The 115,343-nt window shown below is 73.0% G+C and carries 97 protein-coding genes and 1 tRNA gene (2 of these 98 running past the window's edge); 41 read left to right on the top strand and 57 right to left on the bottom strand.

The window, feature by feature from the left end:
- Window positions 1–41, bottom strand: partial view of a carbohydrate-binding protein gene (locus ACQEVU_RS56245; RefSeq protein ID WP_433339436.1) — the 5' end (the start) only. Its footprint begins 910 nt before the window's first position; only the first 41 of its 951 coding nucleotides appear in the window; the start codon lies at window positions 39–41; its stop codon lies off the left edge, out of view.
- A gap of 199 nt (window positions 42–240) precedes the next feature.
- Between ACQEVU_RS56245 and ACQEVU_RS56240 the strand changes: the two genes are divergently transcribed.
- Together ACQEVU_RS56240 and ACQEVU_RS56235 are read left to right on the top strand one after the other, a co-directional pair.
- Window positions 241–756 carry a hypothetical protein gene (locus ACQEVU_RS56240; RefSeq protein WP_433339435.1) on the top strand — a complete coding sequence of 172 codons (516 nt, stop codon included), beginning with the start codon at window positions 241–243 and terminating at the stop codon, window positions 754–756.
- Between the two features lie 90 nt (window positions 757–846).
- Window positions 847–1,146 carry a hypothetical protein gene (locus ACQEVU_RS56235; protein WP_433339434.1) on the top strand — a complete coding sequence of 100 codons (300 nt, stop codon included), beginning with the start codon at window positions 847–849 and terminating at the stop codon, window positions 1,144–1,146.
- A gap of 134 nt (window positions 1,147–1,280) precedes the next feature.
- On the opposite strand, the gene ACQEVU_RS56230 is transcribed toward ACQEVU_RS56235, so the two are convergent.
- Window positions 1,281–2,339, bottom strand: a complete 1,059-nt coding sequence (locus ACQEVU_RS56230) for a Gfo/Idh/MocA family oxidoreductase (RefSeq protein WP_433339433.1) — start codon at window positions 2,337–2,339, stop codon at window positions 1,281–1,283.
- 11 nt (window positions 2,340–2,350) lie between these two features.
- On the bottom strand, window positions 2,351–2,746 hold the full coding sequence (locus ACQEVU_RS56225; RefSeq protein WP_433339432.1) for a helix-turn-helix transcriptional regulator: 396 nt from the start codon (window positions 2,744–2,746) through the stop codon (window positions 2,351–2,353).
- 328 nt (window positions 2,747–3,074) lie between these two features.
- Here ACQEVU_RS56225 and ACQEVU_RS56220 point away from each other — a divergent pair, with 328 nt between their 5' ends.
- The 4 genes from ACQEVU_RS56220 (at window position 3,075) to ACQEVU_RS56205 (ending at window position 7,526) form a co-directional block, all read left to right on the top strand.
- On the top strand, window positions 3,075–3,563 hold the full coding sequence (locus ACQEVU_RS56220) for a hypothetical protein (protein ID WP_433339431.1): 489 nt from the start codon (window positions 3,075–3,077) through the stop codon (window positions 3,561–3,563).
- Between the two features lie 255 nt (window positions 3,564–3,818).
- The gene (locus tag ACQEVU_RS56215; protein ID WP_433339430.1) at window positions 3,819–5,279 is read left to right on the top strand and encodes an APC family permease; all 1,461 of its coding nucleotides are present in this window, start codon (window positions 3,819–3,821) and stop codon (window positions 5,277–5,279) included.
- Window positions 5,272–6,330, top strand: coding sequence for a hypothetical protein (locus ACQEVU_RS56210; RefSeq protein WP_433339429.1), 1,059 nt, complete (start codon window positions 5,272–5,274; stop codon window positions 6,328–6,330). Before ACQEVU_RS56215 ends, ACQEVU_RS56210 begins: the two co-directional genes overlap by 8 nt.
- Entirely contained in the window at window positions 6,327–7,526 is a 1,200-nt protein-coding gene (locus ACQEVU_RS56205) for a histidine decarboxylase (protein WP_433339428.1), read from the top strand. Before ACQEVU_RS56210 ends, ACQEVU_RS56205 begins: the two co-directional genes overlap by 4 nt.
- A gap of 163 nt (window positions 7,527–7,689) precedes the next feature.
- On the opposite strand, the gene ACQEVU_RS56200 is transcribed toward ACQEVU_RS56205, so the two are convergent.
- The 7 genes from ACQEVU_RS56200 to ACQEVU_RS56170 form a co-directional block, all read right to left on the bottom strand.
- Window positions 7,690–8,871, bottom strand: coding sequence for a cytochrome P450 family protein (locus ACQEVU_RS56200; protein ID WP_433339427.1), 1,182 nt, complete (start codon window positions 8,869–8,871; stop codon window positions 7,690–7,692).
- On the bottom strand, window positions 8,868–10,082 hold the full coding sequence (locus ACQEVU_RS56195; protein ID WP_433339426.1) for an MAB_1171c family putative transporter: 1,215 nt from the start codon (window positions 10,080–10,082) through the stop codon (window positions 8,868–8,870). Before ACQEVU_RS56195 ends, ACQEVU_RS56200 begins: the two co-directional genes overlap by 4 nt.
- Window positions 10,079–10,594 (bottom strand): hypothetical protein, encoded by a 516-nt coding sequence (locus ACQEVU_RS56190; protein WP_433339425.1) that lies wholly within the window; start codon window positions 10,592–10,594, stop codon window positions 10,079–10,081. The genes ACQEVU_RS56195 and ACQEVU_RS56190 overlap by 4 nt, the downstream gene beginning before the upstream one ends.
- Window positions 10,595–10,665: 71 nt before the next feature.
- Window positions 10,666–11,178 (bottom strand): hypothetical protein, encoded by a 513-nt coding sequence (locus ACQEVU_RS56185; protein WP_433339424.1) that lies wholly within the window; start codon window positions 11,176–11,178, stop codon window positions 10,666–10,668.
- A gap of 265 nt (window positions 11,179–11,443) precedes the next feature.
- Window positions 11,444–12,178 (bottom strand): dienelactone hydrolase family protein, encoded by a 735-nt coding sequence (locus ACQEVU_RS56180; RefSeq protein WP_433339423.1) that lies wholly within the window; start codon window positions 12,176–12,178, stop codon window positions 11,444–11,446.
- A gap of 19 nt (window positions 12,179–12,197) precedes the next feature.
- Complete coding sequence (locus ACQEVU_RS56175) at window positions 12,198–12,842, bottom strand: response regulator transcription factor (RefSeq protein ID WP_433339422.1); 645 nt, start codon at window positions 12,840–12,842, stop codon at window positions 12,198–12,200.
- Entirely contained in the window at window positions 12,794–14,080 is a 1,287-nt protein-coding gene (locus ACQEVU_RS56170) for a sensor histidine kinase (RefSeq protein ID WP_433339421.1), read from the bottom strand. The genes ACQEVU_RS56175 and ACQEVU_RS56170 overlap by 49 nt, the downstream gene beginning before the upstream one ends.
- Before the next feature lie 145 nt (window positions 14,081–14,225).
- On the opposite strand from ACQEVU_RS56170, the gene ACQEVU_RS56165 reads away from it, so the two are divergent.
- The gene (locus ACQEVU_RS56165) at window positions 14,226–16,241 is read left to right on the top strand and encodes an MMPL family transporter (protein WP_433339420.1); all 2,016 of its coding nucleotides are present in this window, start codon (window positions 14,226–14,228) and stop codon (window positions 16,239–16,241) included.
- Here ACQEVU_RS56165 and ACQEVU_RS56160 read toward each other — a convergent pair.
- Window positions 16,238–17,008, bottom strand: coding sequence for a CAP domain-containing protein (locus ACQEVU_RS56160; protein ID WP_433339419.1), 771 nt, complete (start codon window positions 17,006–17,008; stop codon window positions 16,238–16,240). The two genes, ACQEVU_RS56165 and ACQEVU_RS56160, sit on opposite strands and share 4 nt — an antisense overlap.
- 205 nt (window positions 17,009–17,213) lie before the next feature.
- Here ACQEVU_RS56160 and ACQEVU_RS56155 point away from each other — a divergent pair, with 205 nt between their 5' ends.
- The 3 genes from ACQEVU_RS56155 (at window position 17,214) to ACQEVU_RS56145 (ending at window position 23,470) form a co-directional block, all read left to right on the top strand.
- The gene (locus tag ACQEVU_RS56155; RefSeq protein ID WP_433339418.1) at window positions 17,214–17,558 is read left to right on the top strand and encodes a hypothetical protein; all 345 of its coding nucleotides are present in this window, start codon (window positions 17,214–17,216) and stop codon (window positions 17,556–17,558) included.
- Between the two features lie 4 nt (window positions 17,559–17,562).
- A complete protein-coding gene (locus tag ACQEVU_RS56150) occupies window positions 17,563–22,032 on the top strand; it encodes an HAD-IC family P-type ATPase (protein ID WP_433339417.1) in 4,470 nt (1,489 codons plus the stop codon).
- A gap of 280 nt (window positions 22,033–22,312) precedes the next feature.
- Window positions 22,313–23,470, top strand: a complete 1,158-nt coding sequence (locus ACQEVU_RS56145) for a cellulose binding domain-containing protein (RefSeq protein WP_433339416.1) — start codon at window positions 22,313–22,315, stop codon at window positions 23,468–23,470.
- Between the two features lie 19 nt (window positions 23,471–23,489).
- On the opposite strand, the gene ACQEVU_RS56140 is transcribed toward ACQEVU_RS56145, so the two are convergent.
- Window positions 23,490–24,635, bottom strand: coding sequence for an FAD-dependent oxidoreductase (locus tag ACQEVU_RS56140; RefSeq protein WP_433339415.1), 1,146 nt, complete (start codon window positions 24,633–24,635; stop codon window positions 23,490–23,492).
- Window positions 24,636–24,867: 232 nt separating this feature from the next.
- Here ACQEVU_RS56140 and ACQEVU_RS56135 point away from each other — a divergent pair, with 232 nt between their 5' ends.
- Both ACQEVU_RS56135 and ACQEVU_RS56130 read left to right on the top strand, forming a co-directional pair.
- Window positions 24,868–30,237, top strand: coding sequence for an AAA family ATPase (locus ACQEVU_RS56135; protein WP_433339414.1), 5,370 nt, complete (start codon window positions 24,868–24,870; stop codon window positions 30,235–30,237).
- A gap of 52 nt (window positions 30,238–30,289) precedes the next feature.
- On the top strand, window positions 30,290–30,823 hold the full coding sequence (locus tag ACQEVU_RS56130) for a TetR/AcrR family transcriptional regulator (RefSeq protein WP_433339413.1): 534 nt from the start codon (window positions 30,290–30,292) through the stop codon (window positions 30,821–30,823).
- A gap of 221 nt (window positions 30,824–31,044) precedes the next feature.
- Here ACQEVU_RS56130 and ACQEVU_RS56125 read toward each other — a convergent pair whose 3' ends face one another.
- The 9 genes from ACQEVU_RS56125 to ACQEVU_RS56085 all read right to left on the bottom strand — a co-directional run bounded on the left by ACQEVU_RS56125 (window position 31,045) and on the right by ACQEVU_RS56085 (window position 40,613).
- Window positions 31,045–31,302: a CopG family ribbon-helix-helix protein gene (locus ACQEVU_RS56125; protein WP_433339412.1), complete on the bottom strand. Its 258-nt coding sequence runs from the start codon at window positions 31,300–31,302 to the stop codon at window positions 31,045–31,047.
- Window positions 31,303–31,325: 23 nt separating this feature from the next.
- Window positions 31,326–31,541 (bottom strand): hypothetical protein, encoded by a 216-nt coding sequence (locus tag ACQEVU_RS56120; RefSeq protein WP_433339411.1) that lies wholly within the window; start codon window positions 31,539–31,541, stop codon window positions 31,326–31,328.
- 423 nt (window positions 31,542–31,964) lie between these two features.
- Complete coding sequence (locus tag ACQEVU_RS56115; protein WP_433339410.1) at window positions 31,965–34,406, bottom strand: alpha/beta hydrolase family protein; 2,442 nt, start codon at window positions 34,404–34,406, stop codon at window positions 31,965–31,967.
- Between the two features lie 28 nt (window positions 34,407–34,434).
- The gene (locus ACQEVU_RS56110) at window positions 34,435–34,758 is read right to left on the bottom strand and encodes a hypothetical protein (RefSeq protein ID WP_433339409.1); all 324 of its coding nucleotides are present in this window, start codon (window positions 34,756–34,758) and stop codon (window positions 34,435–34,437) included.
- A 43-nt stretch (window positions 34,759–34,801) separates the two neighbouring features.
- Window positions 34,802–35,362, bottom strand: a complete 561-nt coding sequence (locus ACQEVU_RS56105; RefSeq protein WP_433339408.1) for a Uma2 family endonuclease — start codon at window positions 35,360–35,362, stop codon at window positions 34,802–34,804.
- A 165-nt stretch (window positions 35,363–35,527) separates the two neighbouring features.
- Window positions 35,528–36,112 carry a hypothetical protein gene (locus tag ACQEVU_RS56100; RefSeq protein ID WP_433339407.1) on the bottom strand — a complete coding sequence of 195 codons (585 nt, stop codon included), beginning with the start codon at window positions 36,110–36,112 and terminating at the stop codon, window positions 35,528–35,530.
- A gap of 217 nt (window positions 36,113–36,329) precedes the next feature.
- Window positions 36,330–36,403: transfer RNA gene (locus tag ACQEVU_RS56095), tRNA-Met, on the bottom strand.
- Window positions 36,404–36,526: 123 nt separating this feature from the next.
- Entirely contained in the window at window positions 36,527–39,529 is a 3,003-nt protein-coding gene (locus ACQEVU_RS56090) for a UPF0182 family membrane protein (protein ID WP_433339406.1), read from the bottom strand.
- Between the two features lie 49 nt (window positions 39,530–39,578).
- The gene (locus ACQEVU_RS56085; RefSeq protein ID WP_433339405.1) at window positions 39,579–40,613 is read right to left on the bottom strand and encodes a YlbL family protein; all 1,035 of its coding nucleotides are present in this window, start codon (window positions 40,611–40,613) and stop codon (window positions 39,579–39,581) included.
- Between the two features lie 56 nt (window positions 40,614–40,669).
- Here ACQEVU_RS56085 and ACQEVU_RS56080 point away from each other — a divergent pair, with 56 nt between their 5' ends.
- The gene (locus ACQEVU_RS56080) at window positions 40,670–42,022 is read left to right on the top strand and encodes a zinc-dependent metalloprotease (RefSeq protein WP_433339404.1); all 1,353 of its coding nucleotides are present in this window, start codon (window positions 40,670–40,672) and stop codon (window positions 42,020–42,022) included.
- 457 nt (window positions 42,023–42,479) lie between these two features.
- Here the strand turns inward: ACQEVU_RS56080 and ACQEVU_RS56075 are convergent, their stop codons facing one another.
- Together ACQEVU_RS56075 and ACQEVU_RS56070 are read right to left on the bottom strand one after the other, a co-directional pair.
- Complete coding sequence (locus tag ACQEVU_RS56075; RefSeq protein WP_433339403.1) at window positions 42,480–43,070, bottom strand: hypothetical protein; 591 nt, start codon at window positions 43,068–43,070, stop codon at window positions 42,480–42,482.
- A complete protein-coding gene (locus tag ACQEVU_RS56070; protein WP_433339402.1) occupies window positions 43,067–43,591 on the bottom strand; it encodes a M48 metallopeptidase family protein in 525 nt (174 codons plus the stop codon). Before ACQEVU_RS56070 ends, ACQEVU_RS56075 begins: the two co-directional genes overlap by 4 nt.
- A gap of 387 nt (window positions 43,592–43,978) precedes the next feature.
- Between ACQEVU_RS56070 and ACQEVU_RS56065 the strand changes: the two genes are divergently transcribed.
- The 4 genes from ACQEVU_RS56065 (at window position 43,979) to ACQEVU_RS56050 (ending at window position 47,744) form a co-directional block, all read left to right on the top strand.
- On the top strand, window positions 43,979–44,134 hold the full coding sequence (locus ACQEVU_RS56065) for a DUF5679 domain-containing protein (RefSeq protein ID WP_425516560.1): 156 nt from the start codon (window positions 43,979–43,981) through the stop codon (window positions 44,132–44,134).
- A gap of 573 nt (window positions 44,135–44,707) precedes the next feature.
- The gene (locus ACQEVU_RS56060) at window positions 44,708–45,784 is read left to right on the top strand and encodes a TOMM precursor leader peptide-binding protein (RefSeq protein WP_433339401.1); all 1,077 of its coding nucleotides are present in this window, start codon (window positions 44,708–44,710) and stop codon (window positions 45,782–45,784) included.
- A gap of 108 nt (window positions 45,785–45,892) precedes the next feature.
- Entirely contained in the window at window positions 45,893–46,096 is a 204-nt protein-coding gene (locus tag ACQEVU_RS56055; protein WP_433339400.1) for a hypothetical protein, read from the top strand.
- 286 nt (window positions 46,097–46,382) lie between these two features.
- Window positions 46,383–47,744: an ABC1 kinase family protein gene (locus tag ACQEVU_RS56050; protein WP_433339399.1), complete on the top strand. Its 1,362-nt coding sequence runs from the start codon at window positions 46,383–46,385 to the stop codon at window positions 47,742–47,744.
- 567 nt (window positions 47,745–48,311) lie between these two features.
- Here the strand turns inward: ACQEVU_RS56050 and ACQEVU_RS56045 are convergent.
- The 3 genes from ACQEVU_RS56045 to ACQEVU_RS56035 form a co-directional block, all read right to left on the bottom strand.
- On the bottom strand, window positions 48,312–48,701 hold the full coding sequence (locus ACQEVU_RS56045) for a WhiB family transcriptional regulator (RefSeq protein ID WP_433339398.1): 390 nt from the start codon (window positions 48,699–48,701) through the stop codon (window positions 48,312–48,314).
- Between the two features lie 138 nt (window positions 48,702–48,839).
- Window positions 48,840–49,325, bottom strand: coding sequence for a hypothetical protein (locus ACQEVU_RS56040; protein WP_433339397.1), 486 nt, complete (start codon window positions 49,323–49,325; stop codon window positions 48,840–48,842).
- A gap of 298 nt (window positions 49,326–49,623) precedes the next feature.
- Window positions 49,624–51,717 carry an ATP-dependent DNA helicase UvrD2 gene (locus tag ACQEVU_RS56035; protein ID WP_433339781.1) on the bottom strand — a complete coding sequence of 698 codons (2,094 nt, stop codon included), beginning with the start codon at window positions 51,715–51,717 and terminating at the stop codon, window positions 49,624–49,626.
- Window positions 51,718–51,818: 101 nt separating this feature from the next.
- Here ACQEVU_RS56035 and ACQEVU_RS56030 point away from each other — a divergent pair, with 101 nt between their 5' ends.
- Both ACQEVU_RS56030 and ACQEVU_RS56025 read left to right on the top strand, forming a co-directional pair.
- Entirely contained in the window at window positions 51,819–52,061 is a 243-nt protein-coding gene (locus ACQEVU_RS56030; protein WP_433339396.1) for a mycoredoxin, read from the top strand.
- A gap of 78 nt (window positions 52,062–52,139) precedes the next feature.
- Entirely contained in the window at window positions 52,140–52,739 is a 600-nt protein-coding gene (locus ACQEVU_RS56025) for a hypothetical protein (protein ID WP_433339395.1), read from the top strand.
- Here ACQEVU_RS56025 and nudC read toward each other — a convergent pair.
- From nudC to ACQEVU_RS55975, 10 genes are all read right to left on the bottom strand, one after another.
- Window positions 52,717–53,631, bottom strand: coding sequence for an NAD(+) diphosphatase (gene nudC / locus ACQEVU_RS56020; protein WP_433339394.1), 915 nt, complete (start codon window positions 53,629–53,631; stop codon window positions 52,717–52,719). The two genes, ACQEVU_RS56025 and nudC, sit on opposite strands and share 23 nt — an antisense overlap.
- Window positions 53,628–54,953 carry a M16 family metallopeptidase gene (locus ACQEVU_RS56015; RefSeq protein ID WP_433339393.1) on the bottom strand — a complete coding sequence of 442 codons (1,326 nt, stop codon included), beginning with the start codon at window positions 54,951–54,953 and terminating at the stop codon, window positions 53,628–53,630. The genes nudC and ACQEVU_RS56015 overlap by 4 nt, the downstream gene beginning before the upstream one ends.
- Window positions 54,950–56,266, bottom strand: a complete 1,317-nt coding sequence (locus ACQEVU_RS56010) for a M16 family metallopeptidase (protein WP_433339392.1) — start codon at window positions 56,264–56,266, stop codon at window positions 54,950–54,952. Before ACQEVU_RS56010 ends, ACQEVU_RS56015 begins: the two co-directional genes overlap by 4 nt.
- Window positions 56,253–57,428, bottom strand: a complete 1,176-nt coding sequence (locus ACQEVU_RS56005) for a S8 family serine peptidase (protein WP_433339391.1) — start codon at window positions 57,426–57,428, stop codon at window positions 56,253–56,255. The genes ACQEVU_RS56010 and ACQEVU_RS56005 overlap by 14 nt, the downstream gene beginning before the upstream one ends.
- Window positions 57,429–57,474: 46 nt before the next feature.
- A complete protein-coding gene (locus tag ACQEVU_RS56000; protein WP_433339390.1) occupies window positions 57,475–58,461 on the bottom strand; it encodes a hypothetical protein in 987 nt (328 codons plus the stop codon).
- A 71-nt stretch (window positions 58,462–58,532) separates the two neighbouring features.
- Complete coding sequence (locus ACQEVU_RS55995; protein WP_433339389.1) at window positions 58,533–58,694, bottom strand: hypothetical protein; 162 nt, start codon at window positions 58,692–58,694, stop codon at window positions 58,533–58,535.
- A gap of 112 nt (window positions 58,695–58,806) precedes the next feature.
- A complete protein-coding gene (locus ACQEVU_RS55990; protein ID WP_433339780.1) occupies window positions 58,807–62,040 on the bottom strand; it encodes an ATP-dependent helicase in 3,234 nt (1,077 codons plus the stop codon).
- Window positions 61,986–65,135: an ATP-dependent helicase gene (locus ACQEVU_RS55985; RefSeq protein WP_433339388.1), complete on the bottom strand. Its 3,150-nt coding sequence runs from the start codon at window positions 65,133–65,135 to the stop codon at window positions 61,986–61,988. The genes ACQEVU_RS55990 and ACQEVU_RS55985 overlap by 55 nt, the downstream gene beginning before the upstream one ends.
- A gap of 740 nt (window positions 65,136–65,875) precedes the next feature.
- Entirely contained in the window at window positions 65,876–66,427 is a 552-nt protein-coding gene (locus ACQEVU_RS55980) for a TIGR00730 family Rossman fold protein (protein WP_433339387.1), read from the bottom strand.
- A 1-nt stretch (window position 66,428) separates the two neighbouring features.
- Window positions 66,429–67,205 carry a TIGR00730 family Rossman fold protein gene (locus ACQEVU_RS55975; protein ID WP_433339386.1) on the bottom strand — a complete coding sequence of 259 codons (777 nt, stop codon included), beginning with the start codon at window positions 67,203–67,205 and terminating at the stop codon, window positions 66,429–66,431.
- A gap of 187 nt (window positions 67,206–67,392) precedes the next feature.
- On the opposite strand from ACQEVU_RS55975, the gene ACQEVU_RS55970 reads away from it, so the two are divergent.
- Window positions 67,393–67,521, top strand: a complete 129-nt coding sequence (locus tag ACQEVU_RS55970; RefSeq protein ID WP_433339385.1) for a hypothetical protein — start codon at window positions 67,393–67,395, stop codon at window positions 67,519–67,521.
- Window positions 67,522–67,528: 7 nt separating this feature from the next.
- Here ACQEVU_RS55970 and dapE read toward each other — a convergent pair whose 3' ends face one another.
- The gene (gene dapE / locus ACQEVU_RS55965) at window positions 67,529–68,596 is read right to left on the bottom strand and encodes a succinyl-diaminopimelate desuccinylase (protein WP_433339384.1); all 1,068 of its coding nucleotides are present in this window, start codon (window positions 68,594–68,596) and stop codon (window positions 67,529–67,531) included.
- Window positions 68,597–68,630: 34 nt separating this feature from the next.
- On the opposite strand from dapE, the gene dapD reads away from it, so the two are divergent.
- A complete protein-coding gene (gene dapD / locus ACQEVU_RS55960; RefSeq protein WP_433339383.1) occupies window positions 68,631–69,551 on the top strand; it encodes a 2,3,4,5-tetrahydropyridine-2,6-dicarboxylate N-succinyltransferase in 921 nt (306 codons plus the stop codon).
- Window positions 69,552–69,575: 24 nt separating this feature from the next.
- Here the strand turns inward: dapD and dapC are convergent, their stop codons facing one another.
- Window positions 69,576–70,685: a succinyldiaminopimelate transaminase gene (gene dapC, locus ACQEVU_RS55955; RefSeq protein WP_433339779.1), complete on the bottom strand. Its 1,110-nt coding sequence runs from the start codon at window positions 70,683–70,685 to the stop codon at window positions 69,576–69,578.
- Window positions 70,682–71,008 carry a ferredoxin gene (gene fdxA / locus ACQEVU_RS55950; RefSeq protein ID WP_433339382.1) on the bottom strand — a complete coding sequence of 109 codons (327 nt, stop codon included), beginning with the start codon at window positions 71,006–71,008 and terminating at the stop codon, window positions 70,682–70,684. Before fdxA ends, dapC begins: the two co-directional genes overlap by 4 nt.
- Window positions 71,009–71,115: 107 nt before the next feature.
- Here fdxA and ACQEVU_RS55945 point away from each other — a divergent pair, with 107 nt between their 5' ends.
- Window positions 71,116–72,078, top strand: coding sequence for a GNAT family N-acetyltransferase (locus tag ACQEVU_RS55945; protein WP_433339381.1), 963 nt, complete (start codon window positions 71,116–71,118; stop codon window positions 72,076–72,078).
- Here the strand turns inward: ACQEVU_RS55945 and ACQEVU_RS55940 are convergent.
- The 3 genes from ACQEVU_RS55940 to mshB all read right to left on the bottom strand — a co-directional run bounded on the left by ACQEVU_RS55940 (window position 72,075) and on the right by mshB (window position 75,018).
- Window positions 72,075–72,539, bottom strand: a complete 465-nt coding sequence (locus tag ACQEVU_RS55940) for a hypothetical protein (protein WP_433339380.1) — start codon at window positions 72,537–72,539, stop codon at window positions 72,075–72,077. The two genes, ACQEVU_RS55945 and ACQEVU_RS55940, sit on opposite strands and share 4 nt — an antisense overlap.
- Window positions 72,540–73,198: 659 nt before the next feature.
- Complete coding sequence (locus ACQEVU_RS55935) at window positions 73,199–74,068, bottom strand: hypothetical protein (protein WP_433339379.1); 870 nt, start codon at window positions 74,066–74,068, stop codon at window positions 73,199–73,201.
- Window positions 74,065–75,018 (bottom strand): N-acetyl-1-D-myo-inositol-2-amino-2-deoxy-alpha-D-glucopyranoside deacetylase, encoded by a 954-nt coding sequence (gene mshB / locus ACQEVU_RS55930; RefSeq protein WP_433339378.1) that lies wholly within the window; start codon window positions 75,016–75,018, stop codon window positions 74,065–74,067. The genes ACQEVU_RS55935 and mshB overlap by 4 nt, the downstream gene beginning before the upstream one ends.
- 130 nt (window positions 75,019–75,148) lie before the next feature.
- Here mshB and ACQEVU_RS55925 point away from each other — a divergent pair, with 130 nt between their 5' ends.
- The gene (locus tag ACQEVU_RS55925; RefSeq protein WP_433339377.1) at window positions 75,149–77,245 is read left to right on the top strand and encodes a prolyl oligopeptidase family serine peptidase; all 2,097 of its coding nucleotides are present in this window, start codon (window positions 75,149–75,151) and stop codon (window positions 77,243–77,245) included.
- On the opposite strand, the gene ACQEVU_RS55920 is transcribed toward ACQEVU_RS55925, so the two are convergent.
- Window positions 77,223–78,086: a hypothetical protein gene (locus ACQEVU_RS55920; RefSeq protein ID WP_433339376.1), complete on the bottom strand. Its 864-nt coding sequence runs from the start codon at window positions 78,084–78,086 to the stop codon at window positions 77,223–77,225. The genes ACQEVU_RS55925 and ACQEVU_RS55920 overlap by 23 nt on opposite strands.
- 71 nt (window positions 78,087–78,157) lie before the next feature.
- On the opposite strand from ACQEVU_RS55920, the gene ACQEVU_RS55915 reads away from it, so the two are divergent.
- The 9 genes from ACQEVU_RS55915 (at window position 78,158) to ACQEVU_RS55875 (ending at window position 88,766) form a co-directional block, all read left to right on the top strand.
- Entirely contained in the window at window positions 78,158–78,628 is a 471-nt protein-coding gene (locus ACQEVU_RS55915) for a hypothetical protein (RefSeq protein ID WP_433339375.1), read from the top strand.
- Window positions 78,625–79,920 carry a hypothetical protein gene (locus ACQEVU_RS55910; RefSeq protein WP_433339374.1) on the top strand — a complete coding sequence of 432 codons (1,296 nt, stop codon included), beginning with the start codon at window positions 78,625–78,627 and terminating at the stop codon, window positions 79,918–79,920. Before ACQEVU_RS55915 ends, ACQEVU_RS55910 begins: the two co-directional genes overlap by 4 nt.
- A 20-nt stretch (window positions 79,921–79,940) precedes the next feature.
- A complete protein-coding gene (locus tag ACQEVU_RS55905; protein WP_433339373.1) occupies window positions 79,941–81,020 on the top strand; it encodes a S8 family serine peptidase in 1,080 nt (359 codons plus the stop codon).
- A gap of 109 nt (window positions 81,021–81,129) precedes the next feature.
- Window positions 81,130–81,414: a 4a-hydroxytetrahydrobiopterin dehydratase gene (locus ACQEVU_RS55900; protein ID WP_433339372.1), complete on the top strand. Its 285-nt coding sequence runs from the start codon at window positions 81,130–81,132 to the stop codon at window positions 81,412–81,414.
- 63 nt (window positions 81,415–81,477) lie between these two features.
- Window positions 81,478–82,914, top strand: coding sequence for a TldD/PmbA family protein (locus ACQEVU_RS55895; RefSeq protein WP_433339371.1), 1,437 nt, complete (start codon window positions 81,478–81,480; stop codon window positions 82,912–82,914).
- Entirely contained in the window at window positions 82,911–84,290 is a 1,380-nt protein-coding gene (locus ACQEVU_RS55890; RefSeq protein ID WP_433339370.1) for a TldD/PmbA family protein, read from the top strand. The genes ACQEVU_RS55895 and ACQEVU_RS55890 overlap by 4 nt, the downstream gene beginning before the upstream one ends.
- A 796-nt stretch (window positions 84,291–85,086) precedes the next feature.
- Complete coding sequence (locus tag ACQEVU_RS55885) at window positions 85,087–85,908, top strand: hypothetical protein (protein ID WP_433339369.1); 822 nt, start codon at window positions 85,087–85,089, stop codon at window positions 85,906–85,908.
- Window positions 85,909–85,917: 9 nt separating this feature from the next.
- Complete coding sequence (locus ACQEVU_RS55880) at window positions 85,918–87,783, top strand: fumarate reductase/succinate dehydrogenase flavoprotein subunit (protein ID WP_433339368.1); 1,866 nt, start codon at window positions 85,918–85,920, stop codon at window positions 87,781–87,783.
- Window positions 87,783–88,766, top strand: coding sequence for a succinate dehydrogenase/fumarate reductase iron-sulfur subunit (locus ACQEVU_RS55875; protein WP_433339367.1), 984 nt, complete (start codon window positions 87,783–87,785; stop codon window positions 88,764–88,766). Before ACQEVU_RS55880 ends, ACQEVU_RS55875 begins: the two co-directional genes overlap by 1 nt.
- A 28-nt stretch (window positions 88,767–88,794) precedes the next feature.
- Here the strand turns inward: ACQEVU_RS55875 and ACQEVU_RS55870 are convergent, their stop codons facing one another.
- A complete protein-coding gene (locus ACQEVU_RS55870) occupies window positions 88,795–89,286 on the bottom strand; it encodes a DUF1990 family protein (RefSeq protein WP_433339366.1) in 492 nt (163 codons plus the stop codon).
- Window positions 89,283–89,681 (bottom strand): (deoxy)nucleoside triphosphate pyrophosphohydrolase, encoded by a 399-nt coding sequence (locus ACQEVU_RS55865; protein ID WP_433339778.1) that lies wholly within the window; start codon window positions 89,679–89,681, stop codon window positions 89,283–89,285. The genes ACQEVU_RS55870 and ACQEVU_RS55865 overlap by 4 nt, the downstream gene beginning before the upstream one ends.
- 206 nt (window positions 89,682–89,887) lie before the next feature.
- Here ACQEVU_RS55865 and ACQEVU_RS55860 point away from each other — a divergent pair, with 206 nt between their 5' ends.
- Window positions 89,888–90,205 (top strand): pterin dehydratase, encoded by a 318-nt coding sequence (locus ACQEVU_RS55860; protein WP_345124477.1) that lies wholly within the window; start codon window positions 89,888–89,890, stop codon window positions 90,203–90,205.
- A 103-nt stretch (window positions 90,206–90,308) separates the two neighbouring features.
- Here ACQEVU_RS55860 and ACQEVU_RS55855 read toward each other — a convergent pair whose 3' ends face one another.
- From ACQEVU_RS55855 to ACQEVU_RS55845, 3 genes are read right to left on the bottom strand one after another with little or no spacing between them, the layout of a single operon-like run.
- Complete coding sequence (locus ACQEVU_RS55855; protein WP_433339365.1) at window positions 90,309–90,782, bottom strand: phage tail protein; 474 nt, start codon at window positions 90,780–90,782, stop codon at window positions 90,309–90,311.
- A 24-nt stretch (window positions 90,783–90,806) separates the two neighbouring features.
- Window positions 90,807–91,880, bottom strand: coding sequence for a redox-regulated ATPase YchF (gene ychF / locus ACQEVU_RS55850; protein WP_433339364.1), 1,074 nt, complete (start codon window positions 91,878–91,880; stop codon window positions 90,807–90,809).
- Window positions 91,881–91,923: 43 nt separating this feature from the next.
- The gene (locus ACQEVU_RS55845) at window positions 91,924–92,757 is read right to left on the bottom strand and encodes a sugar phosphate isomerase/epimerase family protein (RefSeq protein WP_433339363.1); all 834 of its coding nucleotides are present in this window, start codon (window positions 92,755–92,757) and stop codon (window positions 91,924–91,926) included.
- Between the two features lie 19 nt (window positions 92,758–92,776).
- Here ACQEVU_RS55845 and ACQEVU_RS55840 point away from each other — a divergent pair, with 19 nt between their 5' ends.
- Window positions 92,777–93,589, top strand: a complete 813-nt coding sequence (locus tag ACQEVU_RS55840) for an aminoglycoside N(3)-acetyltransferase (protein WP_433339362.1) — start codon at window positions 92,777–92,779, stop codon at window positions 93,587–93,589.
- 3,408 nt (window positions 93,590–96,997) lie between these two features.
- Here the strand turns inward: ACQEVU_RS55840 and ACQEVU_RS55835 are convergent.
- Window positions 96,998–98,173, bottom strand: a complete 1,176-nt coding sequence (locus ACQEVU_RS55835; RefSeq protein WP_433339361.1) for a DNA recombination protein RmuC — start codon at window positions 98,171–98,173, stop codon at window positions 96,998–97,000.
- Between the two features lie 76 nt (window positions 98,174–98,249).
- On the opposite strand from ACQEVU_RS55835, the gene ACQEVU_RS55830 reads away from it, so the two are divergent.
- Together ACQEVU_RS55830 and ACQEVU_RS55825 are read left to right on the top strand one after the other, a co-directional pair.
- Complete coding sequence (locus tag ACQEVU_RS55830; protein ID WP_433339360.1) at window positions 98,250–98,990, top strand: hypothetical protein; 741 nt, start codon at window positions 98,250–98,252, stop codon at window positions 98,988–98,990.
- A 102-nt stretch (window positions 98,991–99,092) separates the two neighbouring features.
- Window positions 99,093–99,494, top strand: a complete 402-nt coding sequence (locus tag ACQEVU_RS55825; protein WP_433339359.1) for a hypothetical protein — start codon at window positions 99,093–99,095, stop codon at window positions 99,492–99,494.
- Between the two features lie 92 nt (window positions 99,495–99,586).
- On the opposite strand, the gene ACQEVU_RS55820 is transcribed toward ACQEVU_RS55825, so the two are convergent.
- From ACQEVU_RS55820 to ACQEVU_RS55800, 5 genes are all read right to left on the bottom strand, one after another.
- Window positions 99,587–101,377 (bottom strand): tetratricopeptide repeat protein, encoded by a 1,791-nt coding sequence (locus ACQEVU_RS55820; RefSeq protein WP_433339358.1) that lies wholly within the window; start codon window positions 101,375–101,377, stop codon window positions 99,587–99,589.
- Between the two features lie 184 nt (window positions 101,378–101,561).
- Window positions 101,562–103,346 carry an ABC transporter ATP-binding protein gene (locus ACQEVU_RS55815; protein WP_433339357.1) on the bottom strand — a complete coding sequence of 595 codons (1,785 nt, stop codon included), beginning with the start codon at window positions 103,344–103,346 and terminating at the stop codon, window positions 101,562–101,564.
- Window positions 103,336–105,087, bottom strand: a complete 1,752-nt coding sequence (locus ACQEVU_RS55810) for an ABC transporter ATP-binding protein (RefSeq protein WP_433339356.1) — start codon at window positions 105,085–105,087, stop codon at window positions 103,336–103,338. Before ACQEVU_RS55810 ends, ACQEVU_RS55815 begins: the two co-directional genes overlap by 11 nt.
- A gap of 132 nt (window positions 105,088–105,219) precedes the next feature.
- A complete protein-coding gene (locus ACQEVU_RS55805) occupies window positions 105,220–105,723 on the bottom strand; it encodes a methylated-DNA--[protein]-cysteine S-methyltransferase (RefSeq protein ID WP_433339355.1) in 504 nt (167 codons plus the stop codon).
- The gene (locus tag ACQEVU_RS55800; RefSeq protein WP_433339354.1) at window positions 105,720–107,135 is read right to left on the bottom strand and encodes an AlkA N-terminal domain-containing protein; all 1,416 of its coding nucleotides are present in this window, start codon (window positions 107,133–107,135) and stop codon (window positions 105,720–105,722) included. The genes ACQEVU_RS55805 and ACQEVU_RS55800 overlap by 4 nt, the downstream gene beginning before the upstream one ends.
- Before the next feature lie 111 nt (window positions 107,136–107,246).
- On the opposite strand from ACQEVU_RS55800, the gene ACQEVU_RS55795 reads away from it, so the two are divergent.
- The 3 genes from ACQEVU_RS55795 to ACQEVU_RS55785 all read left to right on the top strand — a co-directional run bounded on the left by ACQEVU_RS55795 (window position 107,247) and on the right by ACQEVU_RS55785 (window position 109,400).
- Window positions 107,247–107,813: a hypothetical protein gene (locus tag ACQEVU_RS55795; RefSeq protein ID WP_433339353.1), complete on the top strand. Its 567-nt coding sequence runs from the start codon at window positions 107,247–107,249 to the stop codon at window positions 107,811–107,813.
- An 84-nt stretch (window positions 107,814–107,897) separates the two neighbouring features.
- Window positions 107,898–108,923, top strand: coding sequence for a helix-turn-helix domain-containing protein (locus ACQEVU_RS55790; RefSeq protein ID WP_433339352.1), 1,026 nt, complete (start codon window positions 107,898–107,900; stop codon window positions 108,921–108,923).
- An 87-nt stretch (window positions 108,924–109,010) separates the two neighbouring features.
- Window positions 109,011–109,400 (top strand): hypothetical protein, encoded by a 390-nt coding sequence (locus tag ACQEVU_RS55785; protein ID WP_433339351.1) that lies wholly within the window; start codon window positions 109,011–109,013, stop codon window positions 109,398–109,400.
- A gap of 4 nt (window positions 109,401–109,404) precedes the next feature.
- Here ACQEVU_RS55785 and ACQEVU_RS55780 read toward each other — a convergent pair whose 3' ends face one another.
- From ACQEVU_RS55780 to ACQEVU_RS55770, 3 genes are read right to left on the bottom strand one after another with little or no spacing between them, the layout of a single operon-like run.
- Window positions 109,405–110,397, bottom strand: coding sequence for a 4-hydroxy-3-methylbut-2-enyl diphosphate reductase (locus ACQEVU_RS55780; RefSeq protein ID WP_433339350.1), 993 nt, complete (start codon window positions 110,395–110,397; stop codon window positions 109,405–109,407).
- Complete coding sequence (locus ACQEVU_RS55775) at window positions 110,394–112,676, bottom strand: FtsX-like permease family protein (protein ID WP_433339349.1); 2,283 nt, start codon at window positions 112,674–112,676, stop codon at window positions 110,394–110,396. Before ACQEVU_RS55775 ends, ACQEVU_RS55780 begins: the two co-directional genes overlap by 4 nt.
- Window positions 112,673–113,422, bottom strand: coding sequence for an ABC transporter ATP-binding protein (locus ACQEVU_RS55770; protein WP_433339348.1), 750 nt, complete (start codon window positions 113,420–113,422; stop codon window positions 112,673–112,675). Before ACQEVU_RS55770 ends, ACQEVU_RS55775 begins: the two co-directional genes overlap by 4 nt.
- A 109-nt stretch (window positions 113,423–113,531) precedes the next feature.
- Between ACQEVU_RS55770 and ACQEVU_RS55765 the strand changes: the two genes are divergently transcribed.
- A complete protein-coding gene (locus tag ACQEVU_RS55765) occupies window positions 113,532–114,767 on the top strand; it encodes a sensor histidine kinase (RefSeq protein ID WP_433339347.1) in 1,236 nt (411 codons plus the stop codon).
- Window positions 114,755–115,343 carry the 5' portion of a response regulator gene (locus ACQEVU_RS55760; protein WP_433339346.1) on the top strand. 56 nt of this gene lie beyond the right edge of the window, so only the first 589 of its 645 coding nucleotides appear in the window; its start codon is at window positions 114,755–114,757; its stop codon lies off the right edge, out of view. Before ACQEVU_RS55765 ends, ACQEVU_RS55760 begins: the two co-directional genes overlap by 13 nt.

Here is a 115,343-nt window from a genome sequence, read left to right as displayed (position 1 = left end):
AGGCCCTTCGCGTCGTTGACGTAGCTCGCGTCGGTCGGCACGGGCGCGTCTTGCCCTGCAGGTCGGTGAGCGCTTTGCCGTAGGTGCCGTAGGCGTTGTTGATGCCGGGCTGCACCACGAGCATCGTCTGCTGGGTGAACCCGGCCGGGAAGCTCGTGATGCCGGGGATGATGCCGCTGATGATTTTGTTGTCGGAGGTCTTCTGGAGGGTTCAGCAAAGCCGGCATCGTCGCCGGCACCGTGACCGGGCCCGACTTCCTGCCGCACGCGGCCAGGTGGAGCGCCGGCAACGCCCGCACCGACCTCGGCGGCCTGCCGGGCGGCTCGAGCAGCGTCGCCAACGGCGTCAACGACGCCGGCCACGTCGCCGGGTCGGCCGACCGCTCCGGCGGCGGCTACGCCTACCCGGTGCGCTGGAGCGCCGCGGGTGCCGTCCAGGACCTCGGCGCCCCGCTCACCAACCGGCTCGGCCAGGGCCTGGCCATCGACCCGGCCGGCCGGGTCGCCGGCGGCCAGCGCCCGGCCGACTCGGAGGGCGACCCGCTCGGCATCCTCTACGGCACCGACGGCACCCCGACCGCGCTCGGCCCCGACGCCGGCCTCGCCCGCGGGATCAACGGCCGCGGCCAGGTCGTCGGCGGACCCGGCCCCTACGTCTGGTCGGCCGGCACCCGAACGACGCTGCCCGGCCTGCCCGGCGGCGGGGGCGGCAGCGCCTACGGCATCAACGACAACGGCCTGATCGTCCGTTGCTGACGCCATGATCGATACCGCGGCACCGCCGGCACGGCGTCGGGCTCGCACGCGGCGGCCTGGCGCAACGGGGCGATCACCGACCTCGGCACCGTGGACGGCATCCAGTTCAGCACCGCCCGCGCGGTCAACGCGGCCGGCCAGGTGGTCGGCACGTCCGACCCGCTGTGCCAGCCGTGCGCCGCCCCGCGGGCCTGGATCCGGCAGGCGGGCACCGCGATCACGGCGCTGGACACCCTGATCCCGGCCGGTTCCGGCTGGACGCTGCGCGAGGCCAACGGCATCAACGACCGCGGCGAGATCGTCGGCGTCGGGCTGCACAACGGCGTCCTGCGCGGCTACCGCCTCACGCCCGCGCCGGCCGTCACCGTCAACTTCGCCCCGGCCGGCTGACCATCGGCAACGCCGCCGGCGCGGCCAATAACAAGATCGACTACGTGGACGTCATCGCGGGCTGAGCCGGGCGCGCGTATGCCGCGCTTCGACGGACCGGCACGCGTTGCCGGCCGTCGAAGCGCGGCGCCGGCTCAGAGGCGGACGACCTCGCCGTGCTCGGCTGAGCGGCGGGCGGCCTCGAGGACCCGCAGCGCGGCGATCGAGCCGGCCGGGTCGACCGGCGCGGGGCCGCCGTCGCGCAGGGCGGCCGCGAAGCCGGCGTAGAACTCCTGGTAGGCGCCCGGCTCGGTGGGCACGACGCGCTCGTTGCCCTCGGCATCGGTGAGCACGCCGTGCGCCGCCGGCGGCTCCTCGCCCCAGCCGGGCTCCGTCGGACGGCGGCCGGCGCGCAGGGCGTCCTCCTGGACGTCCAGGCCGTACTTGACGTAGGCGCCGCGGTCGCCCAGGACCCGCAGGCGGGGGCCGGGCGCGGCGGCGAGCGCGGTCATCCACAGGTGCGAGCGGACGTCGCCCGCGTGGCGCAGGGCCACGAAGACGTCGTCGTCGGTGGTGAGGGCGGCGCGGCGGGTGTGCACCTCGGCGTACACCTCGGTGGCCGCGCCGAACAGCTGCAACGCCTGGTCGACGAGGTGGCTGCCGAGGTCGTACAGCAGGCCGCCGGCATCGGCCGGGTCGCCGCTCTCGCGCCAGCCGCCCTTTGGCACCGGGCGCCAGCGGTCGAAGCGCGACTCCAGCCGCAGCACCCGGCCGAGCTCGCCGGACTCGATGAGCCGCCGCGCGGTCCGGAAGTCGCCGTCCCAGCGCCGGTTCTGGTACACGGTCAGCAGCAGCCCCCGCTCGGCGGCCAGCGCCGCCAGCTCCTCGCCCTCGGCCGCGGTGCGCGTCAGCGGCTTGTCGACGACGACGGCGAGGCCGGCCTCCAGCGCCGCGCGGGCCAGCGGGGCGTGGGTGCGGTTGGGCGAGGCGACGACGACGGCGTCGAGCTCGCCCGGGTCGGCCCACAGCTCCTCGGCGCGCTCGACGATCCGGGCGTCCGGATAGGCGGCCGCGGCCGCGGCACGCCGGCCCGGATCGGCGGTGACGATCGCCGCGAGGCTCAGGCCGGGCGTGGTGCTGATCAGCGGCGCGTGGAACGCCGAGCCGGCCAGGCCGTAGCCCACCAGGCCGACGCGCAGGGTGGTGTCGCTCATGCCCCTAGTCTTCAGCACAGCGCGGTTGTCGATGGAAACCCGGCCACCCCGCCGCGGCGCAGCTGCCGCGGGGTGAGGCCGTAGGCGGCCTTGAACACGCGGCTGAAGTAGCTGTTGTGCAGGATCCCGTGGCGGCGCGCGATGTGGTAGATCGGCACGCCGGTGAGGGCCGGGTCGAGCAGGTCGCGGCGGCAGCGCTCCAGCCGCAGCATCTTGATCATCTCGCTGACCGTCCGGCCTCCCTCGAACAGGCGGTGCAGCTCGCGCACCGAGACGTTGTTCGCCGCGGCGACGGCGCGCGGGTCCAGATCCGGATCGTCGAGATTGCCTTCGATGTACGCATTGATGCGGCCGCGCAGTGCGCGACGGCGGACGTCCCCCATGATGTACGTCGTCACAGAAGACATTGATGCACTGTCAGCTGTCGATCGGCTATCAATCGCCTACTCCGCGATCTGGGCACCCCCCGTCAACATCCTGGCGCGGTGAGTCAACAAATATCGCACCCGGTCGATGCAGACTGGCCCCGGTTGGAAAACGAGCAGCGCCGAGTGCGACGACTCGACGGGGGACGCGGCAATGCAATGCTGTCGGTCACGATCGTCGCCGGGCGCCAGGGTCGCGATGCCTCGCGCCCGGCGTTCGCCTGCCCGACCGGCCCCCGCTCCGACGTCCATCCGTCGCAGCCCGGGGATCGCGGGCCCCCGATGCCATGACGCCACGAGGGGGCTCGCCATGCACAACGCGCCGAACTTACGCCGACCCGGACCGTCGCGGGACCGCTGGCTGCGCCGGCGCTACCTCGACGAGCTGGCCTCCGTCGGGGAGCTGGCCGACGAGGCCGGCGTCCGGTCCGTCACCATCTACCGCTGGCTCGAGCGGGCCGGGATCCCGCTGCGGCCCCGCGCCAGCGCGGCCGTCACGCCGGCGCGGCTGGCCGAGCTGTACGCCGCCGCCCCCAGCCTGCACCGCCTGGCCCGCGAGACCGCGCTGAGCCGCTCGACCGTGCTCGACCGGCTCGCCGAGCACGGCGCACTGGCCGCCCCGACCGACCCCCGCGCGCAGCGGGCCGCCGCCGGCTACCGCGACGGCCGCTCGCTGGAGGACATCGCGCAGGAGGTGAACGCGAGCCGGCGCAAGGTCACCCTGTGGCTGCGGGCCCTGCAGGTGCCGATCCGCCGCCCCGGCCGCCCGGCCATCCCCGCCGGAGCGCCGCAGGCCTGATCCACCGGTGGGAGCGCTACCGACGGTGATCAAGTGATGTTGTTAACAGCGCATTCACATTCAGGGGATGCGCTCAGTGATCCACACCTATACACTGCGCTGCGACATTCGCCATATTGATTGCCTCGGCCGGTCTCCGCCGGCCCCGCCCGGAACTGGAGAACGCGCCGCGATGCGTCCTTCTGTGTGGCCCAATGCCGTCCTGCGCCGGCTCGCCCGACCCCTCGCGGGGCTCAACGACCGGGGTGAGGCACGGTGACGACCCCAGGGCTGACCCGCCGGAGAATGTCCGGCGGCGGAGTGTGGCTGTTCCAGGTCGGCGCGAGCTCGCCGATGGCGGTCCTCGCCGGCGGTATCGTGGCCACCTACGCCACCACCGCGGTCGTCGCGACGCCGCTGACGTTCCCGCTGCTGGGCGCCCTGATGGGGCTGCTCGCGGTGGGCTACGTCGCCATGTCGCGCACCGCGCCGCACGCCGCGCCGGCCTACGCACTGCTCGCCCAGTCCTTCGGGCCGGTCGCGGGCCTCGCCGGCGGTGCGCTGGCCCTGGTCTTCTACTCGGCGATCCAGATGAGCCTGTACGGGCTGATCGGCTTCACCGTCGCCTCGCTCGTCGGCGGCAGCTGGGTGCTGTGGGCGGCGGTCATCTGGGCCATCGTGGCCGTCTGCGGGCTGCTGCACGTGTCGCTGTCGGCGTTCGTCGTCGGCTCGGTGCTGTGCGTCGAGCTCGCGGTCATCACCCTGTTCGACATCGCCGGCTTCGCGCACCCGGCCGGCGGCTCGATCAGCGCGGACCCGGTGGCCTTCACCGGGCTATGGGCGCCCGGCATCGGCGGCGCGCTGGCGCTCGGCATCGCGGCCTTCATCGGCTTCGACACCGCCCCGGCGTACTCCGAAGAGGTGCGCACCAGCAAGAGCATCAGCCGCTCGACGCTCGCCGCGGTGCTGTTCATGGCGCTGTTCTACGGCGTCTCGGCCTGGGCGCTGGCGGTCGCCGTCGGCCCCGCCAAGATCGCCGACACCGCCCGCGATCCCAACGCCGGGCTGCCGTTCGCCCTGTTCGACCAGTGGTACGGCGGCGGCCTCAGCCTGCTGGCCACGCTCCTGCTGATCACCAGCGTGACCGTCGCGATGCTGTCGTTCCACAACACGATCGCCCGGTACCTCTTCGCGATGGCCCGCGAGGGCGTCCTGCCCACCTGGCTGGCCCGCACCGGGACCAGCGGCCGGGCCCAGGGCGCGCCGACCGGCGGTTCGATCGTGCAGAGCGCCTCGGCGCTGGTCGTGGTCGGGGTGCTGGCGATCGCCGGCGCCGATCCGATCAAGGTCGTCTTCACCTGGCTCTCGGCCGCCGGCGCGGCCGGCATCCTGGTCATGCTGGTGCTCATCTCGGCCGGTTCGCTCCGCTTCTTCCGCCGCGGCGGCGGCACGAACGAGAGCCTGTTCATCACCACGATCCTGCCCTCGCTCGGCGTCATCGCCGGCTCCGGCGTACTGGTGATCATGCTGCTGCACCTGGACTCGCTGCTGGGCATCCCGGCCGGCTCGCCGCAGCAGCTGATCATCCCGGCCGTCGTGCTCGGCACGCTGCTCGTCGGCATCCTGTGGGGCAGCCTGCTGCGGACGAAGGGCTCCCAGGTGCTCGACGACGTCGGCCGGGGCAGACCGGACCCGCTTCGGGTGCTGGACCAGCGACTTCAGGACCTCGATGTTTGAGCCGCGCACGGCCACGTCCGGCTGGCCGCCGGCCGACGGCCCCGCATCCGTGTCGGGACAGGGCGGTTGGACCCCCGAGGGCCGCGCCCCATCGGCCGGCCAGGGCGGCTGGACCCCGGAGGGCCCGGCCGCGCCCATGGGGCACGGCGGCTGGACGCCGGAGGGCCCGGCCAAACCCGCCGGGCACGGCGGCTGGACGCCGGAGGGCCCCGAGGGCCCGCCCGCGGGCTACGCCGCCCCCGAGCCCGACGGGCCGCCGCCCTGGTGGCGGGAGGCGACCGGCGAGAACACCGGCGCCGGGGCGCACCGCTCCGACGGCCGGCACCTGCACGCCGTCCCGCCGGCCGGCGCCACCCCGGCCGCCCCGGCGGCCCGGCCCAGCCACGACATCACGCCGACGTTCCGGGGCGCGGTCGTCGCCCGGCTGCGGCGGTTCTCGTTCCTGCACGCCCGGCACGCCTGGGAGCGGCGGCGCAGCGACCCGCTGGCCGCGCACGGGATCGCGCTGTTCTACCACGAGCCGCGGGCGAAGCTGTTCGACCAGCTCCGCACCGCGACCCGCATCTTCCTCGCCGACGACGAGGCGGCCTCGCTGCCGCACCTGCTCTTCGGGCTGGCCCAGCACGCCCGGGAGGGGTACACGGCCGACCCGGGATTCGACCCGCGGCACCAGATGGCCAACCGAGTCGACGAGATGTCGCCGTATGCGGTGTTCGCCGGCGTCGGCGTGGTCACCCTCGACACCCCGTACGGGGCCTGGTCGGATGTCCAGCGCCGGGCCCGCGGCGAGCAGGACGTGCCGGGCAGGTGCTACGCGCGGCTGATCGACGGCACGATGCTGCTCGTCGACCGCGGCGGGGAGCCGCAGTTCAACATCCTGACCGTGGAGTGCTCGATCCGGGACGGCAACACGCAGTACGGCACCCCGAGCATGCACTGGAAATGGAACCCGGCGCTGGCCGAGACGCCCGAGACCGATCCGACGTTCCACGTGTGGCGCTGGATGGGCGAGCTCGGCCGGGTGATCGACCACGGAACGCAGCCGCGATGAGTCTCGTCTCGGCCGTACCCGATGATCCCACGATGCCGGGCCGGCTCGACCAGCTCCATCGTGCCTTGATCGAGCACGGCCGGTTCGACCTCGGCTTCCCCGGGGCGACCGACCTTCCGGACATGACGGCGGTGTCGCGGTTCGACCCGATCCTGCTCAACAACGTGGGACACCCGTTCGCCACCAGCGGGGCCTACCGGCTGCACACCAAGCACCTGGAGTACGAGGTCATCGGGTTCTTCGCGGACCTGTTCGAGGCGCCGCTGAACAACCGGCACGGGTACGTCACCAGCGGCGGCAGCGAGAGCACGCTGTGGGCGCTGTGGCAGGCCCGCCGCCAGCTGCCCGCGGCGTGGGTGTTCACCTCGTCGGCCGCGCACTACAGCGTGGCCAAGGCGGCGGAGCTGCTGCGCATGCGCGTGCAGACGATCCCGACCGACGCCCGGGGCGAGATGCGCTACGACCTGCTCCACGCCGCCGTCGAGCGACAGCATCGGCGGCGGCGCGGGACCGGCATCATCGTGGTCGCCTCCGTCGGTACGACAATGACCGAGGCGGTCGACGACGTGGCCCGCATCGGCGACGCGCTCGACGCCGCCGGGGTCGAGCCCGAGCAGCGCTGGATCCACGCCGACGCCGCGCTCGCCGGCATCCCGCTGGCCCTGGTCGACCGGGACCTCCGGCCGGCCTTCACCTTCCCCGCCGGCGCCCACTCGATCGCCATCAGCGGCCACAAGTTCCTGGCCACCCCGTTTCCCTGCGGGGTGGTCGTGGCGCTCGCCGACCGGCACACCGGCCGCGGCGACATCACCTACACCGCCACCGCCGACAGCACCATCAGCGGCTCGCGCTCGGGTCATGCCCCGCTCTGGCTGTGGTACCTGCTGCGCCACTGGGGCCGGCCCGGCCTGCGCGACCGTGCCGAAGCCGCCCGCGACCTGGCCGCCTACGCCGAACAGCAGCTGCGCCGCATCGGCTGGCCGGCCTGGCGGGCCCAGAAGCACGCCTTCACCGTCGTCTTCCCCCGCCCGCCGCAGTCCCTGCTGGACCGCTGGCCCCTCGCCACCGACGGCCGCAACGACGCGCACGTCGTGTGCATGCCCGGGAAGACCCGCGCGCTGATCGACCGCTTCGTCGACGACCTGAGCCTGTCGGTCTCCGAGCCGGACGAGATGCCGGAAGCCCTCGCCTGCTGACAATTACTGATCGATAGACCTTGGTACATGAGGGTCATATGCCGTAAACTCTTCGACGGGACCGGCATCTTCCCCCGTGGATGCCGGTCCCTTCAGCTTTTCCAGGCCACCCAGCTTTTCCAGGCCACCCAGCTTTCCAGGCCACCCAGCTTGTCCAAGCCACTCAGCTTTTCCAGGCCACCCGCAGCGTCGCCAGGCAGCGGCTGCGAAACGACCGGCGCCACTCGGGACCGCCGGCCGGCTCGGCCAGGGTCAGGCGCGGATGGCGCCGCAGCAGCTCGCCCACGGCCACGTCGGCCTCCAGGATCGCCAGCGCCGCGCCCAGGCAGTGGTGCGGGCCGTAACCCAGGCCCAGGTGCGGCGCGCTCGGCCGGCGCAGGCGAAACTCGTCCGGGTCCGCCACGACCGACGGGTCGCGGTTGGCCGCCAGCAGGCTCAGCAGGACCGTCGCGCCCCTGGGCACCGTCACGTCGCCGTACGTCAGGTCCTCCAGCGCGAAGCGGCGGATCGCCTGCTGCGCGGCCGGCTCGTACCGCAGCGTCTCGTCGATCGCGGCCCGGCGCAGGTCGGCGTCCTCGCGCACCCTTTCGATCAGGTGCGGGCGGTGCAGCAGGGCCAGGACGCAGTTGGCGATCAGGTTGATCGAGTTCTCGTAGCCGGCGAAGATCGTCAGGAAGGCCAGCGACGTGAGCTCCTCCTCGCTGAGCCGGTCGCCCGCGTCGCGCGCCGTGATCATCGCGTTGAGCAGGTCGTCGGTCGGCTCGGCGCGCTTGCGGCGGATCAGCTCCACCAGGAACTGCTCGATCGCCACGACCGCGCGGGCCGGGGCCTTCGGGTCGTCGGCCGGCGGGAGCATGAGGGTGTTGGTCCAGGCCCGCATCCGGTCCGCCTCGTCCTCGGGCAGGCCCAGCAGCTCGCAGATCGTCGCGACCGACAGCGGGGTGGCGTACCCGGTCACCAGGTCGGCCTCGGCGTCCGCGGCCAGGCGGTCGAGCAGCTCGTTCGCGGTGCGCTCGATGCTCGGGCGCAGCGCCTCGACCCGGCGCGGGGTGAACGCCGGCGCGACCAGCCGCCGGATCCGGGTGTGGTCCGGCGCGTCCATGTTGAGCAGGTTGGCGTCCAGCCGCGGCGGGAGCGAGAAGCCGGCCCAGCCGCCGGCCGAGTTGCGCTTGTCGAGGGAGAGCCGCGGGTCGGCCAGCGCGGCGCGGACGTCCTCGTAGCGGGTCAGCAGCCACACCGGCGAGCCGTCGGGCAGCACCACCCGGTGCGCGGGCCCGGCGGCGCGCAGCCGCCCCAGGACGCCGTGCGGGTCCGCGAGCAACGCGTCCATCGTGGCCTCGGTCATGTCCTGCTCCCCATCTCGCTGATGATCCCAGCCTCGCGCATCGCCCTGGAGACGGAGACGAGCCACCGCACCTCGGCCGCGAAGTCCTCATGGTCGACGTCGGCCGCCGGCACATCGGCGGGCGGCGGCCGGCGAGCGGTGGCCGGCCGCGCGGCGAGCCAGGCGTCCCAGCGCGCCCGGCGCTGCGGCTCGTCGTCCTCCCCCGCACGGCGCGCCGCCTCGTGCGCGAGGCAGGCCGCCAGGATCCGCTCGGCGGACACAGCGCCGTCGCCGTCGCCGCTCATGTAGGGGCGCAGCTGGCGGATCCCGTCGCCGATCTCGACCACCCGCCGGCGCAGCCGCCGCTCCACGTGGCGCACGACGCCGCGGTTCCCCGCCGCCGACGGGTCGAGCACGACCTCGGGGACGGTGACCGTGACGGCCTCCCACAGCGGGTACATCCGCCGGTAGGCGCGGCGCTGCGCGTGCCAGGCGCCGATGCGCGACAGCCGGGGCCCGAACGACGGCAGCGTCAGCCCGACGATGACGAGCATCGCACCGAGCGCCGCGAAGACCGGCACGAGCGCCTCGAGCCGCCGCGGGTCGCCGCCCAGCTGGCCCTCGATGAGGGTCGCCGCGCGGACCAGGCAGTACAGCAGCCCGAGCCCGGCCCCGGCGGCGCACAGCCGCAGACCCCGGCTGAGCCACACGCGGCCGGCGGCGCGGGCGTACGGCAGGCACAGCCGGACGATGTCGGTGAAGCCCACCGCCACCATCGCGATGTAGCAGCCGAGGTAGGCGGCGTAGACCGGGTCCTGCGCATAGGTCGCGGCGGCGTCGGTCGGGTGCTCGTCCTGCCGGCCGGCCGCGGTGAACAGCGCCGCCATCGCGACGAGGACGCCCACGACCCACACGATCCGCAGGCGCGCCCGCCGCCAGCTGCCGGGCCGCGGATGCGTCCAGAAGATGATGATGCACTGGATCGTGCCGGAGAAGGCGATGACGCAGCTCTGGCTGATGAGCAGCGACAGGTTGGGGACCGCCAGCGCGTGGTCGATGCGCGCCCACACGGCCGGGGTCGACACGGTGAAGATGATGCCGAGCAGCGCGAAGGCGGCGCCGACGGAGTACAGCGCCGGATCCCGCGGATCCTGGCGCAGGCCCCGCCCGAGCCGGTACGCCAGGGCGGCCCACGCCAGCACCGCCGCCAGCGGATACAGGACGCCGTTCACTCCTGGTCGCCCAGCGCGCGCTCGATGCGGTCGATGACGCCGGCGGCCCCCTCGGGCACGTCCCAGCGCTGCTCGCCCCGCCACGGGTTGAGCAGCTCGAACAGCTCGGTGCCGAGCTCCTCGGCCTCGCGCTCGGCGGCCCCCTCGAAGCACGTGCGGGCCAGCACGCCCCGGACCGCCGCCGGGTCGAGGCTGGGCAGCAGCCGCCGCATCGCCTCGGGGTCGTCGAGCTCGAGCAGGTGGTGGCCGTGCACCAGGTGGGCCAGCTCGTGGCACAGCACCATGTCGCGCAGCCAGCGCGGCGCGGCCGCGTCGATGATGATGCTGAGGCTCGTGGCCCGCACCGCGACCCAGCCGCTGGGCAGCTCGGGCGGCATCGCCACGTAGAGCCGGTGGATCGGCTTGCCCACCCGCGCGCTGACGGCGTCGCAGAGGGCGTCCGGGGTGACGCGCTTCGGCAGCGACAGCCCCGCGGCGAGACTGCCGCGCCGTCGCGGCCGTGCCCATCTCATCCGTGCACCGCTTCGCTCATCCTCCAGACCGGCACGTGGCGGCCGCACCCACTCCGCGACCAGGCGCGCCGTCACGCCGGCTTGTCCGGGTTGCCGATGCCTTTCGGCTCGATGCCTTCCAGTTCAAGCAGTTGCGCCAGCACGGAGTTGAGCGCGTGCTGACTGGCCGAGGACAGCCCGGTGCGGCCGATGACGTCGCGCAGGACGACCTTCTGCACGTTGAGCTCGCGCATCGTGCGCAGCCGCGTGAGGTCGCCCTCGACGTCGTCCAGGGCCGGGTCGTCGTCGGCGGACACGAGGTACGTCGTCGGCACGCCGAACGCCATCGCGAGCGCCTTGAGGTGGCTCAGCCGCGGGTCGGTGGCCTTGCCGCTGCGCAGTTCGCCGATGTACGCCCCGCTGATGGTGACCGGCGAGTCCATCTCCTGCTGCAGCCGGTCGGCGAGCGCTCCCTTGTTGATCCGCTCGGCGATCTCGCTGTTGAAATACTCCCCGTCGGAACGCGCGCGGTTGACGCCGTCATTGGGCTTGAAGGTCGCGAAGAGCAGATTCAGGCGATCTGCCAGGGAGCGGCGTCCCTCCATGGCTGGCTCCTACGTCCGCACAGACGGTCATCGATCGACAACGGTTCGGCCAGAGTATAGGGCAACGCCACCCCATAACGTTGACATGCACCTATTGACTCGGCGTATCCTCTGTGCGTCGCGCGAAACGTCCGTTGAACGAGATCTGTCATCCGCAACGTGCGTGAAGCGGGACTGTGCAGTGGAAGGTGCGGCACCGAGGTGCCATCGAACAGGGGGCACCTTCCACTCACCGGCCCTTTTCACTCTCCGGCCCTTTTTTCGCTCACCGGCCCTTGAAGAACGACACCGCCGCGTCCAGCGCGAGGTCGGTGAGCACCGGGTCGTGGCGCGCGCCGATGTCGCGCATGAAGGCGTGCTCTCCCCCGGCGTACACGTGCAGCTCGAGGTCGTCGTGCCCGGCGGCGTAGAGCGCGTCGAGGATCTGCACCCGCGCGCCGGCCGGCACGTGCGGGTCCTGCGCCCCGAACACGATCATCAGCCGCCCGCGGATGTCCCCCGCCGCGGCGAGCGACCCGGCGTCGGCGTCCGCGCCGAGCGCGCCGTTGTGCAGCCCGGTCGGGTAGAAGCAGACGGTCGCCTCCACCCGCGGGTCGAGCGCGGCCCGGAAGGCGAGGTGCCCGCCGATGCAGAAGCCGGCCGCGAACAGCGCCGTCACGTCGGGCCGCTGCCGCAGGTGGTCGAGCACCGCGACGCGGTCGGCGTCGAACTCCTCGGTCGTCGTGGCGGCCGCCGCGGCCAGGCCGCGCTGCTTGCCGGCGTCGTCGAACTCGAGCGCCACCCCGGCCAGCTCCCCGCGCGGGTAGATCTCCGGCACGCCAACCACGAACCCCTCGGCCGCCAGCCGGCGCGCGCTGCGCAGCGTGGACTCGGTGAGCTGGAAGATGTCGGTGTACAGCAGGACGCCCGGCCAGGCGCCGTCGCCCACCGGGCGGATCACGGCGGTCCGGATCCCGCAGTCGCGCCCCGCCACCGTGACCTCGTCCTCGCGCAGCTTCATGGCGCAAACCCTAGAGGCATCAGCGGTCCAGGTACGTCAGGACCGCCATCACCCGCCGGTTGTCGTCGTCGGACGGCGGCAGGCCGAGCTTGGTGAAGATGCCGTTGATGTGCTTGCTGACCGCCTTCTCGGTGACGAACAGGCGCCCGGCGATCGCCGCGTTGGAGCGGCCCTCGGCCATCAGCCCCAGCACCTCGCGCTCGCGGGCGGTCAGCCCGTCCAGCGGTCCGGCGGCCGGGCGGCGGGCCAGCAGCGCCGCCACCACCTGAGGGTCCATCACGGTGCCGCCGTCGGCCACCCGGCGTACGGCATCGATGAACTGCCCCACGTTGGACACCCGGTCCTTGAGCAGGTAGCCGACGGCGCCGGTGCCGCCGGCCAGCAGCTCCCGCGCGTACAGCTGCTCCACGTGCTGCGACAGCACCAGGATCGGCAGGCCGGGGATCCGCTCCCGCGCGGCGATCGCGGCCTGCAGGCCCTCGTCGGTGAACGTCGGCGGCAGCCGCACGTCGACGACGGCGACGTCGGGGCGGTGCTCGAGCAGGGCCGGCAGCAGGGACGGGCCGTTGTCGACGGACCCGACGACCTCGAAGTCGAACGCCTGCAGGATGTGGATCAGCCCGTCCCGGAGGAGGGCGAGGTCCTCGGCGATGACAACGCGCACGGCAGCTCCATCGTCACGGTGGTGGGTCCGCCCGGCGGACTGTCCACGGACATGGTGCCATCGAAGGCGGCGAGCCGGCGCTCGATCCCCCGCAGCCCGCTGCCGGCGGCGGGATCGGCCCCGCCCCGGCCGTCGTCGCGCACGACGATGCGGAGCCTTTCCAGGTGGTACTTCATGTGGATGGTCACCCGCGAGGCGCGCGCGTGCTTCGCGGCGTTGGCCAGCGTCTCGGCGACCGCGAAGTACGCGGCCGACTCGAGCGGCGCGAGCGCCCGCCCCGGCAGGTCGATCTCCACGTCGACGGGCACCGGCAGGGTCAGGGCCAGCGCGCGCACCGCGCCGTCCAGCCCCCGCTCGGCGAGCACCGGCGGGTGGATCCCGCGGACCAGGTCGCGCAGCTCCTCGAGGGCCTGGCCGCTGTACTCCCGCGCCTGCGCCATCAGCCGCTGCGCCGCCTCCGGGTCGCGCCCCATGAGCTCCTCGGCCAGGCCGATCTTCATGCTCAGCGCGACGAGGCGGGCCTGCGCGCCGTCGTGCAGGTTGCGCTCGATCCGGCGCAGCTCGCTCGCCTGCGCGTCGACGGTGTCGGTGCGGGTCCGGGTCAGGTGGTCGACCCGCCGGGCCAGGGCGGCCGCGCGGGTCGGGCCGAGCATCGAGCGGCTGAACCGCGCGAACCAGCGCAGGGCCGGGGGCGCGAGCGTCAGGCCGGCGGCGAGGATCGCGATCCCCTGCGGCCAGCTCAGCACCGCCTCGACGGCGCTGGTCATGGGCCAGAACAGGCCGTAGCCGTACCAGTCGACGATGAAGTAGAGCAGTACGGGTACACCCGTGATGCCCTCGGTCCCGGAGAGGATCAGCGCCGCCGGCACGATCAGCAGGGGCACGGCGCCGTAGACCGACATGGCCAGCCAGAGCAGGTCGCGCCAGGTGGCCGGGTCGGTCATCACCCACCGGTAGGTCTCCCAGGCGCCGAGTTGCTCGGGCCGCGGCCGGTAGGGGCTCGGGATCGCCACCCCGGTCCACTGGGTCAGCGTCCGCCGGTCGTAGTCGGCGACCGCGCGGACCACGACCGCGAGCAGCGGCACCAGGAAGATCCCGACGCCGATGACGGTGAGCAGGACCGCGACCACGAACAGCCCGAACAGCGCGCCGTTGACCGCGACCACACCGATCGCGAAGGTCAGTCCGCGCAGCCCGGCGAGCAGGCCGCGCCGCAGCCAGGGGCGCACGGGCCTCATTCTCGCGCACCGCCGCCCGCCGGTGCGGTGGTGCTAGCTCCACCATCGCTCGGGACATGGCACTCCTGACCCGCGCGCCGCCCGCGCGTTCGATCGAAGGCATCGCCAATCGACTTCTGGATCCTGGTTTTGGAGAGGAACCGCGATGCCCACCGGCCGGCGCACCAAGCTGCTGACCCTGGCCCTCTGGGTCCTGATCGTGGGCGGGCTGAGCCCGCTCGCGCTCAAGCTCACCGACGTGCAGAACAACGACACCCTGGGCTCGCTGCCCGCCTCGGCCGAGGCGAGCCGGGCCGCGGCCCGCGAGGCGGCCGCTTTCCCGCAGCCGGACGCGCTCGTGGCCGTGGCCGTGTACGCGCGCGAGTCCGGGCTCACCGCCGCCGACCGGGCGAAGGTGGACGCCGACCGGGCCGCGTTCGCCGCCTACGCCCGCGGCGGCACGGTCCCCGAGGCGGCGCCGGCCGCCGACGGCCGGGCGCTGCTGCTGACCTTCCCGCTGGCCGGGGACGACGAGCGGCAGTCGGCCGCCGTGGCCCCCATCAAGCAGCGGCTGGCCGCGCAGGTGCCCGACGGGCTGAGCACCGCGCTGACCGGTTCCGCCGGCGCGGAGGACGACTTCGGCGAGGCCTTCTCCGGGCTCGACGTCACGCTGCTGCTCGCCACCGTGGGCGCGGTCGCGTTGTTGCTGCTGCTGACGTACCGCAGCCCGGTCCTGTGGTTGATCCCCCTGCTGACCGCGGGCATTGCCAGCCAGTGTGCGGGCGGCGTGGTCTACCTCCTCGTCAGGCACACCGGGCTGACCGTGGACCTGCAGAGCCAGAACATCATGACGATCCTCTCGATCGGCGTCGGCGTGGACTACGCGCTGCTGCTCATTTCGCGGTACCGCGAGGAGCTGCGCCGCCACGAGGACCGCCACGAGGCGATGGCGGTCGCGCTGCGCCGCTCGTTCCCGGCGATCTGCGCCTCGGCGATCACCGTCGCGATCGGCCTGCTGTGCCTGCTCGCCGCCGATCTCCCGGCCACGCACGGCCTGGGCCCGGTCGGCGCGATCGCGGTCGTGGCGACGCTGGCCGCGATGACGACGCTGCTGCCCGCGCTGCTGGTCCTGCTCGGCCGCTGGGTCTTCTGGCCGTTCATCCCCCGCCACGGCGCCGTCCCGGCCGAGCACGGCTCCTGGTCGCGCATTGCCGGGTTCGTCGGCACCCGCCCGCGGATCATCTGGCTGGCGACGGCCACCGCGCTCGCCGCCCTGACCATCGGCATCGGCCAGCTGAGCATCGGCCTGCCCAGCGACGAGACGTTCACGAAGGAGGTCGGCTCGATCACGGGACAACGCCTGATCGAGCGGCACTACCCGGGCGGCACGCTGGCTCCGGCCGTCATCACCGCGAGCGCCGGCACCGCCTCGCCGGTCGCCGACGCCGCGCGAAGCGTGACGGGCGTGGCCCGGGTCGGCGAGCCGGAGCGCTCCGCGGACGGCCGCTGGGTCCGTATCGAGGCGACGCTGACGTCGGAGCCGACGGGCCCGGAGGCCGTCCGGACCCTGGAGCGCCTCCGCGCGGCCGTCCGCTCGGTGCCCGGCTCACAGGCCCTCGTCGGCGGCGACACCGCGCTGGAGGCCGACGGCGACGCGGTCACCAGCCGGGACAACCGCGTGGTCGTCCCCCTGGTCCTGGCGGTCGTCCTGCTGGTCCTCGTCGTGCTGCTGCGCGCGCTGGTGGCCCCGCTGGTCCTGCTGGCCAGCGTGATCCTGTCCTACGCGGCCGCGCTGGGCGGGGCCGGCTTGATCCTGGACGCCATCGGCCACCCGCGGCTGTGGAGCGCCGTACCGCTGCAGACGTTCCTGTTCATCGTGGCGCTGGGCGTCGACTACACGATCTTCCTGATGACGCGGGCCCGCGAGGAGACGACCCGCCTGGGCCATCGCCCCGGCGTCCTGCGCGCCCTGACGGTCACCGGCGGCGTCATCACCAGCGCCGGCGTGGTCCTGGCGGCCACGTTCGCCGCCCTGACGGTGCTGCCGATGGTCCCGTCGGTCCAGATCGGCGTCATCGTCTGCGCCGGCGTCCTCATCGACACCCTGCTGGTCCGCAGCCTGCTGGTCCCGGCCCTGACCCTCCACATCGGCCGCCGCGCCTGGTGGCCGGCGACGACCTAGTTCGAGAAGTCCTGGGTCAGCCAGACCGTGCCCGACGAGTCGCGGATGACATCGATCCCGACGTGCGTGTAGGTCGAGCTGAGCAGGTTCTTGCGGTGCCCGTCGTTCGGCGGCGTCTCGTTGTACATGCTCGTCGTCAGCCCGTTGGCGGACGCGGTGATGGCGGCGGTGGTGTTGGCCACGCCGCCGCCCTCGCCGATGTTCTCGCCGAGCGCGGTCCACTGCACGCCCTGGGCGCTGATGCGGGGGCCCAGCCCGCCCTCGCCCGGGCACTGGTGCGACAGCCCGCACCCGTTGACCATCAGCAGGTTGTGGGCGTGGGCGCTGGCCATCAGGCCGGAGGTGAGCGAGTACGGCGGGAGCCCGTTGCTCGCACGCAGCTCGTTGATGTGCGCCAGCACCGCGTTCGCCACCCCCGCGGGGGCCGTCGCCGTGGACGCCGGCTTGGTCGTGCGGGTCGGCGCGGCGCCCGCGGTGGTCGGCGCCGGGTTGGTGCGGGTCCGGCTCGGCGAGGCCGCGGCGCTCGGGCTCGGGCTCGCGCCGCCGGCCGGGCTGCTCACGGCGGAGGGCTGCGGGCTGGGGGCGCCCGGGCCGCCGCCCCATCCGGCGCCCGCCAGGTAGGCCTGCCCGACGGCGGCGTCGTTGCCCTCGCGCGGCCCGGACCCGTGGGCGGAGGCGACCGCCACGGTCACGGCGGCCCCGACCACCCCGATCCCCGCCAGCACCAACGCGAGCCGGACAGCCTTCAGGCGGAGCAGGGATCGCACGGGCCGGAACCTTCCGATCGGGGCAGTTCGATCGAACGTATCGACCGACCAGACCCGCAGGAAGCGAACAAAGCCCAACTTAAAGTCACGCAAAGCCAACAAGGCCCTGCACCCGATCGGCCACGGGCTGTTGGTCCACCGTTTACCTCAAACCCGCGCGGGTAGCAGGGCGACTTGCCCAGAACCTCGGCCGAAGGAGGTTGCGATGGCGACGCAGACCAAGGCCGTCCCCCACGCGCGACGGGCCGCGCGCAAGGAAGCTGCGACGGTCCTGCCGCACGGCACCGATGGCGCGGACGCGCACCCCATGCGCACGGCCGCCCACCTGGCGACCGACCACAACAGCACCCAGGTGAGCCTGCCGATGCTGGGCACGTTCCGGCTGCCCGCCGGCGAGGAGCTCGCGTTCCTGGGCGGCATCGGAGTCCTGGCCGTGCTGGGCGCCATCGAATGGCCGGTGGCCGTGGTGCTCGCGGCCGGCCACGCGCTCGCAACAAATCGGCGCAACAAGGTAGTGCACGAATTCGGCGAGGCGCTGGAAAAGGCCTAGCCGGGTGGCGCTGCTGAGCCTGGTGCGGACCCCCACCCGCCTCGTGGCCGGGGCCGCCCGTACCGTTGCCGGCCTTGCCGGGGACCGCCGCAGCGAGTCCCCGGGCGAGCCGGTCACCACCGATCGCGTTGCCGTCGACGCCCCGGGCGTGGGCCGCCCGGAGGCCGCGGACTACCGGGCGGCGTTGTGCGCCGCGCTGCGCCAGGTGCCCGGCGTCTCGTGGGCGGTGGTCAACGCCCCGTTGCAGCGCGTCGTGCTGGGCGTCACCCGGCCCGCGCCCACCCGCGCGCAGCTCGCCGCGGTGGTGCGCGCCGTGCGGGAGCAGCACCCCGAGATCCACGGGCCGGCCGACCGTCCACCGCCACCGGACCACCCCGGCGCCATCGAGCGGGCGGCCACTGCGCTGGTCGCCGACGCGGCCGGCCTGGTGGTCGCCACGTTCGGCCGCATCGCCCGGCACGTGCCCGGCGCGGTGGAGGCCGCCTCCCTGATCACCTTCGTCGACACCCAGCCAAAGGTGCGCTCCGTCCTGGAGCGAGCGCTCGGCCGCGACCGGACCGACTCGGTGCTGGCGCTCAGCAACGCCGCCGCGCAGGGCCTGGTCGGCGGCGTTGCCGGGCTGGGCCTGGACGCGGCGCTGCGCATCAGCCAGCTGGCCGAGGCCCGGGTCCGGCGCGACGCCTGGCGCGCCGAGCCGGCGCTGCTGCGCACCCCGCAGCAGGCCGCCGCCGACCCGGTCGTCACCGAACGGCCCTGCCCCGTGCCCGACGGAATCGTCGAGCGGTACGCCCCGCGCAGCGTCGCCGTCGGGGCCGGCGCGGCCGGCGTCGCGCTGGCCGCGGGCGGCGCCGGGCGCGCGGCCGCGATCGCCGTGGCCGGCCTGCCCAAGGCCCCGGGTATCGGGCGAGAGGCCTTCGCCGCGCAGCTGGGCCGCACGCTCGCCGGCCGCCGCGCCCACGTGATGGACCCCCGCGTCCTGCGCCTGCTCGACCGCGTCGACACGGTGATCCTCGACCTGGCCGCCCTGACCACCGGCCGGCTCATGGTTCAGGAGGTGCACCCGCTGCCCGGCGCCGACGAGGAGCGGGTCCGGCTCCAGGCCCACCGGCTGTTCAGCGCCGAGGCGACCGACCAGCCGGTGGAACAGGGCGGCTGGCACCTGGGACCCATCGGCCGGCTGCGGCTGCACGGGCGGACCGGCGCCCGGGAGCGGCAACGCCTGCAGCGCGAGGGCGCCGTGCACGTGATCGGGCTCGCGCGCAACACCCGGCTCGAGGCACTCGTCAGCCTCGTCCCCCAGCCGGCCGGCAGCGCCGATGCGCTCATCGCGGCGGCCCGGCGCAGCGGCGCCCGGCTGGTCTTCGCCGGCGGCCGGCCCCGCGGGGCCGAGGGCGTCGACGCCGGCGACGTTCCCGGCCGGCAACACCTGCTCGGCAACATTCGCGAGCTGCAGGCCGACGGCCACGTGGTGCTGCTGGTCTCCGATCAGCCCGCCGCGCTGGCCGGCGCCGACGTCGGCATCGGGGTGAACGGGCCGGACAGCCGGCCGCCCTGGGGCGCGCACGTGCTGGCCGGCGACGTCCTGGAGGCCGCCGCCCTGCTCATCGACGCGATCAACGTGGCCCGCCGGGTCGGCCGGCACGGGGTGCGCCTGGCCGAGTCGGGCTCCGCGATCGGGGCGATCACCACGATCACCGGCTCGCCCGGCGGCGCGGCCGGGCGGGCCCTGCTCGCCGTCAACGGCGCCGCCGCCCTGTCCTTGGTCCAGGGCGTGTGGGCCGCCGCGGAGCTCGCCCGCCGGCCCATCTCACCGCCGGTGTCGAGCACCGCGTGGCATGCCCTGCCGACCGGCAAGGTCCTGAAGCTGCTGCACTCCACCGGCAACGGGCTGACCGCCCGGGAGGCGCCGCGCCGGCACCGTCCCGACGTGCAGATCACCCCGCCCGCGCCCAGCCTGATGCGCTCCTTCGCCGAGGAGCTGGCCAACCCGCTGACGCCGATCCTCGCCGGCGGCGCGGCGCTGTCGGCGGCGATCGGTTCCCTGGCGGACGCGGGCATCGTGCTGGGTGCCAGCGCCCTCGGTGCGGTCGTCGGCGCGGTCCAGAAGACCGTGACCGACCGCGCCGTCGCGGACCTGCTGGCGCGCTCGGCGGTGATGGCCACCGTCCGCCGCGACGGCCGGCCGGTGCGGCTGCCCGCCGACCAGCTGGTGCCCGGGGACGTCGTCGTGCTGGCGCCCGGTGACGTCATGCCCGCCGACTGCCGGCTCATCGAGGCGCAGGCCCTGGAGATGGACGAGTCGTCGCTGACCGGCGAGTCGATGCCGGTGGCCAAGAGCACCGCGCCGGTCCTCGCCGCCGACGTGGCCGATCGGGCCTGCATGGTGTACGAGGGCACGACGGTGACCGCCGGGCGCGCGGTCGGCGTCGTGGTCGCCACCGGGGCGGCCACCGAGGCCGGTCGCAGCATGGCCACCGCCGCCCAGGCGGCGCCGGCCTCCGGGGTGGAGGCGCGGCTGGGGCAGATCACCCACACCACGCTGCCCATCGCGCTGGGCTCGGGCGCCGCCGTCATGGCCGCCGGCCTGCTGCGCGGCCGCCCGGTGAAGGACACCATCGGCGCGGGCGTGGGCCTGGCCGTGGCCAGCGTTCCCGAGGGGCTGCCGTTCCTGGTCAGCGCCGCGCAGCTGGCCGCGGCCCGCCGGCTGTCCCGCCAGGGCGCGCTCGTGCGCAACGCCCGCACGATCGAGGCGCTGGGCCGGGTGGACGTGCTGTGCTTCGACAAGACCGGAACCCTGACCCAGGGCCACATCCGGCTGGCCGCCGTCGCCGACGCCGACACGATCCAGCCGGTGCACGGCCTGGACCCGGCCCACCGGGCGGTGCTCGCCGCCGGCCTGCGGGCCACGCCGGCCCCGGCCGCCGGGCAGCCGCTGCCCCACCTCACCGACCGCGCCGTGCGCGGCGGCGCCGAGAGCGTGGGCATCGACGAGTCCGTCGGCGCCCCCGGCTGGCGACTGCACGCGGCGCTGCCGTTCGAGCCCAGCCGCGGTTACCACGCCACGGCCGCGACGACGACCGGCGGCCACCTGCTCTCGGTCAAGGGCGCGCCGGAGCTCGTGCTGGCCCGCTGTACCACCTTGCGCGCCGACGCCGGCGAGGAGCGGCCGCTCACCGGCCCGGCCCGCCGCCGCGTCCGCCAGCAGCTCGACCGGCTCACCCGGCAGGGCTTCCGCGTCCTCGCCGTGGCCGAGACCCGCCGCCCCGTGCAGGGCGACCTGACCGACGACGACGTGGCGCCGCTGTGCTTCCTCGGTTTCCTCGCCCTCGCCGACCCGGTGCGCACGACCGCCGGCGCATCGCTGGACGAGCTGCGCACGGCCGGCGCCCAGATCGTGATGATCACCGGGGACCACCCCGCCACCGCCGAGACCATCGCCGGCGAGCTCGGCCTGCTCAACAGCCACCGGGTCGTCACCGGCGCCGACATCGACGCCCTGGACGACCGCGCGCTGCGCGACCTCGTGCCGGACATCGCGGTGGTCGCCCGCGGCACGCCGGCCCACAAGGTCCGCGTGGTGCAGGCCTTCCAGGCCAACCAGCGGGTCGTCGCGATGACGGGCGACGGCGCCAACGACGCCCCCGCCATCCGCCTCGCCGACGTCGGCATCGCGCTCGGCCAGCGCGGCACCCCCGCCGCCCGGGCCGCCGCCGACCTCGTCGTCACCGACGACCGCCTGGAGACCATCATCGCCGCCCTGGTCGAAGGCCGCGCCATGTGGCGAGCCGTGCGGGAGGCGCTCGGCATCCTCGTCGGCGGCAACCTCGGGGAGATCGGCTTCACCGTCCTCGGCGCCGCCGTCACCGGTGCCTCGCCGCTCAACGCCCGGCAGCTGCTGCTGGTCAACCTGCTCACCGACCTGGCACCGGCCCTGGCGGTCGCGCTGCGCCGGCCGGACCCCGGCGGCACCGCCGCGCTGCTGTCCGAGGGCCCGGAGGCCTCCCTCGGCGCGGCGCTGACCCGCGACGTCACCCTGCGCGCGGCCGCCACCACCATCGGCGCCACCGGCGCGTGGATCGCCGCCGCCACCCTCACCGGCCGCGGCGTCCGGGCCCGCACGGTCGCGCTGGCCGCGCTGGTCGGCACGCAGCTCGGCCAGACCCTGCTCGTCGGCCAGGCCAGCCCCGGCGTCCTGGTCGCGAGCCTGGGCTCCGCCGCCGTGCTGGCCGGCGTCATCCAGACCCCGGGGCTGAGCCAGTTCTTCGGCTGCACCCCGCTGGGCCCGGTGAGCTGGGGCATCGCCGTCACCGCGGCGACCACGACGATGCTCGGCTCCGCGGTCGCCCCCGCGGTGGAGCGCCGCCTGCCGCCGGCCGTGACGGAGCGGCTCGAGGCGGCGCTGCACCCGGACCGCCTGGCCGACCTCGCCGGGCGCCTGCTGCCCGCCCACGTGCTGGGCACCCACCATCACTGACGCCCCAGCGCACCGACCATCACTGACGCCGCTGGGCACGGACCGTCACTGACGCCGCTGGGCACGGACCGTCACTGACGCCGCTGGGCACGGACCGTCACTGACGCCTGTCCCGGGTCGCACTGCACCCGGACCACCCGGCTGACCTCGCCGGACGCCTGCCCACCCACATGCTGGGCATGGACCGTCACCGACGCCTGTCCCGGGTAGGGGTACCATCGACGAAGCGCAATGCCGTGGGAGCCGGCCGACGCACTCTCCATCCGATGAGGAGCCTCCCATGCTGCGCAAATCCCTGTTCCCTGCCCTGATCGCGGCCCTGCTGACCGCGGCCGCCGTCGTGATCGCCCCGCCCGCCCAGTCGGCGACGGCGCCCGTGCGGATCATGCCGCTCGGCGACTCCATCACCGCCGGCCCCGGCTGCTGGCGCGCGAAACTCTGGCACCGCCTGCAGACCACCGGCTACACCAACATCGACTTCGTCGGCGGCGTCTCCGACGGCGGCGGCTGCAACCCCGGGTACTCGTACGACTTCGACCACGAGGGCCACGGCGGCTACTCCGCCACCGGCATCGCCGACAACAACCAGCTGCCGCCGTGGCTGGCCGCGGCCCGCCCCGACATCGTCCTGATGCACCTGGGCACCAACGACATGTGGGGCGGCTACATCCCGCTGTCGACCAAGCTGGCGGCGTTCACGAAGCTGGTCGGCCAGATGCGCGCCAACAACCCCGCGGTGAAGATCGTCGTCGCCCAGATCATCCCGATGGCGCAGTCGGCCTGCGCCACCTGCCCGGCCGACGTGGTCGCGCTGAACAACGCCCTGCCGGCCTGGGCCGCCGGCCTCACCACCGCCCAGTCGCCGATCACCCTGGCGGACCTGTGGACCGGCTTCGACGCGGTCGCCGACACCGTCGACGGCGTACACCCGAACGACGGCGGCTTCCAGAAGATGTCCGACCGCTGGTACCCCGCCCTGACCCAGGCCCTCGGCGCGGCCTCTGCGTCCCCATCCGCTTCGCCGTCCCGCTCGGCATCGCCGTCCGCTTCGCCGTCCCGCTCGGCATCGCCGTCGGCGTCCGCGTCTCCGTCCCGCTCGTCATCTCCGTCGGCGTCGGCGTCCCCCGGCGGCTCCCGCTGCGGCGCGTCCTACCGGATCGTCTCCTCGTGGGGCGGCAACTTCCAGGGCGAGGTCTCGGTGACGAACACGTCCACCGCCGCATCATCGGCCTGGACGGCAACGTTCGCCTTCGCCAACGGCCAGCAGGTCACCCAGTCGTGGAACACCACGCTGACCCAGTCGGCGGCCGCGGTCACGGCCCGCAACGTGACCTACAACGGCACGCTGGCGCCGGGCGCCTCGACCACCTTCGGGTTCCTGGCCACGTGGAACAACACCACCAACGCGGTTCCGACCGTGACCTGCACCCTTTCCTGACCCCGGGGGGCCGGCTTCCTCACCCGGAAGCCGGCCCCGCCTGCCCGGCGCCCAGGAAGAACTCGACGAGCCCGTACGGCGCGCGGTCGCCGAGGCACAGGTCCAGAATTTCGTGCGCGTCCGCGTACTCCGCCTCGCTGCGCGGGAACAGCGCCGCCTCGTAGGCGGCCAGCGCCCCCTCGACGTCGCCGGGGTGCGCGGCAATCGCCTGCCCGAGCTCGGCCCCGTCGAGCATCGCCAGGTTCGCCCCTTCGCCGGCCGGCGGCATCAGGTGCGCGGCGTCGCCGAGCAGCGTCACTCCCGGCACGCGCTCCCACCGGTGCCCGTCCGGCAGCGTGTGGATCATGCGCGGAACCGGCGCCGTCTCGCCGTCGGTGATCAGCGCGGTGAGCTGGGGCGCCCACCCGTCGAACTCGGCCGCGACCCGCGCGGCCGCGCCCGCCGCGTCGGCGAAGTCGATGCCGGCCACCCACTCGGCGGCCCGATTCAGCTGGACGTACGTGTGCAGTACACCGCCGGCTTCGCGGTGCGCGGCGATCCCCTGGCCCGGCGCGCACGCGTACATCGCGCCGCGGCCGACCGCCTTGGCGCTCGCCGCGTGCCGCACGTCGGCGTCGTACAGGTACGTCTCGACGAACACGGTGCCGACGTACTCGGGCCGCGCCCCGGAAAGCAGCGGCCGCACCTTCGACCAGGCGCCGTCGGCCCCGACCAGGAGCCCGCTGGTCACGCTCGCCCCGTCGTCGAAGGTGACCTCGTGCCGCCCGTCGCCGAGCCCGCGGACGTCGGCGACCTTGCGTCCCCACTGCACCGTCCCGTCCGGCAGGGAGTCGAGCAGGATCCGGCGCAGGTCTCCGCGAAGCACCTCGGGCCGCCGGGACGTGCCCGTGTCGGGCTCGTCGAGCAGCACGTTGCCGTACCGATCGAGGATGCGCGAGGCTTCGGCGCCCTCGTGAATGATCGCGCGGAACTCCTCGGTGAGGCGGGCCGCTTCGAGGGCAACCTGCCCGTTGTGCTCGTGGATGTCGAGCTGCCCGCCCTGCGTGCGCGCCGCCGCCGAGGCTTCCGCCTCGTAGACCACCGCCGCAATGCCGTGGACGTGCAGGACGCGGGCAAGGGTGAGCCCGCCCAGCCCCGCCCCCACGATCGTGACCGGTGTCGTCATGACTGCCCCCTCGTTGACCGGCTGGAACGTCGTTCCATCACATACTGGAACACCGTTCCAGTCCGAGTCAAGTCCGCGGCGTCGCCGCCGCGTTCAAATGGGTGTAGGCAGGGCACTAGGCATGATCTACCGGTACCGGGGGTGTCGAATGGGACCGGGCGGGGACCTGGCGCAACGAGATCCGGCAGGCCGAGATCTGGCGGGAACTGTCCACGAAAGCGAACACACGCGAGTGACCCGGGTGCTCGTTCCCGGGCGTGGCACGGTCATCCGCAAGCAACCGTTGGGGCCGGATGCGCAGCGGCGGGTTCAGCACGAGGTGGCGATCCTCGAGCGGCTGCGCGGCGTCGAAGGGGTCGCGCAACTGGTGGAGGCGCCCCGGTTCCCGGGGTCGGTCGTGCTGGCGGACGCCGGTGACGCCTGTCTGGCCGGGTTGGCGAAGCCGCTCGATGTCGATGACCTGACCGAGCTGGGACTGGCGCTGGCCCGGGCGGTGGCGGGGATGCACCGGCGGGGTGTGCTCCACCGGGACATCGCGCCGGCGAACATCGTGATCTCCCGCGACGGCGCGCCGTGCCTGGTGGATTTCGCCCTGGCCTCGTCGCTGGCCGAGCTCCGGCCGGAGTTCACGCATCACACCGAGATCGTGGGGACGCTGGCGTATCTGGCGCCGGAGCAGACCGGGCGCACCGGCCGGTCGGTGGACCAGCGTGCCGACCTGTACGCGCTGGGCGCGACGCTGTACGAGCTGGCCACGGGTGCGCCGCCGTTCGGCTCCGGCGACCCGTTGCGCCTCACGCATGACCACCTGGCCCGGGTGCCGGTGCCGCCGTCGCAGGTGAACCGGGCGGTTGCCCCGCCACTGTCCGAGATCATCATGCATCTGCTGGAGAAGGAGCCGGACAGCCGGTACCAGACCGCGGAGGGCGTGGTTCACGACCTGGAGCGGCTGCGCGACGCCGGCCCTCGTGCCTTGGCCGCGCTGCGGGTCGGCGAGCACGACGTTCCGCTGCGGCTGCTGCCGCCCTCGCGGCTGGTGGGTCGCGATGCCGAGCTCGCGGTGCTGGAGACGGCGTTCGCGGATGCGATGGCCGGTCGGTGTCGCGGGGTGCTGGTCAGCGGTCCGCCCGGCGTGGGAAAGACGGCGCTGGTCGATCAGCTGCGGCCGGTGGTCACGGGCAGTGACGGCTGGTTCGTGACGGCCAAGCTCGACCAGCATCGCCGCGATCTGGAGTTCGACGCGGTCTACCAGGCGTGCCGCGCGTTGGGCCGCCTGCTGCTCGCCGAACCCGAAGGCGAACTGGCCGAGGTCCGCGCGCGGATCCTGGAGGCTCTCGGGCCGAACGCGGGGCTCGCGACCGCCGTGGTGCCGGAGCTCGCGGCGCTGCTGAGGGTGCCGCCCGATCCGGGGGATCCGCTGACCGCGCACGTGCGGGCCCAGCACGCGGCGGCGGAGGTGCTCCGCGCGGTCGCCTCGCCGAAGCGGCCGGTGGTGGTGTTCGTCGATGACCTGCAGTGGGCGGGGCGTGTACCGCTGGGCTTCATCGACATCGTGCTGAACGAGCAGCAGATCGACGGCTTGTTGCTGGTCGGTGCGTATCGCGAGGCCGACGTGGACGCGGCGCACCCGCTGGCGGCGCCATTGGCCCGCTGGCGGGAACAGCCGGGGGTGCAGCACCTGCGACTGGCCAACCTGCCGGTGTCCGGCACGATCGCCATGATCGCCGAGATGCTCCATGCGGACCCCGCCGAGGCAGCGGACCTGGGCGAGGTGATCAACCCGTACACGTCCGGCAACCCGTACGAGACGGTGGAGCTGCTCAACGCGCTGCGCCACGACGGCGAGCTGGCCGTCACGGCCGCCGGGTGGCGGTGGGACGCGGCGGCTGTGCGCGCCCACCTGGGCCGGTCCGAGGTTGCCGGGCTGCTGGCCGCGCGTGTGCACACGATGCCGCGGAAGTCCCGGCGGATGGTGGAGGCGATGGCGTGCCTGGGTGGGCGAGCGGAGCTGAGCGTTCTGCAGACGGCGACGGACGTGCCGGCGGACGTGTTGGAGCAGCGGCTGGCGCCCGCCTTCGACGATGGCCTGCTGGTGGTGGAGCCCGGGGTACGCCAGGCGGTGCGGTTTCGCCACGACCGGATCCTCGAGGTGGTCCTGGGCGAGGTGGGTCCGCGGCGGCGATGCGCGCTGCAGCTGGCGATGGCGCGGCGGCTGGCGACCGTGCCCGAGCTGTTCGCGGTCGCGGCGGAGCAGTACCTGCCGGTGGTCGACGCGGTCCGGGACGCGGCGGAGCGGCGCCAGGTGGTGGAGCTGCTGCGCCGCGCCGCCGGCCAGCCCGCGCTGATCGGGGACTATGCGCGGGTGAACGCGCTGCTGGCGGCGGCGCTGCGGCTGGTCGACCCGGCCGAGACCGCCACGCTGCTCCACGTGCACACCGGCCGCCACGCCGCGCTGTACGGCCTGGGGCGCCTGAAGGAAGCGGACGAGGAGTACCGCACGATCGAGGGGCTGTGCGCCGGCGTCATGGACCGCGCCGACGCGACGTGCGTGCAGGTGCGCTGCCTGACCCACCGCAACCGTCTTACGGAGGCGATCGAGCTCGGCCTCGAGTCGCTGCGCGAGCTCGGCGTCACCGTCCCGGCGCAGGACCGGCTCCCCGCCGGGCTCGACGATCTGTACCGGTGGCTGGACCATACCGATGGTGCCGACGAGCCGGATCGCCCGCAGATCACCGACCCGAAGCTGCTCACCGCGACCCGTCTGCTGCCCGGGGTACTGACGGCGGCTTATCTCGCCGGGCACTACACCACGTACAGCTGGCTGAGCCTGGAGGCGCTGCGGATCTGGATGCGGCACGGCCCGGGCCCCACGCTGATCGGGCCGGCCAGCGCCGCCGCCACCGTCGCGGTGCTGCGCGGTGACTACCTTGCCGGGTACCAGGTGTTGCGGCGGGTCCTGGCGCTGAGCGAAATCCACGGCCGCGAGGCCGACATCGCGCAGGCGCGCTTCCTGGCCGCGCTCAGATGCTGCTGGTTCGAGCCGCTCGAGGACGGTGTCCGAGCCGGGCGGCAGGCCCGGGAGGGGCTGATCGCGTCGGGTGACCTGACCCACGCCGGATTCGCCTACTACCCGACCGTGGTGGGCCTGCTGGACAGCGCACCGTCGCTGGACAGCTGCGTCGCCGAGGTGGAGGCCGGGATGGCCTTCGTGCGGCGTACCGGCAGCGAACAAACCGGTCAGTGGCTCGACGGCTACGGGTGGCTGGCCGGCGTGTTGCGCGGCGAACACTCCCCCGCGGCCGGCGGGCCGGCGCCCGACAGGTATGCCGACAACCCGCTGGCCCTGTTCCATGCGCATGTCAACCGTGCGCTCGCCGCCGCCGTCCTCGGCGATCCGGTCGGCCTGGCGCGGCACACCGAGGCGACGATGCCGCTGCTGCCAAGTGCCCCGGGCCTCTATCCGATCGCGCTGGCCCACCTGCTGCGCGGGCTGGCCCTCGCCGGGCAGGCCCGCGACAACCGCGACGGCGATCGCGGCCCGCTGCTGTCCGAACTGGACGAGGTGACGCAGTGGCTGGCCGCCCGCGCCGAGGACGCGCCGGCGAACTTCCTGCACCTCCTGCGACTGCTCGAGGCGGAGCGGGCGTGGACCGTCGGCGACTTTCACGCCGCCGTCCTCGCCTTCGACGCCGCACGGCACGAGGCGGCCCGGCGCACGCGCCCGTGGCATCGGGCCCTGATCGCCGAACATGCGGCCCGCTTCTATCTCGCCCACGGCATCGAGCACGCCGGCCACAACCTGCTCGTCGAGGCACGCCGGGAGTACCTCGCCTGGGGCGCGACCGCGAAGGTCCGCCAGCTCGACTGGGCCCACCCGACCCTGCGGCCGCAACGCGATACGAAGGCCGTGCGCGCCGACCAGCCCGGCGATCTTCACCGTCGGCACTCCACCGTCACGACCGGGACGATCGACCTGCTCGGCATCCTGTGCGCGTCGCAGGCGCTGAGCTCGCAGACCAGCGTCGAGGGGCTGCACTCCCGCCTGGTCGAGGTGCTCAGCGCGATCACCGGCGCCACCGACGTACAACTGGTGTTGTGGAGCGACGACCGGCAGGTCTGGCTGCCGGCGACACCGGGGGGCCGCGCCACCAAGCCGGTCGGCACCGCCGGCCATGAACACGCGGTCCCGATGTCCGTGCTGCGATACGTCCAGCGGGCCGGCGAACCGCTGGTCGTGGGCGACGCCACCTGCGACGACCGGTTCTCCCGCGACCCGTACCTCGCCGACCGCATCTGCTGTTCGCTGCTGGCCGTGCCGATCCTCAACCGCGGCACGCTGCAGGCGGTACTGCTGCTGGAGAACCGCCTCATCCGCAGCGCCTTCAGCAGCGCACGACTCGACGCCGTCAAGCTCATCGCCGGCCAGCTCGCCGTCTCCCTCGACAACGCCCACCTCTACGCCGAGTTCCGCCGGATCGCCAACGAGCAAGCGGCACTGCGACGAGTGGCGACGCTGGTCGCGCACGGCGTCGGCCCGGACCATGTGTTCGCCGCGGTGGCCGACGAGATCGGCGCGCTCTTCGGCGCCTACAGCACCGCGATCGTGCGGTTCGAGCCGGACGGGGACGCGGCGATCATGGGAGGCCATGGCCTCAGTCGCGGCCGCCCCGGTACGCGTGGCAAACTCGACCCCCGCTCGGCCTTGACGGCGGTCCAGGCCACCGGCCGCGCAGCACGCCGCCACGACGCGCACGGCCCGCTGTTGGGCGCCCTGGCCGAGACCGCCCCTGCCCAGCCCCGCTCCGCCTTCGCCAGCCCGATCGTGGTCGAGGGCCGCCTCTGGGGCGCCATCGGCGCCGCCGCCGAGCGGGACCGGCTGAGCGAGGACACCGAGCGGCGACTGGCCGACTTCACCGAGCTCGTCGCCACCGCCATCGCCAACGCCGAAAGCCGGGCCGAACTCACGACCTCCCGGGCGCGGATCGTCGCCACCGCCGACCAGACCCGCCGTCGCATCGAACGGGACCTGCACGACGGCGCCCAGCAGCGGCTGGTCGCCCTGGCGCTACAACTGCGCGCGGCGCAGGCGGACGTGCCGCCCCAGCTCCACGCACTCGGCCAGCAGCTCGACGAGGCCGTCGCCGGGGCCAAGTCCGCGGCGGACGAACTGCGCGAGATCGCCCACGGCATCCACCCGTCGATCCTGACCGAGGGCGGACTCGGCCCGGCCCTGCGCTCGCTGGCCCGCCGCTCACCGATCCCGGTCGAGCTCCGGACCACGGCGGGACGGCTGCCCGAGCAGGTCGAGGTCAGCGCGTACTACATCGTCGCCGAGGCGCTGACCAACGCGGCAAAGCACGCGGGCGCCTCGACCATCACGGTGACCGTCGGCGTCAACACCGCCGGCGACCTCCTGTGCATCGCGGTGCACGACGACGGCTCCGGCGGCGCCGACTTCACGCGCGGCACCGGCCTGCTCGGCCTCAAGGACCGCGCGGAGGCAATCGGCGGCCGGATCGCCCTCCACAGCCCGCGCGGCGCGGGCACCATGCTGGTCGTCGAAATACCGCTCACCGCCGCTAATGGCAGCCCCGATCCGTGAGGTCAAGCCACGCTTCCTTTCGTTTTGGAGAGGTCTCCACTAAGCTCGAGCCGTGGTCCGGTCAGACGCTCGGGAGAATCGCGCCCGGATCCTGGCGGCCGCCCGGCAAGCATTCGCCGAGAACGGCGACACGTCGATGAACCAGATCGCGCAGCGGGCCGGGGTCGGTCCCGGCACCCTGTACCGCAACTACCCGTCGCGCGAGGCGCTCATCCTGGACATCTACCGGGACGAGGTCGATCTCCTCATCGGCTCGGTGTCCGACCTGCTCGCCACGCTGACGCCGCCGGAGGCGCTACGGCGCTGGACGACCGAACTGGTGGATGCCATGCGCAAGAAGCACGCCCTCGGGGCCGCGCTCAGCCCGGACGCCCACAAGTCGATCACCGAGCAGACGTACGGCCCGGTGATCGCCGCGATAACCGAGCTGCTCGACGCCGGCAAGCGCGACGGCAGCATCCGCGCCGATGCCGAGCCCGGCGACTTCCTGCAGCTCACGGGCGCGCTCTGGCGGGCCGCACCGGACCGGGCGCAACCCATGCTGGCGCTCATCCTCGACGGGCTCGCAGTGCACCCGCTTCGCTGACGCCCGCCCGCCGGCCGACATCGCCGCCATCCTGCGCGAGCGGCTTGGAAGATGCCCGTTGTTGCGCTCGCTGCTGGGCCGCAACCTCGACGCGACGTCCGCGAAGGCCGAGCGCCTGCTCGGGTGGAAGCTCCGCCCGATCGAGGACACCATCACCGAGACGGCGGAGAGCCTGCTTCCCCTTCCGAAGTATCGGTCAGCGCCCGGTGGCGCTGGACGGCTCAGGCCGCCGCGCCGCCCGGGTGCCGCTCAAGGAACTCATCGATCGCCCGGCGGATGACGCCAGAGCGCCCGCCTTTGTCGTTGCCGGCGAGCGCATCAAGCCGCTCAACGGTCGCTGACGGCAGCCGGATGCCGGTCACGATCATCGGGATTTCGGCCGGTGCAGGTCCTAGCGCCGGTCCGGGCGCTGCGTCGCGGAGCAGCTCGGAGAGGTCGCCGCCGCCGTCGAAGTACGCCACCAGCTCGTCCCGGCTCATCGTCCGGGGGTCTCGGGATGCACTCATCGAGTCCCCTCCATCCACAGCTTGATCTCTTCCGGAGTGGCAGGCCGCGCCGCCAGGATCGCGTAGGCGTTCACCTTGCCGACCCGTTCACACAGCACAACGATCACCCGAGAGCTATCGGCCAGCCCAGCAACAGCAAGCAGCAGCGTCCCGATGCGATGCTCGATCCGCTGCGACGAGTAGAGGGCATCCACGACCTCGCGCTCGGTCACCCCGTTACGAGCTGCACTCCCCTTGCCAGCATCGGTCCACCCGTACTCCCGATCCACCGCAGCGTATAACGCGTCAAACGCCGCCACCAGACCAGCAAGAGGAACAGAGCGCAATCGAGCGCGCCGTTGTGCAACGCGACCGGGCCTCGGCCGCGGGATGCCACGCCCAAACGACGGTCGGCACAGCCATCCCGTACAGCCGGCTGCAGCCGAAGACCGCCCTCTGCGTACGAACCACGGAAAACCACGTGGCCCTGCTGGAGGTCGTATCGATCGACGGCACCCCGGCGCAGTCCGGGAAGATCACTTTCAAGGTAACCGTCCGGGGCCCATGACCCCGCGCTCGGCCCGGCGACGGCTCCTCCTGCGGACGCGGCGGGGCGCGTGGCCCGCGGTGTCGCCGGCCACGCGCCCCGCCATCGTTCAGGCGGTGTCGTCGTCGAGCACCGTCAGCCACGCGAAGCCGTCACCGATCACCGCGCCGGTGGGCGCCGAGATGGTGATCTTGTACCGCAACGAGGCGGTGTTGACGACCGTGTTGCCGACGATCGGCACCTCGACCGTCGCGGAGGTCGCGCCCTTGGGCAGGGTGACTGGGAACGACCCCAATGTCACCTGCCCCGCCGTGGCGGACCCGCTCGCCGCCGTCTGCACCTGGATCGTCGCGTCCTGCTTGAGCTTGCTGCTCAGGGTCAGGCGCATCGTCGCGGTACCCGGACCGTTGCCCTCCTGCACCGTCGCGTCGGCGATGCTGACCTGCACGGCCGCGGTAGCGACGCCGCCGCCGACGCCGGGCGTGTCGAACGCGATGTCGGACAGGTACGCGCCACCCGTCGCGGTGGCGGGGCGCACGCTGATGGCGCGGACGTTGCGCAGGTCCACGCCGGACAGCGAGGCGAGCGGCACCCGGACGGTACGCAGCCAGGTCTTGCCCAGCAGGTTGACGCCGTTCGTGGTGTTCGTCGACGACGGGAAGCGGGTGAGGGCCGGGCTGACGTCCCCGACCCGCACGGTCGCCGAGCCGCCGGCGCGGTCCACGAGGGTGACGTCGAGGTCGACGTCACCGTCGGCCGCGTCGTCGCGGGCGACTCGGAAGGTGAGCGCCTCGTACTTCGTGACGTTCGCGTCACCGGGCCCGAGGGCCACCCGCACCTCGGGGTTCACCGAGGACGCGCCCCACTGCAAGCGCAGCACCGGGCTGATCGGCACCGACGGGGCGAACGTCGCCGGCGTCCAGTGCGGGACCTTGGACGTCGCGGTGGTCGACGAGCACGGGGTGTCGCCGGGCCGCACGCGCGCCGCCACGCTGTAGCAGTACGCGCCCAGGTCGAAGCCGGAGACCGACACGTTGTCGGCCGGGCGCTCCAACGGGGCGAGGTCCAGCCGGCGCGATCCGGGCTGCTGCGCCTGCGCGTACACCACGGCGCGGCCGGTCGAGGGGACCGTGCCGTTCGTGCCGTCGAACAGCGGCAGGAACGCCGTCTCTCCGCCCTGCACGAGCCGGAAGAAGCCGGCCATGTACGCGGTGCCGACGGCGCGCTGCTCGGCGCTCGTCAGCCGGGTCGGGGCGCTGCCGCCGCAGACTCCGTCGGTCGAGGCCGACCAGTCGTCGCTCGACGGCGCGACCGAGGCGCCCGGCGTCCACTCGCTGTTGAAGAAGTTGTGGTCGGCCCCCATGACCATGAGGGAGGACCGCAGCACGTTGTCCTGCACCGAGTAGCGGGTGTCGTCGTAGAAGTGCTGCCCCTGCTGGTTGGAGACGTCACCGTCGCAGTACGGCAGCATCACCAGCATGGGCACGTCGGGCAGCGTCGGGCGGCCGAAGTCGACCGGGGCGAGCGGCAGGACGGCGCGGATGCCGTACGGGTGCGCCCGGTCGGCGTTGAGCAGCGCGGCCTCGACCACGCCCTCACCGCCCCGCGAGTGCCCCATCAGGCCCACGTTGGTGAGGTCCAGCCGGCCGGCCAGCGGATGCTTGCCCGGGCCGGTTTCGGCGTTCCACTTCGCCAGCCGGTCGAGGTGGTCCATGACCAGCTGACCGCGGGCCAGGGCGCCGTTGTCGTCGGTGAAGCTCGCGTCCTTGGCGTTGATGCCGTCGGCACTGACGGACACGACGACGTACCCATGCGTCGCCAGGGCCTGCGCGGTCTCGGTGTAGCCGAGGTAGCTGTCGATGGGCCGGAACCCGGTCGCGCATGGCCAGTTGGTGTTGTTGGTCTGCCGGGTGGCCGGGTTGTAGCACGCCGAGTGCCGGCCGTGCAGGAAGATCACGACCGGGCGGGCGCCCTTCGCTCCGGCCGGCGCGTAGACCGCGGCCCGGATCTCCACGGGCAGGTCGCTGAGGCCCGACAGGGTCGTGGCGGTGTCGCCGAGGTCGTAGTCGAGCCGCTCGACCTGGAACGGCCCCGGCTGCGCGGGATCGGTGTAGAGCTGCTTGCGGGCCAGCCCCTTCGGGGTGGTGGGCGCGGCGGCGGACTTCGGCGGCGCCGCCTGGGAGCCGGGCACCACGCCGTTCCAGGCGACGTCGACGCGCTTCGCGGCGGCCACGCCGGTCTCGGCGGTGTCCACGGTGAGGGTGAGACCGTCGGCCGACTCCTTGGCGGCGCCGATGACACGCCCGTCGACCGCGAGTTCCGGCACGGCGTCGCGGGCCGGCAGCGGCTCGTCGAGGCGCAGCGACACCCGTGCGCCGCCGTCGGCGAGCTTCTCGACAGTGAAGCCGTCGGTCGCGACGGTCTCTTCGCCGGGTTCGGCGCCGGCGGGCGTGGTCATGAGGCCGGTTGCGGCGATGCAGCCGGCGAGCATCGCGACCGAAACCCCGGCCGCCAATCGACGTCGACCCTGTGACGGGACGAAACGAAACATATGCGCTCTCCTTCGCGCACTGAATGCCTCAGTGCGCGAGGAAACCTATGAGCGCCGCGTTCCAAGAATCCGCCGTCGATGCGACGGAACGGTTACCGAGGTGGACGAAATTGTTTCCCGTCACCCACAAACCCCGGTATTTCCGACCCGAACCGGAGAAATGATCCACTCCCGCCGGATGTCGGAATGCCAGCTGGCACAGCCTGCGGCGATTCGCGGACCGGCATTTTGTCTCGCCCGCCAAATCGGTGAAGCCGTGCCCGAAAAGCACCCCAGGAGGGTAACGCAAATCGAGCCCGCCCCGCTTTTTACGCCGATCGGTGGCACATTCTTCGGCCACGACGCCGATCACGTCGCCACGCCCGCCGACCCCGGGGCATTTCAGTTCGGCGCGCTCAGCCGCCTATGTGGTCGGCCGGGGCCGTCTGCAGCAGCCAGGCCAGAGGCATCTTGGCCGTCACTTCGTACGTGGTGCCGTCGGGGCCGAGCTGATGCAGGGTCACCGTCTGCGCCGGGTCGCGCGCCACTGTCCAATACTGCGGGATGCCGGCCGTCGCATACTCCGCCACTTTGGCGCCCTGATCTATCGCCTCGGAGCCCCGCGACACGATCTCAATGACCAGCACGAGATCCGCGACGGCCAGCCACACGGCCCGGGCCTGGGGCCGCGACCATACGGTGAGGTCCGGCATGCGTCCGCCGTCCCCGTCGGGACCAGGGATGCGGACACCGGCAACCTGCATGATCTGATCGAGCGGCCAACCCGCCGCAATCAACCACGCCATCAGCCGGGTAGCAATGACGGCGTGCTCGCTGTCCGGAGGCGGCACGACGGAGAGAACTCCCTCGGGACTGGTCTCATACCGTCGCCCATGCGTGTCGGCGGAGATCATGGCGGCCAGGTCATCGAGCGTGATGATGGCCGGCATGTGCCTGCCAACAGCCTCCGCGCTCATGCCGCGATGCTACCTCCGCCGAGGACATCCGGGGTTCCTACGCGCAGAGAGCGACCCGCCGCCTCAGCCACCGCCCGCGCGGACCCGGGCCGCTCAAATCCGCGGGCCGGGGGCCGGCTTGCTAGGGGCGGGCCGGCCCGAAAGAGCCGGCCCGCGATGTTGTTGTTATCGAGTCGGCTTGCCCGGGGGGATCTGCAGAAGCAGGAGCTGACCGCCCTCGACGAGCTCAGGGTCGGCACTCGCCTTGTGGACCTGCACGTCGATGAGGTACTTCCCTGCGCCCAGGAACGGCACCGGGATCACGCCCGACGACTCCTCGTCCTGCGTGATGAATCCGGGAGTGCCGGGCGTGAACTGCGCCGGGTCGTGCTGCGCGATGCGGGCCAGCCCCTTCGTGGCCGGGTCGTACTGGTACACGCCGCCGAGGTAGGCGTTGTTGCCGACGTCCTCGGTGATGATCACCTGGCCGCGCTCGTTCACGGTGAGGTTGTCCATCATGCGCGGGCCGGCCTGGTCCGCGTCCGGCTTCGTCGGGTCGAACTTCGGACTGGCCACCTCGATCGTGGCGACGCCGCCGGTGAGCACGTCCGCCGGGTTGTCGAAGTTCAGCTTCCACAGCCGCGAGATGCCGTTGAACGAACCGGTCGTGTTGAAGTAGAAGTTCCGCGCGTCCGACGGGTGCGACCGTGGTTCACGTCCACCACCACACCGCGCACGCCAGCGGACAGACAGCCCAACGCCACCCCGCACACACCCCACACCCACACCCACACCCACGACGGCGACGGCGACGGCGACGGCGACGGCGACGGCGGGCGACCACAACCGCGACCGCGACCACCGACGCTTTTTGAGGGGGCGTGGGTGGAGCGAAGCTCCCCCACAAAATGAGCGAGCGAAGCGAGCGGGCAAGGCTACTCATCAAACGCCGAACGCCCCCTGCGTGAGCAGGGGGCGTTCAGATGAGTAGCGGGGACAGGATTTGAACCTGCGACCTCTGGGTTATGAGCCCAGCGAGCTACCGAGCTGCTCCACCCCGCGTCGGCTTGTTCACATTAGCGCACGCTCGTCCCGAGTTCCAAATCAAAGCCGGGAGATCGTGTCGGGTGTCACCCGGGGCGGGGGTCGTTACCGCCCGACCCGGGTGACGTCGTGTCCGGAAGATCAGCCGGCCGAGGACGGCTGGACCGTCGGCGACGGGTTGGTGCTGGCCGTCGTCGTTGGGCCCGGGGACGCGCCGGTCGACGGGCTGGCGCCTGCGGCCTTCACGGCGTTCTCGTACTGCCCGATCGCGTCCTGCAGGGCCTTGAGCGCCTTGCCGTACGCCTCGAAGTCGCCCGACTGCTGGGCGGCCTTCAGGTCGGCGATCGCCTTGTTCATCGCGGCGATCGCCTCCTGGACCTGAGGCGTGCTGGGCTGGTTACCGGTGGTCGGCTGATTGCCCTGCGTGCCGCCGTTGTCGGTCTGTGGCGGCGGGGCCTGGCCCGTCACCTGTTTGACGAGCTGGGCGAGCCCGTCGGCGAGGTTGTCGGCGTACGCCATGTACTCCGAGCCGTACGCGACCAGCACCTTCTGCATGCGCGGGAAGGCCTTGTCGTTCTTGTTCTTCAGGTAGATCGGCTCGACGTACAGCATGCCGTTGGCGACCGGCAGGGACAGCAGGTTGCCGTATATGACGTCGGAGTTGCTCGACGCGAACTGGGTCAGGTCCTTTCTCGCGTCGACCAGTGACGTCATGCTGGCGTGGGTCTGGTTCGGGCCCTGGATCGGCGTGTTGGCCGGCAGCTCGAGCACCTCGAAGCGGGGCTGGCCGTTGACGTACGAGGCCGACATGAGCGCGGCCAGGTTGCCGCGCTTGCGCGGGGCCATCGCGGCCGTGAGCTGGAAGCGGGCCGAGTCCTGCTTGGGCAGCTGGGCGACGATGTAGTACGGCGGCTGGTCGGCCGTCGGGTTCGCCGGGTCCTTCGGGACCTCCCAGAAGTCCTGCCCGGAGAAGAAGCCGTCCGGCGTGGTGACGTGGAACCGGCTGAGCAGGTCGCGCTGGACCTTGAACTGGTCCTCGGGGTACCGCAGGTGGTCCATCAGGCCGGGCGAGATCGCCGAGCGCGGCTGGACCAGCTTGCCGCCGAAGGCCTTGTTCCAGGTCTTGAGCACCGGGTCCTGGTCGTCGAAGGCGTAGAGCTTGACTTCGCCGGTGTAGGCGTCGACCGTGGCCTTGACCGAGTTGCGCAGGTAGTTGACGTCCTGCCGCGGCTCCGGGAAGACCCGGCCGCTGGTCGAGGAGTCCTGGATCGCGGTGTTCCAGTCGAGCTTCTGCGCGTACGGGTAGGTCGCCGACGTCGTGTACCCGTCGATGATCCACAGGATCTTGCCGTCGACGACGGCCGGGTACGGGTCGCTGTCCAGGGTCAGGAACGGCGCGATGTCGCGCACGCGCGTCTCCGGGTCGCGGTTGTACAGCACCTTGGAGTGGTCGTTGAGGACCCCGGAGAGCAGGAAGTTCGTCTCGCGGAAGTACGAGGCGAAGAGCAGCTTGCGCCAGAAGTTGTTCACGGCGACGCCGCCGCTGCCGTCGTACGTCGAGTAGGTGCTCGACTGGTCCTCGCCCCCGGTCGGGACGTTGAACTCGGCGTCGCGGTCGCCCGGCTTGGACTTGCCGACGATCGCGTAGACGTCGCCCATCTGCTCGCCGTAGTAGATCTGCGGGTGGGTGACCGGGATCTTGTCCTTGTCGGCCACGCAGCTTCCGCTCTGCTTGTTCGGGTCGGTCGGCTGCGCCGTATCGCCGAAGAAGCCGGAGACGTAGAGGGGCTGGCCGCTGCACACGACCTGGTTGGCGGGAGCGGCGACGAAGCCGTAGCCATGGGTGTACACGCTGTGGCGGTTCTGCCAGTTGTTCTGCTGCAGCTGGTCGTAGCGGATCTCGCGGACGCCGACGATGTAGTCCTGCGTCTTGCCGTCGATCGTGTAGCGGTCGATGTCGAGCTTCGGGTTGAACTCGTAGAAGCCGCGGACCTGCTGCTGCTGCGTGTACGTGTCGCCGACGACGGCCGGGTCGAGCAGGCGGATGTTGTTGACCGTCGCGTCCTTGCCGTCGAGCAGGCTGGAGGCCGGCGGCTTGGTGTTGTCCGCCGAGTAGGGCTCGACCGTGACGTTGTTGAGCCCGTACGCGTCACGGGTGGCGTCGATGGCGTACTGGAAGTACTTCGCCTCCTTCTGCAGCTGGCTCGGCTTGACGGTGAACGACTGCACCGCGGCCGGGTAGATGCCGCCGACCGCCACCGCCGACAGGGCGAGCAGGCCGAGCGCGAGGCCGGGCCACACCAGGTTGCGCATGAACGCGTTGGAGAAGACGATGATCGCGATCGCCACGATGATCGAGATCCAGGCCAGGATCTCCTTGGCCGGCAGCAGGGCGTTGATGTTGGTGTACCCCGCGCCGTACAAGTCCTGGGTGGGGAACTTGTCGAGCAGCAGCCCGCGCCGGTCCAGGAAGTAGGCGGCCGCCTTGAGCAGCACGAACAGCGCGACGAGGGCGGTCAGGTGGGCCCGCGCGGCGGCCGTCATGCGTTCCCCGGCGCCCTGCAGGCGGACCCCGCCGAAGAGGTAGTGCAGGGCGAGCGCGCCGATCAGCGAGAAGACGACGGCCGTGAACGCGACGCCGAGCAGGTAGCGCCAGAACGGGTACTCGAACACGTAGAACGACAGGTCGACGTGGAACTGCGGGTCCGTCTTGCCGAACGGGGTGCTGTTGCTGAACAGCATCCAGTCCTGCCAGTGCCCCTGGGCCGAGAGCCCGGAGAACAGGCCGATCAGGCCGGCGACCAGGATGATCCAGCCGGTCATGTGCGGCAGGAGGAACAGGCGGTAGCGGTCCAGCGCGTGCTGCTCCGCGGAGTGCGGGCGCAGCAGCGGGCGGGTGCGGTAGGCGAGGTAGAGGTTGCCGGCGATGACCAGCCCGACCGCCACCCCGAAGATCAGGAACATCCAGATCCGGGTCTGGAGTACCTCGGTGAAGACCTGGGGGTACTTGACCTCGGAGAACCACAGATAGTCGGCCCACGCCCCGACCACCCGGTCGAACAGCGTGAACAGCAGGAAGACGACCACCAGCACGGCGATCGTGACCCGGCCACGCCGGCTCACCCTGGTCATCGGATTACGCATTACCACGGTCGGCTCCGCCCGTTCGCGTATGGAAACTCGTTCAGCGTAGTCATCTACTACACAGCGTCGGCGTCCGACCGGCCCGCAGCGCCTGCAGGGCGCTCAGGGCGTCGTCCACGTTGTTCACCTTGATCAATGGCAGGCCGGGCTGCGGGTTGTCCATCGCCTCGGCGCAGTTGCTCGCCGGCGTGAGGAACACCTTGGCCCCGGCGGCCTTCGCGGCGACCAGCTTCTGCGGGATGCCGCCGATCGGCCCGACGTTGCCGGCGTCGTCGATCGTGCCGGTGCCGGCGATGACGATCCCGCCGGTCAGGTCCTCGGGCTCGATGGTGTCGATGATGCCCAGCGTGAACATCAGGCCGGCCGACGGGCCGCCGATGCGGTCGAGCTGGATCGTCAGCTTGAACGGGTGCGGCTGGGACGTCTTGACCTGCACGCCGAGCCGCGGGTTGCCGTCGTCGCCGGCCTTGGTGGCGATCTCGACGGTCTGCGCCTGGCCGCCGCGCTCGATCTGCACCTGGCGGGTGGTGCCGGCCGGCTTGGCCCGAACCAGCTCGGTCAGCTTGTCCGGCGTGTCGATGGCGGTGCCGTCAAGGGCCTTGATGACGTCGTCCTTCTGCAGCTTGCCCTCGGCCGGGAAGCCGGCCGACACGTCGGCGACCGCGACGACGGTCGGGTAGCCGAGCTTGCGCAGCGCGACCGTCTCCGCCGAGGTCTGGGACTCCTGGAACGCGTTGGCGTTGTCCTGGTCGACCTGCTCCTGGGTGCGGTCCGGCGGGTAGATGAGCTCCCGCGGTACCACCGCGCGGTCGTCCTCCCACCAGCCGATCATCGCGTCGACCAGCGTCAGGTCCGGCTGCACGGACACCGTGGTCATGCGCAGCTGGCCCTTGGACTTCGTGGTCGGGGCCCCGTCGACCGCGATGATCGGCCGGCCGCCGGGCTTGCCTGTGTCGGTGCCCAGCGTGTCGTACGTCGGGCCCGGGCCCATCTCGACGTACGGCACCTTGAACACGGTCGCCTGCCAGGCCAGGACCAACAGCAGCACCGCACCGATCAGCACGGTGAGCCCACGACGTCTCATGGCGGCGAGCCTAGCGCTCCCGGCCGAACGCACCAGGAAGCGAGTACCGTTGTGGAATGCCCGCAGACATCCCGTTCGGCTTCGGTCCGTCCGGCGGCGACGTGCCGGATCCCAATGATCCGCGCCAGATGCAGCAATTCCTGAGCCAGCTGCAGCAGCTGTTCGCCACGCCCGGCGGTGGTCCGGTCAACTGGGATCTGGCCCGGCAGCTGGCGCAGGCCCACCTGACCGGCGGCGGCCCGGCGGCCGGCATGTCGCAGTTCCCGGTCGGCTTCGCGATGCCCGGCACCCAGGTGGCGACGGCGAACGACACGGCGACGGACGACGCGGCCAAACCCGTCGGCGACCCCTCCGTCACGCCGGCGGAGCGCGCCTCGGTCATCGAGGCGCTGCGGCTGGCCGACCTATGGCTCGAGCCGGAGTCGGCGCTGCCCTCGGGCGTGCGCGCGACCGCCGCGTGGAGCCGCGGCGAGTGGCTCAACCAAACCCTGCCGGTCTGGCAGAAGCTGTGCGACCCGGTCGCGGCGCGCATGGTGTCGGCGATGACCGAGCTGGTGCCCGAGGAGATGCGGGCCCAGATGGGCCCGATGACCTCGATGGTCGCCTCGCTCGGCGGCGCGCTGCTCGGCGGCCAGCTGGGCACGGCGCTCGGCTCCCTCGCCGCCGAGGTCCTCTCGGCCGGCGACATCGGCCTGCCGCTGGGACCCGCCGGCGCGGCGGCGCTGGTGCCGGCCAACATCGCGGAGTACGGCAAAGGCCTCGAAATCCCCGACGACCAGGTCCGCCTCTACGTGGCCCTGCGCGAGGCCGCCCACCAGCGCCTCTTCGGCCACGTGCCGTGGCTGCGCGGCCACGTCTTCGCCGCCGTGGAGTCCTACGCGGCCGGAATCCACGTCGACCGGGAGGCGATCGAGGAGGCGATGAGCCGGATCGACCCGTCGACCCTGGGCAACGACCCGCAGGAGCTCGTGCTCGAGGGCATCTTCACGCCCGAGGACACGCCGCAGCAGCGGGCCGCGCTGGCCCGGCTCGAGACCGCGCTCGCGCTCATCGAGGGCTGGGTCTGCCACGTGGTGGACCGCGCGGCGGGCGAGCGCCTGCCGGACGTCGTGCGCCTGTCGGAGGCCTTCCGGCGCCGGCGCGCGGCCGGCGGCCCGGCGGAGCAGACGTTCGCCGCCCTGGTCGGCCTGGAGCTGCGGCCGCGGCGGCTGCGCGAGGCGACGGCGCTGTGGTCCGCGCTGACCGAGCACCGCGGCGTCGCGGGCCGGGACGCGCTGTGGGGCCACCCCGACCTGCTGCCCGACGAGGAGGCGTTCGCGGAGCCCGAGATGTTCGCGCGGACCCAGCTCGACCTCGGCGACCTGGGCTTCAACGACGAGACCGGCGAACCGCCCAAGCAAGAGGATTAGCCGAGCTACCGCGACGTCCGCCGTGGGCGCGGTCCGTGACTCCCGGGCCTGCGGCGTCCCCGCCCAGTCACCGCAGCATGAGGTGGCGCCTGCCCTCTTCCGCGCTTCGCGCGAGTCCGGGCCGGCACGACCGGCGAAGTTTCAACGCCGCGCCGCAGACGGCTGGGGTGCGAAAAGTCGGGCGCTGGCGCGCCACGACTTTTCGGATTTATACCCCGACAGGCGATAAGTCGGATAGGCGCGACTTCGTGCACGCTGCGGATCTGCGTCGGATTTGCCGGGCAGGCCCCTGGTCGCACCAGTCCAGTGATGCCCCGCCGGGCGCCGCGAGTGGCCCCGGCGATCGGCGTGGCGTCAGGTCAGGATCGCCCGGGTGGCGTCCCACCCGGCCCCCCGGTCACACCAGCCCAGCGATGGCCTCGCCGGGCCGCGAATGGCCCCGGCGATCGGCGTGGCGTCAGGTCAGGATCGCCCGGGTGGCGTCCCACCCGTCCAGGGCCGGGTCCAGGCGTCGCAGGTCCCCCGGCCCGCGCAGCCGGTGCCAGCCCGGCGCCGAGGCGACCAGCGTCGGCTCGGGGGCCGGCCGGCGGGCGGTGGCCACGTCCCCGGTCTCGGCGTCGAGCTCCGGCAGCCAGTCCGGAAGCGGCAGGCGCGCGGCCGCGCCCAGCAGCCCCCCGTCGTGGGCCGGCGCGACGGCCAGCGCGCGCGTCGACAGCGGCCGCAGCAGCTTGCCGATGAGCATGGCCGGCATGTCGGGCGCATCGGCCAGGACAACCGCCGCCTTGTCATGGCCGTCGGCGGCCGCCGCGGCGAGAGCGGCACGGATGGTCGGGGCCTCGACCTCGTAGATCCGGGTCGACGGCCAGGCGATCTTGGCGGCCAGGGGCATGTCGGCCGCGACGGCGGCGATGGCCGCCTGGACGCGCGGCAGCGGCGTCAGCAGGTCGACCATGTCCTCGGCCATCGCGGCACGCCAGGCATCCACGTCGGTGCCCGGCGGCGACCAGGCCACCGGCACGAGCAGCGCGACTACGGCGGCAACGGTCACTCGGTGATCCCCAGACCGGCTGCCGCTGACACCCCCTCAAGATACCCCCGGGCGCGTTCGGCCTTGGGATAGCGGGCCACCAGCGCCCAGAATGTACCGCTATGGCTGGGGATGACCAGATGCGACAGCTCGTGCAGCAGTACGTAGTCGATGACCCAGTCGGGCATCTCCTGCACGCGGTGTGAAATCCGGATGGTACCGTCGGCCGGCGTGCAAGATCCCCAGCGGCCGTTCTGGTTCTGCACCCACCGCACGCTCGCCGGGCGGGCGGCCACGGGGTGATCTGGCAGGTAGCGGGCGGCGAGGCGCTGGGCTCGGGCGGCCAGCTCGACGTCGGTGCGGCGGGCCCGCTGCTCGCGGGCGGCCAGGCGTTCGAGCATGCGGTCGACCCACTCGCGCTCCTCCGCACGGGAGAACTGGGCCGGGATCAGCACGACCACCCGCTCGCCGTCGCGGTAGGCAGACACCGTGCGTCGGCGGCGCTTGCTGCGCCGCACCTCGATGACCGGCTTGCGCGTCATGCCGGCCCCCCTCGGGTACCGCTCACGGAGGAACGCTAGCCGGAAGCGGTCATCCCTTCGCAAGGGCCAATCTCGCGGAGGGTGCCCGTAAGTCACCCATTCGTGGCAGCTCGCCGGAAAGATTCCGGCGGTCGTCCGACTTGTTCCGGGTCGCCGGCAACCCTCGGGCGGATTTCATCCACAGCAACCCACACCGTTGCCCACACGGTTATCCCCAGGCTGTGCATAGTGTGTACGGTGCGGTTGGAGGAAGATCTTCCGATTACGCTCGGCGTGTCCCGTCTAACCGCACTTTCCCCGAGTGTCCGACAAGGCACACTCACCACGTTGGCCTAGCTGGTCAGCACCCGGCACGCGCGGAGCGCGCCGGACCGAGATGAGGAGGGCATCGTGGCCGAGACCTACAACGGCTACTGCGTCAAGTGCAAGGAGAAGCGGGACTTCGAGGGCGAAATCGCGATCTCGAAGACCGGCATGAAGATGGCGAAGGGCGCCTGCCCCGTCTGCGGCACGACGGTCAACCGAATCCTCGGCAAGGCCTGACCCGGCGGCTCCGGCCGCCCGGGCACTGCCGACCACGGCGGTCCTGGCGTCCGGGCTCTGCCCGACCTGGCGGGTTCCCCTGCCCGGGCACTGCCGACCACGGCGGCTCGGGTCCTGGCCGGTCTGCCGCAGCTGGCGGATTCCGGCGTCCGGGCACTGCCGACCCCGACGGCCCCGGCTGCCCGGCAGGCCCGATCCCGCACGAGCACGCCCCCGGCGGGCCCCGGCCGCCCGGGACGCGCTGGCCCGGCGGCTGCGTCAGGCGACCCCCATCGGCTTACCCCGAATCGGGGCCGGCGGTCCGAATCGGACGAGGGCAGTCACCGCCCTAGGACCGGACATATCCGAAATTTCGGATATGTCCGACCCGCGGCAACGGGCAAGAGGTGACGCCGGTCACGGGCGTGTACCGGTCGCAAGCCCCAACAGTCGTCCTGCACCTGCGCGGTATATGGCCTTTGCGCCTTTCTCTGTGGATAACTCGGCGTACAGCTGTGGATAACGCCGGCCGGCGGTGGATCGTCCTGTGGACAACCGCCGCGGCCGGCGTTCGGCTGTGCCAGGGTCGAACGCATGCGACCGACGCTCCTGCCGGGCCTGCGGCGCCTCTGGCGCGACGAGCGGACAGTCCAGATCGGCACCGACCCCGCGGCCGCCGTCGTGCTCGAACTGCGCCGGCGGGACCTCAGCCGGGTGCTCGACATGCTCGACGGCGGGCACACGTTCCACACCCTGCTGGCCGAGGCGGAGGCGCACGGGCTCGAGCGCTCGGACGTACTCGACGTCCTGCAGGCGCTGAACTCGACCGGGCTGGTGGTCGGCGCGCACGCGCTGCTGCCCACGGGCCTGCCCGGTCCGGTCGGCGCCCGGCTCGCGGTCGAGGCCGCCGCCATCGGGCTGCGGCTGCGGGAGGGCGACGGCGCGCGGACCCCCGCCGACGTCCTGCGCCGCCGCAACGCGTCGCACGTGGTGGTGGCCGGCGACGGGCCACTGGTCGCGCCCCTGGCCACCGCGCTGGCCGCGGCCGGGGTCGGCCATGTGGACCCGGTGGTCGACGGCACCACGACCCACGCCGACGTCGCGGTCGGCGGCCTCGCCTGCGACGACGTGTCCGCGTCGCGGGCGATCGCGACCTCCACGGCGATCGTGCGGTTCGCGCCGGGCGTGAACGTTTCATCGGTACGCTCCGACAACGTCGACTTCATCGTCCACGTCGGCGACCGGCACCCGCCCGCGCTCGCCCATCGCGGCTTCCGGCTGCACACGCTCCCCCGCCTCGAGGTCACCGTGCGGCTCGGCACGGTGCTGGTCGGCCCGCTGGTGCGCCCGGCCGCCTCGCCCTGCCGGCTGTGCCTGGACCTGCACCGCCTCGATCGCGACCCCGCCTGGCCGGTGCTCGCCGCCCAGCTGGCCACCGCCCGGCCCGGCGACGGCGAGCCCTGCGCCCACACCACGGCGATGGCGGGCGCCGCCTTCGCCGCCGACGAGGTGCTCTCCTACATCGACGGCACGCCGCTGCGCACCGAGGCCGCCATCGTGGAGATTCCGCGCGCGGGCGAGTTCCGCCGCCGCGAATGGGCCGCGCACCCTCGCTGCGACTGCCGCCGCCGGCGCCGCGCCCGCTCGGACAAATCGGACCCGCGCAGCTGACGCCGCGGATGGCGGGGAGACCGCCGCCAGGACGGCACAATGAGGCCACCGGCAGGCGCACGATGAGACCGCATAACGCAGCCACCCGCCGCCGCGGACGACCGCACGATGAGGGCAGCCGACACCGCGGACGACCGCACGATGAGGGCAGCCGACACCGCGGACGACCGCACGATGAGGGCAGCCGACACCGCGGACGACCGCACGATGAGGGCAGCCGACACCGCGGACGACCGCACGATGAGGGCAGCCGACACCGCGGACGACCGCGCGATGAGGGCAGCCGACACCGCGGACGACGGCGCGGCGTGATCGCCTGCCGTATCCACACCGGCGAGGCGCCGAAGCCGGTGAAGCCGCCGGCCGCTGCGCCGGACCCGTGGCGAACGGGCGGCGTCCCACCTCGCGGGCGCGGGGCGCGAATTTGGGCGCCGACCTCAAGCACCCCGCGATCGGCCGGACAAACCGGACACGAATGGCTGAATCCATCGACAGCGCGGGGGCTAAAGCGGGTGCGGGGCGTGTCAAAAGCGTTGCGCGGGGCCGCTGTGACTCCCGTCGCCCCCGTCGAATCGCGCCGACCGAGTAAGAATGACTTGTGACCGAGATCCCTAGGGGCGCAGTCGCCCGCACCGCACGGCTGGCGTCGCTTCCCCTCGGGCTGGCCGGGCGGGCCGCGCTCGGGCTGGGCAAGCGCGTCACCGGCATGGCCGCCGACGTGGTTTCCGCCGACGTTCAGCGGCGCACGGCCGAGCATCTCTTCAGCGTCCTGGGGCAGCTCAAGGGCGGCGCCATGAAGATGGGGCAGGCCCTTTCCGTGTTCGAGGCGGCCCTGCCCGAGGAGCTGGCCGGGCCGTACCGTGCGGCGCTGACGAAGCTGCAGGAGGCGGCGCCGCCGCTGCCGGCCGCCAGCGTGCACAAGGTGCTGGCCGAGTCGCTGGGCGCGGACTGGCGCGACATGTTCTCCGAGTTCGAGGACAAACCGGCCGCCGCGGCGAGCATCGGGCAGGTGCACCGGGCCGTGTGGTCGGACGGGCGGCCCGTCGCCGTCAAGGTGCAGTATCCGGGCGCCGGCGAGGCGCTGCGCTCCGACCTCAACCAGCTGGCGCGGTTCGCCGGGCTGTTCAAGGCGATCCAGCCGGGGCTCGACGTCAAGCCGCTGGTGCAGGAGATCCGCGACCGGGTCACCGAGGAGCTCGACTACGAGCTGGAGGCCAAGTCGCAGTCCGCGTTCGCCGCCGCGTTCGACGGCGACCCGGACATCTACGTGCCGCCGGTGCTCGCCTCCTCGCCCCGCGTGCTGGTCACCGAATGGGTGGAGGGCACGCCGCTGTCGGCGATCATCTCCGCGGGCAGCGAGGAGGAGCGCGACCGCGCCGGGTATCTCATGGCGCTGCTGCACTTCTCCGCGCCGGCCCGGGCCGAGATGCTGCACGCCGACCCGCACCCGGGCAACTACCGGCTCCTGAGCGACGGCCGCCTCGGCGTGCTGGACTTCGGCGCGGTCGCCCACCTGCCGGGCGGGCACCCCGAGATCATCGGCCGCCTGACCCGCCTGGCCCTGGCCGGCGACGCGGAGTCGGTGCTGGGGGGCCTGCAGCAGGAGGGCTTCATCAAGGGCGACGGGAAGATCGACGCGGCCGCCGTCCTCGGCTACATCCGCCCGATGCTCGACCCGATCGCCGAGGACGAGTTCCAGTTCACGCGGGCGTGGCTGCGCGCCGAGGCGGGGCGACTGGCCAACCCGAAGAGCCCGGCCTATGCGCTGAGCCGGCAGCTCAACCTGCCCCCGTCGTACATGATGGTCCACCGCGTGACGCTGGGCTCGATCGGCGTGCTGTGCCAGCTCCAGGCCCGCGCCGCCTACCGGGGCATCCTCACCGACTGGCTGCCGGGCTTCGCCGAGCCGGCGGCCAGGAAGCCGCGCCGCCGCGCGGCAAAGCAGATCGCCGCCGACTAACCACGCCAACGCGACGCCCAAGCAGCCGCGCCGCCGCGCGGCAAAGCAGATCGCCGCCGACAAACCCGCCAACGCGACGCCCAAGCAGCCACGACGCCGCGCCGCCAAACAGATCGCCGCCGACTAACCACGCCAACGCGACACCCAAGCAGCCACGACGCCGCGCGGCAAAGCAGATCGCCGCCGACCAACCACGCCAACGCGACGCGACACCGCCAAGTGCACCAGCCGCGTGAAAGTTGCATATAGCGGCGTCGATCGAAAGCCAGGACATGGGAACGGGCCCCCTCACGGCGAGGGGGCCCGTTTCGTATTGATCAGAGTCGGGTCAGGAACAGCTCCTGCTCACGGCGAGCACGCATGGCGACCTGACGAGCGGACGGGTAAGCCTCAGAGCGCTTGACAGCCTGAGGCCGACGCATTCGCGCCCTCGACAATGCTTCATGGAGTAGTTGCAAGGACATCTCGAAACTCCTGCGTACGTCGGTGCGGTTGGTGTTGGTACGGAGCCGGGTCGGTCGCGCGGCGCGCGGCGCTCGGCTGGCCGGCAGTCGATGTGCGTTCATTTCAGGCCGCCACACCGGCGGTGACCGCCTTGGTGCGAGCGGCAACCTCGACCCGCAGGACGGCGTCGCGGGCGACGTCCTCCTTGCGCGGGCGGCCCCGCGGACGCTTACGCGGCACAACCGCGCCGCGCTCGAAGATCTCGCCACCCCAGACACCCCAGGGCTCGGCACGCTCGATCGCGCCCGCCAGGCACTCGGCGCGGAGCGGGCACTCCACGCAGAGGGACTTCGCGAGCTCGAGCTCCGCCGGCGAGTCGGCGAACCACAGGTCCGGGTCGAAGGTGCGGCACGGCAGGTCGGACTTGACGCCTCGCGCAGCGACGCGGAGACGCTCGTCCACGGCCGACGCAGTGCTGTCACGCACGTCGATCGATGCCAAGGCCAGGCTCATCCCGGTCACCCCTTTCTGTTTGTCGATCGTTTGGTTGGGGTCGTTCTTCTGCGCCTGATCGTTCGGTGCAAATGAATGAGGCCGCGGATCCCGGTGTCGGGTTCCGCGGCCTCGAGGTGAGCCGGTGAGTCGGTCTTGTTAGACCGGCCTGCCTCGAGGTGGTATGCCGCGGACTCCGCCATTGGGCTTCGGAGCCGTCATGTCGTGCTTCGCGCTGAACCCAGTGGTCCCCTGAACCCGGATCCCGCGCTGGTCGAGCAGAGCCGCCGAGGTGGCGACGTGAATCTCATCGATACGGACGTTGCTGACACCGGTGGCGTCGGTGCGGGTCTCGTCTTTGCCAGCCGGCTCGGTGCCCCGAACCGTCAGGTCGACCCGGACCGACCCGGTAGCGACGCCCGCGACGCGCGCGGACGGAGCCAGGGCGGCAACCGGGGCAGCCAGAACGGCGGCCGGGACGGAGACCGAAGCGACTGGGACAGAGACGGCGACCAGGTCTTGCGCCAGGGCAGACTCCTGCCACTGCAGCGAGACCGACGGCGGCGCGACGCGGCGCACCGCCAATGTCGACGGGCAGAGAGCAGGCAGCAGCGAGCGCCGCTCCAGGGATGCATAGAGCTTCACGTGTGCCACCTTCTCTCCGCAGACTCGTGGTGTGTCGCCGCCGGCGTTCCGGCGTCGTGTTCGCAGGCTATGCCGTGCCTCAACGGTAGGGCAATCGAATTTCCGGGAAAAGTCCTTGTCACATTTCCAGCTGCCGGGCAACCGGTTGAACCGCTGCCGCGTCGCACCCGTTAATGCTGCTCAGTGCTCCCCGGATACCCATCTCCGATAGGCCCGTCGTGCGTAGCAGACCTTACCGGAGGGACGCCCGCCCGCGTTGCCCCGTTGCGCCCGCGCCGCCGATCGCGCAACACAACCGTTACCTGGCGCGGCCCTCGGCCAGAGCGTCGACCGATGCACCGGCGACGAGCGCGAGGACGTCGTCACCGTAGAGGGTGAGCTTGCGCGGGCCGATCCCGGCGATGACGGCAAGCTCCTCGCGGCGCCCGGGCCGCCGCTCGGCAATGGCCGACAGCGTGACGTCGGTGAAGATGACGAACGCCGGCACCTTCTGGATCGCGGCCAGCCGGGCCCGCCAGTCGACGAGCCGCTCGAACAGCTCCTCGTCGAGATCCGACGGACAGGTGGAGCAGCGGCCCAGCTTGCGGTCGGCGCCGTTGACCAGCCCGGTGCCGCAGACCCGGCACGAGACGGCGATGACCCGCCGGACGCGACCGGCGACGGCCGCCTTGTCCAGGGGCCGCTTCGGATAGCGGGCGTCGGCCGCGTCGGGCGTGGCCGTGGGCACGAACCGGCTGGGCCGCCGCGGACGACCGCCGGGCGTGCGGGCGGAGGCGTGCGACAGCCAGAGGGTGTGCCGGGCGCGGGTGACGCCGACGTACAGCAACCGCCGCTCCTCCTCCACCGCATCCGGCGTCCGGGCGTGAACGACGGGCAGCGTCCCCTCGGCGAGCCCGACGAGGAACACCGCGTCCCACTCCAGCCCCTTGGCCGAGTGCAGCGACGACAGCGTCACCCCCTCGACGGTCGGCACGTGCTGCAGGGCGGCGCGCCGGGAGAGCTCCGTGTTGAACGCGTCGAGGTCGAGGCCGGCCATGCCCTCGGCGAGGTTGACGAGCGCGGCCACCGCCTCCCACCGCTCGCGCTGGGCCCCGCCGGCCGGCGGCGCGTCCGGGCGCCAGCCGACCCGCTCGAGCGCCGTGTGGACCGTCGGCACGAGTCCGTCGACGAACTCTCCGCGGTACGACCGGAGTGCGATCATCGCCTCGCGGACCTCGACCCGGTCGAAGAAGCGCTCGGTGCCGTGCACGACGTAGGGCACCCCGGCCTCGGCGAGGGCCTCCTGGTAGACCTCCGACTGGGCGTTGACCCGGAACAGCACCGCGATCTCGCGCGCCGGAGTGCCGGCGGCGATCAGCTCGGCGCAGCGGGCGGCGACCGCGGCGGCCTCCTCCGGCTCGTCGGCGAAGGTGCGCACGGTGGGCTCCGGGCCGGCCGGGCGCTGGCCGACGAGCTCGAGGCGCAGCCGGGACAGCTCGCCCCGGGCCCGCGAGATCACCGCGTTGGCCAGGCCGACGACCTGCGGGGTCGAGCGGTAGTCGCGGATCAGCCGGACCACGGTCGCGCCGGGGTGGCGGCGCTTGAAGTCGACGAGGTACGACGCGCTGGCCCCGGTGAACGAGTAGATCGTCTGGCTGGCGTCGCCGACCACGGTCACGTCGTCGCGCTCGCCCAGCCAGGCGTCGAGCAGCCGCTGCTGCATCGGGTTGACGTCCTGATACTCGTCGACGACGAAGTGCCGATACTGCGCCCGGACCTGGTCGGCGACGTCGGGGTGCTCCTCGACGGCCCAGATCGCGGCCCGGATCATGTCCTCGAAGTCGATCACGCCCTGGGCGCGCTTGATCCGCTCGTAGTGCGCGTACACCTGGGCGACCTTCGCCGCATCGAACGGCGGCTCGCGCAGCGCCTTGGCCGCCGCCTTGGCGTAGTCGTCCGGCTCGATCAGCGACGCCTTCGCCCACTCGATCTCGCTCGCCAGGTCGCGGGCGACGTCCCGGTCGGTCTTCAGCCCGGCCCGGGTGGCGGCCTGGGTCACCAGGCGGGCCTTGCTGTCGAGCAGTTCGGGCATGTCGCGGCCGGAGAAGAGGCGCGGGGCGAAGTAGCGCACCTGGCGCAGCGCGGCGGCGTGGAACGTGCGAGCCTGCACGCCGTCGGCGCCGAGGCGGCCGAGCCGCTCGCGCATCTCGGCGGCGGCCCGGGCGGTGAACGTGACGGCGAGGACGTGCTGGGCCCGCACCTGCCCGGACCGGACGCGGTGGGCGATGCGGTGGGTGATCGCCCGGGTCTTGCCGGTGCCGGCGCCGGCGAGGATGCACAGCGGCCCGGCCGGCGCGGTCACCGCGATCGCCTGGTCCGGATCCAAGCCGTCCAGGATTGGCCGAGCCAGAATCTCTGAGGAGTCCGCCACAGCTGGACATCATTCCAGCCGGGTACGACGTTATGCGGATTTGCCGTGTGTGACCCCGCCGATGCTTCTGGAGGAACTACCCCATGCTGACCATGTACTCCACCACCTGGTGCGGTTACTGCCACCGCCTCAAGACCCAGATGGACCGGGAGGGCATCCAGTACCAGGTCGTCGACATCGAGCGGAACCCGGAGGCGGCGAAGTTCGTGGAGAGCGTCAACGGTGGCAACCAGACGGTCCCGACGCTGCGCTTCGACGACGGCACCGCGATGACCAACCCGTCGATCGTCCAGGTCAAGAAGCACTTGGAAACCGTCGGTAGCTGATTAGTTGCAAATCCGTTACGGTGGCTTGCGGAATACCCCCATTTGGGGAAGCCGGGATGCCTGGGGAGGCCGGCCACCATGCGGGTTGCTCGTCTGTACGCCGCCGTGCGCAACGCGCCGGAGCGCCCGCGGATCGCCGATCCGGAGCGTCGCCGGCGCATCGCGGACTACCTCGCCGGCGGCACCACCATCGGACACGGCCACGGGCCCGCGGTGCTCCACACCGACGGGCTGTGGCTGTGGCCGGAGCGGTTCGTGGCCGAGGTTCTCGACGACGGCCTGGCCCCCGAGCCCGAGCTGTTGGCCCGCATGCAGGCCCACTCCTACCGGTCGCCGGCCCCGGAGCCCGGCGACCGGCTGACCGACGACGCGCTGCGGGCCTGGCGCGGGGGGCCGCCCCGCGAGCCGCGGCTGCTGATCACGTACTTCGTGCGCGTCGACGAGGAGACGACGCCGGAGCGGCCGCTGTCGCTGCTGCGCCGCACGGTCACCCCGGCCGGCGGCGTGACCGAGGAGGCGATCTGGCGGGACCTGCAGTGGCACCCGACCAACGCCTTCGCCAGCCAGCGCATCGACGACGAGCTGCGCGAGGTCGAGCCCGCGCAGGCCGCCGCCGTGCTGGACCGGTGGTGCGCCGCCTGGCACGCCGAAGCGCTCAGGCGTACAGCCACTGCGTGATGAGGTAGTGCGCGATCGACGCGGGGAACGGCAGCCCGAACTCCTCCGACCCGCCCTCGAGCACCGAGGCGATCTCGGTGCGGCTGAGCCAGCGCGCCTCCGCGATCTCCTCGACGTCGACCGTGATCGCCGCGCCGGCCGTGGCGAGGGCGTGGAAGCCGAGCATGAGCGAGCCCGGGAACGGCCACGGCTGGCTGGCCACGTAGGTGACCTCGCCGACGTGCACGCCGACCTCCTCGAGCACCTCCCGGGCTACCGCCATCTCGGCCGACTCGCCGGGCTCGACGAACCCGGCGAGGGTCGAGAAGCGCGGGACGGTCGCGCCGAGCCGCTTCCACTGGGCGTTGAAGCCGAGCAGGCAGCGCCCGTCCGGGCCGGGCACCCCGTCGTGCACGAGCATGATCACCGCGGGGTCGGTGCGCGGCCAGATCGTCTCCTCGCCGTCCGGGGTCATCCGGACCCAGCCGCCCTGCGCGGCGACCGTGAGCTTGCCGCTGAGCGGGCTGTACGGGTGCCGGGAGTGCCAGTTGGCCAGCGCGACCGACGTGATGAAGAGCCCGGCCGGCAGTTCGGCGAGCACGTGGCCGACCTCGCGCAGGGTGACCCGCTGCGTGCCCTCGAACGGCTCGACGTCGGCGGCGACGGCGAAGTACACCGTGCCGTCCTCGGCCTCACCGAGGAAGAACCGCTCCCCCGCGGGCGCCTGCGCCGGCTCGATCAGCACCAGCTCGGGCGGCTCGCCGGGGCGCACGAGGATGTGGCCGTCGTCGACGACCACCACCCGCGCGCGCTCCCACGCGGCGGCGAGCCAGGCCTCGTCCAGCCGCCGGTGGGCCGCCCGGTCGAGCGGCCCATGGGCGAACGGCGGGTGCGTCTGCCGGACGGTCGTCACGACCGCACGACGGGGACGAGTGCGGCCAGCGAGGGCTCGACCTTCGCCGCGTCGCCGAGCACCACGGCGGCGGCCTTGGCCGGGGCCAGGTACTTCGCGGCGGCCGCGGCCACCTCCTCCTTGCCGGCCTTGGCCAGCCGGGCGGCGTGCTCGGCCAGGTAGTCCAGCCGCAGGCCGAAGCCCGCGTAGGTGGACACCAGGCCGGCCAGGCCGGCCTGCGTGGACATGCCGAGCTGCAGGGTGCCCAGCGCGTACTGCCGGGCCTGCTCCAGCTCGTCGTCCTTCGGCGGCAGCGACGCGATCCGCCCGAGCTCGTACAGCGTCTCCAGCAGCGCCGGGCCGGTCACGTCGGTGGCCACCTCGGCGGAGAGCACGAGCGCGGAGCCCGCGACCGCGTGCTCGACGAGGGAGTGCGGGCCGTACGTGTACCCCTTGTCCTCGCGGATGTTCTCGACCCAGCGGGAGGAGAAGTATCCGCCGAAGACCAGGTTGGCCAGCTGCAGCGCGGCGTGGTCCGGGTGCTGGCGGGAGACCGCCGGCAGGGCCAGGCGCAGCGAGGACTGCACCGAGTCGGGCCGGTCGACCAGGGTCAGCGGGCCCGGCTCCAGCGCGGGCGCGGGCGGGAGCTCGGCCAGCACGCCGCCGCCGTTCCACTTGCCGAGCATCCGCTCGGCGGCCGCGATGGCCTGCTCCGGCTCGAGGTCGCCGACGATGACGAGGGTCGCCCCGGCCGGGTGCACCCGCTCGCCGTGCAGCGTGCGCAGCTGGTCGGGGTCGACCGCCTCGACCTGCTCCGGCGTGGGGGTCTGCACCGCGTACGGGTGGGCGCCGTACATCCGCTTGAGCAGCGCGACCCGGGCCAGGTGGCTGGGCTGGCTCTGCGCGACGCGGATCCGGTCGACCAGGCGGCCGCGCTCGGTGTCGACCTCCTCGCCCGGGTACGCCGCGTCGGTGAGCACCTCGGAGAGGATGTCCAGCAGCCGGTCGAGGCCGTCGACGAGGGAGTTGCCGGAGATCAGCAGCCGGTCGGGGTCGGCGCCGGCGGACAGCCCGCCGCCGACCTTCTGCAGCTCGGCGGCGATGCCGACGGTCGACATGGTCGACGTGCCGGACAGCACCGTCTGGGTGAGCAGCGCGGCCCGGGCGAGGTCGGCCTGGGCGAAGGGCACCCGCAGCCGTACCTCGGCCAGCGGCACCGACGAGCGCCGCAGGGCGATCACGGTCAGGCCGTTGTCCAGCGTCTGCTCGACGCTGTTCGGCAGCTTGAGCGCCCGGTTGGGCCCGAGGACGGGCAGGGCGCGCGACGGGGTGGTCACAGTCACTTGGCTCCTCCGGCGATGACCTCGACCGCGGCCCGGCGCGACGGGACGAGCGTCCCGGCCGCGGCCACGATCTGCTCCTCGGTGACGTCACCGATCAGCGTGTGCAGCCGGTTGAGCAGCTCCGGCTCGCTGCGCTGCTGCTCCAGCAGCGCCATCTGCAGCGCCCGGCCGAGCACCGCGTCGGTGTCGCGCAGCAGGTGGGTCGCCATGCGCGCCTGCGTGCGGCTCAGCTCGTCCGGCGCCAGCCCGTCGGTGGCGATCCGCGCGCACTCCTCCTCGATGCTGCGCAGGACCTTGTCCACGTCGCCGCCCGGGGGGAGGTGGGCCTGCAGCAGCAGGGCCGTGGGGTCGCGCACGGCGAACGGTTCGCCCATGAAGCCGATGTACCCCCCGACGCTGGTCGCCGACCGGTCGCGCAGCACCAGCCGCTCGACGAGGCGGGACGCGTCTCCGTCGGTGAGGACCTCGGCGAGTACCACATAAGGCAGATAGCCGTCGAGATCGCTGATCGGGTCGGGCACCCGCCAGCCGGCCGCGACCGCCGGGAGCGGCGCCAGCCGGTCGGTGTAGGAGGAGCGGCGCTCCGCCGTGAGGTCCGGCTCGGCGAAGTCCGGGCGGACCGGGGCGGAGCGGGCCGGCACGTCGCCGAAGTGCCGCTCGATCAGCTCGGTCGCCACGGCCACGTCGAAGTCGCCGGCGACCGCGAGCACCGCGTTGCCGCAGGCGTAGTAGCGGTCGAAGAAGTCGGCGGCGTCGGCGACGGTCGCCGACTCGAGGTCCTCGAACGAGCCGTACCCGTCGTGGGCGTTGGCGAACGTGTCGAACATGACCGGGGGCAGGCGCAGCCAGGGGAACCCGCCGTAGGGCCGGTTGAGCACGTTGACCCGGATCTCCTCCTTGACCACGTCGATCTGGTTCTGGAGGTTCTCCTCGGTCAGCCGCGGCGCGCGCATGCGGTCGGCCTCGAGGAACAGCGCCCGCTCGAGGGCGTTGGAGGGCAGCGTCTCGTAGTAGTCGGTGTAGTCGAAGTGCGTCGAGCCGTTGAACGTGCCGCCGGAGCCCTGCACGTGGCGGAAGTGGGCGAGCTTCTCGAGGTTTTCCGAACCCTGGAACATGAGGTGCTCGAACAGGTGGGCGAAGCCGGTGCGGCCCTGCGGCTCCGATCGTATGCCGACGTCGTAGACCACCGACACGCCGACGACCGGCGCCGCGCGGTCTGGGGTCAGCACCACCCTTAAGCCGTTGGGCAGGGTGAAGCGCTCGACGGGGTACTTGGAAGCCGGGATCCGCACAGCGGGGCTACGACTGGACACCCACCGAATCTACTTCGTCCCGCGCCGAAATCCGGATCCGGCGTTCGGCAACGCCCGCATAGGCCACCAACCCGGCGATCACCGCGACCAGCGGCAGGGCCAGCAGCCAGCCGTATTGCCCCCGCGAGCGGGGCGGCGGCGGCGCCGTGACGACCGGCGCGGGGGCCGGCGACGCGCCGGCGCCCGAAGGCCGGGACGAGGGTGAGGGCGAGGGTGCCGGCAACCGCCTGGTGAGAGCCTGGACGAGGTCGAGGCGGCCGAGTCCGTACTCCGGATCGACCCCCTTCGCGCCCGCGTCCACGGCGGTCAGGGTGAGCCGCCGCACGATGTCGGCGATCCTGTCGTCCGGGTAGGCGGAGCGCACCAGCGCGATCGCCCCGGCGAGCAGGCCCGGCGAGGCGCTGCCGTCGTCGACGCGGTATCGGTTGCCGCTGTTCGTGGTCATGATCTGGAACCCGGGCACGCCCAGGCCGAGGCGGCGCCCGCTGGTCGACTGCACCCGCACGTCACCCGCGCGGCTGAGCGGGACGGCGGCGAACACGCCCTCATAGGCGGCCGGGTAGGGCTCGAACTCGCGGCCGGGCTGGTCGCCGTCGGCGGCCACGACGACCGCGTCGGCGTCGCGGGCGTCGCGGATCGCCTGGGCGAGCTTGTCGCTGCCGGCCACCGAGTAGCCCACGACGATCACCCTCGCGCGCTGCGAGATGGCGAGCTCGATGCCGGCGGCCAGCTCGTCGGCGCTCGGCGCCCGGTCGGCGGGCGCGTCGACCACGACGGGCAGCACCTTCGCGCCGGGGGCCACGCCGACGATGCCGTCGCCGTGCCCCTCGCCGTGGCCCTGGCCGGCGATGGCGCCGGCGAGCGCGGTGCCGTGGCCGTCGGCGTCGATGCCGAGCGCCGGGGCCGGCGACTCGTCGCTGCGGCCGGCGACGAAGACCGGGTCGAGCACGGCGCCGGCGAGGTCGTCGTGGGCCCGGTCGACGCCGCGGTCGACGATCGCGACCGTGACGCCCTCGCCGCGGGTGTGCTGGTTGGCCTCGGCGACGTTGAGGTACCGCAGATGCCACTCATCGTCGCGAATGACGTCCGCCCGGGCGGGGACCCCAGGTAACGCCACCGCGGCGACGATCCCGACCGCCACCGCCGCGAGCCTCTGCCTCATGCGCGATAGCGTGCCCGATCGACGCAAGCCACGCCACCTGGGCAGCTCAGACGGGTCGGATGCTCTCCGGCGCCTCGTCGGCGACGTAGTCGTACTGACGGTGCGTGTCGGGGATGGACACGTACAGGATCGCCGCCTCGGGCTTGCCGAGGTCCACCAGCGCGATCGAGACGAGCTCGCTCTTGGCCTGCAGCCCCGGCGAGCTGAAGTGCAGCCGGAACTTCAGCAGCCGGGCCGGGCGCCCGCCGAGCGTCAGGTCCTTGGCCGAGATCTGCTCGAGCTGGTTGCCCTTGGGGTAGAAGCTGACCCGCACGTCCGCGGCGATCTGGTCGCCCACGCAGTGCAGGTCGAGCACCATGCCGTCGTTGACCGCGGCCGGCACGTGCCCGGACAGGATGGTGGCGTGGTAGTCGTTGCCCTGCCCGTCGTAGTCGGGCTCGGTGACGAAGTCCTGCCCGATCCGGTACGTGATCTTGAGTTCACCCTGGTCGCGCCAGTTCTGCAGCAGCGATCGCCAGGGTGTGCCGTACTGCTTGTAGCTGATCCCGGACTCGGAGTCGACGGTCCGCGGCCCCGCCGGCACGTCGCCGCCGCCCTGGTTGGGGTTGTCCGGCGGGATCGTCGGCGGCGGGCAGCGCCGGGCCAGCTCCGGCCGCGTGTCGCTGGGCGCCTGGGCCTGCCGGTTGAACAGCCCGCCGGGCGTACGGGCGTTGTCGGTCAGCACCGACACGAGGATCACGATGAGCCCGATCGCGACGACGAGCACGGCGCCGCCGCCGAGCCACTTGAGGATCCGCTGGTTGCGCTTGATCGGGTCGTCGTCGCCGTCGCCCGGCCCGCCGAAGAGCACGTCGGGCGGCGGCGGGGGCGGCGGCGTGCCCAGCCGCGAGACCCGCCCGGAGGCATAACCGGGCGCGACGCGCACAGAAGGACCCGGCCCGCCCTCGGAGGGCACGGCCGGGGTCGCGGGCGGCGCCGGCGCGATCACGGTCTGCGTGTCCGGCTCGGCCCAGGGCGAACGCTGCTCGGTCATGTCATGCCCAGTGTCGCAGCCGCGCCTGGCGGTTACCAGCAGCCCCCGTCAAGGTTGCCTGGGAACCGCCCTCACGGCTGCACCTGTACGGGCACGTGCACCTGGGTGACGTGCGGGAATCGCGGCCCCTCGGCCCAGGCGACCGGCCCGAGGACGATGAGCGCGACGGTAACGACCCCGGCGGTGGCGACCCCGACCACCAGGGCGACTTCGCGAACGTGCGGTGCCTGCATCCTGCGCACTCCCCCTCGCATGCCCTCTAGGACAGCTTGGGCGACCGAAAGGTTCCACCGACACCCGGCTGTCGGAACCTTGCCAATTCATTGAGCTTCAGTCCGACAGTTTTCAGGACTGAGGCACGGCGGTGATCAGGGCGAGCAGACCCTGCTCGTCCAGGAGGTCGGCGGGGCGGACCGTCTCGCCGCTGCGGACGTAGAAGAACCCCGCGCCGACCTGCGACAGCGGGACGCTGCGCAGCTCCGACCAGGCCAGGCGGTACGCCGCGAGCTGCACGGCCGCGGCCGTCGCGTCGGGCCCGGCCGGGCGGGCGCCCGTCTTCCAGTCGACCACGTCGTAGCGGCCGTCCGGGTAGCGGTACACGGCGTCCATGCGGCCGCGCACCACCACGCCGGCGATCACCGTGGCGAACGGGACCTCGACGTCCACGGGTACCAGATCCGCCCAGACGCTTTCGAGGAAACGGGCCTGCAGGTCGCTCAGGGCCGCGTCCGGGGCGGCGCCCTCGTCCGCGGCGCCCGGGAGCTCGTCGAGGTCGAGCAGGCGTTCGGCCCGGAAGCGCTGCTCCAGCCAGTGGTGGAACGCGGTGCCGCGGCGGGCGTACGGGTCCGGGCGCGACGGCAGGGGGCGGCGCAGCGTGCGGGCCAGGCGCTGCGGATCGCGGCGCAGGGCGACGAGCTGGGACACCGACAGGTGGCCGGGGAGGGAGACGTCGACCGCTGCGTCGGCGCGCGGCGCGAGGCGGGCGCGCTCGGCGAGCAGCAGTTCGGTCTCCTCGGACCAGCGGCGGGCCAGCGGGTCGGCCACGTCGAAGGGCCCGGCCGCGCGGACGAGGTCCGCGGCCGCCTCCAGCAGCGGGCGGCGGTGGCCGAGCGGGTCGGCCGGCCAGCTGGCGCTCGGCACGTCCAGGGCGGTCGGGTTCTGGGCGTCGGCCTCGGGCTTGGGGGCCCAGGCGTCGACCGCGCCGGCGCCGGCCAGGCAGCGCTCGCGGATCTCCTCGAGGAAGACCGACGGGCCGCGGGCCCGCTTGACGCCCTCGCCCCACCAGTACCCGCTGGCCAGCAGCAGGCGGCGGGGGCGGGTCACGGCGACGTACGCCAGCCGCCGCTCCTCCCGGATGTCGTGCTCGCGCCAGTCGCGGGTGAACGTCTCGAGCGCGCCGACCACGCCCTTGACGTCGGTGACCGCGGACAGGTCCAGGGCGGGCAGGCCGGCGTGGTCGCCGCGCAGCGGGAACGGGAGCACGCCGAGGCCGCGCAGCCAGTGGTCGCCGGCGTTGCTCGCGCCGGGGAAGACGTCGGCGCACAGGCCGGCGACGGCCACGACGTCCCACTCGAGGCCCTTCGCGGCGTGCGCGGTCAGGATCTGCACCGCGCCCTCGACGACCTCGACCTCGCCGGGCGCCAGTCCGCGTTCCTCGTTCTCCGCGGCCGCCAGGAACGCCAGGAACGCGCTCAGCGTGGCGCCCTCGGACTCCGAGGCGAAGCGGGCGGCGATGTTGCTGAACGCGTCGAGATGGCCGCGGGCCAGGCCGGCGTCGCCCGGGCGGGCGGCGACCTCGACGTCGAGCCCGGTGACCCGCTCGATGTCGGCGATGAGGTCGGGCAGCGGCTGGTCGAGGCGGCGGCGCAAAGCGCGCAGCTCGGTGCCGAGGCGGGCGAAGCGGCGGTGGCCCTCGGTGGAGTACCGCTCCGGGTCGCCGAGGTCGTCGAGCGCCTCGACGAGTACCGCCTCGTCCAGGCGGTCGGCGAGTTCCGGTTCGGCGGCGTCGTCGCCGTGGCGGCGGGCGGCGGCGAGCGAGCGGGCCCGGCGGTAGAGGGCGACGAGGTCGCGCGGGCCGATCCGCCAGCGCGGGCCGGTCAGGATGCGCAGCAGCGCGGCGCCTTCGGCCGGGTCGGCGAGCACCCGCATGATGCTGACGACGTCGCGTACCTCGGGCGTGTCGAGCAGCCCGCCGAGGCCCACGACCTCGACCGGCAGGCCGCGCGAGCGCAGCGCGTTCTCCAGCGCCGGAATCTGGGCCCGGGTGCGGACCAGGATCGCGGTCGACGGGCGGTCCTCGACGGGGATGTCGTAGGGGAACGTGTCCGGGTCGACCTTGGCCGCCTGCCGCCACGAGGCGAGGACCCGGTCGGCGACCCAGGCCGCCTCCTCGGTGAACGTGTCGAGCAGCGCGCAGTGCACGGTCGCGGTGGAGGCGGGCTCGGCGAGTACGTCGGCCGGGGCCAGCTCCTGCACCCGGGCGCCGGAGGAGCGCAGCGGGGCCGACAGCGCGTTGGCGACGTCGAGGATCTCCGGGCGGTTGCGCCAGCTCGTGGTCAGCGACAGCACCGGGGCCGGCGGGAACTCCACCGGGAACCGGTCCAGCGTGCCGGCGGAGGCGCCGCGCCAGCCGTAGATCGACTGGCAGGGGTCGCCGACGGCCGTGACCGGGTGCCCGTCGCCGAACAGCGCCCGCAGCAGCACGACCTGGGCGTGGGAGGTGTCCTGGTACTCGTCCAGCAGCACGACCCGGAACCGGTCGCGCTCGACCTGCCCGACCTCGGGGTGGGCCACCGCGACGCGGGCCGCCCGGGACAGCTGGTCGCCGAAGTCCATGGCCTCCAGCAGCGCTTTTTTCTCGGTGTACTGCCGGATGAGCGGCAAAAGCTGCAGGCGCGCCTGCTGGCGGGAGAGCACGTCGCGCACCGGCTTGGCCATCTTGCCGGTCTTGCCGCTCACCTCGGCGAAGAAGCGGCCGGTCCAGGCGGCCACGTCCGCCGGTTCGCGCAGGTGCTCGGCGAGGTCGCCGGCCAGGTGCAGCACAGCGTCGACGACGGTCGAGGGCGCCGAGGAGACCGCGGTCATGTCGCCGTCGTAGGCGCGCACGACCGCGTCGGCGAGCTGCCAGCACGCGGCCTCGGTGAGCAGCCGGGTCGACGGCTCGTAGCCGGCCCGCACCCCGTGCTCGCGCACGACCCGGGCCGCGTAGGAGTGGTACGTGGCGACGCTCGGCTCGCCGGCGATGAGGTCGTCGCGGCCGAGGCGGCGGACCAGCTGGCCGAGGCGCTGGCGGATGCGGTGCGACAGCTCGCCGGCCGCCTTGCGGGTGAACGTGAGGCCGAGGACCTGCTCGGGGCGCACGTGCCCGTTCGCGACCAGCCATACGACCCGGGCCGCCATCGTCTCGGTCTTGCCCGACCCGGCGCCGGCGACGACGAGCATCGGCCCGACCGGCGCCTCGATCACGTCCGCCTGCTGCCTGGTCGGCGGGGGCAGGCGCAGGAGCTTTGCCAGTTCCAGCGGGGTCATGTGACCTGGCGGCCTTTGCCGGAAACGGGGCACGAGGTCTTCACGGGGCAGACCCGGCACTTGTTGTTGACCACGGCGCTGAACGTGGAGGCGGCCATCGTCCGGGCCGTGCGCTGCACGAGCGCGCGGGCCCAGTTGGGGTCGTCGGCCTCGCCGAGGGGCGGCTGCACCTGTTCGCGGGCGGTGTTGGTGTCGCCGCCCAGCTGTACCAGGGAGGCCCCACCGGCGATCGTGGACTCCTCGAACGCGCCCAGCTCGATCGCCGCCTGGTACGCGGCCAGCTGCGGGTGCTCGGCCAGGTTGGCGTTGGCCGGGATCGACTTGCCGGTCTTGAGGTCGACGACCACGAGCCGGCCCTGCTCGTCCAGCTCGAGCCGGTCGACCCGCCCCTTGATCTCGACCGGCGCCTCGGGGTCGGCCAGCTCGACGAGGAAGTCCTGCTCGATCGCGACGAGCCGGCGCGGGTTGCCGGCCAGCCAGCCGATGAGCTTGTCGAGCATGGTCTCGGCCCGGTCGCGCTCCCGGCCGGCGAGCCAGCGCGCGGAGAGCTCGATCGCGTCGAAGCGGTCGGCCACGTACGCCACCAGCTGCGCCCGGTCGGCGCTCGCGTCCGCGGCCAGCATCGCCGCGGCGTGCACCAGGTTGCCGATGGACTGCTCCGGCGACGGGGTCAGCGCGCCGCCGTGGCGCTCCAGCAGCCAGCGCAGGCTGCACCGCTCGACGCTCTCCACGGTCGACGGGGTGACCTGCACCGGCTCGCCGTCGTCGACCAGCGGCCGGTCGTCGGACAGGGCCGGCAGCCCCCACCACGAGTCCGGGTCGGCGCCGGGCACTCCCTCGGCGGCCAGCCGGGCGAGCAGCCCGGCGGCCGCCGCCCGGCGGTCCTCGGGCGCGTCGGGGTCGACGAGCGCCATGCGCAGCTCGGCCACCAGCGTCGGCAGCGTCAGCGGCCGGGGCGGCTCGAAGCCGGGCTGGTCGTCGTCGAGGTTGAGCTCGGTGAGGAACCGGCTGGGCTGCTCCTCGCCGTCGCCGGAGGCCACGGCGGTGACCAGCACCTCCTCGCGGGCCCGGGAGATCGCGACGTAGAACAGCCGCCGCTCCTCGTCCAGCAGGGCCGAGAGCCGCCCGACCGTCTCCATCGCGCGACCGGCGAGGACCTCGACGAGCAGCTCGGAGCCGAGCACGCTGCCGCGCAGGCGCAGGTCGGGCCAGACGCCCTCCTGGACGCCGGCGATCGCGACGACGTCCCACTCCAGCCCCTTGGCGGCGTGCGCGGTCAGGATGCGCACGGCGTCGCCGCGGTCGGCCGAGGGCGCCAGGTTGTCGGCCGGCAGGTCCTGGCCCTCGACGTGGTCGAGGAACACGTCGGTGCCGGCGCCGGGCAGCCGGTCGGTGAAGCGGGCCGCGGCGTCGAACAGCGACACGACGGCGTCGAGGTCACGGTCGGCGGCCGCCCCGCGGTGCCCGCCGCGCGCGCTCAGCGCCGACCACCGATCCGCCAGGCCGCTGCCCTGCCACACCGCCCACAGCACCTCCTCGGCGGTCGCGCCCGGGCGCGCGGCGGCGTCGCGGGCCCGCTGCAGCAGCCCGGCCACGGCTCGCGCCGGCGCCGCCCAGCGCCGCTCGACCATGGCCAGCTCGGCCGGGTCGCGCAGCGCGGCGAGCAGCAGCACGCCGGACGGGCGCCGGTCCCCGGCGGCGAGCGCGAGCGCCCGCAGGCCCTGCCGCAGCCGCCGCTCGGCGAGCGGGTCGGCGCCGCCCAGGGGCGAGTGCAGCAGCGCGACGGCGGCGTCCTCGTCGAGCCGGGCGCCGTCCAGCGCGCAGCGCAGCAGGAGCAGCAGCGGGGCGATCGCCGGCTGCAGGTGCAGCGGCAGATCCTCGGACTCGGTCGTCGTCGGTACCCCGGCCGAGTGCAGCGCCCGCTGCAGCGGCGCCAGCTGCCGCGCGGTCGAGCGCACCACGACCGCCATGCGCGCCCACGGGATGCCGCGCAACAGGTGTGCCTCGCGTAGGCGGTGCGCGATGAACGCGGCCTCGCTCGTCTCCGACGCGAACGTGCGCGTCTCGGCGCTGCCGCCCGGCCGCTGCGCAAGCATCGCCCGGTGCCGCGACGGCCCGCGCAGCCGCGCCGCGACCCGCCCGACCGGCGCCAGCAGCCCCTCGCCGAGCCGCCGCGAGTGCGGGAGCGTCACCTGTACGGCGCCGGGGAACCGCAGCTCGAAGTCCCCGACGACGGCCGGGTCGGCGCCGCGGAAGGCGAACGTCGAGGAGTCCGGGTCGGCGAGGGCGACGAGGTGCTTGCCGTGGCCGGCGACCAGCTCCAGCAGCTCGACCTGGGCCGGGTCGGTGTCGGGGAGTTCGTCGACGTACACGTACGAAAGCCGCCGCCGCTCCTTCTCCAGCAGCTCCGGGTCGTCGGCCAGCATTCCGGCCGCGGCCCGGACCAGCTCGGCGTAGTCGTAGGCGACCGACCCGCGCCCGGTGGCGTCGCGCAGGGCGAGCACCTGGAGGTACTCCCGGAAGAACTCCGCCGCCGCGCCCCAGTCGGCCCGCCGGTGGATCTTGGCCAGCTCCGCCAGCCCCGCCGGCCCGACGCCGCGCTCCACGGCCCGCAGCAGCAGGTCGCGCAGCTCGGTCGCGAACGCGCGGGTGTTGAGCGCGCCGCGCAGCGACTCCGGCCACGGCGCCGCCGACTCGGCGAGCAGCTCGCGGATGACCAGGTCCTGCTCGGGCCCGGTCAGCAGCCGCGGCGAGGCCTCGCCACGCTCGACGGCGGCGCGGCGCAGCAGCCCGAACGCGTACCCGTGGAACGTCCGCACCATCGGCTCGGCCGTCGTGCGGATGTCCGCGGCCCGCCCGAGCCGCGCCTCGATGCGGTCGCGCAGCCGGACGGCCCCCCGCCGGCCGAACGTCAGCACGAGGATGCCTTCGGGGTCGCCGCCCTCGGCCACGCGGGCGGCGACCGACTCGACCAGGGCGCTCGTCTTGCCGGTGCCGGGGCCGCCGATGACGAGCAGCGGGCCCTTGGTGTGCTCGATGATCAGGCGCTGCCAGGGGTCGGCGAAGACCGGGACGGCCGGGGCCGGGGGGCGGCGCACGAGCCGGTAGGCACGGCGCGACCCCGCGGGGGAAGCAGTCGCGGTCACGCGGTTATGCAATCACGCGGCGCGCCGATTTCCCGCATCGTTCACCGCGCGCCCATCGTCGGGTTGCAGTTCACACCCATGTCGGCGCCGTCGGCGCCTCGCTCTTCGCGGATATGTCCGCCACTTCGTGACGGACATATCCGACATTTCGGTTATGCGCCGTTCGCACTTCTGCGACGTTGTGTCCCTTTACGGCGTTGTCGCCCCTTCGCGGCGTTGTCGCCCCTTCGCGGCGTGCTCGCCCCTTCGCGGCGTGCTCGCCCCTTCGCGGCGTGCTCGCCCCTTCGCGGCGTTTTATTCCCTTCGCGGCGTTGTCGACTTTGCGGCGTTGTCGCCCTTATGCGGCGTTGTCGTCCTTATGCGGCGTTGTCGTCCTTATGCGGCACTGCAAGACCGCCCCTCCCGCGAGCCCGCGCGAAGCCGTCAGCCGCGCGTCGCGCGGCTGACGCTCGGCCGTGCCCGGCGCGGTCAGCCCCGCCGGCGCAGTGCCAGCCGCCCATCGCCAACCCACGCAGCGCCGCCAACCACGCCACGCGCAGCGGTCCCGCCGCCAACCACGCCACGCGCAGCGGCGCCCGGCCCCGTCCGGCGCCGCCAGCCCGCGCCACACCGCCAACCGCCCAGCGGCCAGCGCGCAGCGCCGCCAGTCCACGCACAGCGCAGCGCTCCCGGCGTCGCCAATCCGCGCCGCGACACCATGCCGCGCGGCAGCGCCTGCAGCAGGCGCGGCGTTTTTCGGCTTACGCCCCGATCAGCGCCGCTTCGACCAGATCGAGCGATTCGCCCACCTCGCGCGACGTCAGCAGCATCGACATCGCCTCGGGCCGGACGAACTCCTGACTGGTCACGCCGCGCAGCCAGTCGAGCAGGCCGCGGTAGAACCCGTCGGCGTCGAGCAGCAGCAGCGGCTTGCGGTGCAGGTTGAGCATGGCCGTGGTCCAGACCTCGAACAGCTCGTCCAGCGTGCCGAGGCCGCCGGGCAGCGTGATGAACGCGTCGGCCCGGTCGATCATCAGCGTCTTGCGCACTCCCATGCCGTCGGTGACCACGAGCTCGTCGGCCTTGGTGTCGGCCACCTCGAGGTCGACCAGCGACTGGGGGATCACGCCGTACGTGCGCGCGCCGCCGGCCCGGGCGCCGTCGGCCACCGCGCCCATCATGCCGACGCAGCCGCCGCCGGAGACGAGCTCGTGGCCCCGGCGGCCGATCTCGACCCCGAGGTCGTACGCGAGGTCCAGCCAGCGCTGCTCGAGCCGCTGCGACGAGGCGCAGAACACACCGATCGCCGCCACGTCAGCTTCCCCCGCCCGACTTGGCGTCGTCGAGGTGCTCGGCCGCCTCGCGGATGTGCGCGACGACGGCGTCGACGTCGTCGGTGAGGTACAACAGCTGGAGATCCTCCGGGCCGATCTTGCCGTCCGGGAGCATGGTGCCCTTGATCCAGTCGAGGAGCCCCTGCCAGTAGGCGACGCCCATCAGCACGACCGGGAAGCGCGTGACCTTGCGCGTCTGGACCAGCGTCACCGCTTCGAACAGCTCGTCGAGCGTGCCGAAGCCGCCGGGCAGGACGACGAACGCCTGCGCGTACTTGACGAACATGGTCTTGCGGGCGAAGAAGTACCGGAAGTCGATGCCGATGTCGACCCAGTCGTTCAGGCCCTGCTCGAACGGCAGCTCGATGCCCAGCCCGACCGAGAGCCCGCCGGCGTCGGCGACGCCCTTGTTCGCGGCCTCCATGACGCCCGGCCCGCCGCCGGTGATCACGGCATATCCGGCCCGGGCGAGCGCACCGCCGAGCTGCTCCCCCATCGTGTACTCCGGGCTGTCCGGCTTGCTGCGCGCCGAACCGAACACGCTCACGGCCGGGGGCAGGTCGGCCAGGGTGTCGAAGCCCTCGACGAACTCGCTGAGGATGCGCAGCGCCCGCCACGCGTCCTTGGTCTTCCACTCGTGCCGCAGGTGCGAGTCGAGCAGCCGCTGATCGGCGGTGCTCGGCGGGATCGCGTCGCGTCGCAGCGTCACCATTCCCCGATGCCGCTCCCGCGGCCGGCTGCGCTTGGGCTCGCTCATGCCCGTTACGGTACGTCGATCACCCTCGGCGGGGCTCGCCAGCCCGCCTTTCGCGTGGTGCAATGCGACCCGCGCCACGGCGATCGGACGGCTCCGGTAAGAAATCGGGAGCGGACGACAACGTTCGCCCCTACGGTCGCGGTCCTACCCGATATACCGGTTGGCAGGACGTGGGGGTGTGACCGGGATGACACGATCGGAGCAGGACCGCCAGAAGCGGCAGATGAACCGGCGGATCCGCGAGGTGCTCGCGGTCCGCCGCATGATGCGCCAGCTCGACCCGGCGGCCGAGGAGCCGGCGCCGGACCCGGTCTGAACCGGCCTCAGGCGTCGCCGCGCAGCCAGCGGCGCATCACCTCGGCGCCCTCGACGATCTTGTCCAGCTCGACGTGCTCGTCCTGCTTGTGGGCGAGGTTGGGGTCGCCGGGGCCGAAGTTGAGGCCCGGGATGCCCAGCGCGGCGAACCGGGCCACGTCGGTCCAGCCCAGCTTCGCGCGCGGCGGTCGGCCGGTGGCGGCCAGCAGCTCCTGGGCCGCCGGGTTGTCCAGGCCGGGCAGCGCGCCGGGGGCCGAGTCGACGAACTCCAGGTCGAAGCCGTCGAAGACCTCGCGCACGTGCGCCTCGGCCGCGGCCTCGTCACGGTCGGGCGCGAAGCGGAAGTTGACCTCGATCACGCACTCGTCGGGGATCACGTTGCCGGCCACGCCGCCGGCGATGCGCACGGCGTTGAGGCCTTCGTGGTACTCGCAGCCGTCGATGGTGACGGTGCGGTCGCGGTACCGCTGCAGGCGCTCCAGGATCGGGGCGGCCTTGTGGATCGCGTTCTCGCCGAGCCACGACCGGGCCGAGTGCGCGCGCTTGCCACTCGTGCGCACCAGCACGCGCTGCGTCCCCTGGCATCCGGCCTCGATCAGGCCGTGGGTCGGCTCCAGCAGTACCGCAAAGGAAGCATCGGTCAGCAGGTGCGGCCGCGTGTCGGCGAGGATCCGCAGGCCGTTGCGCGCCGAGTCGACCTCTTCGCACTCGTAGAAGACGTACGTCACATCGTGGCGGGGCGCGGCCTCCGTCACGGCCAGGTGCAGCGCGATCGCCGTGCCGGCCTTCATGTCGGACGTGCCGCAGCCCCAGATGAGCCCGTCCTCGGTGCGCGACGGGAAGTTGTCGTGCAGCGGCACCGTGTCGAGGTGCCCGGCGAGCACCACGCGCTCGGGCCGGTCGAGCTCGCTGCGCGCGACGATCGTGTGCCCGAAGCGCTCCACCTTGAGGTCCGTGCCGGCGAGCGCCTCCTCGACGCGGTCGGCGATCTCGGCCTCGTTGCCGGAGACCGACTCGATGTCGACGAGGGCGCGGGTCAGGGCGACGGGATCGGCGAGGACTTCGCGGGTGAGCATGGCTCTGACACTAGATGGGGTAGCGTTCGCTCACGTGACGACCGCCTACATCGACTCGCCCGCGTGGGGCCTGGGCCTGGCCACCGTGGCCGCCAACGGCCAGGTACTCGACGTCTGGTTCCCCACCGGCCGCCTTGGCCTCGGCGCCGTTCCCGCCGACGTTTCCGGCATTTCAGACATTTCTGACAAGTCCGAACCGGTCCGGGTCGAGATCCAGTCGCTCGGCGACGCGCCGACGAGCACGGCCGACGTGTACCTGCGCCTGCACCTGCTCTCGCACCGCCTCATCCGGCCCCACCAGGCCAACCTCGACGGGCAGTTCGGCCTGCTGGCCAACGTCGCCTGGACCTCGGCCGGCCCGTGCCTGCCCGACGAGGTCGACGAGCTGCGCCTGAGCGAGCGGCGGGCCGGGCGCCGGCTGAACGTGTTCGGCGTGGACAAGTTCCCGCGGATGGTCGACTACGTGACGCCGTCGGGCGTGCGCATCGCCGACGCCGACCGGGTCCGCCTCGGCGCCCACCTGGCGCCCGGCACCACCGTGATGCACGAGGGCTTCGTCAACTTCAACGCCGGCACGCTGGGCACGTCGATGGTCGAGGGCCGCATCTCGGCCGGCGTCGTCGTCGGCGACGGCACCGACGTGGGCGGCGGCTCCTCGATCATGGGCACGCTGTCCGGCGGCGGCAAGGAGACGATCAGCCTCGGTGAGCGCTGCCTGCTCGGCGCCAACGCGGGCATCGGCATCTCGCTCGGCGACGACTGCGTGGTCGAGGCCGGCTGCTACATCACCGCCGGCTCGAAGCTCACCCTGCCCGACGGACGGGTGGTGAAGGCGCGCGAGCTGTCCGGCCTGAGCAACCTGCTCTTCATCCGCAACTCGGTGTCCGGCCGCCTCGAGGTGCGCGAGCGCCAGGGCCGCGGCATCGAGCTCAACGCCGCGCTGCACGCCAACTGATCCGCGGGCCGGCGGCCTTCCACCTCAGAGGCGGGAGGCCGCCGACTCGACGCGCTCGTCCGTCGCGGTGAACGCCACCCGGATGTGCCGCTCGCCGGCCGGGCCGTAGAAGGCGCCGGGCGCGGCCAGGATGCCCCGCTCGGCCAGCCAGTCGACCGTGGACCAGGAGTCTTCGCCGCGGGACAGCCAGAGGTACAACCCGGCCTCGGAATGCTCGACCGAGAACCCGGCCCGCTCGAACGCCCCGCGCAGGATCTCCCGCCGCCGGGAGTAGCGCTCGCGCTGCTTGGCGACGTGGCCCTCGTCGCCCAGCGCCGCGACCATGGCGGCCTGGACGGGCTGGGGCACGATCATGCCCGCGTGCTTGCGCACGGCGAGGATCTCGTCGACCAGGGCGGGGTCGCCGGCGAGGAAGCCCGCGCGATACCCGGCGAGGTTCGACCGCTTCGAGAGCGAGTGCACGGCGAGCACGTTGTCGAACACCCCGTCGCACACGGACAGGATCGACACCGGGGACGCCTCCCACGGCAGCGGCAGGTAGCACTCGTCGCTGACCACGATCGCGCCGCGCTCACGCGCCCACTGCACGACCTTGCGCAGGTGCGCCTCCGGCAGCACCCGGCCCGTCGGGTTGGACGGCGAGTTGACCCAGACCATGCTCACCCGCGCCGGCCCGAGCGCGGTCAGCGAGTCCGCGCGCACGACCTTGGCGCCGGACAGCTGCACGCCGACCTCGTACGTCGGGTAGCACACCCCCGGAATCACCACCGTGTCGGCGGGGCCGAGCCCCAGCAGCGTGGGCAGCCAGGCGACCAGCTCCTTCGAGCCGATCGTGGGCAGCACGCCGAACGCGTCCGAGCCGGGCCCGCACCAGCGGGTCACCCAGCCGCGGATCGCCTCGCGAAGCTGCGGCGTGCCGGCCGTGAGCGGATACCCGGGCGCGTCGGACGCCTCGGCCAGCGCCGCGCGGATGAGCGCCGGCACCGGGTCGACCGGCGTGCCGATCGACAGGTCGACGAGCCCGTCCGGATGCCGAGCGGCGGCGGCCTTCGCGGGCTCGAGCCGGTCCCACGGGAAATCCGGTAGCCCGGCCGCCAGTGCGCGCCGGGCTCCTGCAGCAACGGTGCCGGTCAGTGGTCGTGCTCCTGCGGCGGGAGGCCGGCCACGAACGCGGCGTCCTTCTCGATCTTGCCGACCTTCGACGCGCCGCCGGGCGAGCCCAGCTCGTCGAAGAAGGTGTAGTTGGCGCCGACGAAGTCCTTCCACTTCTCCGGGACGTCGTCCTCGTAGAAGATCGCCTCGACCGGGCACACCGGCTCGCAGGCGCCGCAGTCCACGCATTCGTCGGGGTGGATGTAGAGCATGCGGTTGCCCTCGTAGATGCAGTCGACAGGGCACTCTTCGATGCAGGCCTTGTCGAGCAGGTCTACGCAAGGTTCGGCGATGATGTAAGTCACGGGTCGCCCTCTTTCGCGCCTGAGGCTGCCAGCCTGGGCTGGCAAACCCCGCCGCATCCCTACCGCGGCGGTACGAGCCTAGTATCCAGGTTCACGGGAGGTCGATCGTGCTCGGGCCACAACACGTGGGACAGCGCGTCGTCGTGCGCCGATTCGTCGGGATGCGAGACGCTCGGCCCGTGTTTTCGGACATTCTGGGCCACCTGCTCGAAGCGACCGAGACGCATCTCACAGTGCGTGCCCGCTCGGGCGCCGTCCGCGTTCCAATCAATGAGATCGTCCGCGCCAAGCCGGTCCCGCCTCGCCGCCGTTTCACCCCGACGGAGTCCCTCGAATCCGCCGCCGCGAAGGGCTGGCCCGCGGCGGAGCGCGGTGAACTCGGCGACTGGATCTTGCGCGCGACGGACGGCTGGACTCAGCGCGCCAACTCGGCCCTCGCCGTCGGCGACCCCGACCTTCCCCTGCCCGAGGCGATCGACTTCGTTCAACAATGGTACCGCGACCGCTCGCTCGTCCCCGCCATGAGCGTCCCGTTGCCGCTGTTCAAGCGCGTCGACGACGAACTGTCGCGCCGCGGCTGGACCGCCAACCCGCTCACCCAGGTGATGACGGTGGGCCTTGCGGAGCTGATCGAGACCCTGTCCCGGGCCGGCGCCACCCAGATCGAGCTGACCGAGTCACCGTCCGCGGAATGGCTCACGGCCGTGGGCGGCCGCAAGGGCCCGCTGCCCGCCAAGGCCGTGGGCGTCCTCACCGGGGTCCCCCACGTCCGGTTCGCCAGTTGGTACGCCGAGGACGGCCCCCTCATGGCCACCGCCCGCGGCTGCGTGGCCGACGACGACTCCCGCTGGCTGGGCCTGTCCCTGATCGGCGTGGACGAGCGCTACCGCCGCCGGGGCCTGGCCCAGTCCCTGATGCTGTCCCTGGCCGAATGGGCCGCAACCTTGGGCGCCCGGGACGTCTACTTGCAGGTGGAGCAGCGCAACACGGCAGCCGTCAGCCTGTACGAGCGCCTGGGCTTCACCGTGCACCACGTCTACGCGACGCGCCGCCTGCTCGTTTCCCCTTAGCGACGGACAATCTTGCGCGGCTTGGTGCCGGCCCGCTCGATGTACCGTTTCCAGGACTGCGAACGATAATCGAGCCCGGTGGTCATCAATAGCAGAAGCCCGACCACGGCCCCGATCGCGGAGAGCCCGACGAAGTAGAAGAACTGCCGAAAAACGAGCCCGACCCCGTTGCTGAACGGCCCGACCCCGGACACGAACGGCCCGATGAGCACGGCGAACAGGCACGCGACGACAACGGCCAGCCCGAGCTCGGCAACGACGCGAATCATCGGCACCCGCCGCCCGTACCAGAACGCGACCGGAATCATCACCGCGCCGACCGCGAACAGCGCCCAGAGCCCGATGGTGATCTGCTTGGCATCATCGTCCCCGGCCGCGAACCGCACCACGAGCCGCGCGATGACATTGACCAGGAAAAGGCCCGCCGCAACCAGCCCGACCGGCAGCCATCGCTCCTTCATCGCACGCCTCCCGTTACCCGCGACCCGTTTCAGTCCGCCACCTCACCCGCGGCGCGGAAACGTGTCTACTCGCCCACACTGCACGGCGCAACCCCCATCGCCTCGGAGTTCCCTGGATCCCGCCGCGGCGCTCATTCCCCTCCCGATTTCACCCCGCCGGCATCGCCCTTGCTTTCCACTCGCCACCGCCCATTTCACTCCCCTCGCGCCACACACCTCTCGAAGCGCGCCGCGGCACTCGACCACAGCCCCGCGGCGCGGCCTGACGCGGCGGACCCGAGGCAGCACGCGCAGAGGACCCGGCAGCCGGAGGGATGCAGCGCGGAGGCGGTCCGCCCGACCCGCCACGCCCGACGCTGCGCACGACTCGCCCGATGCGACGCCCCGATCTAGCACCCTTGCAGCGCGCCGTCACAGCGCGTGCGGGGCGTTCGCGACGCGGAGCGGAGCGGCCGACGCAGCCCGCAGGCGTCGGCGAGTCCGGTTCCACTGGCGCTCGGCTTCCACTGGCGCTCGGCCGGTGCAGCACCCGTGCAGCGCGCCGTCGCAGCAGGGGCTCGGCCGACCCATCCGACCCGGCCCGCCCGATGGCGCGGCGCGAAGGGCACGGCCAGACCCGCCCGCCGCGGCGAGGCGGGAGGCGGCGGCGCGGCGTTTCGCTAGTTGCCGTCCGGATTCGAGGCGGCCGGCCGATCCCGAGGCGGCCTGACGACGCGATGGCGCAGCGTCGAAATGTACATCCCGACCGCGAACGCCAGCGGCCCGGCGAACAGCGTCAACAGCCCGACCCAGTTGTCCTGGGTGATGATGAGGTCCCCCTCGCTCGTACGCCCGGCCGCCAGGAACCACAGCACGCACCAGACAGCGGCCGGCAGCAGGGCGGCGAGCCGGCGCTTGGTCGTCGTGAACGCGAACCAGCCCAGCACCGGGTTGGTCACCACCGCCATGACCAGGGACACCGGGACCCGTACGCCGCCGATCCGCAGCGGGGAATACAACGCCTCGATGATCGCCAGCGCGCCGGCCAGCAGCGTCGCGACGATCAGCCCGGCGACACTGATCGCGATGTCGAGGACCTTCTCCAGCTCCGGCGACATCGAGCTCCGCGTGGCCCCATCGTCAGGCATTCCCCCTTCGGGCCAGACGAGCCCGGATTCGGGGGCAACGCCCGAAATGTCCGAACCTTCCGGCGTTGCTGCGCCATCCGTCAGCGTCCAGCCACCACTAGGCACGGCCGAACCGCTACCGCTCGACGCCCCGGCGCCCGACAGCGGCTCGCCACGACCCGGCGCCACGGTCCCCGGCGAAGCCGCAGCGCCATTCGACGTCGCGGCGCCATTCGACGTCGCGGCACCCGATGGCAGCGCGGCACCGTCCGTCGTCCCGGCAACCGATGGCAGCGCGGCACCGTTCGACGTCCCGGCACCCGGCGGGCCCACGGCGTCGATCGGGGCGGGCGGGCCGCCCGGAGCCAGACCGGCAACCGAGCGAGGCCGCGGCCGCGAAGACCCCTTGCGCTTCGTCGTCACGATGACCCGGACTCCCCCGCCGCGCCGCCCAGCGCGGCCGTCTCCAACACCGCGGCCGGCACGCGCGGCTCCGCTGCCCGGGGCGTGTCCACGTCGAGGCCGGCGAACAGGTCTTCCTCCCAGCCGTGCGGGCCGACGCCGGGGCCTTTCGTGCCGCGCGCCAGCTGGTAGTACTCGACGCCCATGAACTCGGCGCCGAAGTTGCCCGCGATCGAGAACAGCCACGACGAATGCGGGATCTGCGTGGCGTGGGCCTTCAGGGCGGCGGTCTTCTCCTCCGCGTACTCATGGGCGTCCACCCGCGCGGCGATGTCCGCGTCCGCGGTGCCGAACGGCAGGTCCTCCGGGTGCTCGATCTCCGCGAACGGGTTGTCGGAGGAGTCGCGGAACTCCCGCATGCCGGCTTCCAGGACGCTGCGGGGCACTGCGGTCCAGTACACCTTCTCGGGCGCTATCCCCTCGGCCTCGGCCAGCTCGACGGCGCGGGTCAGCACGCGGTGGGCCTGGATGTGGTCGGGGTGGCCGTAGAAGCCGTTGGGGTCGTAGGTGACCGCGACCTGCGGGCGGGTCTCGCGGATCACCTCGAGCAGCTCACGGGCGGCGGTGTCGAGGTCGGCGCCCCAGAAGGCGCGCGGGTGCTTGTTGGCGGGCGTGTCCATCATGCCGGAGTCCCGGTAGCGGCCCGCCCCGCCGAGGAAGCGGTGGTCGCTCACGCCCAGGTGGCGACAGGCCTGCTCGAGCTCGGCGATCCGGTAGCCGCCCAGCTGGTCGCCCGCGGCGGCGGCGATGCCGGCCAGCGCGGGCACGTGGATCTCACCCTCCTCACCCAGCGTGCAGGTGACCAGGGTGACACGGGCGCCGGCGGCGGCGTAGCGGGCCATCGTGGCTCCGGTCCCCATCGACTCGTCGTCGGGGTGTGCATGGACGAACAGGATGCTCCGAGCGGTCACGTGGGCAACTCTACGGCGTACCTCTGACACTTCTTCGAAGCACCACGATCCGTGTAACCGGGCGGCCACCGCGAGTGACGTTGGGGGGCAATCACATGACAATCCGCCGGGTACGAGTCAACATTCCGGGGTGGACTATCCGGAGTTGGCCGCACGAACCCGTCGTTTCTCCTGCGGTGCGCCCCGCGCAGTCACGGTGAGCCCGGACGGAGCGCGGGTGATCTTCCTGCGCTCGTCGGGGCCCGAGGACCCCAGCGACGCGCTGTGGGTCTTCGACGTCGCCGCGCGCACCGAACGTTGCCTGGCCGACCCCGCGACCCTGCTGCGCGACCAGCCCGACCTGCCGCCGGCCGAGCGGGCCCTGCGCGAGCGGCTGCGGCTGTCGGCGGGCGGCATCGGCTCGTTCGCGCTCGACGGGGCCGGCGTGCTGGCCGTGTTCCCCCTCGGCGGCCGCCTCTTCCGCGCCGACCTGCTCACCGGCGACGTGACCGAGCTCGACACCGCCGGCCCGGTGGTCGACCCGCGGCTCGACCCGGCGGGTCGCCGCATCGCGTACGTCACCGGCGGCACCCTGCGCGTCATCGACGCCGACGGCACCGACAGCGTCCTCGCCGGCGAGGAGGGGGTGTCCTGGGGGCTCGCCGAGTTCATCGGCGCCGAGGAGTTCCACCGCTTCCGGGGGTACTGGTGGTCCCCCGACGGCCGCAGCATCCTCACGACCCGCGTCGACGAGTCGCGCGTGCCTCGCTGGCACCTGCACGACCCGTCGCTGCCGGAGCAGCCGCCCTCCACCATCGCCTACCCGCACGCCGGGGCGACCAACGCCAAGGTCACGCTGCACGTGCTCGACCTCGACGGCGGCTGGGTGGACGTGCACTGGGACCGGGAGACCTACCCGTACCTGGTCGCCGCCACCTGGTCGGAGCAGGGCGGCCCGCTGCTCGCGGTGCTGCGCCGCCTGCAGCAGCACGGGCTCGTGATCGCCGTCGACCCGCGCACCGGCGAGACACAGGTCCACGCCGAGCTCGCCGATCCGCGCTGGGTCGAGCCGGTGCCGGGCACGCCGGCCCACCTGGCGGACGGCCGGGTGCTGGTCGGCGGCGAGCTCGCCCACGACGGCTACGACGCGCGCTGCCTGTTCGCCGACGGGAGCCTGATCACACCCCCCAACTTGTACATCAGGAGGGTGGCCGGCCGCCTCGACGGCGACCTGGTCGTGGAGGCCAGCGACGGCGAACCCAGCGAGCAGCACATCTTCCACGTGCCGGTCACGCAGTCCAGCCCGCGGGCGACGAAGCTGACCACCGAGCCGGGCTGGCACACGGCCCAGGCGGCCGGCCGGACAGTGGTCATCGGATCGCAGGGCCTGGAAAGCAGCGGGTGGCGGTACACCATCATCCACAACGGCGAATCGATCGCCGAAATCCAATCGCTGGCCGCGCCCATGCCCTTCGCGCCGAGGCCCGCGCTCGAGCGGGTGACGGACCGGCGCGTTCCGTCGGGTGTGCTGTACCCGCGCAACCACGTCGCCGGCCGCAAGCTCCCGGTGCTCGTGGCGATCTACGGCGGCCCCGGCCACCAGGAGGTCATCGCCGCACGCGGCCGCTGGCAGGAGAAGCAGTGGTGGGCCGACCAGGGCTTCGCCGTCGTGACCATCGACAACCGTGGAACTCCCGGCGTCGCCCCCAGCTTCGACAAGGCGATCCACCGCCGCTTCTCCGACGTGATCCTGACCGACCAGGTCGACGCGCTCGAGACCCTCGCCGGCAAGCACCCCGACCTCGACCTCGGCCGCGTCGGGATCCGCGGCTGGTCCTTCGGCGGCTGGCTGTCGGCGCTCGGCGTCCTGCGCCGCCCGGACGTGTACCACTGCGCGGTTGTCGGCGCGCCCGTGACCGACTGGAGCCTCTACGACACCGCGTACACCGAGCGATACCTCGGCCTGCCCGCCGACGCCCCCGACGTGTACGCCCACAACTCCCTGCTGGAGATGGCCGCCGAGCCGCCGGTGCGCCCCGACGACGCCCGCCCGATGCTGCTCGTGCACGGCCTGGTCGACGACAACGTGGTGGCCGCGCACACGCTGCGCCTCTCGGCCGCCCTGCTCGCCGCCGGCCGCCCGCACTCGATGATCCCGCTCACCGGCGCCACGCACATGGCCTCGGGAGGCCTCGCCGAGCGCCTGCTGCGCATCGAACTCGACTTCATCCGGAGGTCGCTCGGCTGATCACCACGTCTCCCCCGAGCCGCCCGCCCTCGGGCGACCGGTTCACCGCGCCCGCATGCAGCAGCGCGGTGATGACCTTCTGGGCGTCGATTCCGCGGTACACCGTCTCGGTCAGCGCAAAATGCTTGAGCTCGGTCACCGTCATCGCGCCGTCGCGCAACACCTGCAGAATCTCGCGCCGCAGCGCGCCCGGATTCGGCTCGAGCGAGATATCCATGAGGTGCCCCTCGGGATCGTGCGGATCGCGATAACGCACCCCCGCGTACTCGTCGAGCGCCCAGAGCTCACTCTTGAACGCCTCAAGACTTTTCGCCGACCGCGTGCCGAACCCGACGAGCAGTTCGCTTTCCCCATCGACAAGCTCCACTCCGGCCGTCAGTTCCAGCCCCGCCCCGCGCAGTTGCGAGCGCTGCGTGGACCAGGTCCCGGCGGGGGCGGTGAGCAGTACCGTTGCCGCGGTAAAATTCTTTTCGACGGTTTCGTCGACGACGGCCAGCAGCGGCCCGCTCCCCGCTCCGGCCGCTTTCAGCACGGCCCGGATATCGCCTCCGGGCACGACGTGAACCGACATTCCCGCGGGTGTACTCGTTTCCCGCTGCACGAGTTCCAGCCGCCCCCGCAACGCTTCAACCCCCGGCGCCACGAACAACAGCGTGAGCCGCCCACGAAGCCGATCCCCGAACTCCGCGAACGCCCGCACCACCCCTTCGGCACTCTCATGATCCAGCCCACGGCCGGAGGCGTAGAGAAATGTCGCTCCGTGCGCAGTATGCAGATTCCCGGGCGCCCAGGTGTCGACACACCGCACGAGCAGTTCCCGCGTGACCCGAGGTATCGACATATCGTCCTTTCTACACCTGTACTTGCTCCGCTACCGTGAGGCGTGTCAAAGCACGGAACGGGGGAGGTACCGTGTCGGACCAACACCTGAAGATCGACAAAGCCGGCGTCCTGGAGGTCGGCGCCCAACTGCACGTTCACGCCGATCAGGACATCAGACCGACGGGCGACCGTATCAAGCAGGATTTCGTTCACCACCCGGTGTTCGGCGGACGCAGCGGCAGTCCGGTGGTACAGGCCGCCGCGTACCAGTACGTGGCCCAGATGGGAGCCGCGGTCGACTTCCTCGACGGGCTGGCCGAACACGTCAGCGTCATGGCCCGAGCAACGCAGTCCATCGTCGATGCCTACCAGCAGGCCGACACGCTTTCGGCCCACGATATCGAGGCGGTGATCAACGCCGCCTGGCCGGCAGTTCAGGCCGAAACGGCGGCCGCCGCGGCGGCCTCGCAGCGCGCCGCTGACACACAGGACCGTCAGGACCGTCAGGCCGAGACCGATCAGCAGGCGGACCTGCGGGACATCAAGCGAGGCGCAGCATGACCGGCACCTACGACCAGTGGAACACGCAGGGCCTGTGGGAGATGGTCGCCGACGAGAACGATGACCATGCCGCGACACACATCCACGCATGGCGGGTGAAGCAGGATCTGCTGGACGACCAGGCAAGCAAGCTCAGCGCACTTCGTGATCAGCTGGCACAGCACTGGGATCCCGCCGGCAGCCCAGCCGCCCAGGCATTTCTCGACCGCATCGACGCAATGCTGCAGCTCGTGCAGTACAACAGCGGCGCCGCGGCCGCGGTCCGGCAGACGTACGAGCAGGTAACGACCGCCATCCACGATGCACGCGAGCAACTGAAGCCGCTGATCGACCGTTACAACGACCGCCAGGCGGCCTGGGAGTCACAGTCGTGGTTCGGCCGGCTGGACATCTGGGATAAGAACTCGCCGAACGTGCTGACGCACTACCACGGCGAAGTCGACAAGAGGGCCCGGGCGGTCATGGAGCAGATGGACCATCGAATCGCCGATGCGACCGCCACCCCGGCAAACGTGCAAACATTTGATCAATGGACAACGGGTGGGGAGACGCAAGTATCCCTTGCGACTGACAACAGCGGGGGCCCTGCGGGAAGCGATGGCAGTTCCGGTTCGAGCCGTCCATCCAGCATTGCCCAGCCGACATTCAATCCGCCCCCTGCCTGGCAACCGGCCATCTCCGAACTGCCGGACCCTAGTGGGACCGACAACGCGCCCGTGCTTGCCGGCACGCCATCGCCACCTGCCACCTTTCCAGCGCCGCCCGCCTCACCGGCAGTGATCTCCGCGCCACCCCTGGGCGGTCCACCGGTTCCTGTCCCGTCATCAACAGCGCTACGACCGCCGAGCGGTCTCGTACCCTCAGAAGAGCGCTTGCTCCGGGCACCGTCCTCCCGCTTCGGTGGAGTGATCGGCGAGCCTGCGGGCCGACCGTTTTCGGGGTCTTTGAGGCAGTCGGCCGTACCCACGGATGGCGTCATCCGGGGAGGGCCAGCATCTCCCATGGCCGGCGGATCTGCGTCCCGGACCAGCTCTGCCCGCGGCGGCTTGACGCGGCGGACGACGCGCACGGCGCAGGTCACCGAGGCGCACGGCGAAGCCGTCTCGCGTTCTGGGGGTGCCCGGGGTTGGCAGGACTCGAGCTACGAGGCGTATGCGAAGCGCCGCGCCAAGCGAAAGGACGACCCAGACAACCAATGGACGGTCGAGGAGGGCGTCGCACCAGTGCTCGAGGCACCGAGCGATCCAGACGATCACAGCGCCACACCTGGCGTGATCGGCCTCGATCGTTGATCCGGCGTCGGCTGGCGGCGTTGTCCGCCTTCGTCGTCGCCATGGTCGCGGCGACGCCGTCGGCCGCACACGCGGACTCAGTCCGGGATCAGCAATGGCACTTGGACGCCCTCCACGTAACGGACGCCCACAAGATCAGTCAAGGTGAGGGCGTCGTAGTGGCGCTCACCGATTCCGGCGTTGACACGAGCGCACCCGAGCTCGGGCCAGCAGTCGTGCCCGGAAAGGACTTCAGCAGCAACGGAACCGGCGACGGACGCACCGACACCAATGGGCATGGCACAGCACTGGCCGGCCTGATTGCGGGCAGGGGCAAGGGCGGCGACGCCGGAGTGCTCGGCATCGCGCCAAAGGCGGCGATCCTGCCGCTGCGGGTATCGCCCTCGCCGGACTACGGCGGCTCCCCCGCTAACCTGGCCGCCGGCTTCGAATGGGCCATTGCCCACAATGCCAAGGTCATCTGCGTTGCCGTGGGTGGTTCTTCCAGCCCCGAGCTCCAACGCGCGCTGGACAAGGCCCTTGCCGCCGACATCGTTGTTGTCGCCGCAGCGGGCAATCTTCCCAAGGCGAAAAGCGTCATATTCCCGGCCAGCGCGCCCGGCGTGCTGGCCGTCGGCGGCGTTGACCGACAGGGTCAGCATGCGACCTTCTCGACCAGCGGTCCGGAAGTCGCTCTCGTGGCGCCAGCCGTCGACATCGTCTCGGTAAGCCTCTCGGCTGGGTATGGCAAAACGTCCGGCACGAGCGACGCCACCGCATTGGTGGCCGGCGCGGCGGCGCTCGTTCGAGCAAAGTACCCGCAGCTCAGCGCTCAAGAGGTCATCCATCGACTCACCTACACCGCACACGACGCGGGACCTCCGGGACGCGACGCTGACTACGGCTACGGTGTCCTGGACTTGGTCAAGGCGCTCACCGCTGAGGTACCGCCAGCATCGCCAACCGCTGGCGCGAAGTCATCGGCGACCGCGGACGGCAGCGGCGGCTCCGGGGGCGGGCGACAGGTCGCGGTCATTGCCGCGATCAGTGCCGCCGCAGTAGTCGTCGTGTTCATCGCGGTCCTGCAGACCATCCTGCGCGGCCGGCGGCGCCGCGGGTGAGCCGTCCGAGGCGGGCCGGGCTAATCGCTGTCGTGGCGGCGCTCAGCACGGCCCTGTTCTCGTCGCGGGTGCGCGCGGACTCGGTGGCGGCGGGGGTACGTTCGTAACCATGGCTGATGTCCTCGGCAACGACGAAGTTACCGCCGCGCTCGTGAAGCTCCCGGGGTGGTCCGGCAACGCGGAGGGGATCGAGCGGTCGGTGACCGCGCCCTCGTTCCTGGACGGGATCCGGCTGGTGGCGGAGGTCGCGCACGTCGCCGAGCAGGCCGATCACCACCCCGACATCGACATCCGCTGGCGGACCGTGACCTTCCGGCTGTCGACACACTCGGCGGGTGGGGTGACGGAGAAGGACCTCGCGCTCGCGGGGCAGATCAACGAGTTGATCGGGTAGCCGAGGCATCGACGTAGGGTCGAGTACGCCAAAACTGTCGTACCCCCTCGGTACTGTCCAATCATGACCCAATTCGACGTGGCAACCGCGGCGGTGGAGGCGGCACTCGCGGCCGGGGCGCGGTATGCCGATGCCCGCGTGATGCACCGACGGACCGAGTCGATGACGGCCCGCAACGGCGAGATCGAGGATCTGAGCCAGGACGAGGACGCCGGCGTCGGCGTGCGGGCGCTGGTGGGATCCAGCTGGGGATTTTTTGCGGTACCCGACCTGGGCCGCGACGCCGCCCGGCGAGCCGGCGAGCGGGCCACTGCGATCGCGCGGGCGTCGGCCACGGTGCCGGGGCCGGTGGTCGACCTGGTCGACGTCGAGGCCCGGGTGGACTCGTGGGCGAGCGCGTGTGAGGTAGACCCGCTGGGCGTCGCGCTGTCGGTGAAGGGTGACCTGCTGACCGGGGCGACCGGCGAGGCGCACAAGGCGGGCGCCGACATCGCCGAGGGCCTGTATCAGATCTGGGACACGCGGAAGTGGTTCGTGTCGTCGCAGGGGCACCGGATCGACCAGCACATCCGCGAGTCGGGCGCGGGCATCTCGGCGACGGTCATCGGCGACGGCGAGACGCAGCGGCGCTCCTATCCGTCCTACCGCGGGCAATACGGCACACGCGGGTGGGAGCTCGTCGACGAGCTGGACATCCCGGCCCACGCCACGAGGATCGCCGAGGAGGCGCGGGCGCTGCTGTCGGCGCCGCAGTGCCCGGCCGGCGAGACGACGCTGATCCTGGGCAGCGAGCAGATGGCGCTGCAGATCCACGAGTCGGTGGGGCACGCGATCGAGCTGGACCGGATTCTCGGCTGGGAGGCGGCGTTCGCGGGCACGTCGTGGCTCAACCTCGCCAAGATCAACCAGCTGCGCTACGGGTCCGACCTGATGAACATCACGATCGATCCGACGATACCGGGCGCGCTGGGCTCGTTCGGATACGACGACGAGGGCACCCCCGCGCGCCAGCGCTATGCGGTGCGGGACGGGATCTGGGTCGGCACGCTCGCCGGGCGCGACTCGGCGGCGGTGGCCGGGCTGGACTACGCGGGCAGCGTGCGCGCCGACGGGTGGGCGCGGCTGCCGATGGTGCGGATGACCAACGTCGGACTGCAGCCGGGGCCGCACACGCTGGACGAGATGATCGCGGCGACCGACGACGGCGTGCTGATGGACATGAACCGGTCCTGGTCGATCGACGACAAGCGGCTCAACTTCCAGTTCGGGTGCGAGATCGGCTGGGAGATCAAGAACGGCAAGCTCGGGCGGATGCTGCGCAACCCGACGTACACCGGCATCGGGCCCCGGTTCTGGGGGTCCATGGACATGCTCGGCTCGGAGATCGTGGCGTGGGGCACGCCCAACTGCGGCAAGGGCCAGCCCGGCCAGATCGGGCACACCGGCCACCCGACCGCGGCGGCCCGCTTCCAGAACGTTCGCGTGGGGGTGCGGGGATGAGCGTGGCGATGAAGGAGACCGACCTGGCCCAGCGCGTGCTCGAGCTGGTCGGCGCCGGGATCGAGGCCGAGGTGACGGTGGAGCGGCACGCGCTGGCGCTGACCCGGTTCGCCAACTCCTACATCCACCAGAACGTCGCCGACGAGACGACGGCGGTGCGGCTGCGGCTGCACGCCGACGGGCGCACGGCGGCCACCACGACCACGGTGCTCGACGGGCTCGACGAGTTCGTCCGGCGGACCGTCGACGCGATGCGGCTGGCGCCCGCCGATCCGACCTGGCCGGGGCTCGCGCCGGCGGCGCCGCTGACGGCGGCCGGCAACGTCGACGAGGAGACGGCGGCCGCGTCGCCGGACGAGCGGGCCGCGCGGGTGCGGGCGTTCGTGGAGCAGGCCGAGGGACTGGACACCGCCGGATACTGCCGGACGTCCTCGGCCCGGGTGGTGTATGTGAACTCGGCCGGGCAGCATCTCGCCGCCGCGCGGACGAGCGCGGCCATGGACGGCATCGCGCGGACGGCCACGTCCGACGGGCTCGGACGGCTGGCGGCCGTGCGGCTCGCCGACATCGACGGCGCGGTGCTCGGCGCGCGGGCCGCGGCCAAGGCGCTGGCCGGGGCCGACCCGGTCGAGCTGCCGCCGGGGCGCTACGAGGTGGTGCTGGAGCCGGCGGCGGTGGCGGACGTGCTGCAGATGCTGGCGATGTACGGGTTCAACGCCAAGATGGTGCTCGACCGGCAGTCGTTCCTGGAGCTGGGCGAGGCGCAGTTCGACCCGTCGGTGACGATGGTGGAGGACTCGAGCCTGCCGGACGCGACAGCGATCCCGTTCGACGCCGAGGGCACGCCGCGGCGCCGGGTGGTGCTGGTGGACCGGGGCGTGTCGAGCGCGGTGGTGCACGACCGACGCACGGCGGCCCGGGCCGGCAACGGCGCCGAGTCGACCGGGCACGCGCTCGCGGGCGGCGCCAGCTTCGGGGCGATCCCGACGAGCCTGCGGCTGCTGCCGACCGGCGGGGCGACGCCGACGGAGGTGGAGGGGCCGGCGTCGGACTCCTCGGTGGCGGCGCTCGTCGCGGGGGTCGAGCGGGGGCTGCTGGTGACGGACAACCACTACACGCGAGTGCTCGACCCGCGGACGCTGGTGGTCACGGGGCTGACGCGCAACGGGGTCTGGCTGATCGAGGACGGGGTGATCACGACGCCCGTGCGGAACTTCCGGTTCACCCAGTCGTACGCGCAGGCGCTCGGGCCGGGGGCGGTGCTCGGGATCGGGAGCCGGGCGGTGGAGCAGCCGGGGCCGTGGGCGGAGGCCGGGTTCGTGGCGCCCGCGGTGCGGTTGGCGTCGTGGAACTACACCGGGGGCGCGTCGGGGTGAAGCGGGCCCGAACCCGACCTGGGAGCGCGTTGCGGCCGAGGTGATCCCACCCCGGCCGGGGCGGTCCAGGCCGAACGGCGTTCGGGCCTACAGCTCCAAACCCGGCCGGGCCGCGGCGATAGCGCCCGACCGCCACGCCGTCGTGGGCCCGTGAGCAGGCGCCGCGGCGTTGCCCCAGCACACCCGACCGCGACGCCCCAGCACAGGGCGCAATCTCGTGGCCGGAGCCCGCGCCCAAGCAGTCAGAGCGCCCGAACCCGAGGTGCCGCATCGCTCGCCGACCTGGGTCAGGACGTCGTGACGCCGAACACTAGGGCTCAGAAGCCGACGCCCGCCAAACGACCGTGGGCTCGCAGCACAGCGGCTTGCCGCCGCCGCCCCACACAAGACCGCTGCCGCAAGCGCGCCGGCCACCCATAAGCCCAGCGAACCTTACGCCGACCGGGTGCGCCGCCGTAGGTTTTGAGGGGATTCGGGTGGAGCGAAGCTCCCCCGACGCGAGCGCAGCGAGCTGACAACACAGCCAGGGTGCGCCGCCGTAGGTTTTGAGGGGGTTCGGGTGGAGCGAAGCTCCCCCGACGCGAGCACAGCGAGCTGACAACACAGCCAGCTGGATAAACGGCATCAGAGTGAAGTTTTCCACGCAGGGCGGCGATTCTCGGCAAGGTCTTTCGGCGGCGTACCGCCACACGCCAGACTCCCAACGCACGACGCTGCGGGATCGGGCGTAACGTGTGCACCGACCATAGATCGGTACATCGGAGAACTCTTCACCAGCCCGTCCAGGGAGTACTCAATGACGACCACGCCCATCAGGCCACGGTCAGTTTCGGGCGCGGGGGGCCGCGCTGCGATCAGCGCCAAGACACTGCGGACGGACGGGTGGCGGACTTCCCCGTTGGTCATCGCGGCGATTCTGCTTTTCTTCATCGTCTATTCGACGATCCGGATTTTCATGGCGAAGTGGTACTTCGTCGGGGCGCACGGATACCTCACGCCGCTGTACTCGCCGTGTCTGAGCGACTCGTGCGTCGAAGGCTCGTCGCACTTCGGCACGCCGTTCGGCGCGTTTCCGCGGTGGCTGCCGCTCGGGCTGGCGGCGTTCCCGTTCGTCGCCGGGTTCCGGGTGACGTGCTACTACTACCGTAAGAGCGGCTACCGCTCGCTGTGGATGTCGCCGCAGGCGTGCGCGGTTCAGGAGCCCCACAAGAAGTACAGCGGCGAGTCGCGCTTCCCGCTCGTCTTCATGAACTCGCACCGGTACTTCTTCTACGTGGCGTCGCTCATCCTGCTGATCAACATCTGGGACGCGTTCCACGCGTTCAAGGGTGACGACGGCGGGTTCGGCATCGGGCTCGGGTCGCTGATCATCGTGGTGAACGTGATCGCCCTGGCGGGGTACACCGCCAGCTGCCACGCCTGCCGCCACGTGATGGGCGGGCGGCTGAAGCACTTCTCGAAGCACCCGGTGCGGTACCAGCTGTGGACGCTGATCTCCAAGCTCAACACCCGCCACGGCACGTTCGCGATGACGTCGCTGTTCACCGTGATCCTGACCGACGCGTACATCATGGCCGTGTCCGCCGACTGGATCACCGACCTTCGAATCTGGAATTAGGACCCCCCGATGACGAACATCGAGCGACACACCTACGACGTCGTCGTGATCGGCGCGGGCGGCGCCGGGCTGCGGGCCGCCATCGAGGCGCGGCTCGCGGGCAAGAAGACCGCCATCATCTCCAAGTCGCTGTTCGGCAAGGCGCACACGGTCATGGCCGAGGGCGGCGCCGCCGCGGCGATGGGCAACGTCAATGCGAACGACAACTGGCAGGTGCACTTCCGCGACACCATGCGCGGCGGCAAGTTCCTGAACAACTTCCGGATGGCCGAGCTGCACGCCAAGGAGGCCCCGGACCGCATCTGGGAGCTGGAGACCTACGGCGCGCTGTTCGACCGCACGCGCGAAGGCAAGATCAGCCAGCGCAACTTCGGCGGGCACGAGTACCCGCGGCTGGCGCACGTCGGCGACCGGACCGGGCTGGAGCTGATCCGCACGCTGCAGCAGAAGATCGTGTCGCTGCAGCAGGAGGACTACCGGGAGCACGGCGACTACGAGGCGCGCATCCGGGTCTTCCAGGAGTGCACGATCACCGAGCTGTTCATCGAGGACGGCGCGGTGGCCGGCGCGTTCGGCTACTACCGCGAGTCGGGCGAGTTCGTGCTGTTCGAGACGTCGGCGATCGTGCTGGCCACGGGCGGCGTGGGCAAGTCCTACAAGGTGACGTCGAACTCCTGGGAGTACACGGGCGATGGCCACGCCCTGGCCCTGCGCAGCGGCGCGACGCTCATCAACATGGAGTTCCTGCAGTTCCACCCGACCGGCATGGTCTGGCCGCCCTCGGTCAAGGGCATCCTCGTGACCGAGTCGGTCCGCGGTGACGGCGGCGTGCTGCGCAACACCGAGGGCAAGCGGTTCATGTTCGACTACGTGCCCGACGTCTTCCGCAAGCAGTACGCGGAGACGGAGGAGGAGGCCGACCGCTGGTACTCCGACCCGGACAACAACCGCCGCCCGCCGGAGCTGCTGCCGCGCGACGAGGTCGCCCGGGCCATCAACAACGAGGTCAAGTCCGGCCGCGGGACCCAGGCCGGCGGCGTGCTGCTCGACATCGCCTCCCGGCTGAAGCCCGAGCAGATCACCAAGCGGCTGCCCTCGATGTACCACCAGTTCAAGGAGCTGGCCGACGTCGACATCACGAAGCAGCCGATGGAGGTCGGGCCGACCTGCCACTACGTGATGGGCGGCGTCGAGGTCGACGCCGACACCGCGGCGGCGGCCGTGGCCGGGCTGTTCGCGGCCGGCGAGGTGTCCGGCGGCATGCACGGCTCCAACCGGCTCGGCGGCAACTCGCTGTCGGACCTGCTGGTGTTCGGCAAGCGGGCGGGCGAGCACGCGGCGGCCCACGCCACCGAAACGAAGCGGCGCAAGCCGTCGGCGGCGTCGGTCGAGGCGGCCGTGGAGACGGCGCTGGCCCCGCTGCAGCGCGGCGAGGGCGGCGAAAACCCGTACACGCTGCACCAGGAGCTGCAGGACATCATGGGCACCCTGGTCGGGATCATCCGCCGTGAGGGCGAGCTGCGTGACTCGCTGGTGCGCCTGGCCGAGCTCAAGGAGCGCGTGAAGAAGGTCGGGGCGACGGGCGGGCGGCGGTACAACCCGGGCTGGCACCTCGCTCTTGACCTGCGAAACATGCTCGTCGTCTCGGAGTGCACCGCGAAGGCGGCCCTCGAGCGCACCGAGTCCCGTGGCGGCCACACCCGCGAGGACTACCCGAAGATGGACCCGAACTGGCGCCGGGTCAACCTGGTCTGCTCGCTCGAGGGCGAGGACGTCCGGCTCGAGCGCAAGCCGCTGCCGGTGATGCGACCGGAGCTCCAGGGCCTGTTCGAGCGCAGTGAGCTGGCCAAGTACATGACCGACGAGGAGCTGTGATGGGTACCAAGCGCCATTTCCGCGTCTGGCGCGGTGACGACACGGGCGGCTCGCTGGAGGACTTCCAGGTGGAGGTCAACGAGGGCGAGGTCGTGCTCGACGTCATCCACCGGCTGCAGGCCACGCAGACCCCCGACCTGGCCGTGCGCTGGAACTGCAAGGCCGGCAAGTGCGGCTCCTGCTCGATGGAGATCAACGGCAAGCCGCGCCTGGGCTGCATGACGCGCATGTCGACGTTCGGCGACACGGAGACCGTCACCGTGACCCCGCTGCGGACGTTCCCGGTCATCCGGGACCTGGTCACGAACGTCAACTTCAACTACCAGAAGGCCCGGGAGCTGCCCGCCTTCGCGCCGCCGAAGGGCGTGGAGCCCGGCGAGTACCGCATGCAGCAGGTCGATGTGGAGCGCTCGCAGGAGTTCCGCAAGTGCATCGAGTGCTACCTGTGCCAGAACGTGTGCCACGTGATCCGCGACCACGAGGAGAACAAGCGGGCCTTTTCCGGCCCCCGGTTCTTCATCCGGGCCGCGGAGCTCGACATGCACCCGCTGGACGCGCGCACCGACCGCAAGGAGCTCGCGCAGGGTGAGCAGGGCCTCGGCTACTGCAACATCACCAAGTGCTGCACCGAAGTGTGCCCGGAGCACATCAAGATCACCGATAATGCGATCATCCCCATGAAGGAACGCGTTGTCGATCGGAGGTACGACCCGGTGACCTGGCTCGGACGCAAGATCTTCCGGCGTGACCAGCTGGACGACCCGGCCGCGACGCACTCGTCGAGCCCGTCGTCGACGGCCGCGGACACGAGCGCGCACTGGCACCAGCAGGGCCCGCTGCCCCAGGAGGCCGCGGTGGGCACCGACGGCAAGCTCCCGGTCGCGGAGCTCTATCTGGACCGCGCGGCCGCGGCGTCGCCGTTCGGCGACGACCAGGAGTTCCCGCTGCCGCCGGAGAAGCTGCGGTACAACCACCCTCACTGATCGGCACGTGCGGGGCCTCTGGCGCTCGTCAGAGGCCCTGCATCGCCGCCGCGTACCGGTCGGTGACCCTCGCCTGCACGAGCCGCGCCAGCGGCGCGCCCAGCTTGACCCACCACTTCGCCGGCCGGCTGAACGCCCGTACCTCGAACCAGACGTCATCGGCGTCGGTGGAGAGCAGAAACGCCTCCTCGCCGGTCTCCACGTGCCCCGGCAGCGTGCCGAACCCGAAGCCGTAGCGGCCGGGCTCGTCCACCACCCACACGATCCGGCACGGCTGCCACAGCCGCAGCGGCCCGAAGCCGATGCCGGTGGCGAAGTCGACCCCAAGCGCCGGCCGCTCGGCCTTCGTGCGCACCTGAAGCCCCGCACCCCGCTGCGGCCGCCACTGCGCCAGCGCGTCCGCGGCGACACGGAACGCCGCCGGGCCGGAGCCGACCCGCACGCGCCGGGTCACGTGCAGGTAGCCGGCCGGCAGCGGCCCGTCGAGGGTCGCGCCGACCTCGGAGTACGTCAGATTCACGCAATCGAAGGTAGCAACGGCTTCAGCGCGTGCACGATCGGCGCGTCGGCCGGCAGCCAGGGCACGCTGTCGAGCTCCCCGGCGGCCAGCCAGCGCAGGTCGCTGTGCTCCAGGGCGACCGGCTGGGCGCCGTTGATCAGCGTGGCGACGTACACCCGCAGCACCGCGGTGCCACCCAGCATCGAGATGTCGTCGCCGACCCGCGGCCCGACCGCGACGTCGACCCCGAGCTCCTCCTGGCACTCGCGCACCAGCGCCTGCTCCTCGGTCTCCCCCGGGTCGACCTTCCCGCCGGGAAACTCCCATTTTCCGGCCATTTCGGGCGGCTGGGCGCGTTCACAGGCCAGCACGCGGCCCTCGGAGACGATTGCGGCTCCGACGATGATCCTTGGCATCACCCGTTCGGTCTGCACGGGCAACCAGAGTGCCAGATCCACATGAAGTTCCGGTGGATGGCAGTGCCCTGTTGTTCACCAGACGAGGGAAAAGTGGCCGTGGACAGATCCACCGGTTGCTAGTCAGACTTGCAGACACCGTTGATGACGGGCAGGCTTCGAAACGGCCACAAGCCGGCAACGATGCCGTGGGAGGGTAGGTCGAAATGCGGGCCCGGTGGAGCGATGATCACCGCGACTATCTCAGTGATGCGCTGGCATTACTGCAAGGCTGGACGCTCGACGGCGGCGAGATCCGCCGGACGCTGCATCTCGACGATTCCCAGCATGCGGCACTCACCGAGCGAATGAAAGTGGTCGCCGACGCGGTCGGCGTCCGCCCGGACGTCCGCCGCCTGGACGGCCGCACCCAGATCCGCCTCCGCGTCCCCGGCACGGCCGACTCGGAGCTCTCCCCCGGCGAGGTCACGCTGGCCGCCCGCATCGAGGACATGTACAAAACGATCATCGCGGGTGCCGCATAAAACCTTTTTTGAGCCTGGCTCGGGTCCGTGCAACTTGCGACCGTTCTTCCCACGAGGAATCCCGACGTCCGTGGTGCCAAGAACCGGTCCTTCGGCCGGACCGTCAGTACTCGCCCTTGATGACGAAGAACGAGCCACGGATGGTGCCAGCAAGCTTGGACCGCTGGCGGGCGAACTTGAAGCGGTCAGCCAGCTCCTCAGGGACCTCCATCCCGTCGGAGAGCTTGAACCCGACGGCACGCTTCCCGGCGTCCTCGAGCGTGTAGAGCACGTTGATGGACAGGCCCGACTCATAGAAGACGTACGTCCAGCGGATGCCCTCGACCTCGAAGGACGTCGCCTCCAACGGCCGGGAGCCGATGACGAGGTCCCGCTCCTCGCGCAGGATGCGATGCACGTAGTCAACCGCATCCTGGGCCGTCGACGCCGGCTCGACCGTGAAAACCGTGAAGACATGGTCGTACTTGTTCCTGAAGTACCGGGCCTCGTTGGCGCGCAGCCCCGCGAGGGCCTCGGCGACCGGTGACGACTCCAGACCGACGGTGGAGACGTTCTCGAAATCAACGACGTACGACATGCGTGCTCCCTACCCTGCCGCGCCTCAGACGTTGAAGCGGAACTCGACCACGTCGCCGTCCTGCATCACGTACTCCTTGCCCTCGATCCGCACCCGGCCGGCGGCCTTCGCGGCGTTCATCGCCCCGGCCGCCATCAGGTCGTCGAAGGAGACGACCTCGGCCTTGATGAAGCCCCGCTGGAAGTCGGAGTGGATGACGCCGGCCGCCTCCGGGGCCGTCGCGCCGATCGGGATCGTCCAGGCACGGGCCTCCTTGGGCCCCGCGGTGAGGTACGTCTGCAGCCCCAGCGTCCGGAACCCCACCCGGATCAGCTGGTGCAGCCCCGGCTCCGGCTGCCCGATGGAGGCCAGCAGCTCCAGGGCCTCCTCCTCGTCGAGGTCGGTGAGCTCCGACTCGATCTTCGCGTCGAGGAAGATCGCCTCGGCCGGCGCCACGATCGCCCGCAGCTCGTCGAGGAACGCGGGATCGCCGAGCTCGGCCTCGTCGACGTTGAAGACGTAGAGGAACGGCTTCGCGGTCAGCAGGTGCAGCTCGCCCAGCTCGGAGACGTCGAAGCCGGCGCCGTACAGCGTGTTGCCCTCGTTCAGCACCTCCGCGGCGGCCTTCGCGGCCGCGGCGACCCCGGCCCGCTCCTTGCGGACCTTGGCCTCCTTCTCCAGCCGCGGCAGCGCCTTCTCGATCGTCTGCAGGTCGGCGAGGATCAGCTCGGTGTTGATCGTCTCGATGTCGTCGCGCGGCGAGACCTTGCCGTCGACGTGCACGACGTTGGGGTCGGAGAACGCCCGCACCACCTGGCAGATCGCCGAGGCGTCCCGGATGTTGGCCAGGAACGCGTTCCCGCGCCCCTGCCCCTTCGAGGCCCCGCGCACCAGCCCCGCGATGTCCACGAACGACACCGGCGCCGGAATGACCTTCTGTGAGTCGTACAACTCGGCGAGCCGCCCCAGCCGCGCGTCGGGCAGCCCGACCACCCCCACGTTCGGCTCGATCGTCGCGAACGGATAGTTCGCCGCGAGCGCGTCGCCCTTGGTGAGGGCGTTGAACAGGGTGCTCTTGCCAACGTTGGGCAGGCCGACGATCCCGATGCTGAGTGCCACGACGTATGAGTCTACGGAGAACGCCGCCGCGCCGGGACGTGGGTCAGGTCAGCCGGACTCCCAGCTCGCCGGCGAGCCCCGCGAACGCGCGGGCCGCCTCCCCGAAGCGCCGCGGCCCCGACAGCACGTCCGGCCGCGCCGGGTCGTGCAGGTGCGGCTCGAGCGACGCGAAGCCGGTCCAGCCGGAGTCGCGCAGGGCCGTCAGCGTCTCGCGCAGCTCCCCGTCGCCCTCGCCGGCCGGCACCTCGACCCCGTCGGCCGCGCGGGCGTCCTTGACCTGCAGATACTCGATGTACGGGCGAAGCGCCTCGTACCCGTCGCTGAACGGCCGCACCCCGACCTGCACGAAGTTGGCGTTGTCCCAGGCCAGCCGCAGCGCCGGCGAGCCGACTGACTCGACGATGTCCAGCACCCGCTCGGGTACGTCACCGTAGATGGCCTTCTCGTTCTCGTGGACCAGCACCACCGACTCGCGCTCGGCCGCGTCGGCGAACCCGCGCAGGCGGCTCAGGACGATGTCACGGACCTCGGCGGCGGCGACCCCGTCGGGCCGGTAGAACGAGAACAGCCGCACGTATCGCGTCTCCAGCCGCCGCGCCACCGCGATCACGCGCTTGAGCCGGGCCTGCTCCGTGGCCGCGTCGTCGTACACCCCGGTCTTGCCGATCGGCGACGCGATCGCCGAGACCCGCATGCCGTGGCGCCGCAGCAGCGCATGCAGGCGGTCGACGTCCTCGTCGGCCATGTCGGCCACGTTCACGCCCCACGCGCTGCGAAACTCCAGGTGCGACGCCCCGACCCCCAGGAGCACCGACAACTGCACCGCAGGGTCCTCGTCGATCTCGTCGCCAAACCCCGACAGCGTCCACTCGGTCATAGGCGACATTATGTACCGCATGGAAGCCGACGCCGTCGCCCGCTCGACCCGCCCGGGAACCGTCGACTCGATCGCCCGCCAGCTGCGCGAGCTGGGCCTGCCCGAGTCCGCCACGGTGATCGTCCACTCGTCACTGTCGCGCCTGGGCTGGGTGGCCGGCGGCGCCCACGCCGTGGTCCTCGCCCTCCTGCAGGCCATCGGCCCCGACGGCACCCTGGTCATGCCGACCCACTCGCGCAACCTGACCGACCCCGCCGACTGGGGCAACCCGCCGGTCCCCGAGGACTGGTGGGAGACCATCCGCGCCGAGACGCCGGCCTACGACCCACAGGTCACCCCCACCGGCTGGATGGGCGCCATCGTCGAGTGCTTCCGCTCCTTCCCCGGCGTGCTGCGAAGCGCCCACCCGACGGTCTCCTTCGCCGCCCTGGGCCCGCTGGCCAGGCAGATCACCGAGGCCCACGAGCTGAACGACGGCCTGGGCGAGGGCTCCCCCCTGGCCCGCCTCTATGAAGCGGACGCCTGGGTCCTGCTCCTCGGCGTCGGCCACGACAACAACACGTCGCTGCACCTGGCGGAGTATCGGGCCGCGGTACCGAAGCGATATCTGCGACAGGGCTCCCCCATGCTGGTGGAGGGCGAGCGACACTGGGTCACCTACCGCGAACTGGCCGACGACACGTCATTGTTCGCCCCCCTGGCCAAGGACTTCGCCGAAATCACCGCCGCCGAGCACGTCGGCCCGGTCGGCGCCGGAACCGCCCGCCTGATGCGCCAACGCGCACTGGTCGACTTCGCAACCCGCTGGTTGACGCAGCGTGGTTCAACCTGACCCGTTGTTGATCACGCGGTGTCCACATCGCGCCATGTCCGCTCTGCGGCACCCACGCCCCATGTCGCGGAATTGCTTCGGGATTCAGACTTCGTGCACGGGTGGTCCGGTATTCCCCCCTTACGCGGATCCGCCCAGCCCCCCGGGCCGCGTGTCGTCGTTAGCCCTCCACCTCAGCGGCGCCGCGCGGCCCACCTTGTACAGCCCGGGCACCCGGTACGGCGGCGCACATCCACCGCCGGTCGCCCGAGCCGCCGAGGCTGGCCGCCCACCCGCAACCGCGGGCCCCGGGCAGCCGGCCCGGCCCCCACACCCTGCGCACCCGGCCCCGCCAGCCGCGACCGCCGGCGCAGCCTCTGTGCAAAGGCCACTCCCACGCAAGGCCGAACGCCGCCGTGGGGTTCGCGACAGCACCATGCGGCCCCGGCGGCCACGTGCGGCGGGTCTCAACGCGGACTTCCGGCCACGCGACCAAGTCAACCGCGCCACGCAGCCCCCCAACGGCGTCGAACTCGGTCCCGGCGACGGGGCGTGACGCAGCGCGGACAAAGGCGGCGCGTCGGGCGCGGCGGCCGGCAAGGACGAGGCGGTGCACGGCATGGGGCACGGAGCGGTACCCGGGGGCGCCGCGGCGGCACAGGACGACGGCCCAGGGCAGCGGCGGCGGCGAGAAGGCTGCCGGACGGAAGCGGGCGCAGCGCACCGGGCCGCGTCATGACGGGGCTGGGCGGGACGGAGCGCGGCAGAGGCGGCCGCGGCGAGGCGGACGGACGCGGTGCGCGGCGCAGGGGGGCTGGGCGGGACGGAGCGCGGGCAACGGTGGGGCGAGCGCAACGAGGCAGGCGGACGCGATGCGCAGGGGCTGGGCGGGACGGAGCGCGGCGAAGGCGGCCGCGGCGAGGCGGACGGACGCGGTGCGCGGCGCAGGGGGGCTGGGCGGGACGGAGCGCGGGCAACGGTGGGGCGAGCGCAACGAGGCAGGCGGACGCGATGCGCAGGGGCTGGGCGGGACGGAGCGCGGCGAAGGCGGCCGCGGCGAGGCGGACGGACGCGGTGCGCGGCGCAGGGGGGCTGGGCGGGACGGAGCGCGGGCAACGGTGGGGCGAGCGCAACGAGGCAGGCGGACGCGATGCGCAGGGGCTGGGCGGGACGGAGTGCAGGCAACGGTGGGGCGAGCGCAACGAGGCAGGCGGACGCGATGCGCAGGGGCTGGGCGGGACGGAGCGCGGCACAGGCGGCCGCGGCGAGGCGGACGGACCGGTGCGCGGTGCAGGGGCGCCGCGCAGGAGCGCAACTGGGCTGGGCGGGACGGAGCGCGGGCGGGCGCGGTGAGGCGAGGCGGGGCGGACAGACGCAGGGCGCGGTGCAGCGGGGCTCGGGCAGGACGAAGCGCGGCGCGGTGAGCGGGGCGGCGGACAGACACGGCCCGGCGGACGGAGCGCGGCGCGGCGGGACGGAGCGCGGCGCGGCGGGACGGAGCGCGGTCAGGCGCGACGAGGCGGGGCGCAACGGGACGCGGTGCAGCGGGTTGGGGCAGCACGGAACGCAGCGGGGTGGGACAGAGCGCGGCGAGGCGGGGCGCGGCGGAACGGGACGGAGCGCGGGCGGAGGCGGCCGGGCGGGACGAAGCGCGGCCGGGCGTGGCGAGGCGGCACGAAGCGCGGCCGGGCGCGGCGAGGCGGCACGAAGCGCGGCCGGGCGCGGCAAGGCGGGGCACGGCGGAACGGGACGAAGCGCGGGCGGACGCGGCGAGGCGGGACGAAGCGCGGGCGGGCGCGGCGAGGCGGGGCGCAGCGGGACGGGCGGGACGAAGCGCGGCGCGGGCGGGCGGGCGCGACGAAGCGCGGGCGGGCGCGGCGAGACGGGCGCAGCGGGACGGGCGGCACGAAGCGCGGCGCGGGCACGGCTGGCCGGGACGGAGCGCGGGCGGGCGCGGCGAGACGGGCCGCACGAAGCGCGGCGCGGGCACGGCTGGCCGGGACGGAGCGCGGGCGGGCGCGGCGAGACGGGCGGCACGAAGCGCGGCGCGGGCACGGCTGGCCGGGACGGAGCGCGGGCGGGCGCGGCGAGACGGGCCGCACGAAGCGCGGCGCGGGCACGGCTGGCCGGGACGGAGCGCGGGCGGGCGCGGCGAGACGGGCCGCACGAAGCGCGGCGCGGGCACGGCTGGCCGGGACGGAGCGCGGGCGGGCGCGGCGAGACGGGCGGCACGAAGCGCGGCGCGGGCACGGCTGGCCGGGACGGAGCGCGGGCGGGCGCGGCGAGACGGGCCGCACGAAGCCCGGCGCGGGCACGGCTGGCCGGGACGGAGCGCGGGCGGGCGCGGCGAGACGGGCCGCACGAAGCCCGGCGCGGGCACGGCTGGCCGGGACGGAGCGCGGGCGGGCGCGGCGAGACGGGCCGCACGAAGCCCGGCGCGGGCACGGCTGGCCGGGACGGAGCGCGGGCGGGCGCGGCGAGACGGGCCGCACGAAGCCCGGCGCGGGCACGGCTGGCCGGGACGGAGCGCGGGCGGGCGCGGCCGGGCGGGACGAAGCGCGGATGAGCGCGGTACGACGGGGCACGCCGCGGCGGACGGGCGGACGCGACGCGCGGCGCAGAGGCACGGCGCAGCGAGGCCGAGGCGGGCCGGCGCGCAGCGGGGGCGGGGCGAGGCGAGGCGGGACGCGGCGGGAACGGCGCGGCGGGGCGGGCGAGGCGGGACGCGGGGGGCGGCGGTCTGGGGAGCGGCGCGGCGGCGGGGCGGACGGGCGCGACGCGACGCGACGCAGCGCGGGCGGGCGCGGCGAGACGGGGCGGACGGGCGCGACGCGGCGCGACGCGACGCAGCGCGAGCGGGCGCGGCGAGACGGGACGCAGCGAGACGGGCGGGACGAAGGGCGGCGCGGCGCGGGCGCTGCAGGCCCGGACGGAGCGCAGGCGGGCGCGGCGGGGGCGGGATGAAGCGCGGATGAGCGCGGCAAGACGGGGCACGCCGCGGCGGGCGGACGGCGGACGCGACGCGCGGCGCAGGGGGCACGGCGCAGCGAGGCCGAGGCGGGCCGGGGCGCAGCGGGGCGCGGCGGGCCGGACGAGGCGGGACGCGGCGGGGCGGGGAGAGCGGCGGGGCGGGAACGGCGCGGCGAGGCGGGAACGGCGCGGCGGGCCGGACGAGGCGGGACGCGGCGGGGCGGGGAGAGCGGCGAGGCGGGAACGGCGCGGCGGGCCGGACGAGGCGGGACGCGGCGGGGCGGGGAGAGCGGCGAGGCGGGAACGGCGCGGCGGGCCGGACGAGGCGGGACGCGGCGGGGCGGGGAGAGCGGCGAGGCGGGAACGGCGCGGCGGGCCGGACGAGGCGGGACGCGGCGGGGCGGGGAGAGCGGCGGGGCGGCGGGGCGCGGCGGGCGGGCGCAGCGCGGCGGGGTTACGTCATTTCGGCGGGTCCTCGCGCAGCGCCGCCAGCAGCGCCTCGTACTCGCTCTCCACGAGCTCCGGGGCCTGCAGCTGGCGTGGTGTCGCCTCCACCTGGGGTGGGGTTGGCAGGGGGTCGGAGCTGACGCCCAGGTCGGCGAGTTTGCGGGCGCTGACCAGGACGCGGGCCTCCAGGGAGCCGATCGCGCGGTTGTACGACGACACCGCCGTCGACAGTGACGTGCCCACCTTCGCCAGGTGCTCGCCCATGGTGCTCAGGCGGGCGTACAGCTCGCGGCCCGTCTGATGTACGGCGTGTGCGTTGGCGGTCAGCGAGTCCTGGCGCCAGGCGTAGGCGACGGTGCGGAGCAGGGCGACCAGCGTGGCCGGGGTGGCCAGGATCACGTTGCGGGCGAAGGCGTGCTCGAGCAGGGCCGGGTCGTGCTGCAGGGCGGTGTCGAGGAACGTGTCGGCGGGGACGAACAGGACGACGAACTCCGGGGACGGCTCGAACGCCGACCAGTACGACTTCGCGGACAGCGCGTCGACGTGGGCGCGCAGCTGGCGGGCGTGCTGGGTCAGGCGGGTCGTGCGGGTCTGGTCGTCGGGGGCCTCCAGGGCCGTCAGGTAGGCCTCCAGGGGAGCCTTCGCGTCCACGACCACGTGGCGGCCGCCGTGCAGGTGGACGACGAGGTCGGGGCGGACGGCGCCGGTGTCGGTGACGGATGTCACCTGCTCGTCGAAGTCGCAGTGCTCGAGCAGGCCGGCGGCCTCGACGATGCGGCGCAGCTGGTGCTCGCCCCAGCGGCCGCGGACCGTCGGGGCGCGCAGGGCCGAGACCAGGCGGCGGGTCTCGGTGCGCAGCTCGCCGGAGACCTCGTGCATGGCGCGGACCTGCTCGCGCAGCGACTCGTACGCACCTACCCGGTCGCGCTCCAGGTCGGCCACGCGCCGCTCGTAGCGCAGCAACGCCTCGTTGAGCGGGGCTACGGCGTCGGCCACCGCGTCCTGCGTCTGGCCCCGCGCCTCCAGCGTGAGGCCCCGCAGCGAGGCCTCCAGGCGGGCCTCACCGTCGCGGGTCGCCTGCAGCGTCGCCTCGAGCTTGGCGAGGTCGACGGCCGCGCGGGAACGGGCGACGAACCAGCCGAGAGCGATGCCGATGACGAGTCCGGTGAGGAGGAGGGCGAGGTTCACGGTGTTTAGCATGCCGTAGGGGTATGACAGAAACCGGTACCGTCGGAGGCATGGGTTACTCGTCCTGGTTGGAGTGGTGACGGTGTTCGGCTTCGGGCGCAGGAAGCGTAAGGCGCAGCAGCTGGCCGATGCGCGGGAGGAGGCCCTGCGGTGGTACGAGCGCCTCGGCGGCCAGCTCATGAACCTCTCCGGTGACGAGCCGGCGGTCAAGCAGGCGCTGGTGGACGCGAGCGAGCGGTACAACGCCGCCGGTGGGCAGCTGGAACGGTCCACCAGCCTCAAGCAGTACGACCTGGCCCGCGAGACCTCGCTGGAGGGGCTGGCCTACATCCGGGCGGCCCGCGTCGCCCTCGGTCTCGATCCCGGGCCCGACCTGCCGCCGCTCGCCGGCGCGCGGGCCGGCCAGATCACCAAGGAACGCGAGGTCAACGTCCAGGGCCACGCATACCGGGCCAGCCCGCAGCCGGGCAACGCGACCCCCTACTACTACCCGGGCGGCGCCGTCGCCGGCCGTGGCGTCCCCGCCGGCTGGTACTCCGAGCCCTGGTGGAAGACCGCCCTCGTCGCCGGCGCCTGGGGCATCGGCTCGGTCCTCGTCTTCGACGCGCTGTTCGACAACAGCTGGGGCGACCATGGCTACGACGCCGCGTACAACGCCGGCTTCGAGCAGGGCCAGGACGCCGGCTACGACCAGGGCTTCGACCAGGCCATGGACGACGGCGGCGGCCAGGACTTCGACGGCGATCAGGGCTTCGACGGCGGCGACTGGGGTGACGCCGGTTTCGGCGACGGCGGCGACTTCGGTGGAGATTTCTAAAACCAAACCCCGAATCCAGATCATGGCTCGGGTCCGTGCAACGTACGACCGTTCTTCCCACGAGGCATCCCGACGTCCGTGGTGCCAAGAACGGCCGGCCACGTGACCGAGATCCGGGAAGTGGTGCTCGTCGCCTTGTTCTCGGCGAAGGAGCGCGACCACGAGGCGCGCCTCGACGCCGTCGAGGCGCGCCTGGCCGCGCTCGGCGCCCGGGTGCGGCAGCGGTTCGTCCAGCGCCGCGGCGTCTCCGACGGCGGGGTGCGCCTCATGACCGCCCCGCTGTCGCGCCGCTTCGTGATCCGCCCCGGCAAGCTGGCCGAGGTGGCGGCCGCCGCCGAGCGGGACGGCGTCGACGCCGTCGTCTTCCTCAACGACCTGAGCGACTACCAGCGCCGCTGGCTCACGGCCCGCCTCGGCCGCCCAGTCCTGGCCGCCGTCGACCTCGACGGCGCGACCGGCCGCCTCGTCGCCCCGCCCACGACGCGCCACCGCCGCCGCAAGTAGCGGTGCCGCCCCTGCGCCCCGCCGCCGTCAGGAGCAGTGCGGGCCCGGCACGCCGCCGCCGTCAGTGGCGGTGCTGCCCCTAGGAGCCGCCGTCAGTAGCGGTGCGTGCCCTGCGCGCCGCGCAAGGCCCGCTCGGCCAGGGCCAGGTCGGAGGCGGCCGCCCGGGCGAACGGGCTGGACGCCCCGAGCAGCTCCGCATAGACGGCCTGGGCCGCCCGGTACTCGGTGATCGCCTCGTCCAGCCGCCCCAGGTCGTGCAGCACGCTCGCGAGCCGGTGCCGGGAAACGGCCGTGTCCAGGTGGACCGGGCCGAGCAGCCGCAGGCGGCTGCCGAGGACGGCGCGGTGCTCGGACTCGGCGTCGGGCAGCCGGCCGGCGTGGTGCAGGGCCGAGGCGAGCAGGCTGCGGCTCATGAGCGTGTCGCGGTGCTCCGGGCCGAGCAGCCGAGCCCGCGCGCGCATCACGGTGCGGTGCTCGTCGATCGCCCGGTCCAGCTCCCCCATGTCCTGGTAGACCTTGGCGAGGTTGCTGCGGCTGATCAGCGTCTCCTGGTGGTTGGCGCCCAGAACCCGGGTCCGCGACTCGAGGACCCGCTGGTGCTCGGCCTCCGCCCGGGTGAGGTCGCCCAGCTGGTGGTAGATGGTCGCCAGATGGCTGCGGCTGGTCAGCGTGTCCGGGTGGTCCTCGCCGAGGATCCGCACCCGCGCGGTGAGCGCCTCGTCGCACTCGACCAGGGCCTCGGCCAGCCGGTCGAGGTCGCGCAGCACGGTGGCGTGCTGGTCGCGGGCCGTCAGCGTGTCGGGGTGGTCCCAGCCGAGGGCGTGGGCGCGGGCGTCGACGATTTCGCGGTACGCCTCCTGAGCCTCCTGCAGCTGCCCCCGCCAATGCAGGTCGGTCGCGCGCTGCCAGCTCGCGGAGTCGTCGTAGACCCGCGGCGCCTGCGTCGGCGCCGGCGACGGGGACGGGCGGCGGCGCGGCTCGGGCGCCGGCCACTCGACCGGGTCGGGCTCCTCCTCGTGCGGCTCGGCCGCGGCCGCGCCGTAGACGGTGGAGGACGTCATGTGCGGGTACACATCGTCGTCCAGGTGCGCCGGCTGCTGGTGCGGAATCGGCGCGGGCGGCCGGGTCGGCATGCGCACCGGCTCGAAGATGTCCGGCTCCTCGAAGACCTCGGCCGGCACCTCGATCGGCGACTCGTGGTCGCGGCGGCGCAGCTCCCGGCGCAGCGAGACGATGGCGTCGGAGATGGCGTCGGAGTGGTCGCCGATGCGCCACGCGACCGCGGCGACCGGGCGGTCCAGCGCGGTGCTCAGCTGCCGCACCGAGGACAGGATCGAGTCGTCGGGCGAGGCGTTGATGATGACGAGCGCGGCCTGGAACGCCGCGGTCGGGCCGACCAGCAGCGCCTGCAGCGTCGCCTGCATGCGCGCGATCGAGAACCCGGTGCCGGCCCGGACGTCGACGATGATGTGGGCCTCGGACATGGCGATGGGGCCCAGGAAGTACCCGAAAACGGGCTGGAGCTTCTGGCCCTCGCGCCCGGCGGCCTCATAGAGTGCGGCGTTGGCGCCCTCGTGATAGGCGATCGCCTGCGGGGCGTGGCCGCGAATGAGCTGGACGAACCGGTCGTAGGCGCCCTCGGCGTCGCCCTCCTGCTGGGCCTTGCCGGCCGAGGCCAGGCGCTCCTCGCGGTCGCCGGAGCGGACCACGATCGTCCCGCCGGACAGGCCCGCGAGCCCGACCAGCACGCCGGCCCCGACGAGGGCGGCCGCGCCGGCGGTGCTGCGGAACTGTACCGTCGTCAGCACGCCCAGTGCGACCAGGGCGAGCCCGACGAACACGACGAGAAATCGGGTCTGGCCACTCCATCGTCCGCCAGTCATCGGTCCTCTTCTGCGCGTCGGTACTCAAACCCCCCGCAGGCCGCTGAAGATCACTGCGGGCAACTAGCCGAGATCAATAGCGTGACGAGAATCCTCCCACGAACGCCAGTGTCCACGGTAGATCGACGGCGTGAACCCCGCCATTCATGCATGGAGCGGTCGTTATGTGTCGGCTACCCGACACTCACAGCAGCGAGTCGCGCCACTGCGCGTGCAGCTCGGCGTAGTGCCCACCGCCGCCGATCAGGGCCGACGGCGGCCCGTCCTCGACGATCCGCCCGCCCGAGAGCACCAGCACCCGGTCGGCGATCTCCACTGTGGACAGCCGGTGGGCGATCACCAGCGCGGTCCGGGATGCCAGGATCGTCCGCAACGCCTGCTGCACGAGGCGCTCGCTCGGGATGTCCAGCGAGGACGTCGCCTCGTCGAGAATCAGCACCGCGGGGTCGGCCAGGAAGGCCCGCGCAAACGCCACGAGTTGCCGTTGTCCGGCCGAAAGTCTTCCCCCGCGCTTGCGTACGTCGGTGTCGTACCCGTCCGGCAGGGCGCGGATGAACGCGTCCGCCCCGATCGCCGCGGCCGCCGCCTCGACCTCGGCCCGGGTGGCCCCCGGCCGGCCGAAGGCGATGTTCGACGCGACCGTGCCGGAGAACAGGTAGTTCTCCTGGGTCACCATGACGACGGCCCGGCGCAGGTCGTCCTCGGCCAGCGAGCGCAGGTCGACACCGTCGAGCGCGACGGTGCCGCCGGTCGGGTCGTAGAAGCGGGCCACGAGCTTGGCGAGGGTGGACTTCCCGGCGCCGGTCGCCCCGACGAGGGCCACGGTCTGCCCGGCCGGCACGAACAGGTCGAGCTCCGGCAGTACAACCCGGCCGGCATCGTAGGCGAAGGCGACCCCGTCGAACGCGAGCTCGCCGCGGGCAACGGGCAGCCGGACCGGTGCGGCCGGCTCCGGCACGGCCGGCGGCTCGTCGAGGACCGCGGCCAGCTTCTCCAGCGCCGCCGTCGCCGACTGCAGGGTGTTGTAGAACTGGGAGAGCTCCTGCATCGGCTCGTAGAAGCGGCGCAGGTACAGCAGGAACGCCGCCAGCACCCCCACCTCGGTGTGCCCGTGCAGCACCCGCCAGCCGCCGTAGGTGAGCACGACGGCGATGGAGATGTTCCCGATCACCTTGATGGCCGGCGAGTACGTCGCGACGAGCCGCTGCGCGTGCAGGCTGGCCTCGCGGTAGTCGTCGTTGACGGCGTGGAAGATCTCGTCGTTGCGCCGCTCGCGGCGGAAGGCCTGCACCGCGCGGATGCCGCCGAGCGACTCGACGAAGTGGATGATGACCAGCGCGATCGTCTCGCGGGTGCGCCGGTACGCCCGCGCGCTGGCCCGCTGGAACCACCGCGACAGCCACACCAGGAACGGGAACGACGCCAGCGTCACGAGCGCCAGCGGCAGGTCGAGCCAGAGCAGGATCGCCGCGACGGACAGCACCGACAGCGCGGCCAGCACGAGGTCGTCCAGCGCACCGTCGACGAGCTCGGAGATGTTGTCGACGTCGCTGGTCAGCCGCGCGATGACCCGCCCCGAGGTGAACCGCTCGTGGAAGCCGATCGACAGCCGCTGCAGGTGGCGGTACACCCGCAGGCGCAGGTCGAGCAGCACCGCGTTGCCGACCCGCCCGGACAGGGCCAGGAACGCGCGGCGGGTGGCGAACTCGGCCGCCGTCGCCGCCCCGAACGCGGCCGTGAGCAGCACCAGCACGGGCGGGTGGCCGATGCCGCGGTCGATGCCGAGCTTGACGAGGTACGGCCCGGCCATGCCGGCCAGGTTCTGCACGAGCAGCAGCGCGACGAGGACGACGATCGGCAGCCGGTGCGGGCGCAGCAGCGACCCGAGCAGGCGCCGGCTGGCCACGCGCCGGGTCGGGTCGGGCTCCTCGGTGGCGGTGCCGCGCCACCGTTGGACGTCAAGCGCCACGCAGCACCTCCCGGTAGCCGGGACAGGTGGCCAGCAGCCGCGAGTGGGTGCCGACGGCGGCGATGCGCCCGTCCTGCAGGAACGCGACCCGGTCGGCGAGCGCGATCGTGGAGGGCCGGTGCACGACCAGCAGCGCCGTGGTGCCGGCCAGCACGGTCGCGAGGGCCTCCTCGACGAGGGCCTCGGTGTGCACGTCCAGCGCGGACAGCGGGTCGTCGAGCACGAGCACCCGGGGCCGGCCGAGGACGGCGCGGGCGAGGGCGAGGCGCTGGCGCTGCCCGCCGGACAGGGACAGGCCCTGCTCGCCGATGCGGGTGTCGAGGCCCCACGGCAGGTCCTTGGCGAAGCCGGCCTGGGCGACGGCGAGCGCCTCCTCGATCTCGGCGTCGGTGGCGTCGGTGCGCCCCAGGGTCAGGTTCTCCCGCACGCTCATCGAGAACAGCGTCGGGTCCTCGAACGCGGTGCCGACGATGCGCCGCAGCGCGTCGAGCCGGATGTCGCGCACGTCGCGCCCGTCGATGGTGATGCGCCCGGCGCTGACGTCGTACAGGCGCGGGACCAGCGACACCAGCGTCGTCTTGCCGCTGCCGGTGAGCCCGACGATCGCGAGGGTCTCGCCCGGCGCGACCTCCAGGTCGATGCCGCGCAGCACGGGCCGGCCCGGCTCGTACGCGAACTCGACGCCCTCGAAGCGCAGTCGGCCCTCCACTGTGGATGGTGCGACGGCGCCCGGACGGTCCACGATGGACGGCGGGGTGTCCATGACCTCGTAGATGCGCGCGGACGCGCTCATCGCCTCCTGCGCGTTGGCGATGATCCAGCCGAGGATGTCGATCGGCCAGACCAGCATCACCTGCAGCGCGACGAACGCGACGAGCGTGCCGACGGTGAGCGCGCCGGCCGAGACCGCGACCGCGCCGGCGACGAGCACCACGGCGAGCGTGACGTTGGGGACCAGGTCGAACTGCGACAGTGTGCGGGCCACCATACGGCTCTTGCCGACGCCGAGGTCGTGCACGTGCCGGGCGCCCGCGCCGAACTGCTCCCCCATGTGGTCGCGCCGGCCGAACGCGCGGATGACCCTGATCCCCTGCGCGGACTCCTCGACGCGGGTGGTGAGGTCGCCGAGGGAGTCCTGCAGCTCGCGGGAGGCGGCGTAGTACCGCGACGTGAACCGGCGCACGATCAGGAACAGCGGGATCGCGCTGAGCGCCACGAACACGCCCAGCGGCCAGTACAGGTGGATCAGCAGGACGGACACCGCGATGTACGTGCCGAGGTTGAGCACGAAGAAGAACAGCCCGAAGCTCAGGAAGCGCCGGATGGAGGACAGGTCGGCGGTGGCCCGCGACAGCAGCTGCCCGGACTGCCAGCGGTCGTGGAACTCGATCGGCAGCCGCTGCAGGTGCGCGTAGAGGTCCTCGCGCAGCCTCGCCTCCATGCCGACCGAGGACGCCGACTGCGCCCACCGGCGGATGAAGCTCAGCGCGCCCTCACACAGGCCCAGCGCGATGGCGAGCGCGCCGAGCAGGAACAGCCCGCGGGTGTCGCCGCGACGGACGGGGCCGTCGACGACGCGCTGGATGAGCAGCGGGATGGCGAGGCTGGCGGCGGTCGAGCCGACCGCGGCGACCATCGACCAGGCCGTCATCGAGTAGTAGGGCTGCAGGTAGACCCGCATGCGCCAGAGGTCGTAAGCCTTCGACCGCCGCCCCTGCTCGGGTGCGGCGGTCGTTGACATGCATCAAACGTACGTTGAGGTCACATCGGAGCCAACCTATATACTGGCATGCGCCAATTGGCGCTCGCTTCGCTCGGGCGCGGCGGGGGGTTCCCACCCCGCACCCCCCATGGCCGCTCTGCGGCCACTACATCACGCCGCTTCATGATCGAGCAGCCAGCGCTTGACGGGCAGCCCCCAGCGGAACCCGCCGAGCGTGCCGTCCAGGCGCAGCACCCGGTGGCAGGGCACGAACAGCGCGGCCGCGTTGGTCGCGCAGGCCATCGCCGCCGCCCGCACCGCCGCCGGCCGCCCGGCCCGCGCGGCGAACTCGCTGTAGGTGACCGGCTCACCGGCCCGCACCTCGCGCAGCACCTCCCACGCGTGCCCGATGAACGCGCCACCGTGCTGGCGCACCGGTACGCTGTCGATCGCCGTCAGGTCACCGTCCACATAGGACTGCAAGGCCTTCAGCGGTACTCCCGGATCGCGCCGTTCCTCGGCCGCGCCCGGCAGCCGGGCCAGCTTCATGAGCCCGGCCACGTCGGTCGTCCAGCCGCTGGCCAGCACCGTCTCCTCGGCGTCGGTGAGCATCGTGAACGGGCCGGCCGGGGTGTCGGTGGTCGTGTAGTACATGGGCCCTGTGTAGGTGTTCATTGCATCCTCCAGAGTCGGATCGCGGCGTACGAGCGCCAGGGCCGCCAGCGCTCGGCGTGCGCGGCCAGGGTCTTCGGTGTGTCGGGCAGCCCGGCGGCCCGCGCGCCGCGCAGCACCCCCAGGTCGGTCGGCAGGAACGCGTCCGGGTCGCCGAGCGCGCGCATCGCCGTGTACTGCGCGGTCCAGTCGCCGATCCCCGGCAGCGCCTTCAGCCGCGCGACGGTCTCCTCGCGGTCCCCGCCGCCGTCGAGGTCGAGCTCGCCCGCGGCCACGGCGGCGGCCAGCCCGCGCAGGGTACGCCGGCGGGCCTCGGGCATCGCGAACGCCTCGTCCGGCAGCTCGAGCAGCTCCTCGGCGGTCGGGAACAGCCCGGCGTCGGCGGCAATGAGCTTGCGCAGCACCGTGCGGGCGGCGGCGACGGAGATCTGCTGGCCGACGACGGCGCGCACCGCGATCTCGAAGCCGTCGGTCGCCCGCGGCACGCGCACCCCCTCCTCCTTGAGCACCATCGGCGCGAGGGCGGGGTCGGCGCCGAGCACCGCGTCCACGGCGACGGGGTCGGCGTCGAGGTCGAACAGCCGGCGGCAGCGCGCCACCGCCGGCGCCAGGTCACGAACGTCGGCGAGCCGCAGCGTGGCTGCCACGTGCCCGTGCGCGGGCCGCAGCACTGCACGCCCGGTGCCGTGCGGCAGCCTCAGATTGCGGTGGTACCCGTCCTCCTCGACCGAGTCGATGCCGCTGACGGCCCGGTGGGCCAGGAACGTCAGCAGCGATTCCGCGTGCAGCGGCGCCCGGAACGGCAGCCGCACGGAAACAATTCCGTCGTCGCAATCCTCGCCCTCCTCGGGCCGGCCCCGTCGCGTGCGAAGCTGCGACGGCGTGCGGCCGTAGATCTCGCGGACCGTGTCGTTGAACTGTCGCACGCTGCCGAACCCGGCCGCGAACGCTATTTCGGCCAGCCCGATGCCGGTCGTCTCGATGAGCACCCGGGCGGTCTGCGCCCGCTGCGCCCGGGCCAGCGCCAGCGGCCCGGCGCCGACCTCGGCGGTGAGCATGCGGTGCAGGTGCCGCTCGGTGTACCCGAGCCGGCCGGCCAGCCCCGGCACGCCGTCGCGGTCGACGACCCCGTCGGCGATGAGCCGCATCGCGCGCCCGACGACGTCGCCGCGCACGTCCCAGTCCGGCGAGCCGGGCGCGGCGTCCGGCCGGCAGCGCAGGCAGGCCCGGAAGCCCTCCCGCTGCGCGGCCGCCGCGGTCGGCAGGAAGCGCACGTTCTCGGCCCGCGGCACGATCGCCGGGCAGGACGGCCGGCAATAGATCTTGGTCGACTTGACCGCGGTGACGAACACGCCGTCGAAGCGCGAGTCACGGCTGGTCGCCGCCTTGCGGCAGGTTTCGAAGTCGAGTTCCACACCTCCATCCTGCCCCGCCGGCGACGCGTCGACTGGCGGTTTTCGGACGCGTACCTTCCTGGCCGGCAGCCCCTAGTCTGGTGGGCACCGAACACGATATGGAGACTGGCGATGAGCGAGTACGTGACCGGCGCGCCCGAGGGCGACGACGCGGGCCTGGGGCCGGCCGGGGGCGACAGCGGCCTGTCCGCCGCCGAGGAGCCGACCGTCGTCACCATGCACGGCGAGCACGGCGAGACGATCTATGCGATGGACCGCGACCACGACGGCCGGGTCGACTTCGTCGCCTACGACGACGACAGCGACGGGCGGGTCGACCGGTACTCGATCGACACCGACGGCGACGGCACGCTCGACACCGAGATGCGCGACACGGACGGCGACGGGCGGGTGGACGTCGTCCTCGTCGACACCGACGGGGACGGCCACAAGGACGTCGCCGCGTTCGACACCAACCACGACGGCGCGTTCGACCGCGTCGTGGCCGACCTCGACGGCGACGGCAACATCGACACCGACGTGCGCGACACCAACTTCGACGGCAGGGCCGACTTCGTGGCCCGCGACGTCGACGGCGACGGCCGCCGCGACTACACCGCCACGGACAGTGACTTCGACGGGCGCTTCGACACCGTGAAGTACGACGACCCGAAGGAAGACCCGCTCGCCCAGGCATAGGCGCGGCGTGGAACAGGAACATTGACTCCCCGTTCGGCCGCCGGCCCTCGTCAGGGGCCGGCGGCCGTTCGTAGAGTTCGTCGTGTGCCCGACGAAGACGCACAGCTGTTGGACCTCGGCGAGCAGCACGCGTACCGGCTGTTGGTGAAGCTGGCCGCGGCCGGCCCCGACGACCTGGCCGGCACCGCCGACATCCCGGCCGCCGAGGCCCGGCGGCTGCTCGAGTCGCTGCGCGCGAAGGGCCTGGCCCGCGGCGGCCCGGTCTTCGAGCCCCTCCCGCCGGACGTCGCGCTCGGTGATGCCCTGCTACGCCGGCAGCGCTCCCTGGAGTCCGCCCGGCGGATCGTGGCCCGGCTGACCGAGGAGTACCGCGCGACCACCCGCCGCCGCATCGCCGACCACCTGGTCGAGATCGTCGTCGGCGCCGCGGCGCTGCGCGAGCGCCTTCGGGACATGCAGAACTCGGCCCAGGAGGAGATCCTGTGGTTCTGCCGGGTCAACCCGATCGCGATGAGCGGCCCGGAGAACGCCGAGGAGGGCACCGCCCTGGCCCGCGGCGTCCGCTACCGCGCGATCTACGAGCGGGCCCTCATCGAGCAGCCGGGCGAGCTGCCGAGCATTGCCGCCTCGGTACGCCGGGGCGAGCAGGCCCGCGTCGTCGACACCCTGCCCGTCCGCCTGGCGATCGCCGACCGCTCGATGGCCATCTGCCCACTGGTGCCGGACCGCGAGCGAGACCTCGGCGAGCCCACGGCCGCCCTGATCCGCCGCAGCGAGCTGCTGGACGCGCTGGTCGCCCTGTTCGAGGGCGTCTGGGACCGCGCCTCCCCGCTGCTGACCGACGCCCCGGACGGCGGCCCGGCCGAGGCCGAGCGGCTGCTGCTGTCCCTGCTGGTGGCCGGCTTTCCGGACAAGTCGATCGCCTCGCAGCTCGGCGTGAGCAAGCGCACGATCCAGCGCCGCCTCGAGCGCCTCATGGCCGCCGTCGGCGTCGACACCCGCACGGGCCTGGCCTTCGAGGCGGGCCGCCGCGGCTGGCTGCCGACCCGCGCCCCGGCCGCGACGCCCGGCGCCCCGCCCGCCGGCGCGCCCGACCCCGGCCCTCGCTAGGCCCCGCGGACCGGGCGACAAGAAACCCCTCGGGCAGTGTCGGAGAACCGATCGTGCGGCGGGCAACCTGGATCTAGCGTCGCCCGCATGTTCGGACTTGGCCGGAAACCCGGCGCCAATGCGATCACCGCCCGCGGGGAGATCGTGCACGTCGATTTCGGTCTGCAGAACGTCGACGCGCACGGCAACTCGCAGGCCTCCCGCTACACCGTGCTGGTCCGCGTGTTCCCCGACGGGGCGAGCGAGTTCGAGGCGTCGATCAAGGTGAAGCTCCGCGGTACCGCGGGGCCGATGATCGGCGAGGAGACGTGGGTCCGCTACGACCCCGCCGACAAGAAGCGCATCGAGTTCGACCGCGACCGGATCCGGGAGCGCGCCTACGACCGCGTGCAGGTCAACCCGGGCCTGCGGATCGTCGTCGAGACCCTCTACCGCCACGGCGACCCGCCCGTCAGCGTGATCGCCACCGCCCGCTGAAGCGCTAGGACAGCGTCTTCGCGACCTCGGCGGCGCGGGCGGCGGCCTGGGCCTTCATGTCGCGCTTGAGCTCCTGCGGCAGCGAGAACACCAGCTTCTCCTGCGCCGTGGTGATCTCGGCGACGTCGGCGAAGCCGCGGGCGGCCAGGAAGTCCAGGACCTCCATGACCAGCTCGTCCGGGACCGAGGCGCCCGACGTGACGCCGACCGTGCTCGCGTCGGCGAGCCACTCGTCCTGGATCTCGCTGGCGTAGTCGATGAGGTAGCCGGCCTTCGCACCCGCGTCGACGGCGACCTCGCGCAGGCGCTGCGAGTTCGACGAGTTCTGCGAGCCGACCACGAGGACGATGTCGCAGTTGGGGGCCATCGCCTTCACGGCGTCCTGGCGGTTGGACGTGGCGTAGCAGATGTCGTCGCTCGGCGGCGACATCAGCAGCGGCAGGCGCTTCTTGAGGCGCGAGACCGTCTCCAGCGTCTCGTCGACCGACAGCGTGGTCTGCGACAGCCAGACGACCTTGCTGGGGTCGCGGACGGTGACCTTGTCGGCGCCTTCCGGGCCGTCGACCAGCTGGATGTGCGCCGGCGCCTCGCCCGTGGTGCCGATGACCTCCTCGTGGCCCTCGTGGCCGATGAGCAGGATGTCGTAGTCGTCGGCGGCGAAGCGGCGGGCCTCCTGGTGGACCTTCGTGACCAGCGGGCAGGTCGCGTCGATGGCCCGCAGGTTGCGGTCCTTCGCCTGCGTGTGCACCTCGGGCGCGACCCCGTGCGCGGAGAAGACGACGATCGCGCCCTCCGGCACCTCCTCGTTCTCCTCGACGAAGATCGCGCCCTTGCCCTGCAGGGTGCTCACGACGTGCTTGTTGTGCACGATCTCCTTGCGGACGTAGATCGGAGCGCCGTACAGCTTCAGCGCCTCCTCCACGGTCTGGACCGCACGGTCCACACCGGCGCAGTATCCGCGGGGCTTGGCGAGCAGGACGCGCTTCGAAGCAGTCACCCCGCCATGGTACGTGCCCGCGTCGCCCCTCCCAGGGCCGCGAGCGCCGCCAGGGCGCCGCACACGCCCACGACCGCGGCCAGCGTCGCCCACGGCATGACCAGCGTCACAGGCGCCCCGATCTCGTCCTGCAGGCCGGCGCGGGCCTCGAACAGCGCCGGTACCGCCACGGCCAGCCCGAGCAGCGCCCCGACCAGCACGGACAGCAGCGCCTCGCTCACCACGACCCGCATGGTCTGGCCCGCGGTCGCGCCGGCCCGGTGCAGGGTCGCGAACTCGCCGCGGCGCGCCCGGGTCGCCATGAGCAGCGTGTTGGCGACGGCCAGCGCGGTGTACCCGACCGAGATGCCCAGCAGCACGGCCAGGAACAGGTCGATGAGGTCGCCCTCCTCGGCCGCCCGGCGCTCCACGTAGGCGCGGGCGGTCATCGGCTCGGCCCCGGCCGCGGGCACGAAGTCGCCGGCCAGGTACACGACGTCGGCCAGGGCCGCCGGGTCGTGCGCGCGCACCAGGTCGCGGGGTAGCTGTACCGAATCCTCCGGCACGTTGCTCGTGACCGACGCCACCGTCACGCTCTGCACCGATCCGTCCGCGAAGCGCAGCGCCACGGCCTGGCCGGCCGGCCAGCCGAGCGTCGGGGAGGCGACCAGGCCGCCGGCCGCCGTACCGACCGCGTCCACCGGGCGGCCCGACTCGAGGTACACCGTGCTGGCCAGCTCCGAGCGCCCGGGCTGCGCCCGCACCGCCGCCTCCGACAGCCCCGGCACCGCGGCCGAGCCCGCCGCCACCGCCGCCTCCGGGATCCTCGCCGTGTCCTCGATGCCGACCGCCTCGTCCGCCGTCTGGAACGTGCCGACGAGCAGCACCGCGAACCCGACCGCGGCCAGCACCGGCGCCGCCGTCGACGCCACCCGGCGCGCGGCCACGCGCGCCCCCTCGCGCACGAGCAGGCCGGTCGGCCCCCGGCGGGCCGGCCAGGTGACCAGCCGCACGATCGGCACCACGAACACGGGGGCGAGCAGGGCGGCGGCGACCAGCAGTACCATCGCGGAACTCAGCACGATCGTCGGCTTCTGCTCCGCCGTCGAGCCGGGCAGCAGGGCCGCGAGGCCCCCGCCCAGCGCCAGCCCGGCCAGGCCGGTGAGCCAGCGCGACAGCGTCATCGGGCGCGGCTCGGCGGCGGCGACCCGCAGCGCGTCCAGCGCCGGCACCCGGGCGGCCCGGCGCGCCGACAGCCACGCCCCGGCCACCCCGACGACCAGCCCCGCGCCGGCCGCAACCGCCGGCACCCACCAGGTGAACCCGACCCGGAACCCGGCCGGCTCCAGCCCGACGGCCACGAACGGCCCGGCCAGCAGCGGCGCGAGCGCGGCCCCGAGCAGCCCGCCCGGCACCCCCGCGCCGATCGCCACGAGCACGACCTCGGCGAGCAGCATCCGCCGCACCTGCCCCGGCGTGGCCCCGACGGCCCGCAGCAGGCCCAGCTCGCGCCGGCGCTGGGCGGCGGCGAACGCGCACGTCGAGGCGACCACGAACACGGCCACGAACCCGCCGACGAACACCGTGGCGATGATCAGCTGGGCCCCGATCCAGCGGGTGCCGCGGTCGCCCTCCGGCTCCGCGGCCGAGCGGGCGTCGCCGGTCAGCGCGGTGCCGAGGCCGCCGAGCACCTCGGGCAGCCGCGCGGCGACGTCGGCCGGGCGCGCGCCCGCGTCCAGGCGCAGCCCGATGAACTTCACGCCGCCGGCCAGCGAGCGCGCGGTCGCGTCGTTGACGTAGTACCCGGGCCGGTCGGTGGTGCCGGCGACGGTCCACGTGGCCGGGCCGGCCGCGGTCAGCACGGGCAGCGCCGCGCCGACGGGCAGGCCCAGGGCCGCATCCACCACGACCTCGCCATCCTTCAAGGTGGACGCCCCGCTGCCGCGTCCACTGTGGAGCGAGTCGCGGGGGTTGCCCACCGGTCGGCCGTCCACGAGCCGCTGCACGTAGAACGGGCGGTCGGGCACCGCGGCGGACACACCCGGCACGGCGGCCAACTTGGCCACGAGGGCGTCGACCTCCCCGGCGGACCACGGACGGTACGTCGGGAAGCCCCCGTCCGGCGGGTCGTAGCGCGGCGCGGCCACGACCACACCGGCGTCCGACAGCTCGGCCGGCACGCGCGGGCGCGCCGACGCCCACAGCGACAGGCTGCCGGAGACCACCGCCACGCCCAGCAGCAGGGCCACGTAGGTGCCGGCGAAGGAGGCCCAGCGGTACCGGATCATCGCCGGGCTCATCGCGTCTCCAGCCGGGCCATGCGCGCCGCGATCTGCTCGGCCCCGGTGGGCTCGCGCAGCTCGTCGACGATCGACCCGTCGGCGAGGAACAGCACGCGGTCGGCGTGCGCGGCCGCGAGCGGGTCGTGGGTGACCATCACGACCGTCTGCGCGTGCCGGTCCACGGCCGCCCGCAGCAGCCGCAGCACCTCCCGCGACGCGGCGTTGTCCAGCGCACCGGTCGGCTCGTCGGCGAACAGCACCGCCGGCCCGGTCACCAGCGCCCGGGCGATCGCCACCCGCTGCTGCTGCCCGCCGGACAGCTCGTCCGGCCGGTGCCGCGCCCGGTCGCCCAGCCCGACCTCGCCCAGCATCGCCCGCACCTGCCCCGGCGCGGCCCGCCGCCCGGCCAGCCGCAGCGGCAGCTCCACGTTCTGCTCCGCGCTCAGCGCCGCGACGAGGTTGAACGACTGGAACACGAACCCGACCCGCTCGCGGCGCAGCCGGGTCAGCGCCCGCTCCGACAGCGGCGTCAGGTCCACGCCGTCGATGAGCACCCGCCCGGCGCTCACCCGGTCGAGCCCGGCCGCGCAGTGCAGCAGCGTCGACTTGCCGGAGCCGGACGGCCCCATCACCGCCGTGAAGCTCGCCGGGGCGAAGCGGACCGAAACGTCGTCGAGGGCGGTCACCGCGCGCTCGCCCGCGCCGTAGCGGCGGGTCACGGAGCACAGCTCGACCGCCTGGTGTGTCTGCAGCGTCGTCGTCACACCCTCGATCGAACCGTCGCGATGCCCCCGGCGCAGTCGCGCGGCGGTGAGATCCGCCGGTAACGCCAGCACTACCGCGCGCGGCCCGCCCCGCCGGTACGGTCGCAGCATGCGGCCCCGATCTGTCATGGAGGCGCTGCGGCTGCCGCCGGTGCGGTTCCTGACGTCCTGGTGGCCGTGGCGGTCGCTGTGGTACCTCACGACCGGCGCCCTGTTCGGCATCCTCGCCGGCAGCGTGCTGCTGGGCCTGCTCCTGGCCGGCGCCGTGCTCAGCCTGATGATCGTCGGCCTGGCCCTGTTCCTGGCCGCCGCGCTGTCCGGCATCGTCGTCGCCCGCGTCGAGCGCCGCCGGCTGCGCATCGTCGAGGACATCCGCCTCACCGACCCGCACCGCGCCCCCGAGCGCCGCGGCCTGCGCGCCTGGGTCAGGACCCGCCTCTCGGAGCCGGCGACCTGGCGCGAGCTGGGCTACACGATGCTCATGACGACCGCCCTGTGCTGGCTCGACGGCATGGTCGTCGGCGTGTGGACGTGGGGCGTGACGGCGCTGGTCTGCGGCCCGCTGTACATCCACGACTCCCCGCTGTCGCTCACCCTCACCGGCTCCGTGTTCGGGCTGGCGCTCGGGGTCGTGCTGCTGTATCCGATGAGCGCCTGGGCGGCCGCCCGCGCCGCGATCGCCCAGGCCGTCCTCGGCCCGCGGATGGAGACCGAGGCCCGCCTCACCGAGGTCTCGCGCTCCCGCGCCCGCCTCGTCGACGCGTTCGAGGTCGAGCGCCGCCGCATCGAGCGGGATCTCCATGACGGCGCGCAGCAGCGCCTGCTCGCCCTCAGCATGCAGCTCGGCCTGGCCCGCCTGGAGCTGCCGCCGGACTCACCGGGCGCCGAGCCGGTCGCCCGCGCCCACGACCTCGCCAAGGAGGCGCTGGCGGAGCTGCGGGAGCTGATTCGTGGGGTACACCCGAAAATCCTCGCGGACCGTGGCCTACATGCGGCCCTGCGCGAGGTGGCCGACCGCGCCCCGCTCCCGGTCGACGTCGACGCGGCCCTCCCGCAGCGGCTGCCCGGCGGCGTGGAGGCGTGCGCGTACTTCGTCGTCGTCGAGGCCCTCGCCAACGTCGCCAAGCACAGCGGCGCCACGCGGGCGCGGGTCGTGGCCTCGGCGTCGGGCGGCCGGCTCACGGTCCAGGTCCGCGACGACGGCCGGGGCGGCGCCGACCCCGGCCGCGGCACCGGCCTGTCGGGCCTGGCCGACCGCGTGGCGGCCGCGGGCGGCACCGTGGCGCTCGCGAGCCCCGTGGGAGGCCCTACGGTGGTACACGTGGAGCTTCCTTGCGGGTCGTGATCGCCGAGGACGGCGTCCTCATCCGGGAGGGCATCGCGGGTCTGCTGCGCCGCTTCGGCCACGAGGTCGTCGCGGCCGTCGGCGACGCGCCCGCGCTGATGTCCGCGGTCCGCTCGCACCGCCCCGAACTCGTGGTCACGGACGTGCGCATGCCGCCCGGCTTCAGCGACGAGGGCCTGCAGGCCGCGATCGCCCTGCGGGCCGAGGACCCCGCGCTGCCGGTGCTGGTGCTGAGCCAGTACATCGAGCAGACGTACGCCGCCGAGCTGCTGGAGTCGGGCCGAAGCGCCGGCGTGGGCTACCTGTTGAAGGACCGCATCGGCGACGTGACGGAGTTCGCGGACGCGGTGTCGCGCGTCGCCGCCGGCCACACGGTCGTCGACCCGGACGTGGTGGCGCAGCTCCTGGGCCGCCGCCGCGACCCCCTCACCCGCCTGACCCCGCGCGAGCGCGAGGTCCTCGCGCTGATGGCCGAGGGCCGGTCGAACGCCGCGATCGCCCGCGCCCTGGTGGTGAGCGAGGCCGCGGTGGCGAAGCACATCAACGGCCTGCTCGCGAAGCTCGACCTGCCCCCGG

This window comes from Dactylosporangium sp. CA-139066, assembly GCF_050936175.1.
In the GTDB taxonomy this organism is placed as follows: domain Bacteria; phylum Actinomycetota; class Actinomycetes; order Mycobacteriales; family Micromonosporaceae; genus Dactylosporangium.
The sequence above is the reverse complement of the archived record's forward strand: the minus strand, read 5'-3'. Positions and strand labels throughout refer to the sequence as shown.

Bases quoted from the DNA above. Each gene is read 5' to 3' on its own strand.
- ACQEVU_RS56230 (WP_433339433.1), bottom strand. From the start codon at position 2,339: ATGAGCGACACCACCCTGCGCGTCGGCCTGGTGGGCTACGGCCTGGCC.
- ACQEVU_RS56225 (WP_433339432.1), bottom strand. From the start codon at position 2,746: ATGTCTTCTGTGACGACGTACATCATGGGGGACGTCCGCCGTCGCGCA.
- ACQEVU_RS56220 (WP_433339431.1), top strand. From the start codon at position 3,075: ATGCACAACGCGCCGAACTTACGCCGACCCGGACCGTCGCGGGACCGC.
- ACQEVU_RS56210 (WP_433339429.1), top strand. From the start codon at position 5,272: ATGTTTGAGCCGCGCACGGCCACGTCCGGCTGGCCGCCGGCCGACGGC.
- ACQEVU_RS56205 (WP_433339428.1), top strand. From the start codon at position 6,327: ATGAGTCTCGTCTCGGCCGTACCCGATGATCCCACGATGCCGGGCCGG.
- ACQEVU_RS56200 (WP_433339427.1), bottom strand. From the start codon at position 8,871: ATGACCGAGGCCACGATGGACGCGTTGCTCGCGGACCCGCACGGCGTC.
- ACQEVU_RS56190 (WP_433339425.1), bottom strand. From the start codon at position 10,594: ATGAGATGGGCACGGCCGCGACGGCGCGGCAGTCTCGCCGCGGGGCTG.
- ACQEVU_RS56185 (WP_433339424.1), bottom strand. From the start codon at position 11,178: ATGGAGGGACGCCGCTCCCTGGCAGATCGCCTGAATCTGCTCTTCGCG.
- ACQEVU_RS56180 (WP_433339423.1), bottom strand. From the start codon at position 12,178: ATGAAGCTGCGCGAGGACGAGGTCACGGTGGCGGGGCGCGACTGCGGG.
- ACQEVU_RS56170 (WP_433339421.1), bottom strand. From the start codon at position 14,080: ATGAGGCCCGTGCGCCCCTGGCTGCGGCGCGGCCTGCTCGCCGGGCTG.
- ACQEVU_RS56165 (WP_433339420.1), top strand. From the start codon at position 14,226: ATGCCCACCGGCCGGCGCACCAAGCTGCTGACCCTGGCCCTCTGGGTC.
- ACQEVU_RS56155 (WP_433339418.1), top strand. From the start codon at position 17,214: ATGGCGACGCAGACCAAGGCCGTCCCCCACGCGCGACGGGCCGCGCGC.
- ACQEVU_RS56145 (WP_433339416.1), top strand. From the start codon at position 22,313: ATGCTGCGCAAATCCCTGTTCCCTGCCCTGATCGCGGCCCTGCTGACC.
- ACQEVU_RS56140 (WP_433339415.1), bottom strand. From the start codon at position 24,635: ATGACGACACCGGTCACGATCGTGGGGGCGGGGCTGGGCGGGCTCACC.
- ACQEVU_RS56125 (WP_433339412.1), bottom strand. From the start codon at position 31,302: ATGAGCCGGGACGAGCTGGTGGCGTACTTCGACGGCGGCGGCGACCTC.
- ACQEVU_RS56115 (WP_433339410.1), bottom strand. From the start codon at position 34,406: ATGTTTCGTTTCGTCCCGTCACAGGGTCGACGTCGATTGGCGGCCGGG.
- ACQEVU_RS56105 (WP_433339408.1), bottom strand. From the start codon at position 35,362: ATGAGCGCGGAGGCTGTTGGCAGGCACATGCCGGCCATCATCACGCTC.
- ACQEVU_RS56090 (WP_433339406.1), bottom strand. From the start codon at position 39,529: ATGCGTAATCCGATGACCAGGGTGAGCCGGCGTGGCCGGGTCACGATC.
- ACQEVU_RS56085 (WP_433339405.1), bottom strand. From the start codon at position 40,613: ATGAGACGTCGTGGGCTCACCGTGCTGATCGGTGCGGTGCTGCTGTTG.
- ACQEVU_RS56080 (WP_433339404.1), top strand. From the start codon at position 40,670: ATGCCCGCAGACATCCCGTTCGGCTTCGGTCCGTCCGGCGGCGACGTG.
- ACQEVU_RS56070 (WP_433339402.1), bottom strand. From the start codon at position 43,591: ATGACGCGCAAGCCGGTCATCGAGGTGCGGCGCAGCAAGCGCCGCCGA.
- ACQEVU_RS56060 (WP_433339401.1), top strand. From the start codon at position 44,708: ATGCGACCGACGCTCCTGCCGGGCCTGCGGCGCCTCTGGCGCGACGAG.
- ACQEVU_RS56055 (WP_433339400.1), top strand. From the start codon at position 45,893: ATGAGGGCAGCCGACACCGCGGACGACCGCACGATGAGGGCAGCCGAC.
- ACQEVU_RS56045 (WP_433339398.1), bottom strand. From the start codon at position 48,701: ATGAGCCTGGCCTTGGCATCGATCGACGTGCGTGACAGCACTGCGTCG.
- ACQEVU_RS56030 (WP_433339396.1), top strand. From the start codon at position 51,819: ATGCTGACCATGTACTCCACCACCTGGTGCGGTTACTGCCACCGCCTC.
- ACQEVU_RS56025 (WP_433339395.1), top strand. From the start codon at position 52,140: ATGCGGGTTGCTCGTCTGTACGCCGCCGTGCGCAACGCGCCGGAGCGC.
- ACQEVU_RS56005 (WP_433339391.1), bottom strand. From the start codon at position 57,428: ATGAGGCAGAGGCTCGCGGCGGTGGCGGTCGGGATCGTCGCCGCGGTG.
- ACQEVU_RS56000 (WP_433339390.1), bottom strand. From the start codon at position 58,461: ATGACCGAGCAGCGTTCGCCCTGGGCCGAGCCGGACACGCAGACCGTG.
- ACQEVU_RS55995 (WP_433339389.1), bottom strand. From the start codon at position 58,694: ATGCAGGCACCGCACGTTCGCGAAGTCGCCCTGGTGGTCGGGGTCGCC.
- ACQEVU_RS55975 (WP_433339386.1), bottom strand. From the start codon at position 67,205: ATGAGCGAGCCCAAGCGCAGCCGGCCGCGGGAGCGGCATCGGGGAATG.
- ACQEVU_RS55970 (WP_433339385.1), top strand. From the start codon at position 67,393: ATGACACGATCGGAGCAGGACCGCCAGAAGCGGCAGATGAACCGGCGG.
- dapE (WP_433339384.1), bottom strand. From the start codon at position 68,596: ATGCTCACCCGCGAAGTCCTCGCCGATCCCGTCGCCCTGACCCGCGCC.
- ACQEVU_RS55940 (WP_433339380.1), bottom strand. From the start codon at position 72,539: ATGAAGGAGCGATGGCTGCCGGTCGGGCTGGTTGCGGCGGGCCTTTTC.
- ACQEVU_RS55920 (WP_433339376.1), bottom strand. From the start codon at position 78,086: ATGTCGATACCTCGGGTCACGCGGGAACTGCTCGTGCGGTGTGTCGAC.
- ACQEVU_RS55910 (WP_433339374.1), top strand. From the start codon at position 78,625: ATGACCGGCACCTACGACCAGTGGAACACGCAGGGCCTGTGGGAGATG.
- ACQEVU_RS55900 (WP_433339372.1), top strand. From the start codon at position 81,130: ATGGCTGATGTCCTCGGCAACGACGAAGTTACCGCCGCGCTCGTGAAG.
- ACQEVU_RS55895 (WP_433339371.1), top strand. From the start codon at position 81,478: ATGACCCAATTCGACGTGGCAACCGCGGCGGTGGAGGCGGCACTCGCG.
- ACQEVU_RS55890 (WP_433339370.1), top strand. From the start codon at position 82,911: ATGAGCGTGGCGATGAAGGAGACCGACCTGGCCCAGCGCGTGCTCGAG.
- ACQEVU_RS55885 (WP_433339369.1), top strand. From the start codon at position 85,087: ATGACGACCACGCCCATCAGGCCACGGTCAGTTTCGGGCGCGGGGGGC.
- ACQEVU_RS55880 (WP_433339368.1), top strand. From the start codon at position 85,918: ATGACGAACATCGAGCGACACACCTACGACGTCGTCGTGATCGGCGCG.
- ACQEVU_RS55875 (WP_433339367.1), top strand. From the start codon at position 87,783: ATGGGTACCAAGCGCCATTTCCGCGTCTGGCGCGGTGACGACACGGGC.
- ACQEVU_RS55865 (WP_433339778.1), bottom strand. From the start codon at position 89,681: ATGCCAAGGATCATCGTCGGAGCCGCAATCGTCTCCGAGGGCCGCGTG.
- ACQEVU_RS55860 (WP_345124477.1), top strand. From the start codon at position 89,888: ATGCGGGCCCGGTGGAGCGATGATCACCGCGACTATCTCAGTGATGCG.
- ACQEVU_RS55855 (WP_433339365.1), bottom strand. From the start codon at position 90,782: ATGTCGTACGTCGTTGATTTCGAGAACGTCTCCACCGTCGGTCTGGAG.
- ACQEVU_RS55845 (WP_433339363.1), bottom strand. From the start codon at position 92,757: ATGACCGAGTGGACGCTGTCGGGGTTTGGCGACGAGATCGACGAGGAC.
- ACQEVU_RS55840 (WP_433339362.1), top strand. From the start codon at position 92,777: ATGGAAGCCGACGCCGTCGCCCGCTCGACCCGCCCGGGAACCGTCGAC.
- ACQEVU_RS55820 (WP_433339358.1), bottom strand. From the start codon at position 101,377: ATGACTGGCGGACGATGGAGTGGCCAGACCCGATTTCTCGTCGTGTTC.
- ACQEVU_RS55810 (WP_433339356.1), bottom strand. From the start codon at position 105,087: ATGTCAACGACCGCCGCACCCGAGCAGGGGCGGCGGTCGAAGGCTTAC.
- ACQEVU_RS55805 (WP_433339355.1), bottom strand. From the start codon at position 105,723: ATGAACACCTACACAGGGCCCATGTACTACACGACCACCGACACCCCG.
- ACQEVU_RS55795 (WP_433339353.1), top strand. From the start codon at position 107,247: ATGAGCGAGTACGTGACCGGCGCGCCCGAGGGCGACGACGCGGGCCTG.
- ACQEVU_RS55785 (WP_433339351.1), top strand. From the start codon at position 109,011: ATGTTCGGACTTGGCCGGAAACCCGGCGCCAATGCGATCACCGCCCGC.
- ACQEVU_RS55775 (WP_433339349.1), bottom strand. From the start codon at position 112,676: ATGAGCCCGGCGATGATCCGGTACCGCTGGGCCTCCTTCGCCGGCACC.
- ACQEVU_RS55765 (WP_433339347.1), top strand. From the start codon at position 113,532: ATGCGGCCCCGATCTGTCATGGAGGCGCTGCGGCTGCCGCCGGTGCGG.